The sequence below is a fragment of the Rhabdobacter roseus genome (assembly GCF_014202275.1).
GTDB lineage: Bacteria > Bacteroidota > Bacteroidia > Cytophagales > Spirosomataceae > Rhabdobacter > Rhabdobacter roseus.
Map to the genome: position 1 here is coordinate 575,380 of NZ_JACHGF010000002.1, position 113,344 is coordinate 688,723.

General features: G+C 51.9%; 111 protein-coding genes and 2 tRNA genes (2 of these 113 running past the window's edge). 81 read left to right on the forward strand and 32 right to left on the reverse strand.

Going from position 1 to position 113,344, the window contains the following annotated elements; genetic code table 11:
• From HNQ92_RS07435 to HNQ92_RS07480, 10 genes are all read left to right on the forward strand, one after another.
• Positions 1–366 carry the 3' portion of a polysaccharide deacetylase family protein gene (locus tag HNQ92_RS07435; protein ID WP_184172725.1) on the forward strand. 258 nt of this gene lie to the left of the window's left edge, so 366 of the gene's 624 nt are visible here — the last part of the coding sequence; its start codon lies off the left edge, out of view; it ends in the stop codon at positions 364–366.
• Between the two features lie 49 nt (positions 367–415).
• On the forward strand, positions 416–1,414 hold the full coding sequence (locus tag HNQ92_RS07440) for a glycosyltransferase (protein ID WP_184172727.1): 999 nt from the start codon (positions 416–418) through the stop codon (positions 1,412–1,414).
• A 17-nt stretch (positions 1,415–1,431) separates the two neighbouring features.
• A complete protein-coding gene (locus HNQ92_RS07445; RefSeq protein WP_184172729.1) occupies positions 1,432–2,211 on the forward strand; it encodes a TatD family hydrolase in 780 nt (259 codons plus the stop codon).
• A 48-nt stretch (positions 2,212–2,259) separates the two neighbouring features.
• Positions 2,260–3,333: an asparaginase gene (locus HNQ92_RS07450; protein ID WP_184172731.1), complete on the forward strand. Its 1,074-nt coding sequence runs from the start codon at positions 2,260–2,262 to the stop codon at positions 3,331–3,333.
• 48 nt (positions 3,334–3,381) lie between these two features.
• Positions 3,382–3,468: transfer RNA gene (locus HNQ92_RS07455), tRNA-Ser, on the forward strand.
• A gap of 118 nt (positions 3,469–3,586) precedes the next feature.
• Entirely contained in the window at positions 3,587–3,727 is a 141-nt protein-coding gene (locus HNQ92_RS07460; RefSeq protein ID WP_184172733.1) for a hypothetical protein, read from the forward strand.
• A 197-nt stretch (positions 3,728–3,924) separates the two neighbouring features.
• Positions 3,925–4,347 carry a hypothetical protein gene (locus HNQ92_RS07465; RefSeq protein WP_184172735.1) on the forward strand — a complete coding sequence of 141 codons (423 nt, stop codon included), beginning with the start codon at positions 3,925–3,927 and terminating at the stop codon, positions 4,345–4,347.
• A 183-nt stretch (positions 4,348–4,530) separates the two neighbouring features.
• The gene (locus HNQ92_RS07470) at positions 4,531–4,842 is read left to right on the forward strand and encodes a hypothetical protein (RefSeq protein WP_184172737.1); all 312 of its coding nucleotides are present in this window, start codon (positions 4,531–4,533) and stop codon (positions 4,840–4,842) included.
• 126 nt (positions 4,843–4,968) lie between these two features.
• Complete coding sequence (locus HNQ92_RS07475) at positions 4,969–5,205, forward strand: hypothetical protein (RefSeq protein WP_184172739.1); 237 nt, start codon at positions 4,969–4,971, stop codon at positions 5,203–5,205.
• 391 nt (positions 5,206–5,596) lie between these two features.
• The gene (locus HNQ92_RS07480) at positions 5,597–6,382 is read left to right on the forward strand and encodes an Ntn hydrolase family protein (RefSeq protein WP_184172741.1); all 786 of its coding nucleotides are present in this window, start codon (positions 5,597–5,599) and stop codon (positions 6,380–6,382) included.
• 626 nt (positions 6,383–7,008) lie between these two features.
• Here HNQ92_RS07480 and HNQ92_RS07485 read toward each other — a convergent pair.
• The 4 genes from HNQ92_RS07485 to HNQ92_RS07500 all read right to left on the reverse strand — a co-directional run bounded on the left by HNQ92_RS07485 (position 7,009) and on the right by HNQ92_RS07500 (position 9,600).
• Positions 7,009–7,413, reverse strand: a complete 405-nt coding sequence (locus tag HNQ92_RS07485) for a type II toxin-antitoxin system HicB family antitoxin (RefSeq protein WP_184172743.1) — start codon at positions 7,411–7,413, stop codon at positions 7,009–7,011.
• Positions 7,414–7,436: 23 nt separating this feature from the next.
• Complete coding sequence (locus HNQ92_RS07490) at positions 7,437–7,631, reverse strand: type II toxin-antitoxin system HicA family toxin (RefSeq protein ID WP_184172745.1); 195 nt, start codon at positions 7,629–7,631, stop codon at positions 7,437–7,439.
• A gap of 150 nt (positions 7,632–7,781) precedes the next feature.
• Positions 7,782–8,126 (reverse strand): winged helix-turn-helix transcriptional regulator, encoded by a 345-nt coding sequence (locus HNQ92_RS07495; RefSeq protein WP_184172747.1) that lies wholly within the window; start codon positions 8,124–8,126, stop codon positions 7,782–7,784.
• 70 nt (positions 8,127–8,196) lie between these two features.
• The gene (locus tag HNQ92_RS07500) at positions 8,197–9,600 is read right to left on the reverse strand and encodes a hypothetical protein (protein WP_184172749.1); all 1,404 of its coding nucleotides are present in this window, start codon (positions 9,598–9,600) and stop codon (positions 8,197–8,199) included.
• 125 nt (positions 9,601–9,725) lie between these two features.
• Here HNQ92_RS07500 and HNQ92_RS07505 point away from each other — a divergent pair, with 125 nt between their 5' ends.
• The 6 genes from HNQ92_RS07505 (at position 9,726) to HNQ92_RS07530 (ending at position 16,315) form a co-directional block, all read left to right on the forward strand.
• Positions 9,726–10,448, forward strand: a complete 723-nt coding sequence (locus HNQ92_RS07505; RefSeq protein ID WP_221307401.1) for a VOC family protein — start codon at positions 9,726–9,728, stop codon at positions 10,446–10,448.
• A gap of 71 nt (positions 10,449–10,519) precedes the next feature.
• A complete protein-coding gene (locus tag HNQ92_RS07510) occupies positions 10,520–10,783 on the forward strand; it encodes a hypothetical protein (RefSeq protein ID WP_184172751.1) in 264 nt (87 codons plus the stop codon).
• 221 nt (positions 10,784–11,004) lie between these two features.
• Entirely contained in the window at positions 11,005–14,403 is a 3,399-nt protein-coding gene (locus tag HNQ92_RS07515; RefSeq protein ID WP_184172753.1) for a M43 family zinc metalloprotease, read from the forward strand.
• A gap of 205 nt (positions 14,404–14,608) precedes the next feature.
• Positions 14,609–14,896, forward strand: a complete 288-nt coding sequence (locus HNQ92_RS07520) for a hypothetical protein (protein ID WP_184172756.1) — start codon at positions 14,609–14,611, stop codon at positions 14,894–14,896.
• 117 nt (positions 14,897–15,013) lie between these two features.
• A complete protein-coding gene (locus tag HNQ92_RS07525; protein ID WP_184172758.1) occupies positions 15,014–15,796 on the forward strand; it encodes a TlpA family protein disulfide reductase in 783 nt (260 codons plus the stop codon).
• A gap of 42 nt (positions 15,797–15,838) precedes the next feature.
• Positions 15,839–16,315, forward strand: a complete 477-nt coding sequence (locus tag HNQ92_RS07530; protein ID WP_184172760.1) for a hypothetical protein — start codon at positions 15,839–15,841, stop codon at positions 16,313–16,315.
• 370 nt (positions 16,316–16,685) lie between these two features.
• Here the strand turns inward: HNQ92_RS07530 and HNQ92_RS07535 are convergent, their stop codons facing one another.
• Positions 16,686–17,669 (reverse strand): GlxA family transcriptional regulator, encoded by a 984-nt coding sequence (locus HNQ92_RS07535; RefSeq protein WP_184172762.1) that lies wholly within the window; start codon positions 17,667–17,669, stop codon positions 16,686–16,688.
• A 121-nt stretch (positions 17,670–17,790) separates the two neighbouring features.
• On the opposite strand from HNQ92_RS07535, the gene HNQ92_RS07540 reads away from it, so the two are divergent.
• From HNQ92_RS07540 to HNQ92_RS07560, 5 genes are all read left to right on the forward strand, one after another.
• Entirely contained in the window at positions 17,791–18,351 is a 561-nt protein-coding gene (locus tag HNQ92_RS07540; RefSeq protein WP_184172764.1) for a dihydrofolate reductase family protein, read from the forward strand.
• A 12-nt stretch (positions 18,352–18,363) separates the two neighbouring features.
• Entirely contained in the window at positions 18,364–18,867 is a 504-nt protein-coding gene (locus tag HNQ92_RS07545; RefSeq protein ID WP_184172766.1) for a DinB family protein, read from the forward strand.
• A gap of 66 nt (positions 18,868–18,933) precedes the next feature.
• Positions 18,934–19,431, forward strand: coding sequence for a GyrI-like domain-containing protein (locus HNQ92_RS07550; protein WP_184172768.1), 498 nt, complete (start codon positions 18,934–18,936; stop codon positions 19,429–19,431).
• A 19-nt stretch (positions 19,432–19,450) separates the two neighbouring features.
• A complete protein-coding gene (locus HNQ92_RS07555) occupies positions 19,451–19,813 on the forward strand; it encodes a nuclear transport factor 2 family protein (RefSeq protein WP_184172770.1) in 363 nt (120 codons plus the stop codon).
• Positions 19,814–19,923: 110 nt separating this feature from the next.
• A complete protein-coding gene (locus tag HNQ92_RS07560; RefSeq protein WP_184172772.1) occupies positions 19,924–20,298 on the forward strand; it encodes a hypothetical protein in 375 nt (124 codons plus the stop codon).
• A gap of 32 nt (positions 20,299–20,330) precedes the next feature.
• Here HNQ92_RS07560 and HNQ92_RS07565 read toward each other — a convergent pair whose 3' ends face one another.
• Both HNQ92_RS07565 and HNQ92_RS07570 read right to left on the reverse strand, forming a co-directional pair.
• Entirely contained in the window at positions 20,331–20,687 is a 357-nt protein-coding gene (locus HNQ92_RS07565) for a VOC family protein (protein ID WP_184172774.1), read from the reverse strand.
• 64 nt (positions 20,688–20,751) lie between these two features.
• Positions 20,752–21,261: a cupin domain-containing protein gene (locus tag HNQ92_RS07570; protein ID WP_184172776.1), complete on the reverse strand. Its 510-nt coding sequence runs from the start codon at positions 21,259–21,261 to the stop codon at positions 20,752–20,754.
• 324 nt (positions 21,262–21,585) lie between these two features.
• On the opposite strand from HNQ92_RS07570, the gene HNQ92_RS07575 reads away from it, so the two are divergent.
• The gene (locus HNQ92_RS07575; RefSeq protein ID WP_184172778.1) at positions 21,586–22,404 is read left to right on the forward strand and encodes a ThuA domain-containing protein; all 819 of its coding nucleotides are present in this window, start codon (positions 21,586–21,588) and stop codon (positions 22,402–22,404) included.
• Positions 22,405–22,430: 26 nt separating this feature from the next.
• Here the strand turns inward: HNQ92_RS07575 and HNQ92_RS07580 are convergent, their stop codons facing one another.
• On the reverse strand, positions 22,431–22,955 hold the full coding sequence (locus HNQ92_RS07580) for a DUF6992 family protein (protein ID WP_184172780.1): 525 nt from the start codon (positions 22,953–22,955) through the stop codon (positions 22,431–22,433).
• Between the two features lie 210 nt (positions 22,956–23,165).
• On the opposite strand from HNQ92_RS07580, the gene HNQ92_RS07585 reads away from it, so the two are divergent.
• Positions 23,166–24,017 carry a universal stress protein gene (locus HNQ92_RS07585; RefSeq protein WP_184172782.1) on the forward strand — a complete coding sequence of 284 codons (852 nt, stop codon included), beginning with the start codon at positions 23,166–23,168 and terminating at the stop codon, positions 24,015–24,017.
• Here HNQ92_RS07585 and HNQ92_RS07590 read toward each other — a convergent pair.
• The gene (locus tag HNQ92_RS07590) at positions 24,014–25,456 is read right to left on the reverse strand and encodes an L-lactate permease (RefSeq protein WP_184172784.1); all 1,443 of its coding nucleotides are present in this window, start codon (positions 25,454–25,456) and stop codon (positions 24,014–24,016) included. The genes HNQ92_RS07585 and HNQ92_RS07590 overlap by 4 nt on opposite strands.
• 433 nt (positions 25,457–25,889) lie before the next feature.
• Here HNQ92_RS07590 and HNQ92_RS07595 point away from each other — a divergent pair, with 433 nt between their 5' ends.
• The 3 genes from HNQ92_RS07595 (at position 25,890) to HNQ92_RS07605 (ending at position 31,627) form a co-directional block, all read left to right on the forward strand.
• Entirely contained in the window at positions 25,890–26,225 is a 336-nt protein-coding gene (locus tag HNQ92_RS07595; protein WP_184172785.1) for a PadR family transcriptional regulator, read from the forward strand.
• A gap of 72 nt (positions 26,226–26,297) precedes the next feature.
• Complete coding sequence (locus HNQ92_RS07600; RefSeq protein WP_184172787.1) at positions 26,298–28,997, forward strand: permease prefix domain 2-containing transporter; 2,700 nt, start codon at positions 26,298–26,300, stop codon at positions 28,995–28,997.
• Positions 28,994–31,627, forward strand: a complete 2,634-nt coding sequence (locus HNQ92_RS07605) for an ABC transporter permease (RefSeq protein WP_184172789.1) — start codon at positions 28,994–28,996, stop codon at positions 31,625–31,627. The genes HNQ92_RS07600 and HNQ92_RS07605 overlap by 4 nt, the downstream gene beginning before the upstream one ends.
• Positions 31,628–31,656: 29 nt before the next feature.
• Here the strand turns inward: HNQ92_RS07605 and HNQ92_RS07610 are convergent, their stop codons facing one another.
• Genes HNQ92_RS07610 through HNQ92_RS07620 form a run of 3 tightly spaced genes read right to left on the reverse strand, consistent with a single transcriptional unit; the run spans position 31,657 to position 34,688 of the window.
• The gene (locus HNQ92_RS07610) at positions 31,657–32,370 is read right to left on the reverse strand and encodes an MBL fold metallo-hydrolase (RefSeq protein WP_184172791.1); all 714 of its coding nucleotides are present in this window, start codon (positions 32,368–32,370) and stop codon (positions 31,657–31,659) included.
• A 29-nt stretch (positions 32,371–32,399) separates the two neighbouring features.
• On the reverse strand, positions 32,400–33,356 hold the full coding sequence (locus HNQ92_RS07615; protein WP_184172793.1) for a glycosylase: 957 nt from the start codon (positions 33,354–33,356) through the stop codon (positions 32,400–32,402).
• 6 nt (positions 33,357–33,362) lie between these two features.
• Positions 33,363–34,688, reverse strand: coding sequence for a purple acid phosphatase family protein (locus HNQ92_RS07620; RefSeq protein WP_184172795.1), 1,326 nt, complete (start codon positions 34,686–34,688; stop codon positions 33,363–33,365).
• Between the two features lie 184 nt (positions 34,689–34,872).
• On the opposite strand from HNQ92_RS07620, the gene HNQ92_RS07625 reads away from it, so the two are divergent.
• The 4 genes from HNQ92_RS07625 to HNQ92_RS07640 all read left to right on the forward strand — a co-directional run bounded on the left by HNQ92_RS07625 (position 34,873) and on the right by HNQ92_RS07640 (position 39,157).
• Positions 34,873–35,772, forward strand: a complete 900-nt coding sequence (locus HNQ92_RS07625) for an alpha/beta hydrolase (protein ID WP_184172797.1) — start codon at positions 34,873–34,875, stop codon at positions 35,770–35,772.
• Positions 35,773–35,927: 155 nt separating this feature from the next.
• Complete coding sequence (locus tag HNQ92_RS07630; protein ID WP_184172799.1) at positions 35,928–36,458, forward strand: collagen-like protein; 531 nt, start codon at positions 35,928–35,930, stop codon at positions 36,456–36,458.
• A 134-nt stretch (positions 36,459–36,592) separates the two neighbouring features.
• Positions 36,593–38,080 (forward strand): helix-turn-helix domain-containing protein, encoded by a 1,488-nt coding sequence (locus HNQ92_RS07635; RefSeq protein ID WP_184172801.1) that lies wholly within the window; start codon positions 36,593–36,595, stop codon positions 38,078–38,080.
• A gap of 138 nt (positions 38,081–38,218) precedes the next feature.
• Positions 38,219–39,157 carry a sterol desaturase family protein gene (locus HNQ92_RS07640; protein WP_184172803.1) on the forward strand — a complete coding sequence of 313 codons (939 nt, stop codon included), beginning with the start codon at positions 38,219–38,221 and terminating at the stop codon, positions 39,155–39,157.
• A gap of 29 nt (positions 39,158–39,186) precedes the next feature.
• On the opposite strand, the gene HNQ92_RS07645 is transcribed toward HNQ92_RS07640, so the two are convergent.
• A complete protein-coding gene (locus HNQ92_RS07645; RefSeq protein ID WP_184172805.1) occupies positions 39,187–40,350 on the reverse strand; it encodes an acyl-CoA dehydrogenase family protein in 1,164 nt (387 codons plus the stop codon).
• 224 nt (positions 40,351–40,574) lie between these two features.
• On the opposite strand from HNQ92_RS07645, the gene ppsA reads away from it, so the two are divergent.
• Positions 40,575–42,971 (forward strand): phosphoenolpyruvate synthase, encoded by a 2,397-nt coding sequence (ppsA, locus tag HNQ92_RS07650; protein ID WP_184172806.1) that lies wholly within the window; start codon positions 40,575–40,577, stop codon positions 42,969–42,971.
• Between the two features lie 206 nt (positions 42,972–43,177).
• Here the strand turns inward: ppsA and HNQ92_RS07655 are convergent, their stop codons facing one another.
• From HNQ92_RS07655 to HNQ92_RS07665, 3 genes are read right to left on the reverse strand one after another with little or no spacing between them, the layout of a single operon-like run.
• The gene (locus HNQ92_RS07655; RefSeq protein ID WP_184172808.1) at positions 43,178–44,056 is read right to left on the reverse strand and encodes a universal stress protein; all 879 of its coding nucleotides are present in this window, start codon (positions 44,054–44,056) and stop codon (positions 43,178–43,180) included.
• A 37-nt stretch (positions 44,057–44,093) separates the two neighbouring features.
• Positions 44,094–44,462, reverse strand: a complete 369-nt coding sequence (locus tag HNQ92_RS07660) for a hypothetical protein (RefSeq protein WP_184172810.1) — start codon at positions 44,460–44,462, stop codon at positions 44,094–44,096.
• 34 nt (positions 44,463–44,496) lie between these two features.
• Complete coding sequence (locus tag HNQ92_RS07665) at positions 44,497–44,742, reverse strand: hypothetical protein (protein ID WP_184172812.1); 246 nt, start codon at positions 44,740–44,742, stop codon at positions 44,497–44,499.
• Positions 44,743–45,068: 326 nt separating this feature from the next.
• On the opposite strand from HNQ92_RS07665, the gene HNQ92_RS07670 reads away from it, so the two are divergent.
• A complete protein-coding gene (locus HNQ92_RS07670; protein WP_184172814.1) occupies positions 45,069–45,413 on the forward strand; it encodes a DoxX family protein in 345 nt (114 codons plus the stop codon).
• Positions 45,414–45,455: 42 nt separating this feature from the next.
• Here the strand turns inward: HNQ92_RS07670 and HNQ92_RS07675 are convergent, their stop codons facing one another.
• Positions 45,456–45,944 (reverse strand): hypothetical protein, encoded by a 489-nt coding sequence (locus HNQ92_RS07675; protein WP_184172816.1) that lies wholly within the window; start codon positions 45,942–45,944, stop codon positions 45,456–45,458.
• Between the two features lie 191 nt (positions 45,945–46,135).
• On the opposite strand from HNQ92_RS07675, the gene HNQ92_RS07680 reads away from it, so the two are divergent.
• From HNQ92_RS07680 to HNQ92_RS07695, 4 genes are all read left to right on the forward strand, one after another.
• Positions 46,136–47,713 (forward strand): NAD(P)/FAD-dependent oxidoreductase, encoded by a 1,578-nt coding sequence (locus HNQ92_RS07680; protein ID WP_184172818.1) that lies wholly within the window; start codon positions 46,136–46,138, stop codon positions 47,711–47,713.
• Between the two features lie 63 nt (positions 47,714–47,776).
• Positions 47,777–48,415 carry an NUDIX hydrolase gene (locus tag HNQ92_RS07685; RefSeq protein WP_184172820.1) on the forward strand — a complete coding sequence of 213 codons (639 nt, stop codon included), beginning with the start codon at positions 47,777–47,779 and terminating at the stop codon, positions 48,413–48,415.
• A gap of 126 nt (positions 48,416–48,541) precedes the next feature.
• Positions 48,542–51,196 carry a DNA gyrase/topoisomerase IV subunit A gene (locus tag HNQ92_RS07690; RefSeq protein WP_184172822.1) on the forward strand — a complete coding sequence of 885 codons (2,655 nt, stop codon included), beginning with the start codon at positions 48,542–48,544 and terminating at the stop codon, positions 51,194–51,196.
• A 94-nt stretch (positions 51,197–51,290) separates the two neighbouring features.
• Complete coding sequence (locus tag HNQ92_RS07695) at positions 51,291–51,929, forward strand: SanA/YdcF family protein (RefSeq protein WP_246439787.1); 639 nt, start codon at positions 51,291–51,293, stop codon at positions 51,927–51,929.
• 9 nt (positions 51,930–51,938) lie between these two features.
• On the opposite strand, the gene HNQ92_RS07700 is transcribed toward HNQ92_RS07695, so the two are convergent.
• From HNQ92_RS07700 to HNQ92_RS07710, 3 genes are read right to left on the reverse strand one after another with little or no spacing between them, the layout of a single operon-like run.
• Entirely contained in the window at positions 51,939–52,913 is a 975-nt protein-coding gene (locus HNQ92_RS07700; protein WP_184172824.1) for an ABC transporter ATP-binding protein, read from the reverse strand.
• 43 nt (positions 52,914–52,956) lie between these two features.
• On the reverse strand, positions 52,957–53,451 hold the full coding sequence (locus tag HNQ92_RS07705; RefSeq protein ID WP_184172826.1) for a molybdopterin-dependent oxidoreductase: 495 nt from the start codon (positions 53,449–53,451) through the stop codon (positions 52,957–52,959).
• Between the two features lie 41 nt (positions 53,452–53,492).
• Positions 53,493–53,852 carry a winged helix-turn-helix domain-containing protein gene (locus HNQ92_RS07710; protein WP_184172828.1) on the reverse strand — a complete coding sequence of 120 codons (360 nt, stop codon included), beginning with the start codon at positions 53,850–53,852 and terminating at the stop codon, positions 53,493–53,495.
• A gap of 194 nt (positions 53,853–54,046) precedes the next feature.
• Between HNQ92_RS07710 and HNQ92_RS07715 the strand changes: the two genes are divergently transcribed.
• The 9 genes from HNQ92_RS07715 to HNQ92_RS07755 all read left to right on the forward strand — a co-directional run bounded on the left by HNQ92_RS07715 (position 54,047) and on the right by HNQ92_RS07755 (position 62,711).
• The gene (locus HNQ92_RS07715; protein WP_184172830.1) at positions 54,047–55,258 is read left to right on the forward strand and encodes a D-arabinono-1,4-lactone oxidase; all 1,212 of its coding nucleotides are present in this window, start codon (positions 54,047–54,049) and stop codon (positions 55,256–55,258) included.
• Positions 55,259–55,301: 43 nt separating this feature from the next.
• Positions 55,302–55,679 carry a sensory rhodopsin transducer gene (locus HNQ92_RS07720; protein WP_184172832.1) on the forward strand — a complete coding sequence of 126 codons (378 nt, stop codon included), beginning with the start codon at positions 55,302–55,304 and terminating at the stop codon, positions 55,677–55,679.
• 48 nt (positions 55,680–55,727) lie between these two features.
• Complete coding sequence (locus HNQ92_RS07725) at positions 55,728–56,300, forward strand: DUF2721 domain-containing protein (protein ID WP_184172834.1); 573 nt, start codon at positions 55,728–55,730, stop codon at positions 56,298–56,300.
• Between the two features lie 654 nt (positions 56,301–56,954).
• Positions 56,955–57,938, forward strand: coding sequence for a glycosyltransferase family 2 protein (locus tag HNQ92_RS07730; protein ID WP_184172836.1), 984 nt, complete (start codon positions 56,955–56,957; stop codon positions 57,936–57,938).
• Between the two features lie 115 nt (positions 57,939–58,053).
• The gene (locus HNQ92_RS07735) at positions 58,054–59,880 is read left to right on the forward strand and encodes an ABC transporter ATP-binding protein (protein ID WP_184172838.1); all 1,827 of its coding nucleotides are present in this window, start codon (positions 58,054–58,056) and stop codon (positions 59,878–59,880) included.
• 110 nt (positions 59,881–59,990) lie between these two features.
• Positions 59,991–60,518 carry a hypothetical protein gene (locus tag HNQ92_RS07740; protein WP_184172840.1) on the forward strand — a complete coding sequence of 176 codons (528 nt, stop codon included), beginning with the start codon at positions 59,991–59,993 and terminating at the stop codon, positions 60,516–60,518.
• Between the two features lie 4 nt (positions 60,519–60,522).
• Entirely contained in the window at positions 60,523–60,681 is a 159-nt protein-coding gene (locus tag HNQ92_RS07745; protein WP_184172842.1) for a hypothetical protein, read from the forward strand.
• Positions 60,682–60,735: 54 nt separating this feature from the next.
• Positions 60,736–61,680, forward strand: a complete 945-nt coding sequence (locus HNQ92_RS07750; protein WP_184172844.1) for a glycosyltransferase family 2 protein — start codon at positions 60,736–60,738, stop codon at positions 61,678–61,680.
• Between the two features lie 20 nt (positions 61,681–61,700).
• Positions 61,701–62,711 carry a glycosyltransferase family 2 protein gene (locus HNQ92_RS07755; RefSeq protein ID WP_184172846.1) on the forward strand — a complete coding sequence of 337 codons (1,011 nt, stop codon included), beginning with the start codon at positions 61,701–61,703 and terminating at the stop codon, positions 62,709–62,711.
• On the opposite strand, the gene HNQ92_RS07760 is transcribed toward HNQ92_RS07755, so the two are convergent.
• Complete coding sequence (locus HNQ92_RS07760) at positions 62,664–63,578, reverse strand: glycosyltransferase (protein ID WP_184172848.1); 915 nt, start codon at positions 63,576–63,578, stop codon at positions 62,664–62,666. The two genes, HNQ92_RS07755 and HNQ92_RS07760, sit on opposite strands and share 48 nt — an antisense overlap.
• 665 nt (positions 63,579–64,243) lie before the next feature.
• Here HNQ92_RS07760 and HNQ92_RS07765 point away from each other — a divergent pair.
• Together HNQ92_RS07765 and HNQ92_RS07770 are read left to right on the forward strand one after the other, a co-directional pair.
• Positions 64,244–64,681, forward strand: a complete 438-nt coding sequence (locus tag HNQ92_RS07765) for a hypothetical protein (RefSeq protein ID WP_184172850.1) — start codon at positions 64,244–64,246, stop codon at positions 64,679–64,681.
• Positions 64,682–65,002: 321 nt separating this feature from the next.
• Positions 65,003–66,976, forward strand: coding sequence for a M1 family metallopeptidase (locus HNQ92_RS07770; protein ID WP_184172852.1), 1,974 nt, complete (start codon positions 65,003–65,005; stop codon positions 66,974–66,976).
• Between the two features lie 62 nt (positions 66,977–67,038).
• Here the strand turns inward: HNQ92_RS07770 and HNQ92_RS07775 are convergent.
• Positions 67,039–67,122: transfer RNA gene (locus tag HNQ92_RS07775), tRNA-Leu, on the reverse strand.
• 75 nt (positions 67,123–67,197) lie between these two features.
• Positions 67,198–68,442 carry an ABC transporter permease gene (locus HNQ92_RS07780; protein ID WP_184172854.1) on the reverse strand — a complete coding sequence of 415 codons (1,245 nt, stop codon included), beginning with the start codon at positions 68,440–68,442 and terminating at the stop codon, positions 67,198–67,200.
• Positions 68,443–68,552: 110 nt separating this feature from the next.
• On the opposite strand from HNQ92_RS07780, the gene HNQ92_RS07785 reads away from it, so the two are divergent.
• Positions 68,553–69,821: an asparagine synthetase B gene (locus tag HNQ92_RS07785; protein WP_184173757.1), complete on the forward strand. Its 1,269-nt coding sequence runs from the start codon at positions 68,553–68,555 to the stop codon at positions 69,819–69,821.
• 36 nt (positions 69,822–69,857) lie between these two features.
• Here HNQ92_RS07785 and HNQ92_RS07790 read toward each other — a convergent pair whose 3' ends face one another.
• Positions 69,858–70,889 carry a DNA/RNA non-specific endonuclease gene (locus HNQ92_RS07790; protein WP_184172856.1) on the reverse strand — a complete coding sequence of 344 codons (1,032 nt, stop codon included), beginning with the start codon at positions 70,887–70,889 and terminating at the stop codon, positions 69,858–69,860.
• Positions 70,890–71,018: 129 nt separating this feature from the next.
• Positions 71,019–71,510, reverse strand: coding sequence for a YciE/YciF ferroxidase family protein (locus HNQ92_RS07795; RefSeq protein ID WP_184172858.1), 492 nt, complete (start codon positions 71,508–71,510; stop codon positions 71,019–71,021).
• A 397-nt stretch (positions 71,511–71,907) separates the two neighbouring features.
• Here HNQ92_RS07795 and HNQ92_RS07800 point away from each other — a divergent pair, with 397 nt between their 5' ends.
• The 4 genes from HNQ92_RS07800 to HNQ92_RS07815 all read left to right on the forward strand — a co-directional run bounded on the left by HNQ92_RS07800 (position 71,908) and on the right by HNQ92_RS07815 (position 76,762).
• Positions 71,908–73,140 (forward strand): BaiN/RdsA family NAD(P)/FAD-dependent oxidoreductase, encoded by a 1,233-nt coding sequence (locus tag HNQ92_RS07800; protein WP_184173759.1) that lies wholly within the window; start codon positions 71,908–71,910, stop codon positions 73,138–73,140.
• A gap of 64 nt (positions 73,141–73,204) precedes the next feature.
• Positions 73,205–74,509 carry an acetylxylan esterase gene (locus HNQ92_RS07805; protein ID WP_184172860.1) on the forward strand — a complete coding sequence of 435 codons (1,305 nt, stop codon included), beginning with the start codon at positions 73,205–73,207 and terminating at the stop codon, positions 74,507–74,509.
• Positions 74,510–74,553: 44 nt separating this feature from the next.
• Positions 74,554–75,387: a purine-nucleoside phosphorylase gene (locus HNQ92_RS07810; protein WP_184172863.1), complete on the forward strand. Its 834-nt coding sequence runs from the start codon at positions 74,554–74,556 to the stop codon at positions 75,385–75,387.
• Positions 75,388–75,457: 70 nt separating this feature from the next.
• Positions 75,458–76,762: a Gfo/Idh/MocA family protein gene (locus tag HNQ92_RS07815; protein WP_184172865.1), complete on the forward strand. Its 1,305-nt coding sequence runs from the start codon at positions 75,458–75,460 to the stop codon at positions 76,760–76,762.
• An 84-nt stretch (positions 76,763–76,846) separates the two neighbouring features.
• Here the strand turns inward: HNQ92_RS07815 and HNQ92_RS07820 are convergent, their stop codons facing one another.
• From HNQ92_RS07820 to HNQ92_RS07835, 4 genes are all read right to left on the reverse strand, one after another.
• A complete protein-coding gene (locus HNQ92_RS07820; RefSeq protein WP_184172867.1) occupies positions 76,847–77,203 on the reverse strand; it encodes a hypothetical protein in 357 nt (118 codons plus the stop codon).
• Between the two features lie 210 nt (positions 77,204–77,413).
• A complete protein-coding gene (locus HNQ92_RS07825; RefSeq protein WP_184172869.1) occupies positions 77,414–78,337 on the reverse strand; it encodes a YihY/virulence factor BrkB family protein in 924 nt (307 codons plus the stop codon).
• A 70-nt stretch (positions 78,338–78,407) separates the two neighbouring features.
• A complete protein-coding gene (locus tag HNQ92_RS07830) occupies positions 78,408–79,133 on the reverse strand; it encodes a DUF3891 family protein (protein ID WP_184172871.1) in 726 nt (241 codons plus the stop codon).
• A gap of 68 nt (positions 79,134–79,201) precedes the next feature.
• The gene (locus tag HNQ92_RS07835) at positions 79,202–79,531 is read right to left on the reverse strand and encodes a tetratricopeptide repeat protein (protein WP_184172873.1); all 330 of its coding nucleotides are present in this window, start codon (positions 79,529–79,531) and stop codon (positions 79,202–79,204) included.
• A gap of 103 nt (positions 79,532–79,634) precedes the next feature.
• On the opposite strand from HNQ92_RS07835, the gene HNQ92_RS07840 reads away from it, so the two are divergent.
• From HNQ92_RS07840 to HNQ92_RS07875, 8 genes are all read left to right on the forward strand, one after another.
• Positions 79,635–80,372, forward strand: a complete 738-nt coding sequence (locus HNQ92_RS07840; RefSeq protein ID WP_184172875.1) for an electron transfer flavoprotein subunit beta/FixA family protein — start codon at positions 79,635–79,637, stop codon at positions 80,370–80,372.
• A gap of 56 nt (positions 80,373–80,428) precedes the next feature.
• On the forward strand, positions 80,429–81,397 hold the full coding sequence (locus HNQ92_RS07845) for an electron transfer flavoprotein subunit alpha/FixB family protein (protein ID WP_184172877.1): 969 nt from the start codon (positions 80,429–80,431) through the stop codon (positions 81,395–81,397).
• A gap of 301 nt (positions 81,398–81,698) precedes the next feature.
• Complete coding sequence (locus tag HNQ92_RS07850; protein WP_184172880.1) at positions 81,699–82,295, forward strand: bifunctional nuclease domain-containing protein; 597 nt, start codon at positions 81,699–81,701, stop codon at positions 82,293–82,295.
• 134 nt (positions 82,296–82,429) lie between these two features.
• Positions 82,430–83,308: a cell division protein FtsX gene (locus HNQ92_RS07855; RefSeq protein ID WP_184172882.1), complete on the forward strand. Its 879-nt coding sequence runs from the start codon at positions 82,430–82,432 to the stop codon at positions 83,306–83,308.
• Positions 83,309–83,365: 57 nt separating this feature from the next.
• On the forward strand, positions 83,366–83,578 hold the full coding sequence (locus tag HNQ92_RS07860; protein ID WP_184172884.1) for a DUF3098 domain-containing protein: 213 nt from the start codon (positions 83,366–83,368) through the stop codon (positions 83,576–83,578).
• Positions 83,575–84,354, forward strand: a complete 780-nt coding sequence (locus HNQ92_RS07865) for an undecaprenyl-diphosphate phosphatase (RefSeq protein ID WP_184172886.1) — start codon at positions 83,575–83,577, stop codon at positions 84,352–84,354. The genes HNQ92_RS07860 and HNQ92_RS07865 overlap by 4 nt, the downstream gene beginning before the upstream one ends.
• A 1-nt stretch (position 84,355) precedes the next feature.
• Entirely contained in the window at positions 84,356–85,072 is a 717-nt protein-coding gene (gene truB / locus HNQ92_RS07870) for a tRNA pseudouridine(55) synthase TruB (protein WP_184172888.1), read from the forward strand.
• Entirely contained in the window at positions 85,069–85,998 is a 930-nt protein-coding gene (locus tag HNQ92_RS07875; protein ID WP_184172890.1) for a bifunctional riboflavin kinase/FAD synthetase, read from the forward strand. Before truB ends, HNQ92_RS07875 begins: the two co-directional genes overlap by 4 nt.
• Here the strand turns inward: HNQ92_RS07875 and pheA are convergent.
• Together pheA and HNQ92_RS07885 are read right to left on the reverse strand one after the other, a co-directional pair.
• Positions 85,995–87,068 (reverse strand): prephenate dehydratase, encoded by a 1,074-nt coding sequence (gene pheA / locus HNQ92_RS07880; protein WP_184172892.1) that lies wholly within the window; start codon positions 87,066–87,068, stop codon positions 85,995–85,997. The genes HNQ92_RS07875 and pheA overlap by 4 nt on opposite strands.
• 93 nt (positions 87,069–87,161) lie before the next feature.
• Positions 87,162–89,033: a DNA topoisomerase IV subunit B gene (locus HNQ92_RS07885; RefSeq protein WP_184172894.1), complete on the reverse strand. Its 1,872-nt coding sequence runs from the start codon at positions 89,031–89,033 to the stop codon at positions 87,162–87,164.
• A gap of 262 nt (positions 89,034–89,295) precedes the next feature.
• Here HNQ92_RS07885 and HNQ92_RS07890 point away from each other — a divergent pair, with 262 nt between their 5' ends.
• The 14 genes from HNQ92_RS07890 to HNQ92_RS07955 are packed head-to-tail and all read left to right on the forward strand — an operon-like array spanning position 89,296 to position 105,653.
• Positions 89,296–91,752, forward strand: a complete 2,457-nt coding sequence (locus HNQ92_RS07890) for an SLBB domain-containing protein (RefSeq protein WP_184172896.1) — start codon at positions 89,296–89,298, stop codon at positions 91,750–91,752.
• A gap of 5 nt (positions 91,753–91,757) precedes the next feature.
• A complete protein-coding gene (locus HNQ92_RS07895; RefSeq protein ID WP_184172898.1) occupies positions 91,758–92,831 on the forward strand; it encodes a hypothetical protein in 1,074 nt (357 codons plus the stop codon).
• A 12-nt stretch (positions 92,832–92,843) separates the two neighbouring features.
• Positions 92,844–93,671 carry an ABC transporter permease gene (locus HNQ92_RS07900; RefSeq protein WP_184172899.1) on the forward strand — a complete coding sequence of 276 codons (828 nt, stop codon included), beginning with the start codon at positions 92,844–92,846 and terminating at the stop codon, positions 93,669–93,671.
• Between the two features lie 17 nt (positions 93,672–93,688).
• Complete coding sequence (locus HNQ92_RS07905; RefSeq protein WP_184172901.1) at positions 93,689–94,945, forward strand: ABC transporter ATP-binding protein; 1,257 nt, start codon at positions 93,689–93,691, stop codon at positions 94,943–94,945.
• Positions 94,938–96,014: a DegT/DnrJ/EryC1/StrS family aminotransferase gene (locus HNQ92_RS07910; RefSeq protein WP_184172903.1), complete on the forward strand. Its 1,077-nt coding sequence runs from the start codon at positions 94,938–94,940 to the stop codon at positions 96,012–96,014. Before HNQ92_RS07905 ends, HNQ92_RS07910 begins: the two co-directional genes overlap by 8 nt.
• A gap of 10 nt (positions 96,015–96,024) precedes the next feature.
• A complete protein-coding gene (locus tag HNQ92_RS07915) occupies positions 96,025–98,055 on the forward strand; it encodes an ArnT family glycosyltransferase (protein WP_184172905.1) in 2,031 nt (676 codons plus the stop codon).
• A 26-nt stretch (positions 98,056–98,081) separates the two neighbouring features.
• A complete protein-coding gene (locus HNQ92_RS07920; protein ID WP_184172907.1) occupies positions 98,082–98,780 on the forward strand; it encodes a WbqC family protein in 699 nt (232 codons plus the stop codon).
• Positions 98,781–98,782: 2 nt separating this feature from the next.
• A complete protein-coding gene (locus HNQ92_RS07925; RefSeq protein WP_184172909.1) occupies positions 98,783–99,442 on the forward strand; it encodes an acetyltransferase in 660 nt (219 codons plus the stop codon).
• 40 nt (positions 99,443–99,482) lie between these two features.
• Positions 99,483–100,700, forward strand: coding sequence for a glycosyltransferase family 4 protein (locus HNQ92_RS07930; RefSeq protein WP_184172911.1), 1,218 nt, complete (start codon positions 99,483–99,485; stop codon positions 100,698–100,700).
• A complete protein-coding gene (locus HNQ92_RS07935; RefSeq protein WP_184172913.1) occupies positions 100,697–101,680 on the forward strand; it encodes a glycosyl transferase in 984 nt (327 codons plus the stop codon). Before HNQ92_RS07930 ends, HNQ92_RS07935 begins: the two co-directional genes overlap by 4 nt.
• Positions 101,681–102,448 carry a DUF5672 family protein gene (locus HNQ92_RS07940; RefSeq protein WP_184172915.1) on the forward strand — a complete coding sequence of 256 codons (768 nt, stop codon included), beginning with the start codon at positions 101,681–101,683 and terminating at the stop codon, positions 102,446–102,448.
• A gap of 7 nt (positions 102,449–102,455) precedes the next feature.
• Positions 102,456–103,412, forward strand: a complete 957-nt coding sequence (locus HNQ92_RS07945) for a hypothetical protein (RefSeq protein WP_184172917.1) — start codon at positions 102,456–102,458, stop codon at positions 103,410–103,412.
• 21 nt (positions 103,413–103,433) lie between these two features.
• Complete coding sequence (locus HNQ92_RS07950) at positions 103,434–104,318, forward strand: glycosyltransferase family 2 protein (protein ID WP_184172919.1); 885 nt, start codon at positions 103,434–103,436, stop codon at positions 104,316–104,318.
• A gap of 3 nt (positions 104,319–104,321) precedes the next feature.
• Positions 104,322–105,653, forward strand: a complete 1,332-nt coding sequence (locus tag HNQ92_RS07955; protein ID WP_184172921.1) for a hypothetical protein — start codon at positions 104,322–104,324, stop codon at positions 105,651–105,653.
• A 16-nt stretch (positions 105,654–105,669) separates the two neighbouring features.
• On the opposite strand, the gene HNQ92_RS07960 is transcribed toward HNQ92_RS07955, so the two are convergent.
• A complete protein-coding gene (locus tag HNQ92_RS07960) occupies positions 105,670–107,373 on the reverse strand; it encodes a hypothetical protein (RefSeq protein ID WP_184172923.1) in 1,704 nt (567 codons plus the stop codon).
• A gap of 80 nt (positions 107,374–107,453) precedes the next feature.
• On the opposite strand from HNQ92_RS07960, the gene HNQ92_RS07965 reads away from it, so the two are divergent.
• The 7 genes from HNQ92_RS07965 to HNQ92_RS07995 all read left to right on the forward strand — a co-directional run.
• Positions 107,454–108,407, forward strand: a complete 954-nt coding sequence (locus tag HNQ92_RS07965; RefSeq protein ID WP_184172925.1) for a hypothetical protein — start codon at positions 107,454–107,456, stop codon at positions 108,405–108,407.
• Positions 108,407–109,561 (forward strand): glycosyltransferase family 4 protein, encoded by a 1,155-nt coding sequence (locus tag HNQ92_RS07970; protein ID WP_184172927.1) that lies wholly within the window; start codon positions 108,407–108,409, stop codon positions 109,559–109,561. The genes HNQ92_RS07965 and HNQ92_RS07970 overlap by 1 nt, the downstream gene beginning before the upstream one ends.
• 12 nt (positions 109,562–109,573) lie before the next feature.
• Complete coding sequence (locus tag HNQ92_RS07975; RefSeq protein WP_184172929.1) at positions 109,574–110,719, forward strand: glycosyltransferase; 1,146 nt, start codon at positions 109,574–109,576, stop codon at positions 110,717–110,719.
• Between the two features lie 65 nt (positions 110,720–110,784).
• Positions 110,785–111,711, forward strand: coding sequence for a glycosyltransferase family 2 protein (locus HNQ92_RS07980; protein WP_184172931.1), 927 nt, complete (start codon positions 110,785–110,787; stop codon positions 111,709–111,711).
• Positions 111,668–112,234 carry a WcaF family extracellular polysaccharide biosynthesis acetyltransferase gene (locus tag HNQ92_RS07985; RefSeq protein ID WP_184172933.1) on the forward strand — a complete coding sequence of 189 codons (567 nt, stop codon included), beginning with the start codon at positions 111,668–111,670 and terminating at the stop codon, positions 112,232–112,234. The genes HNQ92_RS07980 and HNQ92_RS07985 overlap by 44 nt, the downstream gene beginning before the upstream one ends.
• Entirely contained in the window at positions 112,231–113,022 is a 792-nt protein-coding gene (locus HNQ92_RS07990) for a glycosyltransferase (protein WP_184172935.1), read from the forward strand. Before HNQ92_RS07985 ends, HNQ92_RS07990 begins: the two co-directional genes overlap by 4 nt.
• Before the next feature lie 130 nt (positions 113,023–113,152).
• Positions 113,153–113,344: the start of an MraY family glycosyltransferase gene (locus HNQ92_RS07995; RefSeq protein ID WP_184172937.1), read on the forward strand. 1,017 nt of this gene lie beyond the right edge of the window; only the first 192 of its 1,209 coding nucleotides appear in the window; it begins with the start codon at positions 113,153–113,155; its stop codon lies off the right edge, out of view.

Below are 113,344 nucleotides of genomic sequence, written 5' to 3' on the forward strand. Positions count from 1 at the left end.
AACCACCTCAACGGCTGGAAAACCAACGACGAAACCTACCTGGCCAACATCGACCAGTGTACCCGGCAGCTCAACACCCACACCACCCTGTTCCGGCCGCCCTACGGCCGTATCAAACCCAGCCAGGCCAAAGCCGTGAGCATCGACAAAAAAATTGTGATGTGGGACGTCCTCAGCGGCGACTACTCGCCGGACGTGTCGCCGGAGAAGTGCCTGCGGAAAACCATCCGCTACGCCAAAAAGGGCTCCATCATTTTGTTTCACGACAGCCTGAAGGCCCAGCACAACCTCCGCTACGCGCTGCCCAGGGTACTTGGGCATTTCGGTGCCGCCGGGTACCAGTTTGAGGTACTTCCCATGTGGTAGTTTTGGGCCAAAAGTACTTTATCTGCATCTTTGGGCAAATTAACGCGCTTTGGAAGAAACCATTCAGGTAAGTATACTGGTAGCAGCCCGCAACGAGGAGGCCAACATTGAGCGCTGTCTGCGCGCGCTGGCCGCGCTTAAGTACCCCACTTACCAGCTCGAAATCCTGCTCGGCGACGACCACTCCACCGACCGCACGGGTACCTTGGCGCAAGCTTTCATCGCCGACAAACCCCAGTTTCGCTACGTGCGTATCAGCCACCAGCTACCCGGCCTGCACGGCAAGGCCAACGTGCTGGCGCAGCTGGGCCAGCGGGCCCGCGGCAAGTACCTGCTCTTCTGCGACGCCGACATCGCCGTGCCACCCGGCTGGGTGGAAGCGCTGCTGGGGTACTTTACGCCCGATACCGTCGGGGTGGTGGTGGGGCTTACGCGCATAAGGCCCACCAGCTTGTTGGCTGATTTCCAGTCTATCGAGTGGCTCCTGGCGCTGGGTGGGATGCGGTTGCTCTCCCTCCTGACTATCCCCACCACCGGCATGGGCAACAACATGGCCGTGACCAGCGAGGCCTACCGGGCCGTGGGCGGCTACGAAACGCTGGGGTTTTCCATCGTGGAAGACTACGCGCTTTACCGGGCCATCATCGAGCGTGGGTATGCGTTCCGGCAGGCGTACGCGCCGGAGGTAATTGCCGAGTCGGAGCCGGTACCTACCCTACCCGAACTCCTGCGGCAGCGCAAACGTTGGGTAAAAGGAGCCATGCAAAGCCAGTGGTTTTTGCGGCTGAACTTTCTAGGCGCGGCTTTATTTTTGCCCATACTTATGCTGCTGCTGGTTTGGAATCCCTGGTTAGGTACCTGTCTGGCGGCGGCGCACTACCTGTTGCTCACGGCCACAAGTACCTTGGGCTTAATCCTGCTACGGCAGCGGGATCTTGGGAAAACGCTCCCCTTTTTTTGGTTTTATTTTGTCATAAATAGCACCCTGATGTTGCTCAACTACCTCCGACCCTCCCCCACCGTTTGGAAGGGTCGGGAGTACGTTTAAAGTACCTTTGAAAAATAATGATCGAAACGCACGCGCACATTTACGACGAACAGTTTGAGCCCGAACGCGACGCCATGCTCAGCCGCGCCTGGCAGCGGGGCATCGAGCAGATCTGGATGCCCAACTGCGACCACACCACCGTGAATGGCATGATGCAGCTCGCCGACAAGTACCCCGGCCGCTGCCTGCCCATGATGGGTCTGCACCCCTGCTACGTGCAGGCAGATTTTGAAAAAGAACTCCAGCTGGTGGAAGACTGGCTCGGGAAGTACCCCTTCCTGGCCGTGGGCGAAATTGGCCTGGATCTTTTTTGGGATAAAACCTTCCGGGCGCAGCAAGAGGAAGCTTTTCTGATCCAATGCGGCCTGGCGCGCCAGCACAACCTCTGGATCGACATCCACAGCCGCAACGCCTTCTGGGAAACGATAGCGCTCATTGAGCAGTTTGCCGACCCGGCCCTGACGGGTATTTTCCACTGCTTCACGGGTACTTTAGAAGAAGCCCAAAAGGCCATCGAGCTGGGTTTCAAGCTGGGCATTGGCGGGGTAGCTACCTTCAAAAACGGCGGGCTCGACCAGGTACTTCCGCACGTGGCGCTGGAACAGCTCGTGCTCGAAACCGACAGTCCCTACCTGGCTCCGGTACCCTACCGCGGCAAACGCAACGAGCCCGCCTACCTGGATCTGGTGGCGCAGCGCGTGGGCGACCTGATGCAGGTACCCAAGGAACAGGTCATGGCCACAACTACCCAAACGGCCCGGTCGCTCGTGGGGCCGAAGGTACTTTCAGCCAGCTAGGTACTTGGCAAGAGGTACTTTGGCTTTAACACTATTGCATTTTTGGTTATGAACTACAAAACGGTACGCATCAACCCCGTGTCGCCCGCCCCCGGCCGGGCTTCGGTGCTGGTGATTTATACGGGAGGTACCTTAGGGATGCGGTACGAAACCCAGGGCAAGCAGCTGGTCCCTTTTGAGTTTGAGCACATCATCGAGCGGGTACCCGAGGTGCAGCGGCTCGACTTCGAGATTACGTTCCTGACCCTGCCCGAGCCCATCGACTCTTCCAACATGAAGCCCGCGATCTGGCTGGAGCTGGCCCGCATCATCCACGTCCACTACGCGCAGTACGACAGCTTCGTGATCCTGCACGGCACCGACACCATGGCCTACACGGCCTCCGCCCTAAGCTACCTGCTCGAAGGCCTCAGCAAGCCCGTGATCCTCACCGGGGCCCAACTACCCATCGGCGTGGCCCGCTCCGACGCCCGCGAGAACTTCATCACGGCCCTGGAGATTGCCGCCGACACGCACCCCAATGGCACGCCCATCGTGAGCGAAGTGTGTATTTATTTCAACTCCAGGCTCCTGCGCGGCAACCGCGCCAAAAAACAGGAGAGCTCCGACTTCGACGCTTTTCAGTCCGAAAACTACCCCGCCCTGGCCAACGCGGGCGTCCGGATCGATTACAACTGGCCTTACCTCCAGCCCTACCCGGCGGGTACTTTGCTCCGGCTCCATGCCCAGCTCGACCCCAACGTTACGTTCCTGAAGCTCTTTCCGGGCATTTGTCGGCAGGTGGTGCGCTCCATCCTGCGCATCGAGGGCCTGCGGGGCGTGGTGCTCGAAACCTTCGGAGCCGGCAACGCCCCCACCGACGCCTGGTTTCTGGAAGAAATCCGGCTGGCCCTGGAGCGCGGCCTGCTGCTCTTCAACGTGTCGCAGTGCAACGGGGGCCGCGTGACGCAGGGCCAGTACCAAACCAGCAAGTACCTCCAGGAAATTGGCGTGGTGAGCGGCACCGATATTACGGCCGAAGCGGCCATTACCAAAATGATGTATGTCTTTGGTAACGAGCCCGATCACCACCAGCACGCCCAGTTGCTGGGTACTTCGCTACGCGGAGAAATGAGTCATTGATTTGCAGAAGCACTAAATTACGTTATCTTTGCACCCGCTTCCCCAAACAGAGAGGTGCCCGAGTGGTTGAAGGGGCACGCCTGGAAAGCGTGTATACGGGTAACCGTATCGAGGGTTCGAATCCCTTCCTCTCTGCAAAATGCCTTTAAAAGCCCGCTATACGCACAGTATAGCGGGTTTTTAGCATTTAATGTATCCTATTTTGTACCTTAGGGTTAATAATTGGTGTATCCTAATTCAGAAAATAATAAATATGAGAATTTTAAGTGAGTACGAAAAAAAACTTTGCAATAAAATTTTAGGAGGAAGTACTGATAATAATTTTCTTGCAAACGTTATTGATAGCGATTTAGATGGCAGTAAAATTGAAATAAATAAACAAATAAAACAGTAACAATATACTTTGATCATGGGACAGAAGAAAACATTCCTATATTTGATCTAGTCAGGGTACATGATGTTTTAAAGGTCATTGTTACTGCAATAAAACTTATTAAAGATCTAGAAAAAGAGTCTCTTTTAATTTTATACTCTAACTCCCAATTTGATAATACCTTCACTTTTGGTCCAGGATCAGACATTATAAACTTTTTGGGGTATGATATACCTGATATTGATATTTCCAATAACCTAATTGATCTTTGCACCAAAAACATAATTGTAACTGATGAATTTAGAAGATTTGTAAAAAGTGGATACATAGCGCGTGATGAACAAAGGTTCACGAAACAAATAAAAACATCTATTAAATCACTCACAATATCAACTTTCGCTTTATTATTGTCAGTTGGGTTTAATGTATATAATACGTACCAAAATTTAAAGGAGAAACCTAATATTACTACTTTAGAAAAAAAACAAATAGACACATTAGTACACCATCTTCAACTACTTCAACAAAGTTTAGATAGTCTTAAAGAAGCATCTACGAAAAAGGAGCATATTCAAAGTCAAGTATATAAAGAGCAAAAAAACCAAGACCAAGTAAATCCAAATAGATTTATTAAAAAATAAGTACGCCTGTAAATATTTTTTAAAGGACATAACATTTTTTGCCCTTTATGCCTCCCTAAACCCCTTCTATAAGGAGGTGGTTTCATGGATTGATCGCACGTCAATATATATTTATGGCAATACCTTTTGAAGAATCTTTTTATGCCTATATTAAGTATCTATTAAAATAAAAGCACTTATAAAATGAAAATTGAAGAAAAAAAGAAGGGTATAATTGGCCTCCTCCTTTGGCTAATTATTTTCGGGGTTGGACTCGCCATTTACGCCCTTTTTTTCAAAAAATATGATATTCTTGTTAGCTCATTGGCTTTAATTATCTCTACAATATCTGCATCATTTGCCTACGAAGTAATTTTTCGAGATGCAATTAATAAATTACCTCATGTAATAGTTGAATTTGATGGAGAAAGCAGGTATCAAATTTGGCAATTAGTTTTTAAAAACATAGGTGGAAGTACGGCTTATAATATAAGATTATCTTGGCACAAATCATAATACATTACTACCATTATTCAACCTTTAAATAATGAAAATGAAGTAATTTCAATTCATAAAGAAGAATTATTCAATAGAATAATTTGCTTAGAAAAAGGAGCTAATCATTATATTTGGATCGATACAATGAAACAATTCTATGAACGGAATAGTCCTGCAAATTTTATCGCAAGGATTTCTTTCGATGATCATCCATTTAATGGAACTACTAGATATATAGATATACCATTATCAGTAGAAGAACATCGTAGAACCTTGTATCATACAAACGAAAAGACATATACTGATTTTAAATTCCAGAAAATACCAAAAATCCTTGAGGATATAGTTAAAGAGCTAAAAAGAATTAACAAAGATTCATAACGGTATTATTGATCCGTGAGTTAGTTTATAAAGCCTCCCCGTGCGGCGTCCGCTCCTGGAAGGAGGGACTGAGTGAGCGGACGCCGCGCGGGTGTAAAGAGCACAAAACTCACATCCCTAAGAAAAATATTTACAGACTTACTCACTCATCAATAAAGGGAAAGCCATCAAGATTTTTACAAGCTGATTTAAGAATTAATAACTAATTATCACTTTTTATTGATGTGTGAGTAAACCTGTAATTGTTTTCCCACTTTAGAGGCCATAAGCCCTTTACACTCGGTAAGGAAAGCCACCCCCTTAGTCCCTACGTAGGCAATAGGCTTTCCCTCTAAAAAGAAAGTTTCACAAATTAATTAATGCAGAAACAACTTAACATTCGCATATTATAATGAACATTCAAGCTCATGGAACTTTCATTATTGCTATTATTTGTCGAGATGGCATTTTAATGGCCTCAGATTCAAGGTCCGCTTTCACCTTGGATCATGATGAATTAAACGAATTTGGAAGAAAAAAACATACAGTTTATGCCTATTATGATAATTCCAAAAAAATATTTCCTATTGGTAATTTTCAAATCGGCTTCATCGGGGTCTCTATGATGGGGAATAAATATTTCAGTGAAATAACTAGCGACTTTTCTAAAAAACAAAAAGACTTGTTTTATGCAGAAGAAACCTTTGAACACTTTATAAACTATTTGAAAAACGATTTAAATATTGCTGAAAATACAATTTACGATGAGAACCAATACATTATTGCTGGTTACGAAAATGAATGTCCTGTAATTTTTGGACATGCTTATACAGGAGCAGTAAAAAATATACAAATTGGTGGTGCCATATACTCCGATTTAGATTTTAAGCCTTTTTTAACGAAACCAAATGATGTTGGACTTTATTGCAAGGATTTAGCGCCCTATTTGGAAGCTAATATTCGCAAATATGCAATCTATAAAAATGACAACATGATTGGCGGTCCTTTTTATATAATTCAAATCAATCCAGATAACTCGACAACTACAATTAAACAATTTAAACCTTACTACCATAAAACCTACAAAGAAATGGCAGAATTAATATTTAGAAATGAAATTAAAATGACTTACTTATTTCAAAACTCTAAAGAATTACTTTTTAATACTTTAATAGAAGGAATAAAACTCGGATATTAATCAGGCGAGTATAATACATAGTGATCACTGAGGTAGACTATAACACTATTGGCTTATAAATTATTCTTTTTAATTTCTGGATGTAAAAACACCTTATAGTTCTTATCAAACTTATTCATATTAACAATATACTATTACTATTTAGAAACACCCCTGTTTTAAGATGGTTCTAAATCATCTCAATGAAGCTAACTTTTGTAGTTTTATGATTGGGATACTGAATAACAAATAGCCGCAATTCCCCTTTTTCATCCGGCACCAAATACCAGGGTACCATCAAATTCCGACGTATATAGATAGGGATTCGGCGGTTCTTCCACCGGGTTTGATGGGTCATAATACGGGTAAAGGCCGCTTCTCCGGCCTGCTTTCCTGCTTCCATTGCTGGGCCATGGATTAAAAAAGTGTCACTCTGATTCCCTCTCTCCTACTTGAAATTAACCTTATTCCCAGTAGGTACTTTTGAAGTAACAAAAGCTTGCTCTTTGGTTCGGAGTGACACGTCCATTTGCAGTTGATGCCCCTTCTCCTTCTCTACCAGTCGATGGCCGGAATGATGCTGCCTGAATGCAACTCCAGGCGCACCAAGATACTTTCGTTAGGCTTTCAACGGTTATTCAATCTACTCAGAGCTCCACGCCGAGTAATTTTTGGCCTAGTTCATGCAAGGCGGTTTCTATTTTCTTCACCTGGGCCGGGCGAGGCTGTTTTAGCCCTGAGGCGTAATGTTGTAGCTGTTTACGGTTGATACCCGTTAGGCGCGCTACGCCGGAATAGGGAATTATGTCTTTCAGCTCGTGCAGCAGAGCAGAAACATCCAGTTTAAACTCCAATTCATAGTCTCTTTTGAAGGTATCAGGGATTGGATCGCCGTCCGCTAAGCTACCTTCTACGTGCAGAGCCACCGCTTCGGCTATATTATCCTTAATGGCTTCAAAAGTAGCACCCGTCGATATACATCCGGGCAATTCAGGGAGGTAGGCGTTGTAATTCTTGCCTGTATGTGAAATAATTACCAAGCTCTTTTCCATAATGTTTTAAAGGAATACGAAGTCTATTTCAAATCTGCCTGTTTCAAGATAGAAGCTACCACAAAGTGATCCAGTTCGTGATTTTTTCCATGATCCGGTACTGTCACTTTCCCTGGCTTCGTCTGGTGGCTGTACTGCCTGTGGCTACCGCGCTGGTTTTTAAGGTACCAACCGTCCGCCTCCAGCATTTTGATAATATCTTTTACTTTTTTTCTCATCGAAGCGTCTTCATGCTCGCTGTACAAAGATAGCCAATTGGCTATCTTTTAAGATAAACAATGTTATTTTTTATTCCACTTTTCTTAAATAGGCGCCTGATGGGTAAGGGGAAATTGGTCAGGTACGCCAGCTGCCCTTGTCCTATTCAACTACCCTCCCACGCCCGCCGCCGCCATCAGGTACTCGCCGTAGGCCGTTAACTGGTCGAGGATGGGCAGGGCGCGCTGGGCTTTTGCGGTGAGCGCGTACTCTACGCGAGGAGGCTTTTCGCGGTAGAGGGTGCGGGTAATCATGCCCTTTTTCTCCAGCTCACGCAGCTGGGTATTAAGCATTTTGTGGGAGATGTGAGGAATGCGCTCCTTCAAGTCGCCGTAGCGAACGGGGCCGTGGCGGAGGCTCAGCAGGATGGGGATTTTCCAGGTACCTCCCAGGTGGGCCATGGCAAATTCCACGGGGCTGTAGTAAAGCCGGTGTTCGTGTCGGAAATCTTTCATGCGCTAAAATTACCCGTTGATTAATCACCAAAGTACCCCCGGCGGAAGAAAATACAACGACTTGCGTCCGCTACCTTTTATCCTTTTTGGGCAGCACCTTTCTCAATCCGGGATCATCCAACATGTGTTGCAGTCGTTTGTGATCCGGGTAGGGTATTTGAAAGCCCGGTTTATCGAGGACCGAGGGATCTCCAGCCTTGAGGTACGCCTCCACATTTTCCGTCTGGATCAACCTGATTTCGTGTTCTTTCCGCATGATCTTATGGTCATTCTTCGTATGCTTCTTATAACTGTTCAATAGTGCGCATATGAAAAAGAGCGCAGCGAATCGGAGCCCCCACCGGGTACCTGTCCTGTCCCCAAGTACCTCCGGCGCGCGAAGCACAAACCAGGTATTGGCCGCCAGACCCAACAAAAGAAAGTCGGTATAACGGGGAGGTAAGTGGAGAAGATTATGGCCCCGGCCGTAAGCCAGAGCCATCCCTTGCATGGCTGTCCATACCAAACACCCCAGCATCAACAGATCCGTTTTTCCCATGAGTCGACGCCCCAAAAGCATAGGAAGTGCTACCAAAGCGGGTAGCCACATAACACCATAGCGCAGGTTGTCTTCGCTAAAAGGCCAGGCCATCACCCGGATGACCGCTTCCATGAATTCCGTGGCGTTTTCAGCGCGCAAGGCTTGGTGGCCCATGTTATAGGGCATGGTCCAGTACGCCAAGGCTGCCATCAAAACGAGCAGCAAGATGAACCCCATCGATTTGAAAGTCATTTGGCGCTGCACCAAGGCCCTTGACCCATACACCGCCGCCACGGCGAGCGGGGTCAGCAGGCCGGAAGCGAGGGTCAGCATGCTCAGCAAAGAGAGACCCAGGATAAGAAAAATCGACCAGCCTTGGTCAGGCCGGTGGACCGCCAGCGCCAGGGAAGAAAGGGTAAAGACCTGAATGAAATAAAACTGGCTCTGAAAACCAATGAGGATATTCTCCCACGAAAAGGGCAGCGAGGCTCCGGCCAGGATAACCGCCACCAGCAGCCATCGCACACCCTGAATCTCGCCCTCCTTGTAGAGTAGCCAAAGCAAAAGTAGGGGTGTGACGGCACTCAGCGGAATATTGAGGCGGGCTTCGTACAAATTATTCCATGAACCGCTCAGCTCGAAGCAGAGAAGGGTCAGCAAACGGGTGGGTAGTATACGGTGCTCATTATGGGCGGCCCACAGATCAGACAAACGCAAAGTACCCTCGGTCCAGGGCTTTAGTAATTTTGCCCATTCGGCATCCCACTGATCCCAAAAGGGAAGCGCCACGGCATACTGCTCGACATAATACCAGCGCGAAACGACAATGATCGACGCTCCGAAAATAAACAGAAAAATCCACTTCGGTTTCGTCCCTGCGGGCTGTCCCTGGGTCGTAGTAGCAGGCGTAATGGGTTTGGGGCGGCGCTGACTTTCGGGTCGCAAATCTTTCATTTTCTAAAATATACCGCTGATAACCAGTAAAGTACCTCCTTTTCGCTTTATCGGCAAAAAAGTATATAAAGAGAAAGGAAGGCGCGAATCTACTAGCTTTGTGCCAAACTTCCCCTTCACTACCTATGCACCCCAAAGAATGGATGACCATCCCGGTACTACCCTGCCTTTCGCTCGACGAAACGCTGGCCTTCTGGCAAACATTAGGCTACCAAGTGACTTACCACCAAAAGAGCCCGTATCCGTACGGCGTCGTAGAGCAAGGTGGCTATGCGCTGCACTTTAGGCGGGTGAAAGGTCTGAATCCGGCCCAATCAAACAGCGGCTGCCTGGTGATGGTTACGGATGTGGAGCGGGTGCACCAGGACTTCTCGCAGCGTCTGCGCGCGCAACTGGGCAAGGTATCTAGCACGGGCCTGCCGAGGCTATCGCGCATGAGGCCGGGACAGAGCCGCTTTACCGTTACCGACCCGGCTGGCAACTACGTGATCTTCATTAACCTCGGCGAGCAGGATACAAAGACCTACCAGGAAGCCGACCATCCGAACCTCAGCCCGCTGCAAAAGGCCATCGCCGTGGCGGTACGCCTGCGGGATTTCAAAAATGATGATCCCGCTGCCGCCAAGACACTCGATGTCGCGCTTCGGCGCGCCCACGACGAAAGCCGGGTAGATACCGCCCAGGCGCTGCTCATGAGGGCCGAATTAGCCCTCCAGCTGGGCGATCTGGAGCGTGAACACACCTGCCAGGCCGAGCTCCGCACCCTCCGTCTAAACCCGGACGAAAAGTACCTTTTACAGCATAAACCGGACCTGGCTCCGCTTCTAGCCAAGTACCTACCGGAGTAAGACGTTTAATCAGGCCCGGGCCATTTACAACCTTTGGCTCTTTAAATGACTCCTTGAAAAAAAATGAAGCCATGAAACGATTGGTCCTGGCCCTACTCCTACTGGGCAGCCTAGCTGCCTGCCGCCTTTTTGAGGCTGAGCCCAAAGAACAGGCTGCTATCATTGAGTACTACGACTACTCCAAGTGCGGCTTCTGCGGAGGGTGGTTTGTCAAAGTGGGTGAAGCGCGTTACCGCGCCGAAGTACCTCCTCCCTACGACCAAAATAATACGCTGGTCTGGATTCGGTACCGGCCCGATGAGCGGCCAAGAGCATGGATTTGCGGGGAAATTTAGTGCAGAAAATAGTATGCTTTGTAGACAAAGAAGGAGTAATTTGTATTCATAAACATCTTTCATAACTAATGTTATGGTCTATTTAATTAGGTATATGGACTTTATTTTTTGCTATCAAAAAGCGATAATGCTTTACAAATATTGGTAGCTAGGGCAGTTTTCGATAGAGCTAAATAATCGATATTTTATAGTACCGTAAAACTAACTTATTCATCCTCATCATGAAACATATCGCTCTACTTTTACTTACTTCCCTAACTATTCGAGTTGCGGCGCAAGCCCCCGTCATTTCTGATAGCCTGCTTCCTTGCGGCGTAACTGACTCTTTCCTTACAAAACAGATCGACCCACAGGTATTAAAACAAATGAACTCCCAGTGGGAAGAATATTCCAAACGCTCTACTGCCAAAGGGCGGCTGTCGGCCGAGGATCCTGTACTAGTAGTACCTGTCATATTCCATATCGCCCACCGGGGTGAAGCTTTGGGCAGCGGCTCCAACCTATCGGAAGGACGTATTCAAGCGGCCTTGGCAATCCTGAATAACATATTTAGAGCCCGCGGTAAATATGCCTCTGCCAATGACACACGCATTGAATTTGTGCTGGCCAATTGCTCCGGCATTGACCGAGCCGATGCCTCCGGGGTACCTAATTTTTTGAATTTAGGAGTCAATTATTACGACTACAATCAAATCCAACAGGTAACAGCCCTCTTTGGCACCTACCAGGACAAGGTTGTTAATATCTATGTGAGCCACTCGATTTCCGGAGCCTCTGGCTTTGCTTATTATGGCGGAGATATTTTTATTACAACTGGCGAATTTCCAAATGCAACAGGCTACAATGCCTCGGCTCGGGTTTTTGCTCATGAAATGGGCCATAGCCTATTTTTGCATCATACTTTTCAAGGAGATAATTCCTGTTCGGGCTGCCCAAGCGAAAATGTGATCTGCCCGGTAAATACTAATCCTCTCACGGATGGAGATCAGGTAGCTGATACCTCTCCCCACCGTGTTCAAGATTTGGGTTTCGACACGCCCGAGACTGCTTTGAACCCTTGTACGGATGCACCTTTCGGTATTGGCACGATCAGGAACCACATGGCTTATGGTAACAATGCTGATCGTTTCACGCCCGGGCAAATCGCTCGGATGAGATTCTTTTTAGAAACCTATCTGACTAAGTGGATCTATTCCGATGCCATCCCTACCCCAAACAATCAGCTTTCGTTGTGGTCAGTGCCAGCTTCCGTCTGTGCTAATTCGTCGGTTACCGTTGGGTTTAATAATAATTCTGGAAGCTCTAATCCGGTATTCCTTATTCAAAAGGGTGATGACGTGGTTCAGTACGTTGATATTTCTACAAATCCAGCCAGTTTTATCTTTCCCGAGAGTGCATTCGGCTCGATTTATTTTAATCTAAGCAGCGGCAACGATTATCGAATACGGGTCGTAGCGGGCTGTAACAGCCAGCTTTCACAAGCCATTCAAGTAAATAATGGTGCAATATATGCCGCTCTTATAGTCGATGCTAACAACCAGCTCCTGCCTAACACGGATGATGATCAAAATATTTCTCTTAGTCGTTGCCCTGGTTCATCACTTACGCTGAAAGCTCGGCTAACCAATCTGCAAAATAACATTGAGGTTCCCTTACCCGAGTCCGATTTGACCAATTTTACCTATCAATGGACTTTGGATGGAGCCCCTTTGGCAGGAGCTACGGGCATAAGTTACGCTGCTAGTGGCAATGGCGTTTACCGTTATGCCGTCACGAGCTCTCTTTGTACGAGTCAGAGTAAAACCTCAAAATCCGCTACCCTCAGTTCCAATGCAATGGCTAGTTCTACTACTAGTGGTGCTTATGGTGGCCGTTTGCCCCTCGAGCGCCAGTGCACAGGGAGTACTGTAAATCTTTATTCGACCTACGCTAGCAACTCGGCAAGCTATACCTGGTACAAAGATGGCATTGCAATTCCCGGTGAAACCAGGCGCACCTTCATAGCAGGAAACAAGGGCACCTACCGAGTCATAGCTAGCGATGGATCATGTATCATTTCCGTACCGGGGGATGATGGTGTAGCTCTTAATTTTTCCAGTGTGCTGGAAAATCATATTTTCACTAGAAAGCTTACAACAAGTGGCTTTATTGAAGTAAAAGACAGCTTGGTTTGTAGAGATTACATGTTTATGTTTGGAGCTGATTTTTGGCCCGAGGGAGCAAACGGACAAAGAACAAGATGGGCTGAGGGACTTTCCTACCAATGGCTTCGCAATGGGGTTGAGATTCAATCAGCCACTTATCTGAATTATAGTACAAATCTCGAGGGTATTTATAGTTTAAGGATTCGTCAGGGGACCTGTGAGTCGATCAGTAATAGTAAGAGTCTTTACAAATCAGACAAAGCCCAGAAGCCTGAAATACTGACTCCAACTTCCTTTGGAAACGGTGTCTCTTACTACCTACATCTGAAATATGCGACAAATCAAGAGTGGTTCAAAGACGATCAGCCCCTCAATAACAGGGATGATAGTTTGTTGGTTTCCACGCCTGGCGTATACAAGGTCCGCAAAAGTTTTAGTCAATGCGCCATTGACTCCGACCCAGTGCTAGTGAGTTTTGGCAATACACTATCGCCCATGATTTCAGCCCGGGATTCTGTGCGCTTGGTTTGTAATAGTGCTTCTTCCCCGGCTTTGCTTTATTTGGAGCAAAAATTCTTTCAAAGTACTTCTGGCTTAAGCTATCGTTGGATGAAGGATGGCATTGATCTGCCCCTTTCTGACCCCTACGCCGATAAGGACACAATCCTTATATTTCAAAATGGAGTATACCAGCTACGGGTTAGCAATGGGCTCGCAAGTGGAGTTTCCAATCCCATTAGGGTCAGTTCCGTTAGTAACCAGACAGTTCAACTTTCTTCGCTAAACGGGCAGCTTACATCCTGCAACGGTACTTCAATCCGTCTTACTTTTCCTTCAACATCCTTAGTCAACCCCGTTCTTACTTGGATGAAAGACGATGTATTAATTCCCGGCCAATCTAATTCATGGCTCAATGCCCAGCAGTCAGGAATTTACACGGCTTCTTATCAGGGCAATGGCTGTACTATTACATCGGAACCCATCCAGGTGACGGTGGGTGGCCCGCTTTCTTTGGCCACCCTGACGGGTAGTCAAGCCATCCGGGTCGGCGAGAATGCCAATTTACTCCTTTCATCTACGGTACAGCCTCCATTCTACTATAAATTATCCGATGGCAGTGAGTATTATCCTCAAACCAATTCTCATACAAGCGTCAAAGCACCTTCTGTTTCCACCACTTACACATTAATCAATTTTGGCACACCCTGTGGTCTTGGCAATACGGCGGGCGTAGCACAAATTGATGTAACAAACTGTCTTGCAGGTACCACAAATTACACCCTTAACTCAGGCTTATGGAGCAATCCATATATTTGGAGCTGTGGCAGCGTGCCAACTGTACTGGATCCAGTGCGCGTAAATTCTGCTCATACCATTTATTTACAAGAGGGTAACGAGGCTAGATCTAAAAGTATTGAGTTACAGGGGCAACTGGAGCATGGCAGCAATTCCAATTTACATATAGGCCAAAACTAACGAAGCATTTTCATGGGTTATCATGAAGTAACCACAGTACTAAACGCACCCTTCGCCTAAACCCGGACGAAAAGTACCTTTTACAGCATAAACCGGACCTGGTTCCGCTTCTAGCCAAGTACCTACCGGAGTAAGACGTTTGATCAAGCCGGGCCCTTTCCAACCTTTGGCTCTTTAAATGACTCCTTTGGAAAAAAACGAAGCAATGAAACGATTGGTCCTGGCCCTACTCCTGCTCGGCAGCCTGACGGCCTGCCGCCTTTTCGAGGCTGAGCCTAAAGAACAGGCCGCTACCATTGAGTACTACGACTACTCCAAATGCGGCTTCTGCGGAGGGTGGTTTGTCAAAGTGGGGGAAGAACGCTACCGCGCCGAAGTACCTCCTCCTTATGACCAGGAGAATACGCCAGTCTGGATTCGGTACCGGCCCGATGAACGGCCCGGCTATCAGGATATGAACTGGATTACGATCACGTCCATCCGTAAACGGTAGGTGATGAGGTACTTGTCCAAAGGTACCTCTGAAAATTGGGCTGCTAAAAATTGCAATTATTGATTTTTTATCCTTAATTAGCTTCATTCAATCCCCCACAACCATGCTGCCTTTCCCATGAAAAAGTACCTGGCACTTTCGCTTTTAGCTTTGACCGCACTGGCTTCCGCCTGCTCAGGTACCCGCGAGGGAAAGCCCCTGGTAGAGCCCAGCACCATCATCAGTAGTCCCGAAAACTGGCACCAGTACGAAAGGCAGCACGTCAGGTTCTACGAGCAATTTACGGCGTTTGATGCAAAAGGTGAGGAAATACCCAGGGGCGCGTTCCTGGAGCGTTTGGCGCAGGGCAACTACTACCCCGTGCGGCTCAGGGCGGGCAACGGTTCGTTTCATTACCAGCTGTATAAGCTAAGTCCCTACGATGACGACTACGTGCGGGCGGCGGTTCGGCAGACGGGTCAAAATGCCTATGGGTACTTCCAGATGGAAGGAAAAACCTTACCTGACTTTAGCTTTGTAGACCTGAAAGGGAACGTGTATACCCAGGAGACGCTGCGGGGAAAAACGGTAGTACTGAAGGGGTGGTTTATCAAATGTACCGCCTGCGTGAGAGAAATGCCCGAGCTGAACCAACTGGTGAAGCAGTACGAAAACCGGGACGATATCCTGTTCCTAAGTCTGGCCTTTGACTCCGAGGAAGACCTGAAAGCCTTTGCCCAAAAAAGAGCGTTTGATTACGCCATCGTACCGAGTCAGGAAAAGTACCTTAGGGAAGACCTGAATCTGAGTATGTACCCTACTCACATTGTGATCAATAAGCAAGGACTGATCACCTACGTCGTCAACGACGTCCGCGAGCTTATACCTCTGCTGGAACGGCAGGTACGGGAAACCAGTTGACTTTTTGGACCACAACCTTTTCGTTATTAACCCAAGTACCTTATGAAAAAGCTCCTGCTACTTTCCATCATTTCGCTGTGCCTGGGCTGCAAACGGGAAGAAGGGCCGGTCGATACCGCGGCTCGGGCGGCTGGCAAGTACCTGGTAGAGTACTACGTAGTAGATCAAGACACGCTGTGGTCGGCTCGTGGCATCAACAAGCTCGGCCTAAGCGACTTCCATATAGAGGTAAGCCGCGTCAGTGCCGATAGCGTCCTGATCACCCATCGCTCCGTCCGGAATGGATCCTCTTCGGGCTTTGGGGTGTATTCCCGCATTCAGGAAGTGGACGGTATTTTTCAGCTGGCCAATAAAATAAATTCTCACTACCTGCACGAAAGTACCATCGCCGGAGGTGTTTTTTACGAGCGTTCGGTGAATATGAACGCAGATTCGCTGCTGAAAAGATGGGAATATGATTCGCTCAAAAGTCCGTATGAAATACCGCTTCGGGAAGTGATTCTATCGGCCCGAAAGTAGGTCTTCACTACCTTTTGAGGCACTTTCTTTTCTGAGTTTCATTCCTCTTCGCCAATCCCTAAAGGTACTCTTATTCCAAAAAAATCTTTAACAAAGTACCCCCGGACCGTCCAACCGGGTACCTAGCCCATTACTTGAACATCACTGGCAATTCACCAGCAAGGTACTTTCCAAAGGTACCGGGCGGAGGTAGTTTGAGCTGGTTTGAATTGGAGCTGGTTCGTGTTTGACTTTGTGCTGGTTCGCGTTTGACTTTCGAGCTGGTTCGCGTTTGACTTTCGAGCTGGTTCGCGTTTGACTTTCGAGCTGGTTCGCGTTTGCAACGCGAACCCACCGCGCCTTGCGTTTGTAACGCAACTTGAAAGTACCCCTAAGCCGCCATGGCTTCCTTGTTGTACTTGGTCCGGTAGTCGACGGGCGTCATGCCGGTGCATTTGCGGAAAATATCCCGGAAGGCCTTCGTGTCGTTATAGCCCACGTCGTACATCACTTCGTTGACCGTTTTGCGGCCCGCTTCCAGCTGTTTTTTGGCCGCTTCGATCTTCACACGCTGCATGTATTCGATCACCGTGTTGCTGGTGGCTTTCTTGAACCTACGCTCAAAGCTCCGCCGCCCTACCCCAAAGCGATCGGCCAGGTCGTCTACCGTGATTTTATCCTGAAAATGCTGCTCAATAAACTCCTGGGCCTGTTTCACGGCGTCGTCGGGGTGGTCTTTTTGTCCCTGAAAAATAATAAAGGGCGACTGGCTGCTGCGGTCAATGTCGATCTCGAAGATCTTGGACGAAAGTACCGCCATTTCGCGCCCGGCAAATTTCTCGATCAGGTACAGGTTGAGGTTGAGTGACGAATAAGCCCCGCCGCTGGTATAAATGCCCTTTTCGTCGGTAATGACTTTCTCATCCACCAGATTCACGTCCGGAAACATGCGCCGAAACTCCGCCGCCGCCATCCAGTGCGTCGCGCAGCTTTTTCCTTTGAGTAACCCGGTACTGGCCAGCAGAAAAGCGCCGATGCACAGGCTGGCTACTTCGGCCCCCTGCTTGTACTGCTGGTAGATCCACGGAAAAAACGCGCGGTTGGCCTCTACCACCGCCTGGTAGTCGCCGTGAACGGCCGGGATGATCACCAGGTCGGTTTTTTTAACCTGCGCGATCGTCACATCCGGCCGGATGCTGAACAAGCCGTTGCTGAGCTGGGCTTCCGGACTGGCCCCCACCAAGTGCACGTCAAAGAGGGGCTTTTTGCCAAAGCGCTCCAGGTACCCGTTGGCCATCGTGAACATCTTGAAGGTGGCTTCCAGGTTGCTGAGGCTGGAGTCTCCTTCCGGCAGAAGTATTGATATATGTTTCATGCTCCAAAAGTAGGGATTTGAATTGTCGCGATCAACCCCTTAAAGAGTCGTAATCACACCGCCACCAAGTGGTTATAGTAGGGTACCTTTGTCTTCATCTTTTTTATCGTAAAAGAAAAAAATGAGAAAGCTAAAACTGCAGATGCAAATCAGCCTGGACGGCTTCGTGGCCGGGCCTAACGGCGAAATGGACTGGCTGGTGTGGAACTGGGACGACGCCCTGAACCAGTATGTAACCGACCTGACCGAGCCCGTCGAGACCATCGTGCTGGGCCGCAAACTGGCCGAAGGCTTTATTCCGGCCTGGAAAGCGCAAATTGACGAGCCCGGCGGACGAAAAATGGTGGAGACACCCAAAATTGTTTTTTCAAAATCGCTGTCGCCCACCGATCCGGCTGTGGCCGATTGGGAATATGCGACACTCAACAGCGGCGACCTGGCCCAGGAAATAACCCGGCTCAAGCAGCAGCCGGGCGGGGACATCATTGCCTACGGCGGCGCGGAGTTTGTGTCGGAGCTCATCCGGCTGAATCTCATCGACGAATACCACCTCTTGGTCAATCCTACGGGTCTGGGCCAGGGAATGGCCATTTTTCGGCATCGCGCCGACCTGCGGCTACAGCACGCGCAGGCTTTTTCGTGCGGAATCACCGCGCTATGCTACGTACCGTCAAAAACCTAAACGCCCCCCACCATGCGCCACGAGCTCCTAAACCAGTTTGACGCGGTCACGTCCGAGCTGATCCAGCTCCTGGAATCGCTGGGCCCGGAAGCCCTCAACCAGGTACCTTTTGAAGGGAGCTGGACGCCCGGCCAAATCGGAGAGCATTTACTAAAATCTTACGGCGTGGCCGATACGCTGCGAGGTACCGTGCAGCCTACTCAGCGCCCGTACGATCAGAAAGCCGCGGAAATACGGGGCGTTTTTCTGGATTTTAGTACCAAAATGCAGTCGCCGCCCTTTTTGATTCCTTCTGAGGTACCACACGACCCGGAAAAACTCCTGGTCGACTTACGCCAAAAGCTGGCGGCGATTCGGGCCGTGGCCGAAACGGAAGACCTCACCCTGACTTGCCTGGACTTCGAACTACCCGGTACGGGTACCCTTACCCGCTGGGAATGGATCGACTTTGTAACCGTGCATACCCAACGTCACGTTCATCAGCTCAAAGAGGCCCTGAAGCAGCTTTTTTCCTGACTCAGCGCCCTGGCCACTGGTCTTACACAGGTTTTCTTTAAAAGCTTTTCTTAAACAAAAAAAGACATGAAAAGTACCCCAACGATCCTGAATCCCACGCGCTTTGTGCCAAGCCAGAAGCCCCTCCTGGTAGCGGGGCTCAGCCAAGATTACCCATATACCGACATTGATAAAATTCCCCTCCTCTGGCAGGAGTTTGTGCCCTACCTGGGTCACATTCCGGGGCAACAGGGAGGCGTCACCTACGGCCTGTGCTTCGACCAGCAGGGCGGCGTAAAGTACCTCTGCGGCGTGGAGGTAGCCAGTACCGAGGGTCTGCCAGTAGCCTTCACCTACGAAAAACTACCGGCCTACACCTACGCCGTTTTTACGCACGACGGCCCGTTAAGTACCCTCTGCCACACCATCGAGGCCATCGGGAGCGTGTGGCTACCGCAGGCCGACTACGAAAAAGCCGCCGGAGCCAATTGTTTTTTTGAACGCTACGGCGAGGCCTTTGACCCCGAAACCGGCACCGGCGACCTGGAAGTATGGGTACCTGTGCAGCCCAAAACAAGTTTATAACCCTTTAACCGTAAAGCTCATGACCGAAAAAGCGCAACTTATCCAACGATTCAACGAAGCCTACGCCCAGGGCGACGCCGACTACATCATCGACCAGGTAACCGACGACATCGTCTGGACGGTCATTGGCGAGAAACCCCTACGGGGCAAGGAGGCCTTTGCCAAAGCGACCCGCGAAATGGAAGGGGGTACCTTGAGCAGCTTCACCATTGACCACGTCATTACGCACGGCCGTACGGCCGCCGCTAACGGCTCCATGACCATGAAAGACCCCTCGGGCGAGGAAAAAGCCTACGCTTTTTGCGACATCTACGTATTCAGTGGTTTTAAGAATGCCAAGATCAAAGAAATGACGTCTTACGTGATCGAGGTGAAGCCTTAACGCCCCGAAAGTACCCGACCGTTTACGAAATAGCGCCGTTAATTAGTTTAACAATCAATGCATTATAGTATGTTTAGGGAGTTTTTTGAAACACCTTATCAACAACTATCATGAGCAAACTACTTCTTAGTGCTTTGATTGCGGCCTTCTGTTGGGGCCAAGTACCCCCCACCAACGACCTGGCGAATTCGAAATGGTCGGGTACGGTACATGCTCCCGATCCGGTAGCCTGCGTGTTTGCCTTCAGCGACAACCAGTTTGTGTGTTCCGTAGAAAATGCGGTTCTGGAAAGCATGACGTACGAAACCAAAGGGGACACGCTGAAGATCAAAAAAATAAGCGGGGGTAGTCCGTGCGGGGAAGAAGTAGGTCTTTATAAATTCAGTATCAACGACAACGTCCTGAAGCTGGACCCGATTCAAGATGCCTGCGAAGCCCGTCCGTATAGCTTCAGCCCCGACGGCTACGAAAGACTAAAAGAGTAGGCACCTGGCGTCAGCGGCCCTCTTGCCCTTTTTTACTTCAGGTACTCGATGAGCTCAAAGCGGTTGCCAAAAGGGTCGCGAAAAAAGCAGCGCTCGCGGCCTGCAATGGGCGATGACGTGCTGATGCCCACGCCCTGGCTCTCTAAAAACGCCCGCGCCGCCGCCAGATCGGCCACCTCAAAAGCCGGATGGCGGTCAGAATGATAAGTACCTTCCTCTTCGGTGAGGTGTAGCTCAATGTCGCCGATGCGGTACCAGGTAGCGCCGCGCGGGTGCTGGCCGGCGATCTCTTCCAGGCCCAAAGTACCTCCGTAAAAAGCCCTGGCCGCGGCTTTGGTGCCCGGCGGAATGGTGATCAGGACGTGATCGAGCCGCTTGAAGTGTATCATGATGCTGCTAAAGTACCCCTCAACGCAAGGCCCGTGGCTTTGCGTTTTTTTGCAATAATACGCGCTATTTCCAGATTTTCCGCAGCCCCGCTTCGGCTCCGTACAGCGGATCGGTGGTGGGCATAGGTACCTGGGCTAAGTTCTGATCCGCCTCGGGCCGGTCACCTGGTTGGCCCTTTTTCAGGTCAGGACTGAGGCCGTCGGGGTAGGCCCCTACTACCGTAAACTCGTCGGAATGCCGCAGGCACTTGTGCCCTACACCCGCCGGAATCACGATGACATCCCCCGCCTGTACCTGTACCGACGGCCCCTGCTCGCCGCCCAGCTGCAGCAACGCCGAGCCGCTGAAGACGCCCAGCACCTCGTGGGTGTTGCTGTGGTAATGGTGAAAAGGGTACACGCCCCAGCGCCAGGAGTTGGTCCAGTGGTGCGCGGCAAAGGTATCTTCCAGCCATTCGGCGCTGCGGGTGCCCTGCGCGGCAAACGCCTGGCGGTACAGCAGCAAGGGGTACTTGCTGTTGGGAATGGTGCCGTCGTCGGGAAAGAGCAGTAGTTCGGGTTCGGTAGGTTGCATGGTTTTAGGGTTTAATCAGGCAAGTCAACGCCAGCGGGGTACTTGGATCACTTTTTTCCTGATAACTCCCCAAAGTACCCGGCTGTTTAGTCCCATAGGGTACTTTTTATCCTTGCTTATTATTAACGAAAACCTTTAAAATCCTCCACCAAGTACCTGTTCTGTTGATTGTAAAAGTATTCTAACGCGTTATTTTTGAGCCTAGAAGGTACTTTACAAAAGTAGACAATGGCTGACCGCAGCGCGGCCGGCGAAGCGAAAAGGTACTTATGGAAGAGCAGGTACTTTTTACCAACTTTACAACCCAATGCATTTTTCATACAAATGAATCTAAAATTCATAGCCCTGCTCCTCAGTACCTCTCTGCCGCTGCGGGCCCAGCCCGACGCGGCGGCGTTTCGGGTCATTGCGTTTTTTACCGCCCGCCACGATGCGGCGCACGTGAGTTTTGTGTGGGAAGCCAACCGCTGGTTTGCCGAGAGGGCCCGTCAGCACGCTTTCACTTACGACACCACCAGCAACTGGAACCACCTCAACGCCGACTTCCTGGCGCGCTACCAGGTCGTTTTGTTTCTGGATACCCGGCCCGAGGTACCCGCCCAGCGCGAGGCCTTCCGGCAGTACATGGAGCGCGGCGGGGCCTGGATGGGCTTCCACTTTGCGGCCTTCGCGCTCACGCCGTCCACCTATCCGCAAAATTGGGACTGGTACCACCAGGACTTTCTGGGTTCGGGCGAGTACCGTAGCAATACCTGGCGACCTACCTCGGCGGTACTTCGGGTCGAAAACCGGCCCCACGCCGCCACGGCGCAGCTGCCGGATACCTTTCGCGCCGCGCCCAACGAGTGGTACAGCTGGCAAAACGACCTCCGCGCCCAGCCCGACATCCAGGTCCTGCTCTCCGTCGACCCGGCCAGTTTTCCGCTGGGGACCGGGCCCAAGTCCCACGAGATTTGGCACAGCGGCTACTACCCCGTGGCCTGGACCCACAAAAAATACCGGATGATCTACCTGAACATGGGCCATAACGACCTCGACTACGAAAACAAAACCAACCGCGCGCTGTCATCGACCTTTCAGAGCAAAAGCCAGAATCTATTCATTTTGAATAGTTTGCAATGGCTGGGGAGCGGGAAGCGGTAGGTACTTGCGGGCAGGTACCTTTGCTTCTAGAGGTGCTTACCCATAAAGCGGCCCCGCCGGGAAAACAGGATGCTCAGCGAGACGAGATCACAAGCAAGCAGCACCGTGCCTTGCAGGAAGATGGAATGGCCAAACCCGCGAAAATAGTCGCCGAAGGCTTCGCTGAGGGCGGCCTTTTGTAAAAACCAATACGCAACCACCAGGTACCCCAGATCCAAACCGACATTCACCAAAAGCAGTCTTTTAAAGTGCGCGTAGCGCTCCGTAGCGGCAGCCATTGGGCGGTGATGCGCGTTTTTATACCATAAAATAATCGCCACCACCAGGTTGATACTCCCCCAGGCGGCGTTCATGTGCAGGAAATGATGGAATTGGCCTGCACTTAAAAACATGCCGCCTCCCCCAAGTAGCAGGTTGGCTACAGCCCACCCCAGCAGTACTTTAGCGTGGGTAACGATGTGCTCTTGGAGGCAGTTCGGCCCGGGGACGGTGGGTTTTTCTTGCTCTATGTTTGGCTCGGCAGGGTGCGTTGAAGATAGTTCAGGTCGCATGGTACTTGTGAACGGATGAATGGCTGGTGATGTGGCATAAAGGTAGCGATGCAAGTACCCTGAAAAACTGAGGCGCATCAGCTCCCTGGTTGATTTTGGTCTTGGGAAGGCCATACTGGGGTCGTTGGGCTCCTCTTTTACCCACTCAGCTTTTAAAAGTGGGCAAAGCGAAGTACCTTAGAATATCAATAAACTCAAAACCCACAACGCATGAAGCGAATCTTGGTCCCCACCGACTTCTCCCCCACGGCCGAAAAGGCGTTTCGGTACGCCCTGGAGCTGGCCGCCCAACGTGAGGGAAAGGTATATCTTTTTCACGTTTATACGCCCGTGGAAAGTCCGTTTATCGAGACCGTCGAAGTACGGCGCGAGTACAACCTGGAGCGCGAGCAAGCCCTCATGCACGACCTGCACCGGCTCCGCGACCAGCTTCAGCCCCAGTACCCGCAGGTGTCGGTAACGGTGGTGCTGGCCCGCTCGCCTTTGGTGCAAAGTACCTTGCGGTTTTGCCACGAAAACAACATCGACCTGCTCGTGATGGGTACCCAGGGAGCCAGCGGACTGAAAAAAGTACTGCTGGGCACCATCGCGGCCCGTCTGCTGGAAAAAACCGAAGTACCCCTGCTGCTGGTACCCGAAGAATTTGCGTGGAAAAAACCGCGCGAGCTGGTGATCGCCACCACGACTCCTCAGGTAGACCTAACGGCGCTCAGCACCGCCAGCCAATTGGCCGACTGCTTCGACGCCCGCCTCACGGCGGTGCACCTGGTGGCCGGAGAAGTAGAGGAACTGGAGAAAGTACAGGAGGAATTTAGCCGCCATACCCAGCAGCTTAGCTTGGAGCTGGAGGTACCTTCGCTCAGCGGCAAGGTACTTCGCAACTGGTCGATCAGCGAGGGACTGGAAACGCTACACGAGGAAGTACCGTACGATTTGCTAGTGATGGTCAAACGGAAAAAGACTTTTTTGCAGTACTTCTATCAGGAAAGCCTCACCCAACACATGGCCTACCTCACGCGCTTGCCGCTGCTGGTGATTCCACCCACACCGCTAAGTAACTAAGCGGTCAAAGTGTACAGCCCAAACGCCACTAACACGATAACCAGGTAGTACACCACCACCACGGGAATGGTACGGCGGTAAATGGCTTTGTCGGCCACCGGCTCCGGCAGGGTACTTTTTACCATCAGGATGTTTTGCAGCGACAGGGCATTCCCGATGGCACTTCCCGTATTGAGTAGCGCCGCCAAAAGGGTACTGGCCCCCCCCGCCGAGAGCAGCGATGTGCCAAACATCATGTTGCTGACGGTGGCACTGCCGGTAATGAAAGTACCCACGATCCCCAGCAGCGGGGCCAGCGCCAGCCAGGCCGTGGGCCCCAGCGTGTGGGTGAGGTAGCGCACAAAGTCGTTGACGTCGACGCCGATGAGGCGGGTAAAAAACACCAGTAAAAAAATCACGACCAGCACGTTTTTGAGCTTCGTCCAGGTACTTTGAATGCCTTTTTGGAGGGGAATGGAGCGGTTGAATAAAAACAAAAGCAGGGTCGTGAGCAGGAAAACTACCCCCGGCTGGAAGTAGGCCATGGTACGCAGGGGTACTTCCTGGTAGTACTTTTGAACCGAGGCTCCGCCCAGCAGGTACTTGGTTGGCAGCAAAAGTCCCACAAAAACCAGGTAGGGCCAAAAGGTATTGAAAAACAAGCGTAACGCCCCCCCTCCCGGCAAGCGCAGCACGCTAAACGCCAGCAACCCCACGCCCCCCGCCAGCACCGAGCCCAGCTCCACGCCCAGCCACAGCGCCGAGCTGAACGGTACCGCGAAGCAGACGCCCGCCAGCAGCAGGCTTTTCCACTCCCGCCGGGGCGCAGGGGTACTTTTGTCGAGCCGGGCCAGAATCAGCGCCAGCAGCCAGGGAAGTACCAGGGCCGGTAGCCAATTTAACCACACAATTTGATTCACGACCTCCTGCGTGGCCGCGGGCGTCAGGTGTGCACTACCCAGCCCTACCTTCACAGGCGTACCCAGCGCCCCAAAGTTGACGGCCAGCGTATTGGCGGCCAGCGGCAATACTACCGCGCTCAGCGCCGAGAAGCCCAGGCTGAATAGCAGCGGAGCAATGAGCATGGCGGGTGTGCCAAATCCCGCCACGCCCTCCAGAAAACTACCCAAAAACCACGCGAGCAACAACGCCACCGTGAGGCGGGAATCCTGCGCGGCCACGTACTCTTTGAGCGGCTCAAACCGCCCCGAGAGCTCCTGCACCAGAAAAAAAAGGTACGCGCCCGCAATCAGGAGCGCCAGCTCGGCGGTGATGATGGTGGCGTTCAGAAACTCGACCACAAGCTGCTGCGTAGCCAGCGTGCTGGTCATGATTTTCAGCAGCAGGTAGGTACCCAGGGCCGCCCCGATGCCGCCGATCAACGTCCGGCCCGTGATGATAAAAAGCAGCAACAAGCCCAGCGAAATGGCCCAGGCGTAGGTCGTGAGTAGGTCAAACATAGCGTATTTGGTTCAAAGCGACTTCCCAAAAACCGACTTTAACCCCTCCGCTCACACGGAACTGAGGGACGTCTGCCGGTTACCATCAAAGGTCGGGGGCCGTTGTCTCCGCTTTTAGGTACTTTCACTTGGCAAGATACAAACATAGCCGCAGGAAAACCGCTTAAAGGTATTTTGGAAGTCGGGCTTTCGGGCCGATGCCTGGCAGGATGCGACCCCTTTGTCCTGCCTGCGCAAGCCAAGTACCGGTCCCTCCTACCCCTGCCCGTCCCATACGTCCGTTAGCGCACGTTGGTGTTCGATTCTGAACAATTTCAGGTAGCTTACTTTGGTAAAAAAGTACCTTAAAGCCTCAGAAATGGCCTTTATCATTTTTGGCCTGATTTTTTATACCGAAATAGATAAAATACTCCCGGCACTCAACTTTCAACCCATGCGACGTAGTGATTTAGGCGAATTTGAGGAAATCGTGTTGCTGTCCGTAGCAGCCCTGGCCCCCACGGCCTATTCGGTGCTTATTGCCGAAGAACTTGAAATGGAAACGGGCAAGTCGGTCAGTACCGGGGCGGTACACGCCGCCCTGCAACGGCTGGAACAAAAGGGGTACCTGACTTCCTACCTGGGCGAGGCCACGGCCGAGCGGGGTGGCCGCCGCAAACGGCTGTTCTCGGTTACGGCGCTCGGCGGACGGGTACTCAGTGACGTGCGCTCGGTACGCAACCGGCTCTGGGAGCGCATCGCCCCTCCCCTGCGGCTGGAATGGAGCTAAAAGAGGTAGTTTCGATCGGAGGCCAATATTGTAAACCATTCCTATCCATTGGGTAAAGCCAGCCTTAAAACCATGAACCCAAAATCCTTTGAACCACCCCGTTGGCTGGATCGCCTGCTGAACTGGCTCGTAGCGCCGCACCTGCGCGAGGAGGTACTCGGCGACCTGCACGAGCGCTACGCCCGGCGCGTCCGGCGGCTGGGCGAGCGCCGGGCCCGCAGCGGCTACTGGCGTGAGGTACTGGCCTACCTACGTCCCCGCTTTATCAAACGACAACCTAACCCATACCCTCAACCCAATCAAACAGCCATGATTCGTAACTACCTTAAAATTGCCTGGCGGACGCTGAGCCGGAACAAGCTCTATACCGCTCTGAATGTGGCGGGACTTACCTTCGGGATCAGCTGCTTTCTGCTGATTGGACTCTACCTTTTTGACGAACTCACCTTCGATCAACAGCACAGCCAGGCGAAACGTATATACAGGGCCATCCAGCACAAGAAAACGCCCACCGACGAACTGACCATTGCGGCATCGAGCTACAAGGTATCCGAAGAATCGAGAAAAAGCATTGGCGAAATTGAAAACTCCGCCCGAATCCTCCGGACCGGCAGGGCCAACCTCACCAACCCGGAAAATAAAAATACCTTTCAGGAAACGGTGATGTTTGCCAACGCTGGCTTGATGAAAGTGTTCGACTTCGAAGCCGTAGACGGCGATACCAAAACCGGTTTGGATGAACCCAACTCCATCGTGCTCGTCGAAGAACTGGCGCAACGCTTGTTCAACAGCACGCAGGTGGTTGGCAAGACCGTCGAATTTGAGTTTTTTTCAAACAAACCGCTGACCATTACCGCGGTCCTGAAAAACCATCCCCGCAATTCTAGCTTCGATTTCAAACTAGCGGTTTCGGAAGCGACCATCAGCAACACCGATGACTTTGCTCAATGGACCGCAGACTGGGCCGCTCAGGATTTTATGACTTTCTTTTTGCTAAAAGAGCAGGCCAGGCCATCGGTAGTGGCCGATAAGATCACCCAGCTACTCACTACCAATGCGAAATTGGAGCCAGGTACCTCCCTAAACTATTCGTTGCAGCCGCTGGCCGATATCCATTTATATTCGGAAGGCATTGTTGATAGCGCCCGAAACTCCAACGTGGAAGCCATGAGCCAGGGCGTGTTGCTGTACGTCAAAATCTTTGCGATCGTTGCCCTTTTCGTACTGCTCATCGCCTGCATCAACTACATGAACCTGGCGACGGCGCGGGCTTCTAACCGCTCGAAGGAGATTGGCGTTCGGAAAGCCAGCGGAGCGTTTCAGAGCCACATCATCCATCAGTTTCTGACCGAGTCGCTGGTCGTCACTATCATTTCTTTTGTTTTGGCTTTAATGTTCGTTAATGTACTGCTTCCTTCTTTCAATGCTTTTACCAACAAGGAACTCTCGCTGGGAATCCACACCGACTACCGAATCTGGCTTTATGCGTTTCTGGCCCTGGTGGTCACAGGCCTGCTGTCGGGTAGTTATCCTTCCCTACTTTTATCCCGGTTCAAGCCGCTTTCGTTACTAAAAAATCTGAAAACCCAGCCCAAAGGTAGTTGGTCCATACGGCAAGGGTTGGTGGTGTTCCAGTTTACCATTTCGGTAGTGATGATGGTGGCCACGATTGTGCTTTTCCAGCAGGTGCGGTTTGCCACTACCAAAAACCTGGGTTTTAATCAGGAGTTGCTGCTGGTGGTGGACATCAACAGTCGTAAAATTCGGAGTGCAGCCGAAACAATTAAAACCGAATTTAGCCGAATCCCGTCGGTCCAAAACGTAGCGGCGACTTCCCGCGTACCGGGCGAATGGAAGATGATCCCGACGGTAAAAATCAGGGAAGTCGGCAAAACCGAGGAACATCAGATCGCCTACCTGATCGGAGCCGACGAAAATTTTGCCCGGACTTTTGAAGTACAGCTGCTGAACGGTCGAAATTTTGCGGGAAAGGGCGATTCGGCCTCGGTACTGCTCAACGAAACCGCCGCCCGGCTACTGGGTATCACCCAAGCTACCGAGCAACTGGTGGAGATACCTTCCCGCGCCATGGCAGGAAATTACCAACCTCTCAATGACGACAGAAAACCCTTTTCGGCCCGGGTTGTCGGTATTGTCAAGGATTTCCATTTTCAGTCGTTACGCGAGAAAATAGCCCCCATGGTGTTAGCGTACGAAAACAATCCGGTGCATCCAATTGACTACTATACGGCCCGCATCGAGGGAGAGGACATACCGGCCACGCTGGAAAAAATGAATGCGGTGCTGACCCACATTGACCCAACTCATCTGCTCGAATACCATTTTCTGGATGAACAATTGGCTAGGTTTTACGCCGAAGACCAGCGCCGGGGTACCTTGTTGATTTGGGTGGCCTTGGCGACCATTTTCATTGCCTGTCTCGGTCTTTTTGGGCTAGCCACCTATGCCGCCGAACAGCGCATCAAGGAGATCGGCGTACGTAAGGTACTGGGAGCCAGTATTTTTAATCTCACGGCTCTGCTCTCAAAAGATTTTCTAAAATTGGTGTTCATTGCGAATGGCATTGCCTTTCCGCTGGCTTGGTGGGCCACGTCAAAATGGCTCGAAGAATTTGCGTACCATATTCAGCCCGCGTGGTGGGTGTTTGCGGTTTCGGGCATATTGTCCGTGGCCATTGCCCTAGCCACCGTCAGCTTCCAGGCCATCAGAGCGGCCCTGATGAACCCAGCCAAAAGCTTGCAGAGTGAATGAAAACACCACCCCCGCCCCGCTGGCTTGACCGCCTACTCAATTGGCTCGTGGCACCGCACCTGCGCGAGGAGGTACTCGGCGACCTCCACGAGCGCTATGCCCGGCGCGTCCGGCGGCTTGGCGAACGCCAAGCCCGCAGCGGCTACTGGCGCGAGGTACTGGCCTACCTACGGCCCCGCTTTATCAAACGACAACCTAACGAATACCCTCAACCAAACCCCATAGCCATGTTAACTACCTACCTTAAAATTGCCTGGCGGAATATAAGGTTCTCCAAAACCTTCTCTCTGATCAATGGATTCGGCCTGACGCTAGGTATTTCCTGCTCCTTACTGGTTTTTCTGGTGATCATGCACGAAACCAGCTATGACAGGCAGCACAAAAACGCCGACCGCATCTTCCGGGTCGAAACCATGAACAAGAATTATGCTACTCCTCATGCCGGGACATATACCGAACTGAGTAGTGTGTTGAAAGAAGCGCCTGAATTTGAGGCCGTGGTACCTATCTGGAACGAGTGGGGGCGCGGTTTGTCGATTCCTGCCTCAGGAGATTCTTTTAAAGAGCGTATCGCCTTTGTTGATCCGGCAATCTTTCAACTGCTCGATTATCGATGGGTAGCGGGAGATGCCCCTTCCGCGCTTTCGCAGCCTAATAGGGTGGTTTTGACGGAGTCCTATGCGAAGAAGTTTTTTGGCACCACCGATGCCATCGGGAAAACGATTCGCTACGATAACAGCCAGGATTTGCAGGTAGCGGGCGTACTGGAAGATTACCCGGTGACCACGAATTTCCCCTTCGACGTACTGGTTTCTTTCCCCACCTTGAAGCGTGTGAACCCCGGCTATGATTCGCATGGTTGGACGGGCTTTGGTGACAACCATCAAATCTATGTGCTATTAAAATCTGCTTTCCAACCGCAGCAATTAGCAAAACGATTTCATGACATTCAGGTCAAATACCAGAAAGACCCCAAGACGGTTGAGAATCAACAATTCGTTCTGAACCCGCTTTCCGAAGTCCACTATGCGTACAACCTGAGCGGTCGGCAGGCCAATCCCAAACTTCTGCGAATGCTGGGTCTGATCGGGGTGTTCGTGCTCCTGATCGCCTGCATCAATTTTATTAACCTCACGACCGCCCAAACTCTCAAGCGAGCCAAAGAAATCGGGGTCAGGAAGGCGGTTGGTAGTAGCCGGGGCTCGCTTATGATCCAATTCATGGCTGAGGCCGGGCTGGTTACTTTCCTGGCTTCGCTGACGTCGGTAGTTATAGCCTGGCTGCTGCTGCCTTTCATCGCTTCCCTAATGGGACTACCCCTGCATACCACCGATCTGTTTACGTGGAAAACCGGCGCGTTTTTGGTCGCCATACTGGGGCTTACTACCTTATTAACTGGGGCATATCCAGCATTCCGTCTGTCGGGCATGCCGCCCATTTGGGCGCTAAAAAGCAATAAGCTGCCGCAGGGCGAGCGCCGCATTTCGTTGCGCCAGGGGCTGGTGGTGGTGCAATTCACCATTTCTATGATCTTGATGAGCTGTGCTTTGTTTACCAACCGTCAAGTGTCTTTTTTCCAACAAGCCGACCTTGGATTTAATAAAAACGCCATCATCACCGTGAGCCTCCCCGAAAACCAGCCCGAGAAACTACGGTCGCTCCGCGTACAGTTGATGGAATCGCCCCAGATCAAAGAGGTCAGCTATTCGTTCAACAGCGCCTCGGCGGAAAGCAACTGGATGCAAGGGATACAATACCGCGAAAACGCTGAAATAAAGGAAGTTAGAACACAGATAAAAATGGGAGACGCCCATTTTCTCGACACGTACTGTATTCAGCTCCTGGCCGGCGAAAAACTTCAGGATGCGGATACGTTGTCTGCTTTGCCAAAAGTACTGGTCAACGAAATTTTTCTCCAGCGGGTGGGGATTTCTAATCCCGAGGCGGCTCTAGGCCAGAAAGTATACTTCGGAGATGGGTCCCAACTGGCAATCATCAAGGGCGTAGTCAAAAACTTCCACGTCAATTCCTTGCACCAGAAAATAGACCCGACCCTGATTCAGGTTGTTCCCAACCATTTCTATCAGGCCGGCATTAAGCTGCAAAGCGAAAAACCAACCCCACAGGCCATTCAAACCGCGCTAACTACCCTTGTAAAGGCTTGGAAGACTACCTTCCCCCATGAGGTTTTTGAATACAAATTTCTAGACGACACGCTGGCTCAGGCGTATCATAATGAGGCCAGAACGGTACAACTCATTGAAGCCTCGACGCTGGTTGCCATTCTGATCGCCTGCCTGGGTTTATTCGGGCTGGCCACGTTTACGGCTGAGCAACGCACCAAAGAAATCGGGGTTCGGAAAGTCCTGGGGGCCTCGGTGGCTAGCCTTGTTTCCCTGATCACTAAAGATTTTCTGAAACTAGTTCTGCTGGCTGGATTCATTGCTGCGCCCATTGCCTGGTACGCCATGAGGCAGTGGTTACAGAATTTCGAGTTTAAAACCGAAATCAATGGGTGGGTATTTGCTCTAACCGTTTTGCTAATGGGGAGTATTGCCCTGGCCACCGTCAGCTTCCAGGCCATCAGAGCGGCCCTGATGAACCCGGTGAAAAGCTTGCGCTCGGAATAAACTACGGAGGTACCTTCCCGAAAGTACCTTCAGCGCCACTGCATCAGGGCGGCGTTCAGGGCCTCTTCGACGCGCCAGCGGGGCTTATGGAAGTAGATCATGCCGTGGCCAGGCAGCATCAGGTCGGTGTCGACCCTGGCAAATTTGCGGAGTGATTCGGTGTAGATTTTTTTATCAAAATCAATGGAGCCGCTCCAGCCAAAATCGCCGCTGAGCAAGGTACCGATCACGTCGCCGCTGATGACAATGCGCCGCTGGTCCAGCGTGAAGAAAAAGGCCGTGCAGCCCATGCTGTGGCCCGGCAGGTGCATTACCTCAATATCCACGCCCAGCAGCGAGAGGGTTTGTCCGTCGGTCACGAGCTGGTCCACGGTCACGGGCGTGAATTCTTTGTGGTAGAGGTACCCACAGCAGCGCTCGTCGCCCGCCGCTACGGCCTCGGCAGTTTGCCGGATGGCCACGAGCTTTACGCCGCGCTGCTTGAGCAGGTGCGCGCCCCCGGCGTGGTCGTAGTGCGGGTGGGTCAGGAGGCAGTACCGGATCTCTTCTGGTGGCAGGTCCCAGTAGCGCATGTTGGCGAAGATCTGCTCCAGGGTATCGCCGCAGCCACAATCGAAGAGCAGCAGGCCTTCGGGCGTTTTCAGGATGTAGGAATTGCCGTCGTTCCAGAGCGCCCCCGGCTGATCAAACGTGATGCCGTTGAGATCTCCCCCAACCTGGTAAAGGTTTTTAAGTACCTGCATACGAGGGTCTTTTTATAAAAAAAGAAAATTTAGTTAGTCTTGCCCGCAGGCCAGTATACGTTCACCTCCGGGTGCATGGTGTAGAGCCGGTACCGGGTACCATCGGGCACCAGTATTCCGCTCGACGTATTGTTACCCATTATGGGGTTACGGGGGTACTTTTCCCAGTGAATCAGGTCCTTGGATACGGCCACGTTGGTGGACCACTCCCGCCAGTCGGCGTAGGCGGTGGCGTGGTAGTAGGCGTAGTAAAGGCCCTGGTACTGCACGATCTGGTTCATGGCCACGCCGTGCTTATCCACGGCCTCGGGACCCGCGGCCAGCACGGGCTCGTCCTGCACGTTGGTCCACACCTTCAGGTCTTTGGAGGTAGCCAGCCAGATGGCCGCGTCGTTGCGCTCGTAGTAGAGGTACCAGGTTTTGCCCTGCTTCCAGACGGTGGGCGTACCGTAGGGCCCGGCTTCCAGCGGCTTGCCGTTCTTAAGTCGTATGTCGAGTGCGCCGCGGTCGGTCCAGTGGAGGCGGTCGGTGGAGGTGAAGAGGTGCGCTATGTCGTCTTGGCTTTCGGCAAACATATAGTAGGTACCCTGCTCTTTCAACACGAATACATCCTCGACCCACTGGCCGGTGTGAATGGGGTTGGCGGGATGGCGCGTCCAGGCCAGGCCGTCGGCCGAGGTAGCGTAGCCCAGGTACTTGGTTTGGTCCGTTCCGGTTTTGGTGTAGCCAGTGTACCAGAGGTGGTAGCCGTCTTCTTCTTTAAGGATAAAGCCCCGCTCCCGGATGCGCTGGTCCCAGGTGTCGGTGCCCGTACCGGCAAACACCGGATTGCCCTCGTAGGGCGTAAACTGGACCAGTTCGGGCGGAAATTTCAGAGAGGTACTTTCCTCGACGGAAACGAAGCGGGGCGAGGTACTTGGCGACTTGGCACAACCCAGCAAAAGTACCCCCAGCGCGCTCAGGGCGTAGTATTTTAGCGTGTTCATGGTGTATTAATTGCGTTCGGCTACGTCTTCGGGTATGCGGTTGACGAGCTTGTTGTTCGCGCCTTTTTGTTTGATCAGTTCGAAGGCGTCGTAAAGCTCACCGGTGGCCGTATAGGTATAAAAGGAAAGTGTGTCGCCGTCTACTTCCACGACGTGAAAAAGCTGGGTATAAATAGCCGCCCGATCCATCCAGGGAGCCTTATCGACGTTGGAATTGGTCATTTTTGGTCCACTCACCGACACCACGTACATGGTACCCGAGCGCGCGCCTTTTTCCTGCATCGGGATGTTGAACATACCGCGGGCGTAGGTGTGGTCGTGCCCCTGAAGCACCAGATCTACCTTGTATTTATCAAAAAGCGGCTTGAAGGTTTCACGCATACGCTTGTTGTCGCGGGTCGTTTTGGGCGAAACAATGGGGTGATGAAAGGTAATGCAGGTCCAGGTATTGGGATTATTTTTCAAAATACCCTCCAGCCAGTCGCGCTGGCTTTTCAGGTGTGCGTCCGACACTTCTACCTGGTCCGAATTAAGCGAAATGAAGCGCATGCCCTGAATATCGGCGTAGTAGCAGGTTTCTTCCAGCCCCTTGGGACCATTCTCGGGCAGCGTAAATTGCGGCCGCCAGAACACCGAGGTAGTGTTGAGGCCGTTAGCATCCTCGAAATGGTCGTGGTTGCCGGGCGTGGGAAAGGCCGGGATCATGCTGTGAATGAAGCCGCCGCCCTGAAACCAGTCGCCCCACTCTACGTCGCGGTTGGCGCGGTTGATCAGGTCTCCGGCGTACATCATCAGCCGGGCTTCGGGCGCTTTGGTAAAAGCCTCCCGCGCCACCCGCGACCACAATGAGCGGATGTTGGTCTGGACGTCGCCGTAGTAAATAAAAGAAAATTTTTCGCCCGGTTTTCCCGCCGTCGTGAAGTGTATCCACTCGCTCCAGTGCTCGCCCTGCCCCACGCGGTAGGCGTACTTGGTATTGGGTTGTAGTTTTTCAAAAACGACGGAATGGTAGTGGGCCGTAGGGGTATCCTGCCACGTCAGCTTTTCGGTGCGGGCCTGCAGGCGCTGGGCCTTTTCCACAAAACGCGGGTCAGCCTCGGCCAGGGCTATCTCGGCGAAGCTCTCCGTAACTACCTCACTGGTACGCCAGTTTACCGCCACGGAGGTGGAAGGGTCTTGCGTGACGTTGAGTACCAGTCGGTCTGGCATCTGGGTAGGTAGGTACGGGTTTCCGGCGACCTGCGCGCGCAGGCTCAGGCTACTCAGCAGCAAGCCCGCCCACAGGCCGTGCCGGAGCTTTACGCGAAAAGAAAAGGAAGAAAAAGGCAACATAGACGAATGAATTCGGGTACTGGGAAGAGGTACCTTTAGCCGCGTCAGCGGTACTAGCGGGTACTTTTTTATACTGGTAATACGGACATTTTAAGTAAATAGACTACCCAAGGTACTTCTAGAATACAAACCAAGGTACTTTTAAAGCCCGGTACCCGCAAGGTACTTCGTCATTTTTCTAGCTATGCACCCACGATTTTTTCTCGGCAGTTTGCTTCTGCTCCTGGCCCTAAATACCCAGGCGCAGCGCGAATTCCCGCTCTACAACGGCCCCGTTCCCAACAGCCTATCGGTACCGAACGAAGAAGTCGACAACGGCAAAGGAGTGGTTTCGAAAGTCTCCATCCCGACGCTCACGGCCTTCTTGCCCCCGAAAGAAAAAGCCAACGGCGCGGCAGTGATCGTTTGTCCCGGCGGCGGTTATGGGGTGCTGGTTATCGAGCGGGAGGGCTACGCCATTGCCCGAGCGTTCGCGGAAATGGGCGTGGCGGCTTTTGTGCTCAAGTACCGCTTGCCCAGCCCAGGTACCATGGCCAACACGGCCATTGGCCCGCTGCAAGACGCCCAGCAGGCCATCCGGACGGTACGGCAGCGCGCCGCCGAGTGGAACGTAGACCCGCAGAAGATCGGGATCATGGGCTTTTCGGCGGGTGGCCACCTGGCCGCTACGGCGGGTACCCACTTCAAAGTACCCCTGATTGATAATCCGGAAAAGACCAGCCTGCGTCCCGATTTCCTGATCCTGGTGTACCCCGTCATTAGCTTTCAGGAAAGCCTCAGCCACGGCGGCTCCCGCTCCAACCTGCTGGGTACTTCGGCCAGCCGCGAGGCCATTGATTTGTATTCCAACGAACTCCAGGTAGACGCCCAAACGCCCCCGGCATTTCTGACCCACGCCTCCGACGACTCCAAAGTACCCGTAGCCAACAGCCTGGTATTTTACCAGGCGCTGCTGCGCCACCAGGTACCCGCCGAGATGCACATTTACGCTAAGGGCGAGCACGGCTACGGCAAAACACCCGCTTTCGAGGAGTGGTTTGGCCGCTGCCGTAGATGGCTCGCCACCAGCGGACTGATTCCGTAAGGTACCTTCAAACGGTACTTTAATTGCAAAAGTACCCCTTAGAAAATGGGGCAAAATGGCGTTTCAGTATAAATAATCGTGTACATCGCTTTTAATAAAGGTAGAAGATACTATCTTGACTTTTCAAAAAATTCAACCCAAAACCCAATAGCTATATGTTACGAAGATTACTGACCGTGGCACTTGTTGCTGCCATGCCGCTAATGTACGGATGCGAAGGCCCGCAGGGCGAAGTAGGTCCCGAAGGACCACAAGGCCCGCAAGGAACACAGGGCCCCGAAGGTGAAGAAGGTGTCGCCGGTGCCATTCAGTTCACAACGGGAGCAAGACAAACCGATGAGGATGGGGATTTGGGCTTTTCCCTCGATATACCCGCCGAAGCAGCTTCCTTTGTAGAGAAAGGGGTCGTGTTGGTGTACGCAAAAACGCAGGGTTTCTGGTTTCAGGTACCCGGTGAAATTTTCTTTGCCAACGGAGGCTTTGGCCGCTACACCTTTGCCTACCGCGTCAGCGGGGGCAAGTTTGATGTACAACTCATCCAGACCGCAACCGCTGATACCAATCCTCAGCGGCAGTTTGAAGACGTTCGGGTCGTGCTGGTACTGGCACTCAACTCGCGCCTGAGTGCCGACGTGGATTTCAAAGACTACAAGCAGGTACAGAAAGCCTTCAACCTACCGGAGTAAAAATCTTTATTTCAAAACCCAGGGAAAGGAGCTAAACGGGTACCTGCGGGTACGGTTTGGCTCCTTTCTAGCGTATTGCTGGTACGCCTTTCAAAAAAGCGCTAATTTTACCGTTTACTTAACCTATCTCTTGCGTGGCGCTCAACACCGAAAATGTACGTCTGGTCTTTGGACTCAAACTGAAACAACTCCGCCTGGACAAAAAAATGTCGCTCAGCGAGCTGTCGCAGAAGTCGGGGCTGTCGATTTCCTACATCAACGAAATTGAAAAAGGGAAAAAGTACCCCAAAGCCGACAAGATCATTGCGCTGGCCTCGGCCATGGACGTGGACTACGACACGCTGGTGTCCTTGAAACTGAGCAAGCGCCTCGAGCCCATTTCGGAGCTACTGAGCTCCAACATCCTCACCGAACTGCCGCTGGAGCTCTTTGGCATCGACCCGGCCAGCCTGCTGGAGCTCCTCTCCGACGCCCCCACCAAGATCAGCGCTTTCATCGGGACGCTCATCGAAATTGCCCGCAACTACAACATGTCAGTGGAGCAGTTTTACTTCTCGGCCCTGCGTACCTACCAGGAAATGCACGACAACCACTTTGAAGAAATCGAGGAGGAAGCCGAGCGTTTTTTGCTGGAAAGCGGTATTGGAGAAGAAATGATCCTGAATGAAAAGTACCTGGCCGACGTACTGCGGAAAGAGTACGGCTACATCATTGAAGAAATAGACGGCAAAAACTACCCCGAACTCTTGGGGGTACGCTCGCTATACCTGCCGCGCCAACCGGCCAACCGGCTGCTGGTTAACGGGGAGCTGTCGTCGGTGCAACGTGCTTTTGTGTACGGCCGCGAGATTGGGTACCAGTACCTCAAACTCAAAAACCGCCTGCTTACCACTTCGCAGGTGGAGGCCGAGTCCTTTGAGCAGTTGCTCAATAATTTCAAAGCCTCCTACTTTGGCAGCGCCATCATCATCAAACGCTCGCTGCTTTCGCGGAAATTAACGGATTTCTTTGCGCTCGAAACCTGGCAACCCGACAAGCTCGTGGCCATGATCGACGAGTTCAATACTACGCCCGAGACCTTCTGCTACCGGCTGAGCAACGTCCTGCCGCACTACTTCGGCATTCGGCAGCTCTTTTTTCTGCGCTTCAACAACTACCCCGGCCAGAATATCTTCCACATGACCAAGGAGATGCACATCACACGCAAGCATAACCCGCATACCGTAAAAGACGAGCACTACTGCCGCCGCTGGGTGGCGCTTACCATTCTTCAGGATTTGGCAGAATTGGTCAAGGAAAAAAAATACGCCCACACTCTATGCCGGGGGCAGCTCTCGTGCTACGTAGGTACCTCGGACGAGTACTTTGTGGTGAGCTTTGCCAAGCCCATGACGCCCAACCCGTCGCTGAACGTGAGCGTGTCCATGGGCATTTACCTGGACGAGCCCGCCCGCACGACCCTGCGCTTCCTGGGTGATCCGGCCATTCCCTTTCGGGAGGTCAACGAAACCTGCGAACGTTGCGCCCTTTTTGACTGCAAAGAGCGCATTGCCGCCCCCACCGTGCTCCAAAAACGCCAGAAAACGGAGAAGCTGCGCCGGGCGCTCCAAAAGATGAACTGAGCGGAAGATGTCACCAATTTCCAATATTAGCCATTAAAAATAGCTTAAAAATAGGCTCTAACGGCCACGTAATCCTTCATCTGCCGTATATTTGCAAACATTTTTGGCAATACCCTCCGCCAACTCTGCTGTAAAGTTATGACAGGCACCTTCGCGACCGAGGAGTTAATTATTCGTTTGTCCACTCCTTTTTATATTGTCCTGATTGGTTTAGAAATCATTCTGACCCATTGGAAGCATCGCCCGGCCTACCAGTGGCGCGATACGTTGAATAATGCGGCCCTCATGATTCTGAACGGGGGGATCGACCTGCTCTTTCGGGCGGGCTACGTGGGCATACTGCTGTGGTTTTTCACGCACCGGCTCGTGGAGCCCAGCGCCAATCCTTACGTATATTGGGGACTGCTGTTTCTGGCCGAGGACTTCGCTTTTTACCTTTTGCACTACGTCGACCACCATTGCCGGCTGTTCTGGGCGGTCCATGTCACCCACCATTCTTCCGAACATTTTAACCTCAGTACCGGTTTTCGGTCATCGGTTTTTCAGCCGCTATATCGTTTTGTGTACTTCATTCCGTTGGCGCTGGTAGGTTTTCATCCCGCCGACATCGTCATCATGTACTCGGCCACGCAGATCTACGGCATTCTGGTTCATACCAAGCACGTAGGCAAACTCGGCTGGCTGGAGCACATCCTCGTGACGCCCGCGCACCACCGCGTACACCACGCCTCCAACGTAGAGTACCTGGACAAAAACATGGGTATGTGCCTCATTATCTGGGACAAACTTTTCGGCACTTTTCAAGAAGAGCTACCTACCATCCCGCCCAAATACGGACTAACTACCTCGCTGGCCTCAGAAGACATTACGCATACCATTTTTCACGAATGGAAAGCCATTGCCCAGGATTTCCGGAGCTCGGGGCAGTGGAGTACCCGGCTGAAGTACCTCCTGTATCCGCCCGGCTGGTCGCCTGACGGCTCCCGCAAAACGAGCAAAGAACTCCAGGCCGAGCAAGCCATAATCCCGGCTCCCGAAAGTACCCGGCTGATTGAGTCCGAGAAGGTACTTTCGTAAAGGTGCGTCCAGGGTACTTGCCACTACCCTTACTTGAACGCCGGAATGCCCGTGATTTCAGCCCCCAGAATTAGTAGGTGAATGTCGTGGGTACCCTCGTAGGTCACCACCGACTCCAGGTTCATGAGGTGGCGCATGATGGGGTACTCGCCCGTAATGCCCATGCCGCCCAGGATTTGCCGGGCCTCGCGCGCTACGCGCAGGGCCATGTCCACGTTGTTTCGTTTCGCCATGGAGATCTGCGCCGTCGTGGCCTTGCCTTGGTCCTTCAAAGTACCCAGTCGCCAACTCAGCAGCTGCGCCTGGGTAAGGGCCGTGAGCATCTCGGCTAGTTTTTTTTGGGTAAGCTGAAACGCCCCGATGGGCTTATCGAACTGCACGCGGTCGGCGGCGTATTGCACGGCGGTTTCGTAGCAGTCCAGCGCGGCTCCTACGGCTCCCCACGCAATGCCGTAGCGGGCCTGGTCCAGGCAATGCAAGGGAGCCGCCAGCCCCAGCGCGTTTTCCAGCAGGTTTTCCTTAGGTACTTTCACGTTCTCGAACACCAGCTCGCCCGTTGCGCTGGCACGTAACGACCATTTATTATGAATTTCGGGCGTCGAAAAACCCTCCATGCCGCGCTCCACCAGCAAGCCCTGCACCCGCCCCTGCTCGTTGCGGGCCCATACCACGGCCACATCGGCCAGGGGCGCGTTGGTGATCCAGAGCTTGGCGCCGTTGAGTAAGTAGTGGGCACCTTCGTCCGTAAAGTGGGTTTTCATGCCACCGGGGTTGGAGCCGTGGTCGGGCTCGGTGAGGCCAAAGCAGCCCAGCAACTCGCCGGTGGCGAGGCCCGGCAGGTACTTTCGGCGCTGGGCTTCGGAGCCAAAGTGGTAGATGGGCCCCATCACAAGCGAGCTCTGCACCGACACCACCGACCGGATTCCGGAGTCGCCCCGCTCCATTTCCTGGCACAATAGCCCGTAGCTGGTGTAGTCCAGGCCGCCCCCGCCGTACTCGGCCGGGAGGGTAATGCCGAACGCGCCCAGCTCGCCCAGCTTCCTGACGAGCTCCCGCGGAAAGGCCGCCCGCTGGGCGTAGTCGTTGATGATGGGTTTAATTTCCCGGTCGGTAAAGGTTCGGATGGACTGCCGGATCAGCCGCTGCTCGGGGGTCAGGAGCTCGTCCAGTTTATAAAAATCAGTATCGATCATGGAGGTACTTGAGGTTAATGAGGTACTTCAGAAGTACTTTACAAGAGTAAAGGTACTTCAAGCGGCTTTTGTTCGGTATTCTAAAAAAAGTACCCCTACGCGAGATTATTGATGATTAATCTTTACACTGAATATGATCGTAATCAGGCACTTACCTTGGCAATATCATGAATCAATCATTGGATAGTGGGTAGCTTGCCCTCTCATCCTAAACAACAACCGACATGAGCACCTGGATACTCCCATTCAGTCAGATCAATAACGCAATGATCGCCCAAGTAGGCGGCAAAAATGCCTCCCTAGGTGAAATGTTTAACGGGCTACGACCCTTTGGCGTTCGCATTCCGGACGGTTTTGCCCTCACTACGGAAGCCTACAAGCACTTTATTTATGAGAATGAACTTCACGAACCGATTTTGGCTTTGCTCGACCAACTGGATACCCAAACCTTCTCGAACCTGGCTTTGATCGGAGAGCAGATCCGTCAGTTGATTCACCAAGGTACTTTTCCGCCCTCTATTTCCGAAGCGATCGGCCGGGCGTTTGAAGATCTTAAGCAGCGCTATCCGGCAGCCATCCAGGTAGCCGTACGCAGTAGCGCCACCGCCGAAGACCTGGTCACGGCTAGTTTTGCGGGACAGCACGAATCCTTTCTCAATGTGCAGACCACCGAGCAGCTACTAGAAGCCTGCCAGGGCTGCTACGCTTCGCTCTACACCGACCGGGCCATCAAGTACCGGCACGACAACGGGTTTGAGCACTTGAAAGTGGCCCTTTCGGTAGGGGTTCAAAAAATGGTACGCTCCGACGGTGCCTCGTCCGGGGTTTGCTTTACGGTCGATCCCGACACCAGTCACCAAAATCTGATGCTGGTGACGGGCAGCTGGGGATTGGGCGAAAACGTTGTATTGGGTAACGTCAATCCCGATGAATTTTACGTTTTTAAACCTTCTCTGGACAAACGCTCCAATGCGGTAATTAACCAAAAACGGGGCGAAAAATCGATTACTATGGTGTATGCTGACGTTCCGGAAGACGGCAAACTCACGGTGAACATCAGCACCACGCCCGAAAAAAGAAATGCCTGGGTACTTTCGAATGCAGAAGTAAACCTTCTGGCCCGGTGGTCGCTGCGCATTGAGCAGCATTACGGCAAACCCATGGATATTGAATGGGCTAAGGACAGCCTCGACGGGCAACTTTACATTGTTCAGGCAAGGCCCGTAACCACCCTGGGGCAAGAGGCGCTACATATTACTGAGTACCACCTGCAAGCCACGGGCAAGGTACTGGCCCAGGGCAAGGGCATTGGTCAGCGCATCGTCACGGGGACGGCCCGGGTCGTGGCTTCGCCCAAAGATGTTCCAGACGACATTGGGCTGACGGATATACTGGTAACAGACATCACCACGCCCGACTGGGACCCGATCCTTAAAAAAGTAGCCGCTATCATCACCAACCGAGGTGGCCGCACCAGCCACGCGGCCATTGTAGCCCGGGAGGTAGGTGCGCTGGCCGTAGTAGGTACCAACAACGGTACCAGCCAAATCCCCAACGGGGCTACCATTACCGTTTCTTGTATCGATGCGCAGTCCGGAATGGTGTACGAGGGGCTCCTGCCCTTTACGAAGGAGGAAATTAGCCTGACTGACCTTCCCAAACCGCTGACCGAATGCCATCTTATTCTGGGCGATCCATCGCAGGCGCTCAGGATGTCGCAACTGCCCAGCACTGGGGTTGGACTCATGCGGCTGGAATTTATTATTACCAACGCCATTGGCATACATCCGATGGCTCTGGTGCAGTACGACCAGCTTACGGATGAAGCCGTGAAGGAAGAGATCAGTCACCTAACGCAGCAGTACCCCGATAAAAAGGAGTTTTTTGTGGATCAGCTAGCCCAGGCGGTAGCCTTGGTGGCAGCCAGTTTTTACCCTCGTCCGGTCATTGTCAGGATGAGCGATTTCAAAACCAACGAGTACGCAAACTTACTGGGGGGACGACCTTTCGAACCCGCCGAAGAAAACCCCATGCTGGGCTGGCGCGGTGCCAGCCGCTACTATGATCCCAGGTACCGTGAAGGCTTTCGTTTGGAATGCGAAGCCATGCGGCGCGTCCGCGACCAGATGGGCTTCACCAATGTAAAACTGATGATTCCCTTTTGCCGCACAATAGATGAAGGACATAAGGTACTTGAGGTGATGAAAGATTTTGGGCTTACACAACACCAAAACGGGCTAGAAGTGTACGTCATGGCCGAAATCCCCAGCAACATCATTCAGGCCGAGGCTTTCGCCGACCTTTTCGATGGTTTCTCCATTGGATCAAATGACCTCACTCAACTGGCACTGGGCGTCGACCGTGATTCCTCCACGGTGCAGGGCCTCTTTGACGAAAATGACCCAACCGTCCGGGAGTTGATTGCCCTGCTCCTCCGAAAGGCGCGCCTGGCCAACCGCCCCGTGGGTATCTGCGGCCAGGGGCCCAGCGACAACCCGGCCTTTGCGCGTTTTCTCGCAGAAGAGGGCATTCACAGCATTTCCCTCACGCCCGACGCCTTCCTGCGTGGGCTAACGACCATCGCTGAGGCCGAAGCCGCGGTCACGCTGCACGGCGTGTAGTGCTTCAAAAAAAGTCAGTAATGCCTCAAAGGGGTAGTCTTAATGGGCTATCCCTTTTTTTTAGGATCTTTTAGGTACTCTTTTAGAACTATAATTTCAAAAATCACCCCAAGTATCCCTACAAAAAAGCTCCCCTCTACCCCGGGGGCCAGGATAAAGAGGAGCGACAATTTATTTTGATAAATCGCCTGGGTACTTCCAAGTACCTACTGAATCAGGTACTCATTTCCCTGGTTGATCAACGCTTCGTGGACCTGGGGGTCGGGCGCGTAGAGTGCCAGCAACGGCACGCGGGGCTTGTAGGCGAGCTGGCGCGTCAGGCTTCGGTTCCAGAGGGCATCCAGCAGGGACTTCCGTCTCGGAACCGTCACTAGCAAATCCACGGCGTGGGTAGACAGGTAGCTTTCAATGCCGTGCTCCACCTTTTCGTCCAAGATAAAATGAGGCTCTACCTCCACCGTGGCCAGGGCCCGCCGGAGTTGTTGGCTGTACCACTCAAAGTCTTGCCCCAGGAGCACGGGCGTATGGTTATCCACGATGGTCAGAGCCGTGAGCCGGGCCTTTTTTCGGTCAATGAGCTCCTGAAGCGGCTGTAGTTTTTCCAGCTGCGTAAAGCTGCCGTAATCCAGCGCCAGCGTAACATCCCGCACCGGACGGCCCGTGGCACTTGAAGGCACTACCAGCACGTGCGCTTTGGCGTGGCGAATAAGCCCGGTGGCTACACTACCCAGCACTGGCAAAAAACCGGCGCCCGTGGCCCCCACCACCACGTAGTCGTAGGCCCGGTGGGTCAGGGCCCGCGTAACGGCCTCCACCGGATCACCCGGAGCCGTGAGGGTACGGTACGTGTGGTAGGCCGGCGTAGGCTGGTCGGTGAGCTCACTAAGTACCTTTTGCAGGTTTTCTTGCGCGGCCAGCACGCTTTCCTCCTGGAGCGGGGCCGTTTCGTACATGACATCCGGCAGCAGCGGATAGGCATGTAACAGGTCAAATTCGGCCGCCGTGTCGTAAAACAACACCTGGGCAAAACGAATGGCTCTTTTAGAGGCTTCCGAAAAGTCGGTCAGCAACAGTATCTTTTTCATAGCAAAGTAGGCTGTTTGGTAAGTAAAGTAACAGGTACTATTTCCCGGCTTGGAAAGCCATGGCGAGCTCCTTGCCCTTGCTGTTTTGCTCATGCAGCGTCCAGTGGCGGGTGTATTCGGTATCGTCCCAGGTGTAGCCCATTTTCCGAAGTACCTCTACCCGCAGTCCGAAGGTCTCCTGAAAGAGCCGTTCAAAATCACGGACCGACATGGCCGGGTCCACCGTCAAACGAGCCGAACGGTCGGTTGGGTCTTGCCACGCGCCCAGGGGTACCTGGCTTTGGGTATCGTCAACGAGCCCTGCCAACGGCGTAAAAAACTGTAACTTAAGGAAGGGGAAATGCCGTTCCCACCGTTGGCTCGCTTGTTGGGTGCTGTGTGCTGAGGTAAGTTCGAAGGGTTTCATAGGCAGCGAAATAAAGAAGTTGGTGCACTGACCATCAATCGACCCGAATTTCTTTCTCGGCCCAATAGTGACACTTGCCGTCCCACCAATTTAAGATGACGCTCCAAAGGCCCCGGCTCAGCGGCTGGGTCGACACGACCTGCCGGGGTTTTTGATCGGGCTTTACGGTGAGGCGCAGCTGCTCTCCGGGCCCCGATTGTTTTTGAAAAATCAGCTCGGCTTTCCTGAACGAATCGGGCAGGACAAAGGCCAATTGCTTACGTGTTGGTTCAAAGGTCATGGGTACTTCGGTTTAGGAGTGGCACTGAATGTACCACAAAGAAAGGCTCCTTATTCCCGCTTTTTCATGAGGCAAATTTCCTAAGTACCTGATTCTTGTCAGTTTGTACCAATACTACTAGTGGAGAATAAAATCAAAAACGCCCATAATTGAAAAACGGTCAACCGCCGCCAACACCCAACCGGCCGCTTCAGCCCAGTTGTCGTCCTGACGCCTTCAATAAGGGTACTTACTGGGGTGGTTTCGAAAAATAAAAAAACCGTTTTGTCTAATTTGAGGGTACTTTGCGGGTGTATCAAGGTACTTTGTCTAAAAAACACCACTACATGGGAGCTGTCATCATGGGCTTGCTGTACATCGGCGCGGGAATCAATCACTTCGTCAATCCCCGGTTTTACCTCAAAATCATGCCGCCCTACCTGCCTGCTCACGCGCTGCTGGTGAGCCTAAGCGGGGTGGCGGAGGTACTTTTGGGCGCGGCGCTGCTGGTACCTGCTACCCGTAGCTGGGCCGCTTGGGGTATTATTGTGCTCCTGATTGCGGTCTTCCCGGCCAACCTTTACATGGCTTACGGCGCGCCTTTTCAATCCATTTCGCCCTGGATACGCTGGGGCCGCCTACCGCTCCAGCTCGTGCTGATCGGCTGGGCCTACTACTACACCCGGCCGTAGGTACCTGGTCACCGAGGGCGCCGGGCTTAGGGCAAAGGGGACTTAGGCGTTCATGACATTATGGATCCAAAAAGCCCCGTAGACGAAGACAAAATGCCCCAGAAAAATGGTAAGCAGGTAGGGCCGTAACGCGAGCTGAGGAGGCCGGGGATGCAGCCGAAAGAGGCCGTACCACACACCGATGGCCAGTACCCCGCTCGCCAGCCCAAACCAAAAAGCAGTGCCGTAGCCCGAGTCTCCCACGCCCCACGCCCAAAGTACCCGGTACGCCAGCACGAAAAGTACCCCCACGGCGTAGTGCGCCACCGTGCCCACGCCAATCGCCAGCGGACGGTCCGAGAGCCCTCCGTCGGGGGTAGTTTGAAAGGTCAACATGGTACCTAGTACCTTCACCACTTTCAGTACGTAGGGTGTCAGAAACCCCAGTAGGTACATAAACAGCGTCATCAGAAAAGTACCGGCCAGGCCAGCGGTGACGATCACCAGCCAGTCGGAGGGAGTGAGGTGAACGGCCAGGGAGTAAGAGAGCATGGAGTGTGGGTTAAATGGGTTTAAGGGGTACTTTGGCCAAGTACCTTTTTGCCAAGTGGAAAAAACGCGTACCAAGGGCCGGTGGCAGGCAGGTACTTGGCGCAACGGCAGCCTGGCAAATGGTCCCTGTGCCAAGGTACTTTCGTCTCTTTTTGGTACCTTTGTGGCCTTAAAGGCTAACTCCCTTTCCCATGAAACAAACGCTTCAGCTCACGCTGCCGCCCGAAATAGCGCTGGACGAACCCGCTTTTCGGCAACACATCTTGGCGGACCTCCGCCTGCCCCCGGAAGCCACGGTCCGGAAATTGCGCCAGTCCATCGACGCCCGCAGCCGCCAGATCAAAGTAAACGTCCAGGCCGAGGTATTTGTCGGCGAAGTACCCCCACCCGTGATCCAGTACCAGCGTCAGTACCCCGACGTCTCGCACCGCCCGCAGGCCATCATTGTGGGCTGCGGCCCGGCAGGTATGTTTGCGGCGGTGCGGCTCATTGAGCTGGGCGTGAAGCCCATCCTGATCGAGCGGGGCAAGGACGTGCGCAGCCGCAGGCGCGACCTGGCGGCCATTAATAAAGATCACGTCGTACATCCCGACTCCAACTACTGCTTCGGCGAAGGCGGCGCGGGTACCTACTCCGACGGCAAGCTCTATACGCGCTCCAGCAAGCGGGGGGATATTCGACGGATTTTGGAAATCTTTGTGGCCCACGGAGCCAGCGAGCAGATCCTGGTCGACGCCCACCCGCACATCGGCACCAACAAACTACCCCAGATCGTGGCCGCCATGCGGCAGAGTATCCTGGACGCGGGCGGGGAAATTCACTTCGAAACCCGCGTGTCGGATTTTATTATTCAGGATAATGAAATAAAGGGCGTCGTAACGGCCGACGGCCGGGAATTCACCGGCGAGGGCGTTATTCTGGCTACTGGCCATTCGGCCCGCGATATTTTTGAGCTACTCCAACAAAAAGGGGTACTTATCGAGCCCAAAGCCTTCGCCATGGGCGTAAGGATCGAACACCCGCAGGCCGTCATCGACCGGGCCCAGTACCACTGCCGCACCGACCGCGGCCCCTACCTACCCGCGGCTTCGTACAGCCTCGTTACCCAGACCCACCACCAAGGTACCCAGCGGGGCGTGTTTTCGTTTTGTATGTGTCCGGGGGGCTTCATTGTACCGGCGGCCACGGCCCCCGGCGAGCTGGTGGTCAACGGCATGTCGCCTTCGCGCCGCGACTCGCGCTTTGCTAACTCGGGTCTGGTGGTGGCCATCACCGACGAAGACCTGAAGCCGTACCGGGCGTTTGGGGTACTGGCGGGGTTGCAGCTCCAGAAAGAGGTGGAGCAGCGCGCTTGCCAACTGGCCGGAGGCGGACAAACGGCACCCGCTCAGCGCGTGGCCGATTTTGTGCATAAAAAAATCTCCCCCCAGCTCCCCGAAACGTCTTACCAGCCCGGCCTGCTGTCGGCGGATATGTACGAGGTACTTCCCGGCCACCTGGCCTACCCGCTCCGCGACGGGCTGCGCGACTTTGGCCGAAAAATCAACGGGTACCTTTCCAACGACGCCCAGCTGATCGGGATCGAAAGCCGCACATCGTCGCCGGTGCGCATCCCGCGCGACCGCGAAAGCTGCGAGCACCCAGTGCTGAAGCGGCTCTTTCCCTGCGGCGAAGGTGCGGGCTACGCCGGAGGGATTATGTCGGCAGCTATGGACGGGGAGCGCTGCGCCGAGCAGCTTGTGAAGCACTGTGTCCAAAAAGCATTTTGATTGTCGGCAAAAAACTAGTAAAATTGGTGATTCAGCCAGTTTGCTTTTTTCAACCTATTTAAAATGTCCAGCCCATCTGACTATACCTTTGATGAATTTACCAAAAACCTGGCGCTTAAACTAAAAAATCCTTTGCCGGGCAATGCCGCACACGCCCGCATGATCTCGCAATCGAGGTTGCGGCTAGCCATGAAGCCCAACGAACGTACCCGCAAAAGCGCCGTACTCATTCTTTTTTATCCCTACCAGGGAGAAGTATACCTGCCACTGATCCTGCGCCCGGCCTACGACGGCGTACATTCCGGGCAAATGGCTTTTCCGGGTGGCCGCTACGAGCGCACAGACGAGAGCCTGATCCGGACAGCCCTGCGGGAAGCGCAGGAAGAAATTGGCATCCGGCTCACGGACGTGAAGGTACTGGGGCAGTTGACCGAGCTCTTTATTCCACCCAGCAATTTTTACGTGTTGCCCGTGGTCGCCACCATGCCTTACCGACCCGATTTTTATCCCGATCCGCGCGAGGTAGAGCAGGTACTGGAAGTAAAGTTTCGGGAAATGAGCGACAAATCCATCATCGGCGAAAGTGAAATTCAGGTGAGAGGGGTGCCCATCCAGGCCCCGCACTACCTGGTTCAGAGCTATAAAGTGTGGGGGGCTACCGCCATGATGATCAGTGAGCTTATCGACGTCATCGAATCCTGATCCGGGGGTAGGAATTTTCTAAAAATAGGCCAATAAAAAGCAAATTTGCCCGGCCTGGGACGTAACTTTTCTTGAAATTTTAGTATTTTTACTGAATGCTTAACCCTCAGTCTTTGTATAGTTAGTATGGATGAAAACGGCACTACGCCAAATATAGAAGATAGTGAATTGCACGATAAAGTACCCGTCTCGGGGCTTTACGAAAGTTGGTTTCTGGATTACGCTTCTTACGTTATTTTAGAGCGGGCCGTTCCGGCCATTGAGGATGGGCTCAAGCCCGTGCAGCGGCGCATCATGCACGCCCTCAACGAAATGGACGACGGTCGTTTCAACAAAGTGGCCAACGTGATCGGGTCCACGATGCAGTATCACCCCCACGGCGACGCCTCCATCAACGATGCCATCGTGAACCTGGGGCAAAAGGAACTGCTGATGGACACCCAGGGCAACTGGGGCGACATCCGCACCGGCGACAGCGCCGCCGCTCCCCGCTACATCGAAGTCCGGCTGTCCCGGTTTTCGCGGGAAGTCGTTTTTAACCCCGACACCACTACCTGGCAGCTGTCCTACGACGGACGTAAGCGGGAGCCCGTTACGCTGCCGGTGAAGTTTCCGCTGCTGTTGGCGCTGGGTGTGGAAGGGATTGCCGTGGGGCTTTCGACCAAAATTTTGCCCCACAATTTCTGCGAGCTGATGGAAGCGTCCATCGACATCCTGAAAGGCAAACCCGTCACCATCTACCCCGATTTCCAGACGGGCGGGTACATCGACGTGTCCAACTACAACGACGGGCACCGCGGCGGCAAGGTACGGATCCGGGCGCGCATCGAGGAGGAGGACAAAAAGATGCTGGTGATCCGGGATATCCCCTACGGCACCACCACCACCTCGCTGATCGACTCCATCATTAAGGCCAACGACAGCGGTAAAATCAAGATCAAACGCGTAGTAGACAACACCGCCGCCGAGGTCGAGATCCAGATCCACCTGGCGCCGGGCGTTTCACCGGATATTACGATGGATGCCCTCTACGCTTTCACCGAATGCGAGGCCTCCATTTCGCCCAATGCCTGTATCATCATTGAGGATAAACCCCACTTCGTGGGCGTGACGGAGATCCTGCGGTACAATACGCAGCAAACCGTGCAGCTGCTCCAGCGCGAGCTGGAAATCAAGCGGCTGGCGCTCCTGGAAAAAATCCTGCACGGCTCGCTGGAAAAAATATTCATCGAAAACCGGATCTACCGCGACATTGAAGAATGTGAAACCTTCGAGGCCGTCATCAAGACGATTGACAAAGGCCTGGAACCCTTCAAGCCGCAGTTTTACCGGGAAATTACGGAGGAAGATATCCTCACCCTGACCGAAATCCGGATCAAACGTATTTCGAAGTACGATGGCTTCAAAGCCGAAGAATTAATGCGGAAGTGGGAAGCCGAGCTGGCCGAAACCGAGGAAAACCTGGCCCATATTACCCGCTTTGCGATCGACTACTTTAAAGATCTGCTCAAAAAGTATGGCAAAGGGCGCGAGCGCCGCACCGTCATCCGGGCCTTCAACCAGATCTCGGCCAACGTGGTGGCAGCCAACAACCAGAAACTCTACGTAAACCGGGCCGATGGGTTCATCGGCTACGGGCTCAAAAAGGACGAGTACGTGATGGACTGCTCCGACATCGACGACATCATCGTCTTCCGGCGGGACGGCAAGTGCCTGGTTACGAAGGTGCAGGAGAAGATCTTTGTGGGAAAAGACATCATTCACTGCGCGGTATTCCTTAAAAATGACGAGCGCCAGGTGTACAACCTGGTGTACCTTGACGGCAAGTCGGGCGTTTCGTACGTGAAGCGCTTTCAGGTGACGGCCGTCACGCGCGACCGTGAGTATGACCTTACGCAAGGTACCCCGCGCTCCAAAATTACCTACTTTACGGCCAACGACAACGGCGAGGCCGAGGTAATAACAGTAAACCTGACGGCCCAAAGCAGTGCGAAGGTGAAACAGTTTGACTTCAACTTCGCCGATCTGCTGATCAAGAACCGCAGCGCGATGGGAAATATCCTGACCAAGTACCCCGTCCGGAAAATTACCCTCAAACAAGCCGGTGTATCTACCCTGGGAGGCGTGGACATGTGGTACAACCCGACCATCGGTCGCCTCAACCGCGACGAGCGGGGTACCTACCTGGGCAACTTCGAGGCCAAGGATCTCATTCTGGTGATTTACAAGGATGGTAGCTACGAGCTGACAAATTTCGACCTCACCAATCATTACGAGCCCAACGAAATAGTGCTGCTGCGGAAATTTGTTCCCGAGCGGGTCATTACGGCGGTGTATTATGACGGTGGTCAGAAGCTCCATTACATCAAGCGCTTCACCATTGAGACGTCTACCGTTGACAAGAAATTCGTATTTATCAGCGACGCCAAAGGCAGCAAACTACTCCTGGCCAGTACCGACCGACACCCCCGCCTGGAAGTGAAAGTACAAAAAAGTGCCAAAGATCCGGTGGCCAGCGAGCAGTACCTGGTGGAGGAAATCGTGGAGGTACGGGGCTGGCGGGCCATGGGCAACAAGTTGGCCGGAGAAAAGATTAAGGAAGTGCAGTGGCTGGAGCCTTTGCCGGAAGAAAAAGCCCCGGAAGTAGTAGCCCCGCCAGAAGAACCTGAACACGAAGCTGAGCCGCTCGAAGACGACGCCCCGGCTTCGTCTCCCCGGGCCATGAGCCTGGACGTAGAAGGCGCTGAAACAAAAAAAAGCCAGTTAGGATTGTTTGAATGAGATGCGTTTGTCGTTGTTTACATCAAGAAACCGTCATGGGGAGGCCATCTGGTTGGATCGGGCTTCCCCCATTTCCTTTTTGCGTGTGAAACTAATGATAAAACTCCTTTTTATTCTTTCCTTTTCCAGCGTCGTTTTTGTGCTGCTGTGCAACTATTGGATCGTGTACAGTACCCGCTCTCGCAGCTATTTTTCCGTTGATAAACTCCCTTCTAACGACGTGGCTCTGGTACTTGGCACCAGCCGTGGCAGCGAAGGCGGCAAGGTAAACCTGTACTTTAAGTACCGCATGGAAGCCACCGCTCTGCTTTTTAAAGAAGGTAAAATCAAGTACATTATTCTGAGCGGCAACAACGATTCGGAGTATTATAACGAGCCGCTGGACATGCAAAAGGCCCTGCTCGACCTGGGTATTCCCGAAGAAGTCATGACCCTGGACTACGCCGGTTTCCGTACCTTCGACTCCGTGATCCGTTGCAAGCAGGTTTTTAACCAGGAGAGCTTCACCATCATTTCCCAGAATTTTCACAACGCCCGGGCGCTCTACATTGCGCACCACGAAGGCATCAACGCCATCGCCTTTGCGGCGCAGGACGTCCCGAAGGGGTACTCGTTCCGTACGCTCATTCGGGAGTACCTGGCCCGGCCCAAGGCGGTGCTGGACGTCCACTTCATGCGCCCGGAGGCCGATCTGGAAACCAATCGGGAAATAAAAAGAAAAAAGAAGCCTTAACGGCAGCGGCTACTCCACGTACCGAACGGCGCTGCGGGGGTACGTCAGCAGGAGCTCCTCCCCTACGTTGAGCTTGGATTTAGCCGCATAAAAAGTCATCGCTTCCTGCCTGCCATTGTAGCACAGGTACTCCCAAAAACTACCCCGAAACCGCACCGCCGCCAAGGTACCCCGCCACGTTGCACGCGCGCTGTTTTTGGTTACCTTCACCCACTCGGGCCGCACAAAGTACTTCCCCGATTCTGGCCTTTCGGCGGGCAGCCAGTTGACTACGCCCGTTAGCTCGGCTACGTAGGCATTGGCGGGGTGGTCGTAGATTTCCTCCGGGGTACCTACCTGTACCAGCTGCCCGGCCCGGAGCACCGCCACGCGGTCGCACCAGGCCAGGGCGTCAGCGGCCTCGTGCGTCACAAAAACACAAGACAAGTGGTGGCGGCGACGAATACTCTGGATCGCCTCCAGAATAGCCTGCCGATTGCGGCTATCGAGGTGCGCAAAGGGTTCATCCAGCAGCAGTACCTCGGGGAGCTCGGCCAGGGAGCGCGCAATGGCCGTCCGTTGCTTCTCTCCGCCGGAAAGCAGTTTGGCTTTTTGATCCCGAACGGGACCAAGCTGGGTGAGTTCAAGCAGGTCCTCCACGCGCTCGTCGCGGAAGTCAGGCTCGTAAAAACGCAGCGCGTAGGCGATGTTCTCCCGGACGGTCTGGTTGGGAAAAAGTTCAAACTCCTGGTGAATGTGTTTGATGCCCGCGTGGCCCGCAATGAGTTGGGTACTGACGTCCGGCAGGCGGTCCCGCCCCAGGTACACCTCGCCCTCGTCGGCGTCGAGGAGCCGCGCCATGATTCGGAGCAGGGTACTTTTACCCGAGCCGCTTTCGCCCAAAATCCCCAGCCATTCGTTTTTTTTCAGGTCCAGCGAAATGCCGGACAACACCGTTTTGTCGTCGAAGCGCTTGGTGATCGCTCGTGCGCGTAGTACTGCCATGCCCCAAAGGTAAAGCCACGCGCGCTGCCGACCAAGTACCTACCTACTCTACCTTTCCTACCACCACGCTCGCCAGCCACTTGACGTGCCGCGCACCCGAGACCTTGTCGTTGGCGACCAGCAGCAGAAACGGCCCCGTACCGGCCAGGGGTTTCCCGTTTTCCTCTACCACTACCCACACGTGGTCGCCGGTGGGGTTGTTGTAGAGGTCCAGGTAGGAAAAAAGCGCCGTGTAGTCGTCGGTAGCCTTGGCGGCCACGTAGAGTTTCCCACGCTCTTTGGGGCTGGCAAAGGGTACTTCGGCCTGGTCGAGCAGGGTCCGCAACAAAACGCCCCGGGGCTTCACGAGCGTATGCCTCACCTCGCCCGACATCGTCACCACCTGGAAGTCTGGCAGGGTTTGCAGAGTACCCATTTTCAGGATGTCGCTCACAGTAAAGGTTTGGGAAGTTTTTACTAGTCCCGTTATTTGAAGGGATTGGGCATTTACTTTGATGAGGATGAGCCAAAGTACCCCTAGCGTAAAGCATGTTTTCATCGATAAGCGTTATTTTTTTCAAAATATAACGCTTATTTACTTTAAGTACCCTGCTCTACTATTATTTTTGAAATCTTGGCCGACTCGTGCGCCAGAAACTCCTGAAAGCGGTGCCTCAGCTCGGTGTAATAGGCTATGTACCCTTGAGCGGCGGGTGTAATCTTCGCGCCACCGCCCTTTTCGCCCCCCGTTTGGGTCAGAACGAAGGGGGTACCGGCCTGGGCGTTCATGGACTGGACCATCTCCCAGGCTTTTTTGTACGACATCCCCATTTGGTTGGCGGCTTTATTAATCGACCCCGACTGCTCGATCCGTTGCAGGAGCTCGACCCGCCCCGGCCCAAGAAACCGCCCTGCCTCTGTTTCGAGCCACAGGCTCCCTTTTACTTCCAAAGCTTCCATTCTTTTAAATAAAATGCGTTCATATAGTGGGCTAAGTTACCCAGAAGTTTCGTCAGTTCATTTTCGTCAAAGTACCTTGCAAACAAACGAGGCGGCTTCGCAGTTTGGGTAGTGAGCCATCCGGGCCTGGTTGGTACATCCGGCAGCCGTGGCACGTGCTCGTATCTATTCATTCCGATTTTTTAAAGTCTTTTATGGTTCTGGACGAAACCCGTCAGCAAACCTGGACCAACTGGTCGGGTAGTATACGCTTTACGCCTCAACGCATTGAGGTACCTCACGACGAAGAAGCCCTGAGTAGACTCATGAAGCTGGCGGCGGCCGAAAACCGCGTGATCCGGGCGGTGGGCTCCAGCCATTCGTGCTCGCCCATTTTCCAAACCAGCGACGTGCTGCTCTCGATGGAAAACTTTAAGGGCCTGCACGCCTACGACCCGCAAAAAGGCACCGCCACCGTAGGCGCGGGCATGACCGTGGAGGAGGTAGGCAAGGCGCTGCAAAAAGTGGGACTGGGCATGGAAAACACGGGGCACATCGACCAGCAAGCCTTAGCGGGGGCCATCAGCACGGGTACCCACGGGGCCGGCAAAAAACTACCGAACCTATCGGGGCAGGTAGTGGGCGTGCGCCTGCTCAACGCCCAGGGCGAGGCCGAGGAGTACACATTGGAAAAAGACCCCGCCATGATGCGGGCGCTGCGGGTGAGCCTGGGTAGTTTGGGTATCTTTACCCAAATCACGCTCAAGGTACTTCCGGCGTACCAGCTACACCGCCAGCAGTACTGCGCCAGCGTAGACGACTGCCTTGAGCACCTCGAGTGGCTCATGGAGTACAACCGCAACTTTTGTTTTTACTGGTACCCCCGCCGCGACGACGTCAGCCTGCGGCTCTGGAATTTGCCGGGGGAAGGTACCCAAAAACTACCCTTCCCGGCCACGCTTTATAAAGAAGAAACCGGCTGGGGCAAGGACGTACTACCCAGCGTGCAGGAGTTGCGCTTCAACGAGCTCGAGTACTCCGTCGACGCCAGCGTGGCCGTGGCCTGCTTCCAGGAGATCAGGCGGCGGATTCTGGAAAAACACCGATCTAAGGTAGCCTGGCGGGTACTTTTCCGGCCCGTGGCCGCCGACGACGTGTACCTCAGCAACGCCTACGGGCGCAGTACGGTGGCCATCACGATTCACCAAAACGCCACGCTGCCCTACGAGGAGTACTTCTACGACATCGAGCCCCTGTTTCAGGCTTACGACGGCCGCCCGCACTGGGCCAAAAAGCACAGCATGACCGCCAGCGGGCTCAAGCACCGCTATCCTGAGTGGGCGCGTTTTCAGGAAACGCGCAATCGCCTGGACCCGCAAGGGCTTTTCCTGAATAAGTACCTTCAAAACGTACTCATCGAGCCCTGAGGCACGTGGCAATTTTTAAAGTACCCTACGACCAACCTTTTTTATGACAACCGGAAGTACTCACTGGGCCCTGGCGGGCGGCCACATTCCCGCCGAAAGCAACGGCCCCGAGCCTGCCCGCACCAGCCGCGACGTACTGCACCTACTCAATACCGGCGATACCGAGGCCTCGGTGGAGCTGCTGATTTACTACGCCGACCGCGAGCCCATGGGGCCGTATCGCTTCAAAGTACCGGCCAGGCGCGTCAAGGTAGTTCGCTTCAACGACCTCATCGACCCCGAGGCCATTCCGCTCGCCACCGACTACGCCTGTACCCTCACCGCCAACCTGCCACTGGTAGTGCAATACACCCGGCTCGACACCAGCCACAACCCCCAGGCCACTGAAAGTACCCTGGCGGCCTACCCTATTGGCGGCTGAGGTATCTTTTTTTTGTGTGAATATTTTGCAAAAAAGGTACTTTCGCGCATGAACTTGTCCCAAACGCTGACCGTCCTGTCGTCCATGATTACGCCCGTGGTGCTAATCATGGCCAGTGGCTCGCTGATCATGACTACCTCGCAGCGCCTGGGGCGGGTCATCGAGCGCAGCCGTAAGCTCACCGACAAGCTCAAGGAACTCGTGAAAGATAACGTAGCGCCGGAGGTACTTGAAAAGGAAGGTACCATTCTGTTTGAGCAGCTCACCAAGTCGACGCAGCGGGCGCGGCTGCTGCAACAGGCCATGGCCACGCTCTACCTTACCTTGAGCATGTTCGTGGCCACCAGCATCACCATTGGCATTGTTGATATTGTCAACTCCAACTACACCTGGCTCCCCATTCTGCTCAGCACCATCGGAGCCGGGATGCTTTTTCACGCCAGTTTGCTACTCATCCGGGAGTCGCGCGTGGCGGTGTCGGCCGTCAACGAAGAGATGGACTACGCCCTGCTTTACTTTCAGCGCAACCTGCCCACGCTACCCAAGGGCCATAAAATGAAATGGTGGCGCAAAATCCTGACCCTCCAGCGTGCCCGTACCAACAAGGTACCTACTTCCTAAGGGTACTTTGTCGGTAGATTTCAGGTACCCCAGAAAAAAAATCATTTACCCGCCAAGGAAGCTAAACGGCTTTAACCCACAACGCTAAGTACCCTTTAGGTACCTTAAAAAGCTCCGTTGCAGTCATGAATTTTCGGGCCCTTCCAACGCTTTGCCCGGAAAGAGGGTCATTGTATCAGCGAGCGCGCCTGGAGGTACCTACTCTTGTGGCAAATCCTCAATGTGGGGAAAACACGGACAACCTGCATGCAGGCCAGCTAGGGAGGTCAAGTACCCGTCATTTTCATTTTTATTCATAGACTTACCAATGGACAATACGCATTTTAATCAGGATAAAACTATTTTTTTTCAAAAAAAACACCGTTCCTGCTTTTTGAGATTTGAAAAAAGTACCCCTTAGGCATAACTTTTATACTCAGTGAGTGCTATGCACTCCGGCCCTTTACTAAAAATAGTCTTTTTGCGGCTATTCCCCCATCCCTCCTATGACCGAAGCCTCTACACGTAGTAAAGAAGCTTAACCTACATCAGAAACGAACCTTACACTACTGGGTAGCGAGCTACCTGGCTGGCTGGCTGTTTTCTTATCAGTAACGCCCTGAGGGCATTAGGATACACTAAAAAAGAGCAATTAACATTTACGATCTATTATCTATGAAAAGTATCTCAGTCGTAATTCCCAACTACAACGGAAGGCATTTATTTGAAAAGTATTTTGAGCATAACTACCAAATATTCAAGTCATTACCTACCAACGTCCAGATCATCGTGGTTGATGACGCCTCCAAGGACGAGTCGGTAGCCTATCTAAAGGAAACCTACGGCGATAAAATTACCCTGATCGAAAAACCGATGAATTCGGGGTTTTCGGAAACCTGTAACATCGGCATTGAGCGGGCCACCAACGACCTCATTTTTTTACTCAATACGGACGTCAGTCTGGAGCCGGACTACTTCGAAAAACTCTACCGGTACTTTGAGTACGACGATACCTTTGGCGTGATGGGCCGCATCATTGGCATGGACGACGATAACATCCAGGAAGCCGCGCGCTCGCCCAAAATCCTGGGCCGTAAAATCAAATCCTGCGACTTTTTTCGCCTCAACGACAAAGAAACTTTCACGCCTACGTTCTATTTGTCGGGCGCGATTGCCCTCATGGACACCCGCAAGCTGAAAGCCATCAACGGCTTCAACGAAATGTTCAATCCGTACTACGGCGAAGACCAGGAGCTGTCGATCCGGGCATGGCGGCTGGGCTGGAAATGCTACTACGAGCATTCGGCCATTTGCCGGCACGAGGTATCAGCCAGCACCAAAGGCCACAACACCAAGCGCGCCATCAAGCAGATCCACTTCCGAAACCGCTACTACGTACACTACCTGCACCTCTACGGCATGGACCTCCAGCTGTGGCATCTACAGGTCCTTTTTTGTGATGTGCTGCTGGGCTTGTTGATGCTGCAAACCTACAAGGCCGAAGCCTACCTGGACGTGCTACGAAACCGGCGCGAGCTTAGCCAGAAGAAAAGCGCTTTTCATTTCCAGATGAAAAAGTACCGTTCCAACCTGGGCATTATTGAAGTGATCAATACCATTCGTCTCATGCTTAAGTACAAGGAGGTCGTAAAACTGTAAGGCTGGCCGGGTGGCTTCTTCTGCGCCTACCGTTTATCATTATTTTGGTCCGGAAGAAGCCACTATTCAACAGGCATTAGCCAAAATCCGTATCTTTGCGGCTTTACTTAGCTCGATGAAAACATACTTCCGCTTACTCTCTTTTGCCAAGCCCATTGAGAAGTTTGCCATACCGTATCTTATTTTTACCCTATTTGGTGTAATTTTTAGTACCCTCAACCTGGCCCTGGTTGCGCCCTTGCTGATGACGCTCTTTAACAGCAGCGCCGCCGAGGCCGAAATCCTGGCGGAGCCGGATAGCTGGCGCGACGTGCTCGGGTACCTCAACTACTACGCCCAGCAAGCCAGTATTATCTATGGCCCCTATGGTGCCCTGAAAATCGTGTGCGCGGTGGTGGTTATTTCGGTGTTGTTGGGCAATCTATTCAAGTACCTCTCCCAGCGGGTCATGGAAAACCTCCGGATCCACACGCTGCTCAATCTGCGCCGTCAGGTATTCAACAACGTCATGAACCTGCACGTGGGGTACTTCAGCAACCAGCGCAAGGGCGATATTATTTCCAAGATAGCCTCGGATGTGCAGGTGGTGCAGTTTTCGGTGACGGGTACTTTGCAGGTGGTTTTTAAGGAGCCGCTGCAGCTAATGGCGTACGTATTTATGCTGTTTGCTACCTCGTACAAGCTCACCCTTTTTGCCATTCTGGTCCTCCCGATTTCGGCCTTTGTCATTTCTAAAATCGTTAGCCGCCTGAAAGAACAGGCCACCCAGGCGCAGGAATCTTTCGGCGTGATGATCAGCTACCTGGATGAGGCGCTCTCGGGCATCCGGATCATCAAAGCCTTCAACGCTACCGAGTCCATCAAAGATAAATTTGACGCCGAAAACCTTAAGTACTCGGAGCTGGGGCGGAAGATGGCCCGGCGGCAACAGCTTACTTCGCCGGTTTCGGAGTTTCTGGGCGTAACGATGGTGACGATCATTGTCCTGTACGGCGGCTCGCTGATCATCGACAACCAGTCAGACCTCAGCGCGGCCGATTTCATTGCCTACATTGCCATTTTTTCCCAGGTGATTCGGCCCGCCAAAGCCCTCACCGACTCCTTCAGTACCGTCCACGCGGGCATTGCCGCCGGGGAGCGGGTACTTGACCTTATCGACGAGCAACCCCGCATTACCGACGCGCCCAACGCCAAGGTACTTAGCGACTTCCGCGAGGCCATCCGGCTAGAGCATGTTTCGTTTTCCTATCCGGGCCGGGCCGTTCTTAAAGATATTAATCTAGAAATACCCAAGGGCAAAACGGTGGCGCTGGTAGGGCCTTCGGGCGGCGGCAAATCCACGCTAATGGACCTTATCCCGCGCTTCATCGAGGCGGAAGAAGGCCAGGTACTGATTGATGAAACGGATATTCGCCAGCTCAGGATGGAGTCCCTCTGGGACCTGGTCGGGGTGGTGAATCAGGAGTCGATGCTTTTCAACGATACCATTTTTAACAACATCGCCTTTGGTGCTCCGGAGGCTACCCAGAAAGAGGTAGAAACCGCCGCCCGCATTGCCAACGCGCACGAGTTTATTTTGCAAACCGAGCGTGGCTACCAGACCAACGTCGGCGACCGGGGCGTGAAGCTCTCCGGCGGGCAGAAACAGCGGATCAGTATTGCCCGGGCCGTACTGAAAAACCCACCCATCATGCTGCTGGACGAAGCAACCTCGGCTCTGGATACTGAATCCGAAAAGCTGGTGCAGGAAGCCCTGAACAACCTGATGAAAAACCGTACTTCGCTGGTGATTGCGCATCGGCTGAGCACCATTCAAAACGCCGACCTCATCGTGGTGCTGGATGATGGCCGGATCGTGGAGCAAGGTACCCATACCGAGCTCTTGGCCCGGCAGGGACTCTACAAAAGGCTCGTGGATATGCAACAGTTTGCGGAAGTATAGCACGAGTCTTAAGATTTGTAGTGATTTAAGCAATGCCTAAACAAAGATTTCTGAGGTAATATTCTTGGCAAATTTTGGCCATAGGTAACGTAAATTCAATATATTTGACAATGGGTAAAGAGAGAGTTTGGGAGCAGGATTTTATAATTGATAGATTGACAAACTCAATCATCAATACTATATCTGGAGATACTTTCCCTACCGAAGTGAGTCACCTATCCAAAAATGATTTAAAGAGTATAAGCAAAAAAAAAGGTTGGAATTTTAATTGGAGATCAGAGTTCGATGATCTAACAAAAGAAGTCTATAAACTGACTATCGTTAATAATCCGAACATCATTCAAGGGCTGCTAAGCATTACCGTTGAGGCGGATCACCTATTTATGAATTTGCTAGAAAGTGCTCCCTTCAACATTGGGAAAGACAAACTTTATGAAGGCGTTGCAGGGAACCTAGTTGCGTATGCTTGTAAAGTATCTTTTCAAAAAGGTTTTGAGGGTTACCTAGCGTTTACGGCTAAAGTACAGCTGATCGAACATTACGAAACGACCCTTGGCGCGTATCATTTCCGAAATCAAAGAATGATTATTGAAACCGAACCTGCTAAATTTTTAGTAGAAAAATATTTTAAAACCTAAGGCTATGGGATTAATAAGAGAACCCAAAGGTGTCGATTTCATTATACAAAGTCCACCTTTGACCGATGATGAAAAAAAAGAAATAAGTGCGTTTATAAAAAAACGCAAAGAAGAAAAAGAGGCTTCGGTTCTTAAAAAAAGGAACACGAAGTTAAAAGCTTAACGGGATGCTCTACAAACGCTCGTCAGTACCTTCCATTTGCACAACGGAATAATCATGAATGTGTCCCCCTTGATTTCCGTGGCGCTATGTACCTACAACGGAGCAAAATTCCTTAACGAGCAGCTGGATTCCCTGGTCGGCCAGACGTACCCCAACCTGGAAATTGTGGCGGTAGACGACGGCTCATCGGATGGTACTTTGGCCATTCTGAACCAATACGCCGCCAGGTACCCATTCCTGCGGGTACATCAAAACGAAACGAACCTGGGTTTTAACCTGAATTTTGAGAAAGCGCTCAGACTCTGTACCGGTGACTACCTGGCCATCAGCGACCAGGACGATGTCTGGGACCCTGAGAAGCTGCGGCTGCAGTTTGAGGCTCTGGGTACCCACCAGCTCATCTACCACGACTCGGCGTTTGTGGACGAAAGCGGCGCGAGCATTAGCTACCGCGTGTCGGACAAAATGGCTTTTTACCGAGGCGACCGGCCAGAAGTATTTCTGTACCTCAACTGCGTTTCGGGCCACAGCGTATTGCTGCGAAAATCGGTGCTGGACCACGCCCTACCGCTACCGGCGGCTTTTCCGAAAGGCTACTACTACGACCAGTGGATCACGTACATCGCTACCGGCTTGGGTACTATCACCTACCTACCCCAATGCCTGGTCAAGTACCGGCTTCACCACCAAAACACCACCGACATGCTGGCCCAAAAACAGCAAAAGCGCCCATTGGAACAGAAAATCAACGCGCTGAAGGAGGAAAGCGAGTGGCTCCGCCTGTGCGCGGGCAAAGCCCCGGCCAGCGCCGCGCCTCTAGTGGAGAAGCTCTACCGGCAAAGTCTGAAACGAAACGCGAGCTGGGGGTACTTTCCCTACGGCCTGACAATCTGGAAACACCGGCGAACGTTACTTTTTTTGCTAAAAAAGAAAGCTATAAGCAAGTTTTTCTTCACGCTACGCAAGGTGTGGGGTATCCCGGCCAAGCGCCTTTTGTAATGTACCTTTCTGCGTGATGTATGCAAAATTTACCCTTGATGTCTACTGAAACTACCCCTGCCCTGCCCCTGGTGTCCATTGCGCTCTGCGTGTACAACGGCGAAAAGTACCTGCGGGCGCAACTCGATACGCTGGTACACCAAACCTACCCCCACCTGGAGATTGTGGCCGTGGATGATTGCAGCCGTGACGCGTCGGTAGCGATCCTGAAAGAGTACCAGGAAAAGTACCCCTTTCTGCGCATTAGTGCGAACGAAAAAAACCTGGGCTACACCAAAAACTTTGAAAAAGCACTGACGCTCTGCCGGGGCGAACTGCTGGCCCTGGCCGACCAGGACGACGTCTGGGAGCTGGACAAAATCCGGCTTCAGGTACAAGCGCTGGACTCTAACCTACTGATCTACCACGACTCGGCTTTCCTGAACGAAGCGGGCAAGCCCGTGCATAAGAAAATGTCGGACATCATTCGGTTGTACCGCGGCAACGAACCCGAGACCTTTCTGCTCTTCAACTGCGTCTCGGGCCACAGCTGCCTGTTCCGGCGCGCGCTCCTGCCGTACATCCTGCCGTTTCCGGTTGAGTTTCCCCACGATCAGTGGATTGCCTACGTCGCTACCAACCTCGGTACCATCGACTTTCTGCCCCAGTGCCTGGTGGGCTACCGCCAGCACAACGCCAACTCCACGGACATCCTGAACCGACGCAGAAAAATTGACAAAAAATACCACGAAAACCGCGACCTGGCCAAGCTCAGGCGCGACCTCAAATGGATCAAACAATGCGCCACGTTCCGGGCCAATAAGAACCAGGCCTTTCTGGACGAATTTGTCTGGCTCTTTGAAGAGCGCCTTGCTTCGTTTTTCTCCTTCCGCTACGCGCGTTTGATTCAAGCGCATTACGAAAAGCTGTATTTCATTCCGTATAAACGCAATACAACCAAGGGGGGCTTTGTGCGTCGGCAGGCGTGGGGGCTGCGGGCCAAGCTACTTTGGGAGCGCTACGTGGCGTCTTTGCCAAGCCTGTTTGACTAAGTACCAATACATTTTCAGGAAAAAACGCGGGCTCATCCGCTCAGAAGGCAGGCTGTTGATGAGCATCCGCTGCACCTCTCCGAACAAGTACCCCCCGTCGAGCATTTCTTCGATCTTGTTTTTAAAGGCCCTTTTTTCGATGAAGTACCTTTCCCGCTCCGGAATCTCGGAGGTCGTGGCGGGCAGGTACTTGCTCCATTTCTTATGTAGTTTCAAGATCTCGTCCTGCCATTTTTTGTCAAAAGTACCCTCCGAAGCGTGCCGGATCAGGATGTCGTAGGTGACAACGATTCTGTATTTTGCCAGGATAAAAACCGACAGGCAGTAGTCGAGATCGTAGCCGTGAAAGTACCTCAGGAGCTGGGCGTCGAAGGGGTACTTGAGGGCCAGCTCCCGGCGGGTACAAAACCACAGCCCATCCACGCAGGGTACTTCACTCAGTACCTCCCGGTGCGGGTTGTGGTAGGCGTGCACATCCGGCAAGCGCTGGTGCTTGTAGCCCTGGATCACGTTTTGATAGGACCTATCGTCTGAGTGGAACTCCAGACAGTACCAGCCCATCGGGGCCAGGGCCTTGTACCCGCCACCGGCTACGCCCACCACACCTACCTGGCTATTTTGCGCAAAAATCTCAAGTACCTTCCTACCCCAGTTGGGCGTCCTGAACTCCAGGTCTTCGTGCATGAAGCAAAGTACCTCGTAGCGGGCTTGCCGGGCTCCCGCGTTGTAGATTTCACAAATTCCCTTTTCTCCGTTTGGGTTCGCGAACGCAATGACCTCGTAAGGTACCCCGATGGTTCTTTCTATATTCTCCTGGACCTGAGCCAGGTCGTCGGCGTTGGCCGAAGCGATAATGATGGATAGCATGGATGGGTTGGATCGTAATAGGTACAGAGGCTAATCTACCTGTGCATGTGCAGGTACTCTTTTAAAAACACTGTTCCAAAGTTACTGAATATATTCCCCCGAACATCAAAGCCATAGCTCGAAAAGAGGCCTGGGGGTACTTGTGGCGTGCATGAGGTACTTTCCGCACGGAGAACTCGGTTGGCCTGGCGTTTCCACCTGCGGGTCAACTTTCTAAGAAAATTATTAGAAAGAAGCAGGTAACTGTTGTAAAGTACCTCGTCAACTATCAATTTTGCATTCAGAATTAACCACCGGATTTTCACATGACAATCTGGTACTTTTAACGCTGTGCTATTTATCCCACCATTTTTCAAATAAGCATGTTTAAAAACTACCTCGGGCCTACTTTGTTGTTTGTGCTGCTATCGGGTACCTGCTACGGCCTTCTTCTCTTTTTGTTCCATTCGTACCCACCGGGTACTCTCCCTCGGAGCTTCCGGGTCTGGAGGGATTCAGGCCAGTCACTAGAAAAGCAGCTCTTCCCGCGCTTTGTCCCCGCTACTCATTTCTGGAAGTGTACCAGCTAGAGTTTTTCTACGGCTAGGCCTCGGAAACCCACTCGGACCAATAAACGAAATCCCTTTAAACGAATCATTTTTCAACTACAATAGTAACCCTCTATCATGAAAACAACTTTCCTCTTCTGTGCATTTTTTTTAATTGTGTTTGGTAGTTTTTGCCAGGCTCAAATCCCAAATTCGAACCCAGACAGCGCGCCGGGCCCTTTGTACGAACTCAAGAGGCCGGAAAATCTCTACGTGAAAGGACAGATTGAAGCCGAGCGAAACTACACCAAGTACAAAGGAGCAGGTACGGGTACCCTCCTTACCAGCCTGGTCTCGCCGCTGGTAGGGCTCATTCCCGCGATTGCCTGCTCGGCCACGCCTCCTAAACTCAGCAACCTGGGTTATCCGGATGAGGAGCTATTTAAGCAGCAAGAGTACTACCTGGGCTACACTGAGAAAGCCAAGCGCATCAAAAAACGGAAAGTATGGACCAATTGGGGCATTGGCTTAGGGGTGAATATTGTGGCCGTAGTACTATTGAATAGCGGTAGATAGTACATAAGGGTAAAGTACCCCTTTGCTCAGGCACCAGCCACCGCAAGGGTAGTTTTTGGCTGCCAGCGAATTGTTTAGAGTACATGGAGGAGAATACTTGGCTGATTTGGATCAGCCAAGTATTCTCCTTAACATTAGAATTCGGCCTATTTCAATGCTGGAAAGGTACTTGTCTACTTGCGAACCGGTAAAAGCGGCTGCTTCTGTGGCTTAGGAAATAGCGCCCTACTTACTTCTTTTTGGACTTCTTCTCTTTTCATTCCCCGAATTTCGGAGAATTTATTAAGTTAGGGACCTCATCCAAACGAGTATTCCTATCCTATGCGCCTCCTGTTCGTTTTTCTGTTCCTGGCTGCTTCATCGGGCTTCGCCCAGCCAACCCAACGATCGTCCGTCGAAACTACCCGGCGGGCCATTCGGCAGGATGTACCCATGACGAACTCCATCCGGAAAGCCCTGGCGGCCGGCACGCGTAATTTTTCGGGCAAGCCCGGGCCCAACTATTGGCAGCTCGAAACGGATTTCACGATCCAGGCCAGCCTGGACCCAAGTACCCAGACGATCACCGGCACCGAGAAAATCCGGGTGCATAACCATAGTCCGGACGACCTCAAAAGCCTGGTATTGCGCCTGGATCACAATGTGTTTCGGGCCGAGGTACCTCGTGGTGCCTCCACCCCGGCCGAAACGACCGAGGGTATGGTCGTAACTAGCATCAAGGTCGCCGGGCGCGCCATCAATCTAAAGTCGGCTCCGTCGGGCCGAAATGCCGCGCCTCCGCCCGGCGTTTATAACCTGGAGCAAACCGTGGCAACGATTCTGCTGCCCGACCCGATCAAGGCGGGCGGCCAGGCCGAAGTGGAAATTGCCTGGCGTACCAAACTACCCGGCGGGCCCAACGGCAGGGGCCACCGCATGACGCAACGCTTCGACAGCACCCTTTTTCAGCCCACGCAGTGGTTTCCCCGGCTGGCTAAGTACGACGACCTGCGCGGCTGGGAAACGAGCCCCTACTTGGGCCCGTCCGAGTTTTACAACAATTTTGGCCGCTACGACGTACGCCTCACGGTACCCGCCGGATGGATTGTAAGTGGGACGGGCGTGCTGCAAAACCCCGACGAGGTACTGACCGAAACTACCCGTAAACGTTTGGCCAGGGTACTTGATTCTAACGAAGAGATTACGATCGTGGCAGAAAAAGAACGAGGGCCCGGCCAAGGTACCGCCGCGGGTACCCAGCTCACCTGGCATTTCGTGGCCGACCGGGTCAATGATTTCGCCTGGGCTACTTCCAAAGACTTTGTTTGGAAAGCTACGCGCGCTACCATTCCCGGCCGGGGGCCTATCCCCATTCATATGGTTTATGTACCCGAAAGGGCAAAACTCTTTGAGCGAGCCGGACAAATTACCCGCCACGCGCTGGAATTTTATTCGGCCCTCTGGGCTCCCTATCCGTTCCCGCAGCTCACGCTACAGGACGGCCCCAGTGCGGGCATGGAGTATCCGATGGTGATCAACTCCAACCAGGGCGCGGCTGATCACGAGACGGCGCACCAGTGGTGGCCCATGATGGTTGGTACCAACGAAACGCGCTACGCCTGGATGGACGAAGGCTTGAACCAATACATGAATATCCTCTCGGAGGCGGATACAAAAGGGGTACCTTACAACCTGGACGGGCTGGGCCAAAGCTACGGCCGCATGAGTGGCGACGAAAACGAAGCCCCGCTCATGTGGAGCGCCAACGACGCGGGCAGCGGCTATCGGTACCAGACGTATGTCAAAACACCGCTGATGCTATCCATGCTGGGAGGCATCGTGGGCGATGAGGCCGTCATCAAAGCCATGAAGGACTATACGCAGGCCTGGAGCTTCAAGCATCCGTCGCCCTGGGACTATATTTTCTTCATGAACCATGCGTTGGGCCAGAACCTGGAGTGGTTTTGGTACTACTGGCTCTGGACCACGGAGTCGGTGAATGGCTCGATTCAAGCGGTAAAAACGGACCGGGGTACTACCACCGTCACGGTACATCAAGCGGGCGAAATGCCCTCGCCGGTGGTACTACAAGTGGAGTTTGAGCCGGAGGGACCGGCGATCAAAGCGCTACCCAACGCCCAAATGATCAATGCCACCACGGCCCTCGTGACCTGGCCGGTTTCCGTGTGGTTTGATGGCAGCCGCACCTTTGAAGCCTCCCTGAATTTTGGCAATCGCAAAATCAAAAAGATCACCTTCGACCCGCACCGTCGTTTTCCTGATTCTGATCCCAGCGACAACACCTGGCCGAGGTAAGGGGGGGTAGAACACAAAAAAAGGGTTAACTAATCGATAGTTAACCCTTTTTCATTTTAAAGTACCCGGAGCCGGAGTCGAACCGGCACGAGTGTAACCTCATTGGTGTTTGAGACCAACGCGTCTACCAATTCCGCCATCCGGGCTTCTTTGCAAGCATTGGGAGTGCAAAAGTAGATAGAAAAAGAGATTTGTCAAGTTCTGCCTCCAAATAATTTACCCTATTCGTAACGTAGCGCCTCGATGGGGTCCAGGCGGGAGGCTTTGATGGCCGGATAGATGCCCGAAATTACCCCTACCAGCACGCACACCGTGATACCCATCGCCATCCAGAGCCAAGGTACCACGAAGCCACTGCTGTCGCTAATGGTGGTTGAAATCAGGTTGCCAATAAGGATTCCCAGCAAGAGTCCGCCCAGACCGCCAATGATGCAGATCACGATGGCCTCGATCAGAAACTGGAAGCGAATTACTTTGGGCGTGGCCCCCAGCGACTTCCGAATGCCGATTTCGCGGGTACGCTCGGTCACTGACACCATCATGATGTTCATAAGGGCAATGGAAGCCCCCAGCAAGGTGATGATTCCGATCCCGAAGCCACCGATGCGCAGGTAGCCGCTAATATCCTCGAAGTCTTTCGCCAGGGCATCGGCCCGCTCTATCTCAAACGAATCCGGCTGGCCCAGCCCGTCTTCCCGGATGCGGCGCATGAGGCCGCGCGCTTCTTCAATGATATACTCGCTATCCTGAATATCCGGGGCGGAGGCGGTGATGTTGAAGGTGAGGGCGCGGTTGGCCGCCAGTCCCCGTCCCGTTTCGAGGGGCAGGATCACGATCCGATCCGAGCCGGTACCCCCGCCCAGTGATCCTTTCTTTTCCAGCACCCCGATGATCTTAAATTTGGCTCCCATCAAGGTTATTTCCTTGCCCATCGGGTCAGTATTCTGGAACAGGTTGGTCACCAGTTCGCGGCCCAGAATGGCTACGTTGAGCGAATTGTCCAGGTCATTTTTATTGAAATTCCGGCCCAAATCAATTTTATAGGCATTGATACCGAGGTACGATTCGTCGGCCGCAACGACGGAAACGTTGGGGTTGGTTTTACGGGAAAGGTACTTGACCTGTACGGCCCCGCCCACTGGGGCCGACAAGGACACCGTAGCGTTGTACTCTTCGCTGAAGCGATCCGCAAAAGAGACCGCCTGGCGGTAGTTAATTACTGGATAACGTTTGGTAGACCGGCCCGCCGAACGCCGCCCCTGGTACTGAAAGTTGCGCACCGTGAAGGTGTTGGCTCCCAGGTCGGCAAAACTACTATTCACGGAATTCTGAATGCCGTCGATGGCCGTGAGGATACCCACGAGCGAAGTAATACCGATGGCAATAATCATGGCGGTCAGGACCGTACGCAGCGTATTAGCCTTGATGGAGCGGAGCCCTTCGGCAACATTTTCTTTCACATTCATAGGCTAGTAGTGCTTTCTTTGCACAATATTTGTTTATATTACGTTATAACAAGAATCATTAATCAAATAGTACGGTAAAGCTGCAAACGATGCGTGAAAGAATCAAACCAATGGTACGGCTGTTTATTCCGTTTATCATTTTTTTAGGGCTTTCGGGCCAGGCCTGGGCCAATCGGCTCCTGATTCCCATGGATATGTCCCAAAAAAATCACCTCAAGGCGTACGGAATTGCCTACTGGATCCTGAAATCCTACGAAACCGAAATGGATTGGCTCCTTAACTACCGCGGTGGCAGCTTCATGGTTCCTTTCAATCAGCGCTTCGCGACCGAAATGACCATCCGGGGTGTTAGCTACGAAGTCATTTCTGAAGGGCAGGCCAGTCAGATCCTGGCCGAAGTGGCGGCACCGGATGTCAACATGGACGCCGTGAAGCTACAGAAAGCCCCCAAAGTGGCGGTGTACTCGCCCAAGTCCAAACTACCCTGGGACGACGCCGTGACGCTGGTGATGAGCTACGCCGAAATACCGTACGATGTGGTCTATGACGACGAGGTACTGAACGGCAAGCTGCCCGAATACGATTGGCTGCACCTGCACCACGAAGACTTCACGGGCCAATTTGGGAAATTTTACCAATTCAAAGACTACCCCTGGTACCGCGAACAAAAACGCGAAGCCGAAAGTACCGCCGAAAAACACGGATTTAGCAAAGTACCTTTGATGAAACTGGCCGTGGCCAAAAAAATAGCCGAGTTCGTGTCGGGCGGGGGGTACATGTTTGCCATGTGCAACGCCACCGATACCTACGATCTGGCCCTGGCGGCCGAGGGGGTGGACATCGTAGAGGCCATGTACGACGGCGATGCCGCCGACCCGAACGTCAACAACAAGCTGGATTACAGCAAGACGATGGCATTTCATAACTTCAAAGCCATCACGAATCCCTACCAGATTGAGTTTTCGACCATCGACAACCAGCCGGAAGAGCGCCAATTGAGCGAATCGAGTGATTTTTTTACGCTCTTTCAGTTCTCGGCCAAGTGGGACCCCATTCCCACCATGCTTACCCAAAACCACCAAACGTTGATCAAAGGGTTTCTGGGCCAAACGACGGCTTTCAAGAACCAGTACATCAAGCCGGAAGTAGTGGTGATGGCCGAAACCAAAAATGCGGGCACCGGGGAAGCCAGGTACATTCATAGTACCTTCGGGAAGGGCTTCTTTACCTTCTACGGCGGGCACGACCCCGAAGACTACCAGCACCGCATCGGTGAGGAACCCACGGACCTGAACCTGCACCCGACCTCGGCGGGGTACCGGCTGATCCTGAACAACATATTGTTCCCGGCGGCAAAGAAGAAAAAACTCAAGACCTAGACTATCTCTAGGTACCTGGAGGTGGCATGAAAGTACCTACTGCAGGCGGTACCACTCGCGTGGATTACTGCGGGCTTCTACCCGACGCTCAATGTCGTCGGGTAGGCGGGGGAAAAAGTCAATGCCCGTGAGCCGCTCCACCTCGTCGATGGAAACTACGAATTTGTGCAGGGGTAGGTCCGAGCCCTCGTTCTTCATCAGGAACGCAATGCCTTTGACGTAGGGCGGATTCACGTACAAAACTACCTTGTAAAATTGCTCCGGCACGGCCACGCGGTTTAGCCGCCCAATTTCCTGGAGGCCAGGCTTCAACACGGGCCCCGTTACGACGTATATTTTATCGTACTTGTAGGCCCAGGCCCGCACGAGCTTTTCCAGCTCACTCCACACGCCCCGGTTGAAGGCGGGATCCTGCGGGCTGACGTTACTCATGTAAAACGATTCTTTCATGGCCTGCGACGAATTCTTAAAATCGGCCGCCGGAGCCAGGTGTCCGCGGTCGTAGCCGCTGCGGGTGTAGTCGGCCGTGACGGCCGAGCCGCTCTTTACTTCGGGGTCGTTCAGGAAAACGTTTTCCCGGGCTTCTTTTCCCTGTATTTGCTGCGCCGTAAGTACCTGGGCTACCCAGGCCGCCTGTTCGTATTTTTCAAAGTACTTCAACGTATAGCCAGTCCGGCGCACCAGCTGGTCACTAGGGGTGGTGGCGGGCAGAAAAAAATCCCGCTGGTTGGCAATTCGGGCCAGTTCCAGTGCTTCGGCGTCGGTTGCTTTGGCACTAGGTACCTCCGCCGGGCTGGTAGGTACTTTGCGCTCCGGGCGCGTATCGGTGGCTACGTTGTCGGGCTCGCTGGCATCAGGGGCGTCAGGTACCTGGGCGGGCTCCGGAGCTTTGTAGGGGTTGTCTTTGGGCCGTTCGGTCGTGAATATAGATTTAACATCCGTCCAGAACTTCACGACGGGTTGGGTTTTGCCGCCGTAGTGCAAGAAAAGCCCGACGACAAAAAAGATTAGGAGCAGGATGAAAGAATTGGTGTTCCACCGGAATCCCCGGCGCTGGAAGTGGGCCATAGCTGTGCGTGACTATTTTTTCACAAAGGTAGGTGTTTCCGTAAAACCTCTTACTACCTGGCCCATTCCCATAAAAAGAGCCGCCACCCGTGGGTAGCGGCTCCTTGGCCACAACGAAAAACCAGCTTATTATTCAGCCTTCTCGTTGATGCTCTCGATGGCCAGGTCATTCAGCAGCTCATCGGTATCTTTTTCTTCTTCCAACGTTTGGGCTAGCAGATCAGCTACTTCGCTGTGCCCGAGTTGCTCGGCGTAGCGGCGGGCGGTTCCGTAGCCCGAAATTTCGTAGTGCTCTACCCGCTGGGCCTCGGCGATCAGCCCGGCGTCCATCACGGCGTCTTCGGCGTCTTCTTTCAAAAACTCCGACGCCTCCTTGATGAGGCCTTCCATGGCTTTGCAGGTTTCTCCTTTAGGATTCACTCCCAGTATCTCGCAAGCTTTTTCCAGGCGTTCTTTCTGCTCTTGGGTTTGCTGATAATGCGTCTCAAAAGCCTTTTTCAGTTTTTTGTCCGTCGCTTTATCCATCATTTTGGGCAATGCAGCCAAGATTTGGACTTCAGCGCTGTACAGATCTTTGAGCTGGTGTTCCAGCAAATCGTCCAATGTTTTTAACTTGCTCATGATTTCTTTAATTTTTTAGTTTGCGAAATGGTTTAGGGCAATTAGCGCCGCTGCATTTAGTTTGTAAACAACCATTCCCGTGCATTCCCGGATTCCGGCAAAAAAAATGACAGGCACTTTAAAACCTTCACCATGAGCGCTCTATGCCCCTCAGGGGTACTTACTCACTTTGAAATATTCAAATCAACAAGCAGTGACATGATTTTTATAGCTTGCTCCAGTGCCAATACTTTGCCCCAGCCCACCACGTACTGGGCAAGTAGTTTGAGGAAAAAAAACACATACAAAAAATATTGACTACTCTACCTTTGAAAATAGCACTGCTACTACCCCCGGGAATTAATAAAGCAGGTACTTTAGACCAAACCCCGTGCAGAAGCACGGCTTACTCGACCTCATGCAGCTAGTCATTATAGGAGGAGGTGCGGCGGGTTTCATGGCCGCCATCACCGCCGCCGAAAAGTACCCCGCCGCGGAGGTACTTCTACTGGAAAAAAACCGAACGGTACTCAACAAAGTACGGGTGTCGGGCGGCGGGCGCTGCAACGTCACCCACGCCTGCTTTGACAACCGCCGCTTCGTGAAGCAGTACCCGCGGGGCGAAGCGTTGCTTAAAAAGCTCTTTGCGCAGTTTGACGCCGCCGCCACGGTGGAGTGGTTTCGGCAGCGCGGGGTACTTTTAAGTACCGAGCCCGACGGCCGCATGTTCCCTACCACCAATTCCTCCGAAACCATCATCGACTGCCTCCAGCGCGCCGCCCGGCAGGCGGGCGTGCGCATTCGCACCAGTGCGGGGGTACGCTCGTTCAGCTGGTCGGATTCGCCCCAAGGTACCCGCTTCGCGCTGAATATGCTTGACGAAAGTACCCTCCCGGCCGACCGGCTCATCATTGCCAGCGGCGGCCATCCGCAGCGCAGTGGCTTTGAGTGGCTGGGCCATGCCATCGAGGAGCCCGTGCCCTCGCTCTTTACCTTCAACGCCCCGGACAGCTACCTGCTGCCGCTCTCGGGCGTGGCCGTGCCCGACGCCCACGTGAGGCTCATCGGTACCCGGCACGACTGGCGCGGGCCGGTGCTGCTCACGCACTGGGGCTTCAGCGGTCCGGCTATTCTGAAGCTTTCGGCCTGGGGCGCGCGTGAGCTGGCGGCGGCAAAGTATCAATTTGGCATAAAAATAAACTGGCTACCGGAGCAGAACGAGGAGCAGGTACGTACCTTTTTGATCCAGGAAAAACAAAGTACCCCCCGGCAGCAAATCAGCTCCCACGCCCGCTTCGGGCTGCCGCTGCGGCTGTGGAAGGCTTTCGTGCAACGTGCCGAGATAACGGATAGCCTGCGCTGGATGGACGCTCCGCACAAGGTACTTAACCGCCTGGCCGACCTCCTGACCAACAGCCAGTTTGAGATCCGGGGCAAAAGTACCTACAAGGAAGAGTTCGTAACCGCCGGGGGCGTGAGGCTGTCGGAAGTACATACGGATACGCTGGAGAGTAAGCGGGTGCCGGGGCTTTTCTTTGCCGGGGAGGTACTTGACGTAGATGGCATAACGGGTGGCTTTAATTTTCAGAACGCCTGGACCACCGGCTACGTGGCCGGTATGAACGCCGGAAAAGCCGCAGGGGTACTTTAAGATTGAAAAGCCGTACGTATATTGAAACGATTTTAATGATTGATCCCCTAACCTACCCTTTTTTATGAACCGAAAGTACACCTTGGGCCTGTTGCTGCTTGGCTGGCTCGCCGCTTTTCCGCTCCTGGCCCAACCCGTCGAACGCTACGTCAAAGTGATCGTAGCCCCCGATCGCCCCGACTGGACCTACCGCGCGGGCGATAACGTCAAATTTACGATCACGGTGCTGCAAAACGGGAATCCGGTGAAGAACGCCGCCCTACGCTACGAGATTGGCCCCGAAAAACTGGAGCCCACTAAAAAAGAAAGCAAGTCATTGGCGAACGGGACCCTGACCGTGGAGGCAGGTACCTTAAAAACCGCCGGATTTTTGCGCTGCGTGGCGGTAGCTACCGTAGAGGGCACCGAGTACCGTGGGCTGGCCACGGCGGGCTTCGACCCATCCAAACTTGAACCCACCATAGCCAACCCGGCCGACTTCGACACCTTCTGGAACGACGCCAAAGCCGAGCTTGCCAAAGTACCCCTGGACGCCCGGATGACGCTCCTGCCCGAGCGCTGCACCGAGAAGGTAAACGTATACCACGTCAATCTCCAAAGCTTCCGGCCCGGTGCGCGGCTGTACGGCATTCTGAGTGTACCCAAGCAGGAAGGCAAGTACCCCGCCCTGCTCAAAGTACCCGGCGCGGGCGTGCGAGGGTATTACGGCGACGTAGCCACGGCCGAGAAGGGTATCATTACGTTTGAAATCGGTATTCACGGGGTACCCGTTACGATGGAGCCCGGCGTGTACCTCGACCTCGCCAGCGGTGGCCTCAGTGGGTACTTTACCTACAACCTCGAAGACCGCGACCGCTTCTACTACAAGCGCGTGTACCTGGGCTGCGTGCGCGCCAACGATTTTCTGGTGAACCTGCCACAGTACGACGGCTCCAACCTGGCCGTAACGGGCGGCAGCCAGGGCGGGGCGCTCTCCATCGTGACCGCCGCCCTGGACCCGCGCGTGAAATGGCTGGGCGCTTTCTACCCGGCCCTGAGCGACGTAACGGGCTACCTCAAAAACCGCGCGGGTGGCTGGCCCCACTACCTGGCGGGCAGCGGCGCGGCGCTGCACAACACGCCCGAGAAGATCCGGACGCTGGGCTACTACGACGTGGTAAACTTTGCGCGGCGGGTCAAGGTACCTGGCTACTACTCCTGGGGCTTCAACGACGAAACCTGCCCGCCTACCTCCATGTATGCTTCCTACAACGTGATCGCGGCCCCCAAAGAGCTCAGCCTGGCGCTCGAAACCGGCCACTGGACCTACCCCGAGCAGCGCGAAGCCATGAGTCAATGGCTGGTTGGTAAACTAAAAAGTACCCGTTGAGGTACTTTCTCTCAATTTTAGTTTTGTATTGAAAAAAATACCTTATGAGCCCGCAGCAAATTCAAGAAGCTACCCACTACCTGCTTCAAAGTACCCAGGATTTTCGGCCCCGGTGCGGGATTATCCTGGGTACCGGCCTGGCCGGTCTGGCGCAGGAGATCGACGTACACTATAGTATTTCCTACGAAGACATACCCCACTTTCCGGTATCGACGGTGGAGTTTCACAGCGGGAAGCTCCTCTTCGGGGTACTTGCGGGCCAGCGTGTCGTTTGTATGCAGGGGCGCTTTCATTACTACGAAGGGTACTCCATGCCGCAGATCACTTTCCCGGTGCGGGTCATGAAACAGCTCGGCGTAGGTACTTTGTTTGTCTCCAACGCCGCCGGGGGCATGAACCCCAACTACCGCGTGAGCGACCTGATGGTAATCCGCGACCACATTAGTTTTTTGCTGCCGCAGAGTCCGCTCACGGGTACCCACTACCCGGAGTTCGGCGATCGATTCCCGGATATGTGCGATCCGTACGATCTGGATTTGGTCCAAAAAGCACTGGACATCGCCCAGCAGCACCAGATCCGCGCCCACGCGGGTGTGTACGTGGGGGTACCGGGTCCGCAGCTGGAGACCCGCGCCGAGTACCGGCTCCTCCGCCTGCTGGGGGCTGATGCCGTGGGCATGAGTACCGTGCCCGAGATCATCGTGGCGCACCAGATGGGCATCCGCTGCTTTGGCCTTTCGGTGGTTACGGACATGGGCCTGCCCGATACCCTCGAAAAAGCCGATATTCAGAAAATCATCGCTGCGGCCATGGCCGCCGAGCCCGGCATGACGACCATTATCAAAAACCTGATTGCCTCCCTGGATCAGCATGGTTAGAAAGTACCTGTTCTACGCTTTTGGGAACAAGAGTCTTTTTTAAAAACGATTTTCCAAGCAACCATCCCGCATGAACCGTCGCACTTTTCTGGAACAATCGGCCCTGGCCGGGGCCGCGTTTTCTTCTTTACCACTGCTGGGTGCTTTGCGCCGGGCCGCTCCCTACCGGCTGGCGCTCATCGGCTCAGGCTGGTGGGGCATGAACATCCTGCGCGAAGCCGTAGCTGGCGGCGAGTCCAAGGTAGTGGCGATCTGTGACGTGGACGAAAGCCAGAGTAAAAAAGCCAATGAGGAGCTTAGCAAGCTTACCTCTGACCGCCCCAAGATCTACCGCGACTACCGGGAAATGCTCTCTAAAGAAAAACCAGAGATCGTGATCGTAGCCACGCCCGACCACTGGCACGCGCTGTGCTGCATTGCGGCCATCGAAGCCGGCGCGCACGTGTACGTGGAGAAGCCCATTAGCCACACCATTATGGAAGGCCGCGCGATGGTGAACGCCGCTCGCAAGTACGGCAAAACGGTGCAGGTAGGTACCCACCGGCGCATCTCCCCCCACAACGTGTCGGGCATGGAGTTTCTGAAATCCGGCAAGGCGGGGAAAATAGGAATGGCGCGGGCCTTTGTGCACTACGGCGGCGGCGCGGGCACGGTAGTACCCGACGAAGAGCCACCCAAAGGGCTCGACTGGGACATGTGGTGCGGCCCGGCCCCGCTGGTACCTTATAACAAGACCATCCACCCGCGCGGCTTCCGCCAACGGCTCGACTTCGCCAATGGTACCCTGGGCGACTGGGGCATTCACTGGCTCGACCAGGTACTTTGGTGGACTGAAGAAAAGTACCCCAAGAAAGTGTACTCAACGGGCGGCCGGGCCATCAAGAAAGACAACTCCGACACGCCCGACCACCAGATTGCGGTCTATGATTTTGAGGATTTTACGCTGCAATGGGAGCACCGGACTTTTGCGGGTAACAACGCCGAAAAAACCCACCCGCAGCAGGCCGTGGGCGTATACTTCTACGGCACGGAAGGTACTTTTCACATGGGCTGGCTCGACGGCTGGACCTTCTACCCTACCGATGCTAAGAAGCCCATCATTCACCAGGACGCCCAGCTTCACAAGCCCGACGACCAGAACATCAAAGAGCTGTGGGCCGACTTCATGAATGCCATTAGCACCAAGCGCCTGCCCGTCAGTGACATTGAGCTCGGTCAGCGCTCTACCAACTTGGCGCTACTCGGGATGCTCTCCTACAAGCTGGGAAGAAGTATCGAGTGGGATGGGGCTAAAGAAATTATTACCAATGACCCCGAAGCCAACAAGCTATTGAGCCGTGACTACCGGGGCGAATGGAAGTACCCTAAAGTTTAATAAATATTTTTTCTTAAAATAAAAAGGAGGAGGTATTCAGGCCCCAGTGGCCTAATCCCTCCTCCCCTAGTGCAGTACCAACAGTTAGTCGATCTTGACTACTTCGGCCGGGATGTTGTGCTGAGCTACGATGTCCCTCGTGAAGCGTACGTGCCCGCGAGGAGCCATCAAATATAACTTGCCTCCCTTGAGGCTGGCCAGTTCACTGAGAAGCTTCCACTTGGATACGCTACTACGGAGCGTATCGGTTTTCATAGAAACTTCCAGGTAATGCTTGTTAAACATGTTAGTAGCCGTCACATCAGGGGTAAACAGCTGGCTGTCAGCGGCTCTTTCGTAGGACTTGGGCGTGTCATAGCCTTCGATATTGGCTTGGATGTCCTTAAATCCGTGTGACTTGGCCCATTTAACTACCGTTGAAATTAATTCGTTCCTGTCCATGATGCGCAATAATGGTTTTTCGTCCCTCCACAAGGTACAGGAGGAACCTGATGTTAGATTTTTTAAAAACAAACGAGTGAGGGCTAAATATAAGATCGAAGTGAGGCCTACTGCAGGGGTACGCCCGCGGTAACTTTGAATCCGTATTCTTTATCAGCCTGCCAAGTTAGTAAAAATCAATACCACTTCCAACTTTACGCCCCGCGCGGGCTACGCTTGCAGAGGCTTCCCCTTACTCACCACGACCTCCCGGTCTTCGATCAGAACCGCATTTTCGGTGGGTGTAATGGAGGCTCCGTCGTACTTGGCGTAAACCTTGGTAAACTCCGCGCCGAAGTACAATATAATGGCCGTATAGTAGACCCACGAAAGTAAAATAATGATCGAAGCCGAGGTACCGTAGGTAGCGCCCAGATCCGAACTACCCAGGTAGTACCCAATGGCAAATTTACCAATTAAAAAAAGTACGCCCGTAAAGCCGGCTCCGATGATGCATTCTTTCCAACGCAGGTGCGCGTCGGGAAGTACCTTGAAGATGACCGCAAACAGGGTGGTAATGATCGTCCAGACAATGGCCAGGTTCAGGATGTAAAATACCACGACGGATACCTCCGAAAAGTAGACCTCCAGGCGACTGCTTAATAGCTCTACCATGGCGTTGACGGCCAGCGATACAATGAGGAGAAACCCTAAGGTAAGGATCAGGGAAAAAGAAATCAGGCGGGTTTTGAGGTACTTTAACCATCCCTTTTTGGGTTTCACCCGAATGGACCAGATGAGGTTAATGGAATCCTGCATTTCGGCAAAAACCCCCGTAGCACCGATGATTAGGGTACCTACCCCAATGGCCGCCGCCAGGCCCGACCGGTCGGATCGCTGGGCATTCTTGAGGATTTCCTGTAGCTGCTCGGCCGCCTGTACCCCTACCAAGCCTTGAATTTGCTCGAAGAGCTCGCCCTGAATGGTTTCGGGTGATACAAATATACTGAGGGCCGAAATCATGACCAGGAGCATTGGTGCCAGCGCAAAAATAGTATAATAGGATAAGGCCGCACTAAGTTTCAGACCTTTATCTTCCATAAACTCGTTGGCCGTATCTTTAAGAATCGAAAAATATTCCTTTACTTTTTTCATAAGCGTTGGCAAGTAGATGGATTTCAAGATAAGGTTTTAATTTGTTGAATGTTTTCTACAAACTGTGTGATCAGGACTTGGCGAATTTCCATTTCCTAACCTGAACCGGCGCTTTCTGGAGCCCTTCGGACAAGGCTTTGATTGACTCAAACTGTAGCTGATCCAGGTTCCGGTATTCTACGTCCACCACAAACTTATTTTCTTTAAAAGGCCAGGGCTCTACCCGAAGCTCGCCGGTAGGGCCTTGCCAGAGCTGGTGAAAAGTACCATCCGGTCCTTGGCTGATTTCCATCTTGCGCTGATCGGGCTGTACGCGATCCATGCACAGCAATAGCGACAAGGCATCGCACCATTCCACAAAGTAGTACATACGTTCGGCCTGGTGTTTCTGGATGTTTAGTCCTTTCAAGAGCACCCGTTGGTACTCAAGCTGCTCTTCCAAAAACTTAAGCAACTCTTTATCCTCCTTCGTATTACTATACAAAAAAGTCAGGTGCATGGACGTCATCAGGGCATTCCAGCGGCTTTTGGATGAGGCAATCTCCATGACGTTACGGTACTGCTCGGGGGTATATCCCAGCTGCATAAAGTGCTTGGGAGCCCCGGCTTCCGTCAGGTTATGCGGACTTTGGGCTTCCGCCAACCCATCATCGTGTTCGGCAATGGCCAACAACGTGTGCGTCCAGTACAAGGGTGCTTCATCCCATTTCCAGTGGTGAGCGAGTTGCGCAGCCAGTAAGCCGTGGGCACGCTGATAAATTACCTCCCAACCCGTAGGTATTGCCTTTACGATCATATATTCGGGTAAAACAGTGGTTTGGCCAATGGAAGGGGAATCAGAAATTTCCGTGCCACCGGCAGCCATCACCAGTCTTCCAACTCGTCCAGAAAGGCACGATAGGCCCGGCTAAGCTCCGTATGCGCCTTGGTATTCCCCTGCTGCAAGGCTAGTTCAATGCCTTTGGCGTAGGTTTCTTTGGCGGGTTCAGTGGCCTCCTGCTGGGCAAAGTACTGCGCCGCGTGGTAGTAGGTAGGCAGGTAGGTGGGGTGTTGGCGGAGTAATTCCCGAAATAGCTGACCGGCCCGCGCGGGGTCATGCTTAAGGTACTCTAAGGCTAAAGCATATATAGTAAACGGGTCAGTGGGATCTTCCTCGTAAAAAGCCAACAATTTTTCGAGTAGTGCGTTATTCATTATGAAAATTATTATGCTTGCATACTATATACTAATTTACGTATATTCGCCACAACAAACTATTTCCTTAAAAAGTTAAACTGAAACACGTTCTGATATTCCTATGAAAATCCTTGTTTGCATTACCAATGTACCCGACACGACGGCCAAAATAACTTTCACGGACAATAACACCAAGTTTAACAAGGCCGGGATATCCTATATTATTGGCCCTTACGACGACTATGCGCTGGCACGGGCCGTGGAGCTAAAGGAGTCCAACGGCGCTACCGTGACGGTACTCAACGTGGGCGAAGCCGACGGCGATCCGCAGATCCGGAAGGCCCTGGCCATTGGTGCCGACGACGCCATCCGGGTAAACGCAGAACCTACCGACTCCTACTTTGTGGCCGTCCAGATAGCCCACATCGCCAAAGAAAACGGCTATGACCTCATCCTGATGGGACGCGAATCGCTGGATTTTAACAGCGGCGTGGTACACGGGCTGGTGGGCGAAATGCTGGGCATTCCCTCCTACTCGCCGGTGATGAAGCTGGACATCGACGGCACAACGGCCAAGCTAGCCCGGGAAATCGACGGCGGCAAAGAGTACCTCGAAGCACCACTGCCCCTGGTGCTGGGTTGCCAGGAGCCCATTGCCGAATGGAAAATTCCTAACATGCGGGGTATCATGACCGCCCGCACCAAGCCGCTGAACGTAGTGGAGCCCGTAGAAGTAGCCTCCATGACCAATCTGGAGTCTTATTCGCTACCAGCTCCTAAAGGCGAATGCAAGATGATTCCGGCCGAGGAAGCCGAAAGCCTGATCACGCTCCTCCGGAAGGAAGCCAGGGTACTTTAAAGTACCCCTTTTCCTCTCCTTTAAGTACCCCTTATTCCATTTAAAAAATTTCAGCTATGTCAGTTCTTATTTTTGTAGAAATAGATAACGGTACCATCAAGAAGACCTCCCAGGAGGCCATCGCGTACGGGGCTCAGGTAGCCCAAATGCTCAATGCCAGCACCACGGTACTGGCGCTGGGCCAAGCCGACGAAGCCGCTCTGGCCACTGCCGGTAATTTTGGTGCCACCAAGGTACTTCACGATGCTAACGATAAATTGACCCAGGAAAACAGCCTGGCTTACGCCCACGTGCTGGTACAAGCCGCCCAACAGGAAGGCAGTAAAGTGATTGTGCTGGCGAAGTCGGGCCTGGGTGATGCCGTGGCCGCCCGGGCCGCCGCCAAGCTTCAGGCCAGCGTAGTTTCTAATATTACCGATTTACCCGAAATCAGTGAAGGTACCTTCAAAGTAAAAAGAAGTATTTACACCGGCAAGGCATTTGCCACGGTGGAGGTCCAATCGGAGATCAAGGTACTGGCCATTCGGAAAAACGCCATTGAGCCCGAGCCTACCGACGAGTTGGCGACGGTGGAGCCTTTTTCCCCCAGCCTGCGGGACTCGGATTTCGTGGCTACCATCACGCAGGTAGAAAAAGCCAGCTCCAATTTATCCCTGACCGACGCCGACATCATCGTGTCGGGAGGGCGGGGCATGAAAGGACCCGAAAACTGGGGACCGCTGGAGGAGCTGGCCAAGGCGCTCGGAGCGGCTACGGGCTGTTCCAAGCCCGTGTCAGACCTCGACTGGCGCCCTCACCACGAGCACATTGGCCAAACGGGCATCAAGGTAGCACCCAACCTGTACATTGCCTGCGGTATTTCGGGGGCCATTCAGCACCTGGCGGGGGTTAACGGCTCCAAGTACATCGTCGTCATCAACAAGGACCCCGAAGCACCCTTCTTCAAAGCAGCGGACTACGGAATCGTGGGGGACATCTTTGAGATCCTGCCCCGCCTCACCAAAGCCGTAGAGGCTTCCAGGTAACAGGAAAGTACCTTACTTAGAAGCTGTTTGAGTTATTAATTTGATGGCGAAACAAAGGATTTTCGAGCGAAACGAGGCATTTTTTCAGCCCGTAGCCGGAAGCTACGAGCTGAAAAAATAACGACGTTGCAGCAGAAAAGACAATGTTGCAGCTTAAAGAAACTAACTCAAACAGCTTCTTAACCCGTCCTGCATTTTTTTATGCAAGGCGGGTTTTTTACTTTTGCCTTTTCGTAACTAAGAGTTCATTTTTTTGTTCTCAAGGGCAGCGAGATAAACGTGTCACCTAGTTGTAACAAACGTGAAAAAGATAAAACTAGAAATATTAGGGCTTTCTCCCAGCCAGTCCCAGGCGGGTTCGTTTGCGTTGGTACTTGGAGAAGAAATGGGGAATCGTAGGCTGCCGATTATTATTGGGGTTTTTGAGGCGCAAGCCATTGCTGTTCAAATCGAGAAAATCGTTCCGAATCGCCCTATGACGCACGACTTGTTCAAATCGTTTGCCGAAGCCATGAATTTCACGCTTAAGGAAATTGTGATCTCTGAGCTAAAAGAGGGCATTTTTTACGCCAAAATAGTGTGTGGAGATGACTTGCGCGAAGTAGAATTGGATTCTCGCCCGTCGGACGCCATCGCCATTGGCTTGCGATTCAACGTACCTATTTACACTTACGAAGCCATTCTGTCCGAAGCCGGCATTGTATCCAGCGCCCTCGACGAAGAGGATGAGGAAGACGAGGAAGTCATCCGGGAGACGATTCGCTCGCGGGGTTCATTCCTGGAGCAGCTCCGCGACATGCCCAACGACGAGCTACAGCGCATGTTGGACGAAGCCCTCCGGAAGGAAGAATACGAAAAGGCCGCCAAGATTCGGGACGAGCTGGGCCGTCGAAACTAACCAAGTACCCCGCCAGACCGAAGATTTCTGGGTGAGGCCTTGTTAAAAATCGTTAAGGTTTGGTGCCAAAACCTCGATGTTTGGCATTAATCAGTACTTTTGCAATATCAACTAAGTGGTTTACGCTCGTTCCTATGCCTAAAAAGAAAAAGATTGGTAGCTATCCCAACGTCATGATTGTGGTAAGTCTGACGGCCGCCTTGTTTCTGATTGGTTTCTGTGGGATGCTCGTAATCCAGTCCAAAAAGCTCGTTTCCATCATTCGTCAAAATATCGAAGTACGTATCTTTCTGGAAAAAACCTTATCCGATCCGGGTAGGGATTCCGTGCTTCAAATCGTCCAGCAGAAGGCGTTTGTACAAACTAACGGCGGCACTCCCGCGGTGACATTTGTTTCCAAGGAGGAAGCCGCCAAAGAATTTATGGAAGGTACCAAAGAAGATTTTACGGCTTTTTTGGGCGAAAACCCTCTGCGCGACAGCTACCAGGTCAAGATCCAGGAGGACTATTTCGAAGAAGCAAAACTCAAACTCATTAAAGCCGATCTTGAAACTATTAACGGCGTATACGAGGTAGTGTACCAGGAAGATCTGGCCGATAGCATCAACCGGAACATTACCAAGCTGTACATCGTACTGTCCAGCTTCGCCCTGGTCATGCTCATCATCATTGTTCTCCTGATCAACAATACCATCAAACTCGCCATTTATTCCCAGCGCTTTCTGATAAGGAGCATGCAGCTGGTAGGAGCTACCAACGGCTTTATTCAGCAGCCTTTTCTGCTCCGGGGAGCCACCCAAGGCCTGGTAGGCGGTATTATGGCGATCATTCTGCTGGTTGTACTCCAACAGGTCGCCATCCGAAACATCGAAGGGCTCTCGATGCTTCAAGAGTACGACAAGCTGGCTTTTTTACTCGCCAGCTTGCTTTTGCTAGGCGTTGCCATCGGGATCGTAAGTACCTATCAGTCGCTGGCGCGCTACCTTAAAATGGCCCTGGATGACCTTTATTAATTACAAGAAGCTTCATCACGAGACTTTCAGCCCCACCTACTAACCTGTACTTCTACCATGCAACCCAACAATCCCCTACCCTTTGGCTCCGCCAACTACCGTCTGATGCTGGTAGGCATCGGCATTATTCTGCTGGGCTTTTTTATCATGAGTCTCGACTCCGAAGAATTCGGCTTTGGTGTACTCGGCCTCACCGTGGGCCCTATCATCACCATCATCGGCTTCATCGTTGAGTTTTGGGCTATTTTATACAAACCATCCAATCAATGACTTATTGGCAAGCAATCATTCTGGCTATTGTTGAAGGAATTACCGAATTCTTACCCGTTTCTTCCACGGGGCACATGATCATCGCTTCGTCCTTTATGGGCATCAGCCACCTGGAATTCACCAAAATGTTTACGGTCAATATTCAGTTTGGAGCCATTTTATCCGTACTGGTACTTTACCGACGGCGTTTTTTGCAAACCCGTGATTTTTACTACAAGCTGTTTGTGGCTTTTTTACCCGCCGCCGTTATCGGCTTTTTGCTCAACGACCTGATTGACGCCCTGCTGGAAAATGTCGTTGTGGTAGCCATCTCGCTGCTGGTAGGGGGCATTATTTTGGTGTTTATTGACAAGATTGCCCAAGAGTACCCCAAAGACCGGGACGTCAGCTACCCCGAGGCCCTGAAAATTGGCTTTTATCAATGCATCGCCATGATTCCCGGGGTGTCACGCTCGGCGGCTACGATCATTGGCGGTATGTTCCAGGGTTTGAGCCGCAAGCAAGCCGCTGAATTTTCTTTTTTCCTGGCGGTACCTACCATGGCCGCCGCCGCCGGGTATAAATTCCTCAAGACTTACCAGACTATCCAGGCGGGAGATATCCAGGTACTTCTCATCGGAAACTTGGTGGCTTTTATCGTAGCCATGCTGGCCATTCGTTTTTTTATCAATTTCCTGACTCGCTACGGGTTCAAGCTATTTGGCTACTACCGGATTATCCTTGGGCTTATCCTGTTGGGGCTGTTGGCTTCCGGCTACGAGCTAGACATCGTGTAGTATGCAGCAGGTACCTGATAAAGAAAATCAACCCCAGCCCGACGAAGGCGAAGTGATTCTGATTGATAAACCCCGGGAATGGACGTCATTTGACGTAGCCAATAAACTCAAGCGGGCTTGTAAGTTCAAAAAAATAGGCCACGCCGGTACCTTGGACCCCCTGGCTACCGGGTTGCTCATTTTATGCACGGGCCGTAAAACCAAGCAAATAGACCAGTATCAGGCGCAGGAAAAAGAGTATACAGGTACCTTGGTGCTTGGTAAAACAACCCCTTCCATTGATCTCGAAACGGATTTTGACGCCGAGTACCCTACCGGGCACATTACAGGGGAGCTGATGGAAGAAGCCCGGCGGCAACTCGTGGGTACCATCGACCAGGTACCTCCCATCTACTCGGCAGTGCAGGTGGACGGCGAGCGGCTCTACAAGAAAGCCCGGCGTGGCGAAACAGCCGAAATCAAAAAACGACAGGTTACCGTTTCGCTTTTTGAGCTGGATTCTTCCGCCTTTCCGGAAATAAATTTTCGGATTATTTGTTCAAAGGGTACTTACATTCGGAGCCTAGTCCGGGACTTTGGCGAGCTTGTGGGAAGTGGTGCTTACATGAGTTCACTTTGCCGCACGCGCATAGGTACTTTTCACCTGGCCGATGCCTGGGCGCTGCCGGACTATATCCTCCGAAAGCGAACGGAATTGAACTTATCGACCCAGGAATGAACGTTTACCATTCATTAGATTCTTTCTCCAAACTACCTCGGGCAGTTGTGACCATAGGTACCTTCGATGGGGTACATCTGGGGCACCAAAAGATCCTGTCGCGGCTTCACGAAATAAACAGCAGCACCGGTGGCGAAACGGTTGTGATTACGTTCTGGCCGCATCCGCGGATGATCGTCTCGGAAGATAGTCACGGCTTGCAGCTGCTCTCAACCATTGACGAAAAGATCGACATCCTGGCCGAACTAGGCATCCAGCATTTGCTCATTATTCCCTTTACAAGATCCTTTTCTGAACTTTCATCGGATGAATTCGTACAGCAGGTACTTGTAGACCGCATCGGGACCAAAAAACTGGTGATTGGGTATGATCATCGCTTTGGCCGAAACCGGGAGGGTAGTTTTGAATTTATACAGCAGAACGCCCCTCGCTACGGCTTTGAGGTAGAAGAAATCCCCCGGCAAGATATTGATGCCCTGGCTATCAGCTCTACGCGTATCCGCAAGGTACTTTTGGATGGCAACGTGCGGGAAGCTCACGAGCTGCTGGGGCGCCCTTACCAGCTAGCAGGTACCGTTGTGAAAGGACGGCAACTGGGCCGGGCCATAGGCTTCCCCACCGCTAATATTGAGTTGCACGAGTCATACAAGCTCATTCCGGCCAATGGCGTATACGTGGTTCGGGCCGAATACGACGGTAAAAGCTACGGGGGTATGCTCAACATTGGCACCAGGCCAACCGTCGATGGCACGAGCCGCACCATTGAAGCCAACCTTTTCGATTTTACCAAGGAAATCTACGGTGAAAAGCTGCGCATCCAGTTCCTGGCCTACCTAAGGCCGGAGCAGAAATTTGACAGCCTTAACGCGCTGATTCAGCAAATCCAAACCGATAAAAAACGAGCCCTGGATGTATTGGAGGCCTAGGCTATTCGGACGTAACTACCCAGCCATTTGAGGTTGGAACCGTACTTCTCCATGATTTCCTGAACCGCGGGCTCTTCGTAATGCCCTTCGAATTCTACCAAAAACCACGACCGGAACGTCGAGCCCTGCCGCAGCGGACGGCTTTCGATTTTGATGAGGTTGATGCCCCGATCATTAAAATCTTTAAGGAAATCATAAAGTACCCCCGGCCGATTCGTATTAGGCAAATTGGCAATCAAGGTTGTTTTGTCCGACTGACTGCGCTGGTTGACGAAATTTTTGGAAAGAATAATAAAACGCGTACGGTTCTGGTCGCTGTCTTCAATGTTGTCGAACAGGACAGGTACCCCAAACAGCTTGGCCGCGATGTGCGAACAGATTGCCGCCGCGTCCGGCTCCTGCGAGGCTAGCTTGGCCGCCTTGGAGGTAGACTCCACCGGAATAAGCTCGACATTCGCCTCCTCAAAGTACTCCCTGAGGAATTTACTGCACTGCCGAAAAGCGATGTCTTTGGAATAGATCCGGCGGATCACCTGCAACGAATCTGATTGAGAAACAAAGGTAAAATGAATGGGCAGCAGAATTTCGGCGGAAATCAACAACTCTTTTTCACGCAGCAAGTCTACGGTTTCAATCACCACTCCTTCCTGGTTGTTTTCGATGGGTACCACACCGTAGCTAGCGCGGCCGGTTTCTACACTGTCAAAAATGGAGTGAATGGTAGGAAGCACCAGGTACTCTCCCATGCCGCCAAAGCGGCTTTCTGCCGCTTGATGCGTAAAACTACCTTCCGGCCCCAGGTAAGCGATGCGCTCCGGTAGCTCCAGATTGCGGGAAACGGCAAATATTTCCAGAAAAATAGCCTCAATGGCCGACCGGCTCAGTAGCCCGGTACTTTGCTTCTCCAGGCGGTCAATAATCTGCTTTTCCCGTTCCGGGCGGTAAATAATGGTATTGGTGGCGCGTTTTAATTCCCCGACTTGCTTTACCAGTTTCATGCGTTCATTGAGCAATTCAAGGAGTTGATCGTCGAGGGAATCGATGCGTAGGCGTAAAGATGATAGTTCCACGTGGGTAAGGAGGTAGTTATAAATACTAGGTGGTAAAGCTAGGGCTAATCGGTGATAGATGCACCAATTAGCCCCAAAATGACGCGCTGAACGTCATGCTAAAACCATTTCTTCAATATTCTTTTCAATTTTAAGATTTTCAATAATGAAGCGTTGCCGGTCGGGCGTATTTTTACCCATGTAGTAGGTCAGTAGCTTCTGAATTGAGGTTTCCTTCTGAAGAATGATGGGCTCGAGCCGCATGTCTTCGCCGATGAATTTACCAAACTCCTCGGGAGATATTTCGCCCAATCCTTTAAAACGGGTGATTTCGGGCTTATTTCCCAGCTTCGTGACCGCCTGCTGTTTTTCCTCTTCTGAGTAGCAATAGATCGTTTCTTTTTTGTTGCGTACCCGGAAAAGCGGGGTTTCCAGGATGTACAAGTGTCCATTCCGCACCAGATCCGGGAAGAATTGCAGGAAGAACGTCATGAGCAGTAGCCGGATGTGCATACCGTCCACGTCGGCATCCGTGGCAATGACAATGCGGCTATAGCGCAGGTTTTCTACCCCATTTTCAATATCCAGGGCGTGTTGCAATAGGTTAAATTCTTCGTTTTCGTAAACCACCTTCTTGGTAAGCCCGAAACAATTGAGCGGTTTCCCCCGTAAGCTGAACACGGCCTGGGTCTGGACGTTGCGGGACTTCGTAATGGAGCCACTGGCGGAATCTCCTTCGGTGATGAAAAGGGTACTTTCCAGCCTGCCTTCGTTTTTCAGGTCGGTGAGGTGCAGGCGGCAGTCGCGTAGTTTTTTATTATGCAAGTTTGCTTTTTTGGCCCGCTCGTTGGCCAGCTTTTTGATCCCAGCCAGCTCTTTCCGCTCCCGCTCTGACTGTTCGATGCGTTTTTTCAGGGCATCCCGGGCTTCGTGATTCATGTGGAGGTAGTTATCCAGCCTTTCCTTCACAAAATCATTGACAAAAGTACGAATGGTAGTACTGTTAGGGTCGGGTGAAATGGTGTTGGAGCCTAGCTTCGTTTTGGTTTGGGATTCAAAAACCGGCTCCTGGACGCGTATGGCTACGGCGGCCACAATCGAAGACCGTATGTCCTCCGGTGCGTAATCCTTCCCAAAGTGTTCCCGGACGGCCCTTACGATCGCTTCGCGAAAAGCGGCCAAGTGGGTACCTCCCTGGGTAGTGTACTGACCGTTCACGAACGAATAATACTCCTCCCCATACTGATTGCCGTGGGTAAGGGCCAGCTCAATGTCCTCCCCTTTCAAATGCACGATTGGGTACCGGATGGCGTCTTCGTCAGTTTTGCTCCGGAGCAAATCCAATAAGCCGTGCTGCGAAAAATATTTTTGCCCGTTGAAGCTGACGGTCAGTCCTGCATTGAGGTAGCAGTAGTTCCAGATCATGTTATCCAGGTACTGAGGGATGTACCTGAAATTCTTAAAAATGGCGTTATCGGGCTCAAAGGCGATGAAAGTACCGTTTCGCTGGCTAGTCGTCTCCTCACCCGACTCCCGTATCAGTTCTCCTTGTGCAAACTCGGCCCATTTGGATTTCCCGTCCCGAAACGACTGAACCTTAAAGTAGTTCGATAAGGCGTTGACCGCTTTGGTACCTACGCCATTCAGGCCGACTGATTTCTGGAAAGCGCCGGAGTCATATTTCCCGCCGGTATTGATCTTGGAAACGCAATCCACAACTTTCCCCAGCGGGATACCACGCCCGTAGTCACGTACCTCTACCCGATGTTCGGAGATCTTGATTTCGATGGTCTTCCCGTTGCCCATCATGTGCTCGTCGATGGAGTTATCAACTATTTCCTTGACCAGAACGTATATACCATCGTCAAGCGAAGCGCCATCGCCCAGTTTTCCGATGTACATCCCTGGTCTGAGCCGAATATGTTCCTTCCAGTCGAGGGAGCGGATACTTTCTTCATTATACTGGACATTTGTATTATCTGCCATAAAGACTTACTCCTTGTTTTTTTAGAATAGTAAATATAATTGATTGCTGCTACCCTTCGTTACGAAGAGATATAAAGGTTTAACGTTTCCGAAAAATAGAAATTCTTTAAAAAAACGAAAAATCTAGCTTACTTTGCCGCAGGAAAAAAAGTAATTGTAATTTTGTACTTTTAAAAGACACGCTACGCAAGTTAGCTCTAAAAGCTCGTTCTTACCTACAAACCGATATTCAACCAGGATCATTTTGCAAAATACCACTTTTATGAACGTAACACGGACGGACAAGTTAAAGAAATTCCTTCTTTTATTTGTGTCAGTATCTGTTTTATCCACAGGTCTAACCTTTTCACAGGTGGCTCCCGCCCCTGCGGGTACTGGTACTACCGGTGCCCCAGCTGGTACATCGGCTCCCAATGCCTCAGGCCAACAGCTTCCAGCCAACGTGCCCCCCAACTTGATCCCGCAAAATTTAAAAAATAACCAGGCAAAGCCCGGTGTAAATCAAAATACGAATCAACAGCCGCAAAACCAAGCTAACACTGATTCAGCCGGTACTAATTCGGCCATGCTGTCCGATGCCGAAAAGGAAAAACTCGAAATGCGGAATAAGATCTTCGGGTACTCGCTGTTTGCCAATAAGAAATTCGACCCGATCCCGGATCTTCAGATGGCCACGCCTGCGAACTACAACATCGGGCCCGGTGATCAATTGAACGTTTATATCTATGGCTACGCAGAGGGTACTTATCCGCTTACGGTGAACCGAGACGGCTTTGTATCCATTCCTCGGGTAGGAAATGTCAACCTAAGTGGAAAGACCATTGAAGAGGCTACCAAAATACTTATTGACAAGTTTTCGAAATTTACCCCTGGGCTTCTGGGAACTGGTGGTAAACCAGCTCTGAGTAAACTGACTATTACGCTAGGTCAGGTTAGAACAGTAAAGGTATTTGTAACCGGCGAAGTGATTAACCCCGCCTCGTATAGTCTTCCTTCGCTGAGCTCGGCGTTCAATGCGCTCTACCAGGCGGGTGGCCCCAACGAAATAGGTACTTTCCGGGACATCAAAGTGATTCGAAATAACAAGGTCGTTTCTCGATTTGATATATACGAATACCTTACCAAAGGCAGCTTGTCTGGAGCCATTACTGTGCAGGATAATGATAATATCAGCGTAGGATACTACCAAACCCGGGTTACTGTAATGGGTAACGTAAAACGCCCCGGGATTTACGAAATGAAACCCGAGGAGAACCTTTCCGATTTGCTTATGTTTGCCGGAGGGTTCACCGATAATGCCTACCGCGCTCGGGTGAGGATCGATCGCTTTACGGGTCGGGAGCGACGCATCGAAGACGTATCGGCCAGCCAGTTTGATTCCTTTAAGCTGGTCACGGGGGATGAAATCACGGTAGAAACCGTACTGAATCGCTTTGAAAACATCGTTACCATCGGCGGTGCGGTCATGCGCCCGGGAGACTATTCCCTTGAAAGTAGTCCTACCCTACTCACCTTACTAGAAAAAGCCCAAGGCCTACGCGAAGACGCCTTCACGGGTAGAGTGAACGTGTTACGTACTCGGAAAGATATGACGGTTGCGAACATCAGCATCAATTTGGCGGATATGATCAACAACCAAACGCCTGACCTGGAATTGACCCGGCTGGATGAAGTCATCGTTCACTCTCGCTTTGAACTAGCGGAGCCCTCACACGTACGCATTTCGGGTGAGGTAAACAATCCTAATTTTGGCGAAGAAGGCCATTTCGAGTACATGGCTAACATGACCCTCGAGGATTTATTACTTAAAGCGGGCGGCTTTAAAGAATCCGCCAAAGCCTCGCAAGTAGTGGTAGTTCGGAGAAAGCGCGATGCCAACGTACTGGCTTCTGACGCTCAAATAGCTGAGGAATATACCTTTGATGTAAGTCGTGATCTGTCGTTAAATTCCAGAGCTAGCAATTTTGTCCTCTACCCTTACGATGAAGTCATCGTTCGAAAAGCACCTAATTACCAGGAGCAAAAGTTCGTTACAATCGAAGGAGAGATAGTAGATCCAGGGGAGCACGTTATTACTAATCGGAATGAGAAAATTTCCGATATTATACGCCGCGCAGGTGGGCTGACGGCGCTGGCTTACATTCCGGGCGCAACGCTACTTCGCACGACCATTCTTACCGAAGCTGAAGTAAGGCAAACCAAAAGCGCGGTTGAAGAAATTTCGAGTGACCTAAAGAAAGGCTCTATAGAGATTGCCGTTGGGGAAGAAAGGCAAGACTTCATAGGAATCAGGTTGGACCGAATTCTTAAAAACCCCGGATCAGTAGAAGATCTAATAGTACAGGAAGGCGATATTATTCGTATTCCAAAGAGATTGGAAACCGTGCAAGTGCAGGGTGAGCTTTTGTATCCTACTACTGTAAAGTACGAGCGGGGAATGAGCTTTATGGATTATATTTCCCAAGCTGGAGGCTTTAAGCGGTCATCGCTCCGCCGTAGTGCCTATGTAAAGTACCCAAATGGTTCAGTTGATAGGACACGCAAATTCCTAGTATTTAATGTGTATCCTAAAGTAGAGCCCGGTTCGGAAATCTATGTGCCAACACGCGCTGGTAATGAGCTTACGCCCCAGCAGATTCTTCAACAAGGGATCAGCATAACTTCCACTTTATTTACATTGATCATCTCCGTGCTAGCTTTCCGTCAATTCGCCAATTAATTACCATGTCACAGCAAGTTACGCATACTATTCCCGAGGATCAGATCTCGCCCAAGACTGTCATCATTAAAATTATTGCGATTAAAGATGTACTGATCAAGAATTGGCTGGTCATAGTCCTCTTTACTCTGGCGGGCTTTGGTATTGGCCTGGCTCTGGATATATTTCTTAGAAAACCCGACAAATACCAAGCAACGGTTCTATTTAATCTGGGAGCTTCCCAAGGTCCGGGTGGGTTTGGCGAAATGGCTGGTCTGTTGGGCTTAGGAGCATCTCCAGACGCCAATATTTTTACCGGAGAAAACTTTTTGTACTTTGTTAAGTCCAGGCCCGTCATTGAGCGTGCATTGATGAAGGAGGTAGACGTTGAGGGAAAAAAAATGTTGATGGCCAATTTCTACATTGACTCGAGTTCAATTCGTGAAATCGAATGGCTTGACAATCCTAAGCGTGAAAATTTTCATTTTACAAAATCTGACCCCAAGGAGTTTACTCTGGACGAACAGATGGCACTGAATGATATTGTACTAAAAGCACAGGTAGCTACCGAAATTTACCAGCCCGACCGTAAATCGTCGTTTACTATGCTGGCAACCTCTTTTGAGAGTGCTCCACTCGCTAAAATCTGGGCCACTACCCTGCTTGATACCGTTGAAGAAGTGTATACAGAAAATCAGACCTTCAAAACCAGAAAAACCCTGCGGTTATTGGAAAACAGAGCTGATTCACTGGCCAGAATTTTGGGTTCCCAGGAGAGTAGGTTGGCCCGTGAGCTTGACTATAGTCAGCAACTCATCATTCCCGAGGCCCGAATCAGTGCTACCAGGTTAGAACGCAATGCCTCATTTATTCAGAGACTGTACGTGGAGGCCATGACCAGCGCCGAAAACATGCGGGTCTCTCTAGTTAGGGAAGCTCCACTATTTACGATCATTGAGCCCGTTAAGAATCCACTTGACCGCGAAACGGATAAAGGGAAAAGAGCTCAAATTGGCTTCCTGATTGGCTTAGTACTTTCATTGGTATTTGTTTATGCCAAAAGTACCTATCAAACCATCATGGCTGATCCGCGCTATTAATAAACAGAATCTATGGCACACACAACTACCATTAAAGCCAAAGCGTCTGAAAAGGACTACTGGAAGGATTTGTGGCGCAATAAGCAGCTACTATGGATTCTTTCTAAGCGTGATATTTCGGTTCGGTACAAGCAGACCCTTCTAGGAATAGCCTGGAGTGTCATTCGCCCCTTAATGACCATGCTCGTGATGGCCGTTGTGTTTAGCTTTATAGCTAAACTACCGAGCGATCCCGGCATTCCTTACCCACTTATGATTCTGGGTGGCCTTACCATCTGGACCTTTTTTGCCAATACGTTCACCCAGATCAGCAACAGTATTGTCCTCAATTCCAACCTGGTATCTAAGGTTTACTTTCCCCGGCTCATCATGCCGTTAAGTGCCGTTTCGGTTGGGTTTATTGACTTTCTGATCTCTCTGGCTCTCTTCATACTTCTGAGTGTGTACTACCAGTATCCGCCCAGTATCAATATTATTTTTCTCCCTGTTTTCATTGTTTTTACTTTTCTTACTTCACTCGGGATCGGCCTCTTTTTTGCGGTCATTAATGTTAGGTTCAGAGACATAGCCCAGCTCATACCATTTATGGTTCAAGTAGGAATGTACATTTGTCCCGTAGCGTATAGCAGTCGCCAGGTAAAAGATGAGTGGTTCTATAAGTATTATATTCTGAATCCCCTGGTAGGAATCATCGACGGCTTTAAGTGGTGCTTGCTGGGTGACAAGGCTTATTTTAATCCCACGAGCCTTTATTCTACCATTCTGGTCTCCTCATTAGCATTGTTACTTTCTCTTATGTACTTTCGTCGGAAAGAAAATACCTTTGTTGACCATATCTGAAACAGTATCCTACTGGTATGCCTGTAATTACCGCTGAAAATATTAGCAAAAAATACATTATTGATCATAAACGCTCGAAAGGGGCTTCGAGTCTGCGTGATTTTGTCGCGGATACTTTTGAGAAGTGGTCTCCTGCAAAAAAGAAAGCCACTTTTCAGGAAAAAGAAGAATTCTGGGCCCTTCGGGACGTTAATTTCAGCATTAATCAGGGGGATCGGATTGGCATAGTAGGACATAACGGGGCAGGAAAATCAACCCTTTTAAAGATTCTCAGTCGCATTACTGAGCCTACTACTGGGGAGGTACGCATCCAGGGCCGGGTAGCCAGTCTGCTAGAAGTAGGTACCGGCTTCCATCCGGAATTGACGGGCCGGGAAAACATCTACCTGAACGGAGCGATTCTGGGCATGAGAAAAGACGAAATTAAGCGTTCTTTCGATGCCATTGTTGATTTTGCGGGTGTAGAAAAATTTCTGGACACGCCGGTCAAACGCTACTCGTCCGGTATGTACGTGCGGCTAGGCTTTGCGATTGCGGCCCACCTGGATCCCGAAATTCTGATCATTGATGAAGTACTGGCCGTCGGCGATTCTGAATTTCAGAAAAAATGCCTCGGTAAAATGCGTGATGTTTCGGAAAGCGGCCGTACCATTCTCTTTGTGAGCCATAACCTGACCGCCATCCAAGCGCTATGCAATAAAGCTTTCTTTTTTGAAAAAGGACAGCTCGTCGACCAGGGGGACACCACGCACATTGTAACTACCTACCTTAGTAGGGTCTCGCACAAAAACCTGGAAAGAAGCTGGGAAAGCTTTGAGTCGGCTCCCGGCAACGATCAGGTCCGGATCAAAGGCTTTAAACTCCTGCCCGAGTACCAGGATGATTTGAAGCATATCGATGTACGTACCCCCATGCAGTTTGAGTTTGAGTTCTGGAACCTTGAGGAAGGTGCACTGCTCAACCTTAGCATGCATTTATATTCCTTTACGGGCGAATGTATATTTAATGTAGGCACTACCGCCCAGCCCTTTTCGAAAGGGTTGGTTCGCGGAAGCTGCGAAATACCCGGCCACTTCCTGAATGATGGCTCCTACATGGTTTCAATGATGATCGTAAAGGATACCAGTACCGTGCTTTATAACATGGAAGAGGCGCTTTCCTTCGACATTGAAGACTACCGTGAAAATGTTACCTGGTACGGGAAATGGCCTGGCTATATCCGCCCCCAACTTAATTTTTCAATTAGCCAAACCGAATCCGTAGTGAATGATTAACGTCACCAAAACGTACCTGCCGAACAAAGAGCAGTATATAAAGTACATTGACGAAATATGGGAGCGTGTTCAACTCACCAACAATGGTCCTCTACTCCGCGAGCTCGAAAGCGAGCTTAAAAAGTACCTGGAGGTAGAGAACCTGTACTACTGCGGAAACGGAACGATTGTGCTACAGATTGCCCTTAAGGCGCTGGAAGTACAAGGGGATATTATCACTACCCCTTTCTCCTACTGTGCTACCACTAATTCTATTCTGTGGGAAAACTGCACGCCGGTATTTGTCGACATTGAGCCTACTACCTTTAACATTGATCCGGCCTTGATTGAGCAGGCCATAACGCCCGACACCCGGGCCATCATGGCAACGCACGTCTACGGAAACCCCTGCCAGATTGAAGCCATTGAGACCATTGCCCAAAAGCATAACCTGAAGGTAATTTACGATGCCGCCCACGCGTTCGGAGTAAAGTACCGGAACCGATCGTTGCTGTCATACGGGGATATAAGTACCTGTAGCTTTCACGCTACTAAGGTATTTCATACCATTGAGGGGGGAGCCATCATTTCCAATCATCCGGAGCTCAATGAAAAACTACACCTGCTGAGGGCCTTTGGACATCGCGGTGATGAAGAGTACCTTTTTGCGGGTATCAACGGCAAAAACTCCGAATTCCACGCTGCCATGGGCCTTTGTAATTTACCTCACGTAGGCGCAATCATAGAAGCCCGAAAAGAAGTCTTTGGCTGGTACAACGACTTGCTTAATTGGGAAAAACTCCAAAAGCCCCTCATTAGCGATGACATTGAGTACAACTATGCTTACTACCCGGTAGTATTCGAATCAGAAAGCGTGATGCGGCGCGTCCAGGCGGCGCTGGCTGAGCAGGATATTGTTCCCCGAAGGTACTTCTACCCTTCCCTGAATACCCTGCCCTTCATGCCTCGGCGCTATGCCTGTCCGGTCTCCGAAGACATCGCTTTGCGGGTACTTAGTTTGCCTTTGTACGTTGGGCTTGCTCAGGAAGAGGTACAGCTGATAGGTACCATCATCAACCAACACCTATGACCCCACCGTCATGGCCGTTCTGTATTGGATTTGTTTCTTTTTATTCGTTGGTAGTGTTGGCTATGTCGCTAAAAAAATAGCTCAGCCCTCGCTGTCCGAATGGGTTATTGGTACGTTTATCCTGTTTGTAGGGAGCGTTATTCCAACGGGATTTGTACTCTCGGCCCTGGATCTTACCGCGAGTACCTGGGCCTGGATAGTTGGCAACTTCATTACGCTGGCTTTGCATTACCTGCTCTGGACGCGGCTGATACCCCCTCAGGAACAATTCTCGGTCCGCCATTTGTGCCAGAACAGACTAAGTACCCTGGGTACCTGGGCGCGAGAACTTTCTCCCTACCTGAAGTTTCTGTTCACGATGATGGTAGGCTCAGTGCTACTCATCGGGCTCACAAACCTGCTACTGGTACTTTTTACGGTACCCAACGAGTGGGATAGCATGACTGGCCACCTCAACCGCGTCGTGAGGTACATCCAGCGGGGTACGATGGCGCATTTTGGGGGTACCAATTGGAACATGGATACCTACCCCAAAAGTGTCTGTACCATTCAGATTTATTCCTACCTCATCAGCGGAAAAATCGAGAACGCTTTCAAGCTCATCCATTTTTCGTCCTACTGGATTACCCTCCTTGCGGTTTTTGGCATTGCCCAACGCATAGGTCGTAGCCTCTCGGCCAGCCTTTTCTGTGCGTTAGCGTACGGAATGTTCCTGGATTTTCAAATGCAGGCCATTACTACCGAGACGGATATCGTATTGACGGCCTACCTTAGCTGCCTGCTTTATTTCTTGTTTACCTACCATACCACGCGGCAAGCCAAGTACCTTTACCTGGCCGGGCTCACGTTCGGGATCGTGTATGGTCACAAAATCACCTTTACGCTGCTGTTGCCATCCGTATTTATGGTGATGCTCTATACCGTATTCTTGGCGCACAATTTCCGTTTGTTTGCCGAGCGCTTTATAAAACTGGGTGTCGCCATTGGGCTTTCCATTCTAATTTATACTTTGCCGACGGGTTATATCAAAAACATTCAGGTTTTTGGCCACCCCATTGGTCCGCCTACTTCTCTGAAGCACCAGTCGGTGGAGCGGGCAGGTACCTTGCCCAACCTTCTCGAGCAGGGGAGCCGGAACGTCGTTCGGTACAGCTACGATTTTTTCAACCTGGACGGCATCCGTAACGCCCAGTGGGGCTATGACCTCAACGTGGCCGTGCGAAAACCCATTGTGTACCTGGAAGATAAACTACAGATGCGACTCGACGAAGAAACGGACTTTTCCATAGTACCCTTTGCTTTTCAGCGACGCTTTGAGTTTTACAATGCCAATCCGTACTGGGGTATCTTTGGCTTTGCGCTGATCCTTCCCCTGGTACTTCTTGTTTTTGTGCGAATTATCTGGTCCCGTCCCCACTGGTTTTTGGCCGCGGCGGTGGTACTTCATTTTGCGGCCATAGCTTACTCTGCTCCTTACGATCCGTTCAAAGGCAGGTACTTTATCGAAACGGGATTATTCGGGGTACTTTTTCTGTTGCTACTTTTTTCGCATCACAAGCTTTCGATCCTGAAGCCCCGGCGGTGGGCTTGGAAAGGCTACGTGGGGCTTATCGTAGTGCTGGCTTGTGTGTCGGCTCTCATGGCTACCTTTTTGAATATAAGAGCGTTGCCCTTTTCGGCCTATGGGTACGAGTCCGCTTTTACGGCCGACCGACTCAAGTACCAGCTTTTTGCCCGTCCGGATATTTATCCGGCTTACGCCCGATTCGACTCCCTGGTACCGCCCGATGCCACCGTAGCTCTAGCTACCATCAACGACGACTTTGAGTACCCGCTCTATGGTACCCAGCTAAGCCGAAAACTCATTTCGATCAATCCATTCGAGCAAGGCGTACAACCCATCCCGCCCGAGGCCGACTACCTCTTCTTTGCCAAAAGCGTGATTACGCCCCAACCGGGCGACATTCGGCTCGGCTCCGATACAACCATGACCAATCTGATCGTGAAAGGAGAAGATTATTACCTGCGCAAACTAAAGTAAAGTACCCCCTTACTCCCCCACCCACCATGACCATCGCCATCATGCAGCCCTACTTTTTGCCTTACCTGGGGTACTTTCAGCTGATCAAAGCGGTGGACAAGTTTGTGATTTACGATGATGTAAATTTTATCAACCGGGGTTGGATCAACCGAAACAATCTACTGGTGGGCGGGCAGGCGCACCTCTTTACGGTACCTCTGAAAGAAGCCAGCCAGAATAAGTTGATCCGGGAAATTGAACTGGCCGAAGGGGATGCCTGGCGCAAAAAGCTCCTGAAAACGATCCAGCAGGCTTACCAGAAAGCCCCAAATTACTCAACGGTTTTCCCGATCCTGGAAGAAATCGTACATTTCAACGCCCAAAGCATTGCCGAGCTAGCCGTCTACGCCTTGCAAAAAATCAATTTTCACTTGGGTATTAGTACGGAAATTATTTCAAGTTCAACCTATTACCAAAATTCTTCCCTGAAAGCCCAGGAGCGAATTCTGGACATCTGTCGGCAGGAAGGAGCTCAGACGTACATCAACCCCATTGGTGGCATGGAACTGTACAATAAAAGTACCTTTGACGAACAGAAAATTCAGCTTTACTTTATCAAAAGTACCCTCACGCCCTATCCACAATTCAAAAATGCTTTTGTACCTTGGCTGTCCATCGTGGACGTTTTGATGTTTAACGAACGGGCCGCTATCCACCAACTACTCACTGCATACGAACTAATATAGCTATGGCTAAAGTAATTATATTCGGAATACTGGACACCGCCGAACTGGCCCACTACTACCTGGATCATGACTCCGAACACGAAGTAGTAGCCTTTGCCGTTAATCGGGAGTACCTCCAGGCAGAAAGTTTCCGCGGGCTTCCGTTGGTAGCGTACGAAGACGTTGAAGAACTTTTTCCGCCGCAAGAGTACGCCTTCTTTGCCCCCATGACGGGTCGAAATATGAACCGAAACCGCGAGAAAGTATACCTGGACATCAAAGCCAAAGGCTATACCCTCATCTCCTACATCAGCTCTCACGCTACCATCCTGGACCGCAGCGTCGTGGGCGACAATTGCTTTATTCTCGAAGATAACACCATTCAGCCTTTCACCACCATTGGCAACAACGTGGTACTTTGGAGCGGCAACCACATTGGTCACCACGGCCAGATCAAGGACCACGTCTTTTTTACCTCGCACGTGGTGATGTCGGGCCATTGCACCATCGACTCCTACTCCTTCTTTGGAGTGAATAGTACCATTCGTGACTACACACACATTGCCCAGGGTACTTTGGTAGGAATGGCCGCGGCCATTACCAAAGACACCGAAGAATGGGGTATTTACATCGGCAATCCGGCCAAAAAGGTACCTGGTAAACTGAGCCACGAAGCCTACTAAAACCTGTTTGTCGTATCGTTATTACCAAAGATAAAGTGGAATGATTTCCCAAAAAGTACTTTTTATATCTCACGATGCCAACCGCGCCGGCAGCCAGCTTCTTCTTCTCCAACTCATGCGGCTACTCAAAAAAGAAGGGGTACCCATGCACCTGTTGCTTGGTGAAGGAGGAGAGTTGGAGACTGAGTTCAGGAAAATAGTGGAGGTAACACGCATCCCCCGCATCCAACCAACTTACCAAATGCCTGGTAAGCTCTTGAAAGCTACTGGCCTTTTAAATAAAGTAAAGAATTTTCAAAACGAAAAAGAATCTAGCCTTTTACGTTCCAAATTGGAGAGGCTTGATATAGGCTTGGTTTTTGTCAACTCCATTGCCAACGCCAAACTGTACGCACAGCAGCTCACGTATCTTCATCACCTCCCAACGGTACTTTTCGTTCATGAACTGGGTATGTCAGTGAAAATGTATACGGAGAAGAACGATCTGGACATTCTCTTAAAAAAAAGCAACCATCTCATTGCCGTGGCCCAGGCCGTGGCCAATCACTACATCCAGCACTACGCCTATCCGGCTGATTCGGTAAGTATTTTTACCCTGATCGACCACCAGCGCATCGACCGGCAATTGCAGGAAGCCCAACCCAATCTGCTGGAAAGAACTTTTAATATCCCGGTCGACGCCCTGGTGATTGGAGGCTGTGGCAACGCCGAGTGGCGGAAAGGAAACGACATTTTTAACTGGGTGGCGCGCATCGTTTTACAGAAGACCAATCCACTACCTGTATACTTTGTGTGGGTTGGGGCCGGTCCGCAACACGAGATATACCAACTCATAAGTAGCGACATCGAACGCATGGGTTTGGCGGACAAAATCATCCTGATTCCGCCTACGGCCCAGGCCCTGGATTACATCAGCCGCTTCGATGTACTTTTACTTTCGTCCCGTGAGGACCCTTATCCGCTGGTGGTCATGGAGGCGGCCTTGAATGAAATCCCGGTGGTGTGTTTCGAAGGGGCCGGAGGAGCACCTGAGCTCATTGAGCAGGATGCGGGCTTCGTAGTACCCTACATGGATATTTCGGCGGCCTCAAACGCTCTGGTCCAGCTTATCCAGAACGCAGACCAACGCCTAAAAATGGGACAAAAAGCCCGGCAAAAGGTACTTGAACGCCACAATACCACCGAGAGCGTTCGGAAGGTGAAGGCTATTATTGAAAAGTACCTAATTTTGCCCGTGTCAGAAACACACAACCCATGACCATTGCCTTTACCCTTTGCTCCATCAACTACCTGGCCCAGGCACGTACTTTAGGCGACTCCCTGGCCTCTACCAATCCGGACATCTCCTACTTTATTGGTTTGGTGGACCGCCTGGAGGGTGTAGCGTTTGATCCTGCGTACCAACCTGCCTACCCACTGGTAGAAGTGCATACCATCGGGATCGACGGCTTCGACGACATGTGCGAACGCTACAACATTACGGAGCTCAATACCGCCGTCAAGCCCTTTTATTTTACGTACTTCTTTCAGCGCTTTGCCGAGGCGACGAACGTCATTTACTTCGATCCCGACATTATTGTGTACCAGCCATTAGGCGGTTTGTTGCGGTCGCTGGGTACTTCGGAAGCCGTATTGACACCCCATATCAACTGTCCCGTCAACGACCGTAAAACGCCCAACGAGCTGCACCACCTCAATACGGGCGTCTATAACCTGGGCTTTGTAGCCTTCCGAAGAAGTACCCAGACCCTGGCCTATATTCGCTGGTGGGAAGAAAAGCTGCGCTACGAGTGTTTGATTGCGCTTTGTGAGGGCTTATTTGTGGATCAAAACTGGATGAATTTTCTGCCCTTGTTTGTACCCAACACGCACATTGAGCGCGAGCCCGGCTACAACGCCGCCTACTGGAACCTCCACGAGCGGTACTTTTCTGAGCGGGAAGGTACTTTTTGGGTAAACGAAAAGTACCCCCTCATTTTCTTTCATTACAGTGGCTACGACCCCGCCCGGCCGGAGGTACTTTCCAAGTATCAGGACCGTTTCGAACTGAAAGAGCGGCCTGACACACAGGCATTATTTGAAATATACCGGGAGCGCTTGATCCGAAACGGCAACGAGTACTACCGCCGATTTGCGTGCTGCTACATTAAACCACCCAAGGTTTACCGGTACGTCCGGGTGCGGGCATGGTTAAAAAAACCATTAAATTTTTTAATTGCTCAACTCGACACCCACTAGATGAAGGAGCTAGCCACGGTAGTAGTACCGCTTTCGGGCGCGCCCCTCACCGAAAGAGAAATGGCCTCGCTGCGGCGATGCCGCGAGGTACTTCATGCTTACCCCATCGTACTGGTCACTCCCCACGGAGCCAACTACCAGGCCGAAGTACCCTGGCTGTCCGATCTGGATCAGTATACTTTTGAAGTACCTCCTGGCTCCACGAATAGCCCATGGGAGTCGCATTTCCTGAGCGACGACCTGTACGAGCGTTTCGCCTGGAGTGAGTTTATTTTGGTTCATCAGCTCAATAGCTACGTAGTCAGCGACGAGCTTCATTACTGGTGCAAGCAAGGCTACGATTATATTCAGGCGCTGCCTGGCTTAGTTCCGCAAAGCCGTTCGGCCCAGGTGCTTGAACAAGAACTTGGCCTAAAAACAAAAGTACCTTTGCCTCAGCTGGCGCAGGCCGTAGCCGGTACGGGGCTCTCGCTGCGCCGCGTGGAACGGATGCGACGAGCCATCCGCAATAACAAACGCAAAATATACGAGCTACTTTCGGACCGAACGCTTTCGGGTTTGGATAAAGATGTACTGTTTTGGGAAGGGCTAAGCCGTCGACTTTGGCCCCCTTTGCGGGTACCTACGCCCGTGGTGCGGCAGCGATTTTCGGTCAATGTTGCTTCCCTGGGTACTTCCTTCGGGCAGCAGGTACTTTCTCCAAACCCTTTTGCTCTCACCGGCCTGGATGGGTGGAGCCCCGAGCAATTTGCATCCTATTTAAACTAGCTGTGCCATGAATATTATTTTCACCGTCTGTGATCGAACGCAACTAGCCCAAGCCCTGGCCCTGGCCGATGCCGTGCGTCGTCACCACCCGGATCGGCCTTTTTACATTGGGTTGGTGGATGAGCTACCGTTTGTGAAGGTACCTGGCTCGGCTTCCCTTATTCCGGTCGAAACCTTGAATATACCGGCCTGGAGTGCCATGACTAGCCTATATTACAGCTACGAACTGGTAGCAGCCTGTCGGCCTTGGTTTGGGAAGTACCTGTTGGAACAAAATCCATCCTGCCAGAGGCTTACCTTCCTGGCCCCCAGTACCTACCTGTACGCTTCTTTGGAACCCGTGGAGCAACCAGGCGCAGAACTTCTCCTGACGCCACACCTCACCCGACCCACTCAAGGTACCCTGGACGACAAACGAATATTAAATATTGGTATGTACCACGCGGGCGGTTGGGTCGCTAGCAATACCCACGCTATAGGTACCTGGCTGGACTGGTGGGCTGTACGTACTCAAGATCGGGCCAAGTTTGACCTTTGCCAGGGCATGTGCCTGGATCAGCTCTGGCTCAACTACGCCCCCATTTGGGTACCTACGGCGGCCCCCATAGCCGCGCCCGGCTGGCAGTACGGCCTTCATTCGGTTCAGAATATTCCCCTTGAGAAAGTCAACGATAAGTACTTTGTCGCTGGTTACGAGCTGATTTCCGCTGATTTTGCGGGCCTGGTGGGGTACCACCCCGTTTGGTCCGATCACCAGGACCTGGTAGCGCTGAGCTCAGGTTTTCAACAGCTGCTAAGGGAGTACCTTCGTGTCCTGAAAACTTACGCTCCACACCAAGCACCCGGACTGGCGGCTTACGGCCTATCCGCGCCCATAAAAAAAAGTCGGGGGCTTCGAAAGAAATGGGTTAAGTACCTTTCCGGCATTGCGCACCGAATCGACACCTACGACCTAACGTATTAATTCTCTTTTTTGTACAAAAGAATGAAACCGCTCCACCAAAGTACCCGCGCGCTGCGCGCGTTCCTGGCTCAGTCCCCGCCTCCCCCCGAAGAGTCTGCTTTGGCGCTGGCCTCGGCACCTAAACTTACGGTCATTACGCCCTCGTACAACCAAGCCGACTACCTGGAGCGAACCATCCTGAGCGTACTTAATCAAAACTACCCCAATCTGGAGTACATCATCATGGACGGTGGCTCTCAGGATGGTAGCGTGGACATCATAAAAAAATACGAAAAGTACCTTGCATACTGGGAAAGTGAGAAAGACCGCGGCCAGGTACACGCGCTGAACAAAGCGCTAGCGCGCGCTACGGGCGAATGGATTAGTTTTCAAAATTCGGACGACGTATATTTTCCGGGTACCTTCGAGCGTTTTGGGAAAGTAGAAAAAGAGAAGTACGATATCCTATACGGGCATCTGTACCTGATTACCACCGACGACGAAGTGACTGAACTATTGAAAACGCTGCCTTTTAGCCTCACTGCGCAGCTGGCCGAGGGCATGCAAATCCATAACCAATCGCTCTTTTTTAGGCGTTCGCTAGTAGAGCAGTACGGGTACTTCGACGAATCCTACCGCTTCGCCTTCGACTACGAATTCATCACCCGCTACGCCAGTCAGCCCAGCACGCGCATTCGCCGGATAGAGGGTTTGGCCGGGGCTTTGAGAGTACACGAAGCCGCCAAGTCGTCGACCATAGCCAGCGTTGGTCTCTCTGAACACGAGCGGGTGAAGGAATTGTATAATTTCACGAAAAGCTCGGTCCGGTCCGAGAAAATGCGGTATCTTTGGTGTCGATTTCGTAAACTGTTTTATCTATTGGTCGATATGGACTTTTCCTACCTGGCCCACCGACTCTCGCAGTAAAGCATGACTCTATCCAGATTAATTACGCTGTTTCATTACTTGAGGTACTCAGGCGGTATCGCCATGATGTTCAATGGCTTTCCCTTGGTATTTTTCATTCGGGACACGCTGCATATTGGTCCGGCTACCAATGTATTTACGGCTTTCTTTTTTGCCTTGGCATTATTGCTCATGTTTCCCACTCATTTATTTATCCGTCTGTACAAGCCGAATTTCACGTTATTAAAATACGCAATGGGTTTTCTGGTCATTGCTTTTTACCATTTTATCTTCATGAATTATTCTGAGTTTGATTGGTTTATCGAGCTTGGAAACTTTTTATTTACGATTGCTTTTATTTTTCTTCTGATCCATGTTCCAAATGATGTAAAAGAAGTGTTGATGGTGATAATCTTCCTGGCGGCTCTTTTCTCTAACTTAACCCTCGTTTACTCCCTCCTGACCGATCCCAGCTGGAGGATAGGGATGCGGGCAGCCGTTACTTTCGAAAACGCCGGTGCCCAGGAAGGAGGGAACCCACACATAGCAGCCCGAAACGGAGTTATATGCTTACTGGCTGCTCTTACGCTTATTTCGCAGTATAAAGGGGCTTTGATTCGTCTTTTCTTATTTTTTTCTATTATTTTCAGCTTGGCAGTAGTAGTATTGGCACAGGCAAAATCAAGCTTGTTGGCTCTGGGCATCATGGCTGCTTTCTATATGACCTTTCAGGCCAACTTCTCTCAGATGCTCCGTTCTGCCAAGAGTTTATTTTCGGTGCGAAATGCAGTCATTTTTCTTATTTGTTGGTTCTTGTTTGGTTTACTTTTAAGTCGCTACGGAGATCTGGTTGGGGTACTTTATGGCTATTGGGGCAACTTTCAAGATAAGATCATGGATATCATCTTTACTGCGTTTGGCTTACAGATTTCAGGTACGGCCAACATCGATGCTTCGGCCATGGGTAGGGTAAGTAGTTTGAGCTTTTTTCAGAATGCGTTAGAAGGCGCACCTCACGTACTGTTAATCGGGCTTGGTTATAAAGCAGCCTTTTTGGATGTACCCTTAGTAGAATCTATTGTAAACCACGGTATTTTTGGTTTTATATTTTTTGCCGGCTTTAATTATTACCTGCTGGTATATTCGATTAAAGAGTTGCGAAAAAACTCCAATCCTCTTTCTCTTTTTCTAGCCTACTTTTTTATTTACTTTATCATCATGCTTATTTCCAATGGTCGTCCATACGACGTTTCATTTTGGTTTCCTTACGCCTTAATGATTCGGTTTCTGGGCATCAAGTACTTGGATTCCCCCCAGTATAAGGAGAATAAAAATAGCGCTCTAACTACTGTTTAGCTAAATGAATTAGAGTTTACAAAGGCACCTCATAGACCCACAGAGGGGCATCGATACCGCCGGTAAATTCTTTAATGGGCTCGCTGTCATCAAGGCGATTTTCGCTTACCATATATCGGTAACGCTTTCCAGAACGGAAATTCTCCATAGCTTCCTCTCTCTGCACACTATGACTCGCCAGTTCTGTATTATCCAGATACACCTCATAATTATACACCTTTCGCTTCGACTGCTCCGTGTACTTAAGTAAAAGGCGGTACTGCGTATCGTATAAACGCTCATCTTCAAAAGCAAAGGAAAGCGCCACCACGGGAAATTTTTGAGCCTCAAGGGAACTCCCCGGACGACGAAGAATGTAATTGATCTTCCGGGCCATTTTAAGCGTATCCCGGTTTTGCTCCGACTCCCACAGAAGGGTACTTTGGGCTTTGGGTACATAAAATTCCAGATCGGGCGGCAGCAGAAGACTTGTCTCGGAAGGCAGCGAAATAATCCATCGATAAGCATCAAATTTATTCTGATTGGCGTGGCTACGGGCTTGAAAATCCCAATACTCTCTCAAGTTGGAAAATGCAACGATCATCACGAACGCAATCGCGGTCCAGGTACCTACTTTTTTGCCTGCTTCGGCCAGGTACCCTGCCCCAAGGGCGGCTACCAGCACCGTGATAATCCCGGCAGGGAGTACGTGGGTGTCATAGATTTTAGCGGAGCGCAAAACCAGAAAAAGAAAAAAAATCCAGTTGAGCACGAGTACCCCGTAAAACCACTTTCGGGTACCTACTAACTTAACCATTCCCAATAAACACAAAAGAATTAACAGGTAGCTTACGGGATTTTTGAAGTACTCACCAATATAGGTGTAGTTGAACCAAGTACCCATCGGCTCGTCGTTCATTTTGGCAATGATCCCCCCCACAAAAGACTTGGCTACCACCAGCGGATCCGTGAGCAAGAAGGGACATGCTGCCACAAAGAGCAAAATGGTGAGGCCTATAAATCGTAAAGTACCTTTCCATTGATTAGCAGGCAGCAACAAAAATACTCCTACTAGTATGGCGGGGGCCAAAAACAAGAAAATAAGTCGCTGGGCCAGAATGAGTCCGAAGAGGATAGCCCACAGGCGGATTTGGCCCGTCGTAGCTTGTTCGGTAAAGAGCATCTGCACTACCAGGTACAGAAATAAAGTACCTGCCAGCGCCTCCGGCCGCAGGACGGGGGCATTGAACCACACAACGTAGGAGGTCACGATCAGGAAAGCCAGGGCGGGCCGGGAGGCCGGTGTGAGAAGCGGATGCTTATGCCGAAACAGAAAACGAACGGTGAGCACCAGCAAAGTACCTACCATCAGAAGCTGGATGGTTCGGCCCGTCAGGATCAGGTCTTGCCGGTCGGTCAGGTACTGGTAAGCATTGCGGTCGAACTGCTCAAAAATATCCAGCAGTCCTTCGTAAGTACCTCTATGGCTGATGATCGATGCCAAGGTACTGATGCCGAAGAGCAAGCAAAAAATCAGCAAGCTAGGGGTGGCGGGCCAGTCGAGGCAGCGTGGGGTGTTGCCGTACCAGAGAAATACGCCGGAGTCGGCAATAAAGTTTTCATCGACCGTGAAGTAGGCCATGAAGGGAGGGTTAAGAACGCTTACGTACATTGTATAACACCAGAGCATCCCCAGCAAAAAATAGGCGGATAGTTGGAGGTAGTTGGTCTTGATGCGCATGAATGTTGTGTACAAAGCAGTCTTAAATGAAAAGTAATTTTAATTTTGTGCCCTAGGACGCACAAAATTAGGAAAGCTTGATGCTGAAAATTCTTTTAAAGACCATTATTTTTCTGGTTGTGGTATTTATTGTAGGTGAAGTAGTACTTCGCTACCAGTTTGGTTTCTGCCAGGCTCCTCTTTACATTGCCGATCCTGACTACGAGTACATCTACGCCCCAAATCAGGAAGTAGTGCGGTTTGGGAATACCATTCGTACCAACGAACTGTCGATGCGAAGCGAGCCCGTTCTGCCTACGGATACCACCGTTATTCTACTCACGGGTGATTCCGTGGTACTGGGTGGCAGCCTTACCGACCAGGACAGTCTGGCCTCCACCATGTTGGAAAAACGGTTGACCCGTACCCTAAGACGACGCGTACGGGTACTTAATATAGCGGCGGGCTCCTGGGGCCCCGACAACGTGGCTGCGTACCTGAAAAAGCACGGCCTGTTCAACGCCGATTTGATTTGCCTGGTAGCCAGTAGCCACGATGCCCACGACAACATGACGCACGAGAACATGGTAGGGGTGGATACCAATCTACCCGATAAGCAGTATACCCTGGCTTGGGAAGAGCTCTGGAAAAGGTACCTTTTTCCTCGGTACGTTCAAGAACACGTGGTTGGCACCAACTACTTTGCCCCTCGCGTAGACACGACCCTGCTCAGCGGCATTCGTAAAGAGGGTGATGGTTTTAATCCGGGTTTTGCCCAACTCGCTGCCATGGCTCGTCAGCAGGGCATTCCCTTTTTCATCTATTTGCATCCCGAAATCTCCGAGATTGAATTTGGCAACTACAACGGTCAGGGTCGGGAGATCATCCGGTACGCCGAGCAGGATAGTGTTCGGCTTATTAAAGAGCTGGACCTGGGCATTACGGTGAATTACTTCCGTAAAAATGATGTAGTACACTACAATAGCGGCGGGCAAATATTCATGGCCAATAAGCTTTATCCTCTGTTTTTAGAATACTTACAACCGGCCAATTAATGCGCGTACTCCTTATTCATAATCAATTATGGGCACACTATAAGTCTAAGCTTTTCAGTGAAATACACCGCGCCCTGCGGGAAAAGTACCCTGACAGTCAGTTTCAGGTAGCCCATATTGCGCTGTACGAAGCCAGTCGGAAGGCGATGATGAAAAGCCAGGAAGAACCCATCTATAAGTACCCCTATACCGTACTTTTTGAAACGAGCCTGGATGAAGTACCTTTCGCGAAGCGGCTCAAGGCGTTGTTTCGCACCTATCGCTCCTTCCGGCCCACGGTGTTGAACATCACGGGGTATTACGACTGGGCGCAGGTACTTTTAATGCTTTATGCCCGCAGCCAAGGGGTTAGGGTTATTTTAACCGTGGAATCTTCCAGTCTGGACCATAAACGCTCCTGGCTTAAAGAAAAATTGAAAAGCTGGATCGTTAATAACGCCAACGCCTACTTTTGCTTTGGCCAAACTTCGGTCGCTTATTTAAAGTCTCTAGGAGTCCCTGAAGCCAAGATTGCTGTCAGCCATGCGGCGGTTATTGATGAGACCATCATACGCGAAAACTACCAGCGAGCGCTGGCCGAAAAGGCCTCAACGCCCTTAGCCCGGCGCCACTTTATTTACGTAGGCCGCCTGGCACCCGAAAAAAATCTGGTGGCCTTGCTGGATGCTTTTCGGAAAACGCAGCAGCAGAACCCTCCCAGCGCGGAATGGGGACTACTGCTGGTGGGGGATGGCGCTTCCCGCGCTGAGCTTGAAAAATACGTTCAGGAAAAGAAAATACCGCGGGTGCGCTTTACGGGGGGCTGTGCCTGGTACGAAGTACCTGGCTGGCTGGCCCAGGCTAGTGTTTTAGTTCTTCCTAGCTTGTCGGAGCCCTGGGGGCTGGTGGTCAACGAAGCAATGGTGTGTGGCTTGCCGGTGATTGTGTCAGACCGCTGTGGCTGCGCCCCTGACCTCGTAGAGGAAGGTCTCAATGGGTTTTTATTCAGTCCGGACCACCCCGCTGACTTAGCTACTTCCATGCAGTATTTTATCCAAAATCCTGAAAAAATATCCGCTATGGGCGTTGAATCACGACGCCTGGTAGCTTCTTTTTCGTCCGAACGCGTAGCACAGCAAATGGTAGCATGCTACCATTCTTTAGCGAACCACTAACAGCGACTTTTCATGCGAATACTCAATATCTGCGCCTATACCTGGGCCATCGGCGGACCGGCCCGCATCATTTATGATCATACCTCAGAGGTACTTAGGCAAGGCCATCAGGTAGATATTCTGAGCCCCATGACTCCAGGCGAAAAATTATACCCAACGCCCGAAGGAGCCCGCCTCATTCCCTGCCGCCGCACGACCCCGCTGAGTACGATCTACCGGGAGTTTTCCGTGGATTTGTATCGTTATCTCAAAAAACACATCCACGAGTACGACCTCATCCACGTGCACGGGATCTGGCACTTTGGTAGCCTGGCCCCTTTTCTAATTCCCAACCAGGTACCTAAGGTGATCACCATCCACGGTTTGCTAGACCGCTGGGCCGTTGAACACAGCAAGTGGAAGAAGCAGCTCGTAACCCTACTCTATCAAAAAAAACTGCTCGGTAAGGCGGATTTGATTCAGATAAACAATACCGACGAAGAGCAGGACGTGATCAGGTACTTGGGGTATCGCCCTCCCAATATGGCCATTATCCCCAACGGCATGAAGATTGCCGACTATAGCTCGCTGCCCGAAAAAGGTATTTTTAGGAAGCATTTTGCTATTCCCAGCGACCGAAAAATGGTACTTTTCATGGGAAGACTCAACACCAAGAAAGGTCTTGACCTGCTGCTGCCTGCCTTTATGAAGTACCTCCATCAACACAACGACGCCCTGCTGGTACTGGCCGGGCCTGATGACGGGTACCTGGCCCAGGCTGAGGAGTTTATTCAGCTCAACGCCCTGCAGGATTCCATCAGGCTCGTAGGGATGCTTACCGATTCGGTGAAGAAAGCCGCCCTGGCCGACGCCGATCTTTTTGTGCTCCCCTCCTACTCAGAGGGGTTTTCAATCGCCGTACTCGAAGCCATGACGGCCCAGGTACCGGCTCTGGTCTCGGACCGCGTCGGGTTTGGCGACTACATCCAGGCGCACCAAGCAGCCTACCTTACTCCTCTTACCGTAGAAGGAGTGGCCGAAGGGCTCGAAAAAACGCTGCAAGACGCCACCTACCGGGAAAATATCCGCCAGAACGCCTACCAAATGGTACTTCAAGAGTTCGATATTCAGGTAGTTGCAAATCGGTTGCTGGAAGAATATAAGAAAATACAACGATAGTAATTATCTTTGTCGAAATCGTAATCCACATTTGTATTTTTCTTAGCGGGCTACTACCACTTTCTATGGTTGACGTATCGGTCATACTCCTTACTCATAACGAGTCGAAGCATATCGAACGCTGCCTTCGTAGCATCCAGCTTCTGACGGATAAAATTTTTATCGTCGACTCCTTTTCCACGGATGATACCGTTGAGCTAGCCACCGCCCTGGGAGCCGTGGTGGTACAAAATCCCTGGGTATCCTACGCTTTTCAATTCAACTACGGTATTGAAAATACTCCTTTCCGAACGACCTGGCTGATGCGTATGGACGCCGACGAGTACCTAACTCCCGAACTGGCCGCGGAACTCCGGGAGCAACTTCCCGCACAACCGGTCGATGTCAGTGGGCTCTACGTGAAGCGGAGAGTATTTTTCATGAATCAATGGATTCGCCACGGAGGATACTATCCGATCTGGTTGCTACGGATATGGCGGCGCGAGCAAGGTACCTGTGAGGAGCTTTGGATGGATGAGCATATTAAGCTTGAAGGTGGCCGGACGCTCCAACTCAGGCACGACATCGTGGACCACAACCTAAATAACCTGAGCTGGTGGACCCAAAAACATAACAATTACGCCATTCGGGAAGTGATTGATTTGCTGAATATTATTCATAATTTTGAAAATAAGGATACCGTCCAGCCCGCTTTTTGGGGCACCCAGGAACAGAAAAAACGTTTTTTGAAAATACGATACGCCAACTTGCCCCTTTTTACTCGTCCGTTCTTGTACTTTGTGTACAGGTACCTATTCAAACTTGGTTTTCTGGACGGAACCAAAGGGCTAATCTGGCATTTTTTGCAGGGCTTTTGGTACCGCTTCCTGGTCGATGCCAAGGTATATGAAGTATACCAGCAAGCCGGTAAAGAAAAAGATAAAATTATTAATCATTTTCTGACAGAATATGGAAAAGACCTTCGGAATCCAAACCGATCTGTCAAAGTATGATAATCGCTGGTACCAACCGGGCAGTGCTCCTAAGCGATTTTTGTGGTTCATTATTGGGAGGCTTTTTGTCAATACCTATCTGCCCATTCCAGTTTCCTGGAAAGTAACCATTCTGCGCCTTTTCGGGGCTAAAATCGGGCCAAACGTGATGCTAAAACCACGCGTCAACATCAAGTACCCCTGGTTTCTGCGTGTAGAAGAAAATACCTGGATCGGCGAAAATGTGTGGATTGATAACCTCACATTCGTCACTTTGGGTAAAAATGTGTGTTTGTCGCAGGGAGCCATGCTGCTCACGGGCAACCATGATTATACCCGTTCTACTTTCGATCTCGTTGTGAAACCCATTGTGTTACATGATGGCGTTTGGATCGGCGCTCAGGCTACGATATGTCCGGGAATAACGGCCTATTCACACGCCGTACTCACCGTAAAATCGGTAGCAACCAGTGACTTAGAAGAATATAGTATCTATCGTGGGAACCCGGCTCGGCTTATCAAAAAAAGAGAACTTACGCAGTGAAAGTATCCATTATTACCGTCGTATACAACGGAGCGTCTTCCATCCGCCAATGTATAGAATCCGTGGTGCGGCAAGATTATAATAATATTGAGTACATCATTATTGATGGGCAGTCGACGGACGAAACGCTTGCCACTGTTTATGAGTACCAGGAATCTATACACACAATTATTTCGGAGCCCGACCGGGGAATTTACGACGCTATGAATAAAGGTATCCAGCGAGCTACGGGAGATGTGATAGGTATGCTCAATGCCGACGATCGTTACACGGACACTTCCGTAATATCAGACATAGTAGCCGCCCTGCGTTCAAGTCAGGCAGAGGCTGTGTATGGAGACTTGGTCTATGTACACCCGAGCGATCCTTCCCAGGCTACACGAACCTGGATCTCGGGCGCTTATCGCTCCGCAAGCTTTCTTTGGGGTTGGATGCCTCCCCATCCCGCTTTTTTCCTCAAAAAAAAATGGTATGACCAGTACGGTACTTTTCGGCTTGACCTGGGTAGTTCCGCCGACTACGAGCTCATGCTCAGAATGCTCTATAAACACAAGCTTAGTCCCGTTTATCTACCCCGCGTGTTGGTCCAGATGAGCACCGGCGGAGTAAGCAATAGTACTCTAAGCAATCGAATCCAGGCGAACAAAAATGATCGAAAAGCCTGGCGAGTTAATAGCTTAAAACCCTATTTTTTCACGCTCTGGCTCAAGCCTATTCGAAAGATAGTTCAATTCTTTCCCCTAGCTAAAAAACTTACTAACGACTCATTCCAACCTTTTACTAATTAGTAGACTCCTTTTGCGAAGTAATTGCCAGAGAACGCCTAAAAATGTACGATCTTTACTTCACTATAATACTTGAATACACAGAATGAACATTTCTTGTATCCTTTATTATCTAGATATTACAAACATAGCTATGAAAAATACATTACTATCTGATATACTGTTTGGGGGATTTTTCGGAAGCATCCTCGACCATGAAGTTTACCAATGCATTCTATCCTTTTTGGTTGCTTGCTTCCTGTCCATTATTTCCATCCCCATTATCATCAACCTTTCTAATTTGCTCAATCTCACGGCGAAGCCTGGTTTCAGAAGCTCCCATAGC

What these genes read in the sequence shown, in the direction of transcription:
- HNQ92_RS07445 (WP_184172729.1), top strand. Translation starts at nt 1,432, where the DNA reads ATGATCGAAACGCACGCGCACATTTACGACGAACAGTTTGAGCCCGAA.
- HNQ92_RS07450 (WP_184172731.1), top strand. Translation starts at nt 2,260, where the DNA reads ATGAACTACAAAACGGTACGCATCAACCCCGTGTCGCCCGCCCCCGGC.
- HNQ92_RS07460 (WP_184172733.1), top strand. Translation starts at nt 3,587, where the DNA reads ATGAGAATTTTAAGTGAGTACGAAAAAAAACTTTGCAATAAAATTTTA.
- HNQ92_RS07470 (WP_184172737.1), top strand. Translation starts at nt 4,531, where the DNA reads ATGAAAATTGAAGAAAAAAAGAAGGGTATAATTGGCCTCCTCCTTTGG.
- HNQ92_RS07475 (WP_184172739.1), top strand. Translation starts at nt 4,969, where the DNA reads ATGAAACAATTCTATGAACGGAATAGTCCTGCAAATTTTATCGCAAGG.
- HNQ92_RS07480 (WP_184172741.1), top strand. Translation starts at nt 5,597, where the DNA reads ATGAACATTCAAGCTCATGGAACTTTCATTATTGCTATTATTTGTCGA.
- HNQ92_RS07485 (WP_184172743.1), bottom strand. Translation starts at nt 7,413, where the DNA reads ATGGAAAAGAGCTTGGTAATTATTTCACATACAGGCAAGAATTACAAC.
- HNQ92_RS07490 (WP_184172745.1), bottom strand. Translation starts at nt 7,631, where the DNA reads ATGAGAAAAAAAGTAAAAGATATTATCAAAATGCTGGAGGCGGACGGT.
- HNQ92_RS07495 (WP_184172747.1), bottom strand. Translation starts at nt 8,126, where the DNA reads ATGAAAGATTTCCGACACGAACACCGGCTTTACTACAGCCCCGTGGAA.
- HNQ92_RS07500 (WP_184172749.1), bottom strand. Translation starts at nt 9,600, where the DNA reads ATGAAAGATTTGCGACCCGAAAGTCAGCGCCGCCCCAAACCCATTACG.
- HNQ92_RS07505 (WP_221307401.1), top strand. Translation starts at nt 9,726, where the DNA reads ATGCACCCCAAAGAATGGATGACCATCCCGGTACTACCCTGCCTTTCG.
- HNQ92_RS07510 (WP_184172751.1), top strand. Translation starts at nt 10,520, where the DNA reads ATGAAACGATTGGTCCTGGCCCTACTCCTACTGGGCAGCCTAGCTGCC.
- HNQ92_RS07515 (WP_184172753.1), top strand. Translation starts at nt 11,005, where the DNA reads ATGAAACATATCGCTCTACTTTTACTTACTTCCCTAACTATTCGAGTT.
- HNQ92_RS07520 (WP_184172756.1), top strand. Translation starts at nt 14,609, where the DNA reads ATGAAACGATTGGTCCTGGCCCTACTCCTGCTCGGCAGCCTGACGGCC.
- HNQ92_RS07525 (WP_184172758.1), top strand. Translation starts at nt 15,014, where the DNA reads ATGAAAAAGTACCTGGCACTTTCGCTTTTAGCTTTGACCGCACTGGCT.
- HNQ92_RS07530 (WP_184172760.1), top strand. Translation starts at nt 15,839, where the DNA reads ATGAAAAAGCTCCTGCTACTTTCCATCATTTCGCTGTGCCTGGGCTGC.
- HNQ92_RS07535 (WP_184172762.1), bottom strand. Translation starts at nt 17,669, where the DNA reads ATGAAACATATATCAATACTTCTGCCGGAAGGAGACTCCAGCCTCAGC.
- HNQ92_RS07540 (WP_184172764.1), top strand. Translation starts at nt 17,791, where the DNA reads ATGAGAAAGCTAAAACTGCAGATGCAAATCAGCCTGGACGGCTTCGTG.
- HNQ92_RS07545 (WP_184172766.1), top strand. Translation starts at nt 18,364, where the DNA reads ATGCGCCACGAGCTCCTAAACCAGTTTGACGCGGTCACGTCCGAGCTG.
- HNQ92_RS07550 (WP_184172768.1), top strand. Translation starts at nt 18,934, where the DNA reads ATGAAAAGTACCCCAACGATCCTGAATCCCACGCGCTTTGTGCCAAGC.
- HNQ92_RS07555 (WP_184172770.1), top strand. Translation starts at nt 19,451, where the DNA reads ATGACCGAAAAAGCGCAACTTATCCAACGATTCAACGAAGCCTACGCC.
- HNQ92_RS07560 (WP_184172772.1), top strand. Translation starts at nt 19,924, where the DNA reads ATGAGCAAACTACTTCTTAGTGCTTTGATTGCGGCCTTCTGTTGGGGC.
- HNQ92_RS07565 (WP_184172774.1), bottom strand. Translation starts at nt 20,687, where the DNA reads ATGATACACTTCAAGCGGCTCGATCACGTCCTGATCACCATTCCGCCG.
- HNQ92_RS07570 (WP_184172776.1), bottom strand. Translation starts at nt 21,261, where the DNA reads ATGCAACCTACCGAACCCGAACTACTGCTCTTTCCCGACGACGGCACC.
- HNQ92_RS07575 (WP_184172778.1), top strand. Translation starts at nt 21,586, where the DNA reads ATGAATCTAAAATTCATAGCCCTGCTCCTCAGTACCTCTCTGCCGCTG.
- HNQ92_RS07580 (WP_184172780.1), bottom strand. Translation starts at nt 22,955, where the DNA reads ATGCGACCTGAACTATCTTCAACGCACCCTGCCGAGCCAAACATAGAG.
- HNQ92_RS07585 (WP_184172782.1), top strand. Translation starts at nt 23,166, where the DNA reads ATGAAGCGAATCTTGGTCCCCACCGACTTCTCCCCCACGGCCGAAAAG.
- HNQ92_RS07590 (WP_184172784.1), bottom strand. Translation starts at nt 25,456, where the DNA reads ATGTTTGACCTACTCACGACCTACGCCTGGGCCATTTCGCTGGGCTTG.
- HNQ92_RS07595 (WP_184172785.1), top strand. Translation starts at nt 25,890, where the DNA reads ATGCGACGTAGTGATTTAGGCGAATTTGAGGAAATCGTGTTGCTGTCC.
- HNQ92_RS07600 (WP_184172787.1), top strand. Translation starts at nt 26,298, where the DNA reads ATGAACCCAAAATCCTTTGAACCACCCCGTTGGCTGGATCGCCTGCTG.
- HNQ92_RS07605 (WP_184172789.1), top strand. Translation starts at nt 28,994, where the DNA reads ATGAAAACACCACCCCCGCCCCGCTGGCTTGACCGCCTACTCAATTGG.
- HNQ92_RS07610 (WP_184172791.1), bottom strand. Translation starts at nt 32,370, where the DNA reads ATGCAGGTACTTAAAAACCTTTACCAGGTTGGGGGAGATCTCAACGGC.
- HNQ92_RS07615 (WP_184172793.1), bottom strand. Translation starts at nt 33,356, where the DNA reads ATGAACACGCTAAAATACTACGCCCTGAGCGCGCTGGGGGTACTTTTG.
- HNQ92_RS07620 (WP_184172795.1), bottom strand. Translation starts at nt 34,688, where the DNA reads ATGTTGCCTTTTTCTTCCTTTTCTTTTCGCGTAAAGCTCCGGCACGGC.
- HNQ92_RS07625 (WP_184172797.1), top strand. Translation starts at nt 34,873, where the DNA reads ATGCACCCACGATTTTTTCTCGGCAGTTTGCTTCTGCTCCTGGCCCTA.
- HNQ92_RS07630 (WP_184172799.1), top strand. Translation starts at nt 35,928, where the DNA reads ATGTTACGAAGATTACTGACCGTGGCACTTGTTGCTGCCATGCCGCTA.
- HNQ92_RS07640 (WP_184172803.1), top strand. Translation starts at nt 38,219, where the DNA reads ATGACAGGCACCTTCGCGACCGAGGAGTTAATTATTCGTTTGTCCACT.
- HNQ92_RS07645 (WP_184172805.1), bottom strand. Translation starts at nt 40,350, where the DNA reads ATGATCGATACTGATTTTTATAAACTGGACGAGCTCCTGACCCCCGAG.
- ppsA (WP_184172806.1), top strand. Translation starts at nt 40,575, where the DNA reads ATGAGCACCTGGATACTCCCATTCAGTCAGATCAATAACGCAATGATC.
- HNQ92_RS07655 (WP_184172808.1), bottom strand. Translation starts at nt 44,056, where the DNA reads ATGAAAAAGATACTGTTGCTGACCGACTTTTCGGAAGCCTCTAAAAGA.
- HNQ92_RS07660 (WP_184172810.1), bottom strand. Translation starts at nt 44,462, where the DNA reads ATGAAACCCTTCGAACTTACCTCAGCACACAGCACCCAACAAGCGAGC.
- HNQ92_RS07665 (WP_184172812.1), bottom strand. Translation starts at nt 44,742, where the DNA reads ATGACCTTTGAACCAACACGTAAGCAATTGGCCTTTGTCCTGCCCGAT.
- HNQ92_RS07670 (WP_184172814.1), top strand. Translation starts at nt 45,069, where the DNA reads ATGGGAGCTGTCATCATGGGCTTGCTGTACATCGGCGCGGGAATCAAT.
- HNQ92_RS07675 (WP_184172816.1), bottom strand. Translation starts at nt 45,944, where the DNA reads ATGCTCTCTTACTCCCTGGCCGTTCACCTCACTCCCTCCGACTGGCTG.
- HNQ92_RS07680 (WP_184172818.1), top strand. Translation starts at nt 46,136, where the DNA reads ATGAAACAAACGCTTCAGCTCACGCTGCCGCCCGAAATAGCGCTGGAC.
- HNQ92_RS07685 (WP_184172820.1), top strand. Translation starts at nt 47,777, where the DNA reads ATGTCCAGCCCATCTGACTATACCTTTGATGAATTTACCAAAAACCTG.
- HNQ92_RS07690 (WP_184172822.1), top strand. Translation starts at nt 48,542, where the DNA reads ATGGATGAAAACGGCACTACGCCAAATATAGAAGATAGTGAATTGCAC.
- HNQ92_RS07695 (WP_246439787.1), top strand. Translation starts at nt 51,291, where the DNA reads ATGATAAAACTCCTTTTTATTCTTTCCTTTTCCAGCGTCGTTTTTGTG.
- HNQ92_RS07700 (WP_184172824.1), bottom strand. Translation starts at nt 52,913, where the DNA reads ATGGCAGTACTACGCGCACGAGCGATCACCAAGCGCTTCGACGACAAA.
- HNQ92_RS07705 (WP_184172826.1), bottom strand. Translation starts at nt 53,451, where the DNA reads ATGAAAACATGCTTTACGCTAGGGGTACTTTGGCTCATCCTCATCAAA.
- HNQ92_RS07710 (WP_184172828.1), bottom strand. Translation starts at nt 53,852, where the DNA reads ATGGAAGCTTTGGAAGTAAAAGGGAGCCTGTGGCTCGAAACAGAGGCA.
- HNQ92_RS07715 (WP_184172830.1), top strand. Translation starts at nt 54,047, where the DNA reads ATGGTTCTGGACGAAACCCGTCAGCAAACCTGGACCAACTGGTCGGGT.
- HNQ92_RS07720 (WP_184172832.1), top strand. Translation starts at nt 55,302, where the DNA reads ATGACAACCGGAAGTACTCACTGGGCCCTGGCGGGCGGCCACATTCCC.
- HNQ92_RS07725 (WP_184172834.1), top strand. Translation starts at nt 55,728, where the DNA reads ATGAACTTGTCCCAAACGCTGACCGTCCTGTCGTCCATGATTACGCCC.
- HNQ92_RS07730 (WP_184172836.1), top strand. Translation starts at nt 56,955, where the DNA reads ATGAAAAGTATCTCAGTCGTAATTCCCAACTACAACGGAAGGCATTTA.
- HNQ92_RS07735 (WP_184172838.1), top strand. Translation starts at nt 58,054, where the DNA reads ATGAAAACATACTTCCGCTTACTCTCTTTTGCCAAGCCCATTGAGAAG.
- HNQ92_RS07740 (WP_184172840.1), top strand. Translation starts at nt 59,991, where the DNA reads ATGGGTAAAGAGAGAGTTTGGGAGCAGGATTTTATAATTGATAGATTG.
- HNQ92_RS07745 (WP_184172842.1), top strand. Translation starts at nt 60,523, where the DNA reads ATGGGATTAATAAGAGAACCCAAAGGTGTCGATTTCATTATACAAAGT.
- HNQ92_RS07750 (WP_184172844.1), top strand. Translation starts at nt 60,736, where the DNA reads ATGAATGTGTCCCCCTTGATTTCCGTGGCGCTATGTACCTACAACGGA.
- HNQ92_RS07755 (WP_184172846.1), top strand. Translation starts at nt 61,701, where the DNA reads ATGCAAAATTTACCCTTGATGTCTACTGAAACTACCCCTGCCCTGCCC.
- HNQ92_RS07760 (WP_184172848.1), bottom strand. Translation starts at nt 63,578, where the DNA reads ATGCTATCCATCATTATCGCTTCGGCCAACGCCGACGACCTGGCTCAG.
- HNQ92_RS07765 (WP_184172850.1), top strand. Translation starts at nt 64,244, where the DNA reads ATGAAAACAACTTTCCTCTTCTGTGCATTTTTTTTAATTGTGTTTGGT.
- HNQ92_RS07770 (WP_184172852.1), top strand. Translation starts at nt 65,003, where the DNA reads ATGCGCCTCCTGTTCGTTTTTCTGTTCCTGGCTGCTTCATCGGGCTTC.
- HNQ92_RS07780 (WP_184172854.1), bottom strand. Translation starts at nt 68,442, where the DNA reads ATGAATGTGAAAGAAAATGTTGCCGAAGGGCTCCGCTCCATCAAGGCT.
- HNQ92_RS07785 (WP_184173757.1), top strand. Translation starts at nt 68,553, where the DNA reads ATGGTACGGCTGTTTATTCCGTTTATCATTTTTTTAGGGCTTTCGGGC.
- HNQ92_RS07790 (WP_184172856.1), bottom strand. Translation starts at nt 70,889, where the DNA reads ATGGCCCACTTCCAGCGCCGGGGATTCCGGTGGAACACCAATTCTTTC.
- HNQ92_RS07795 (WP_184172858.1), bottom strand. Translation starts at nt 71,510, where the DNA reads ATGAGCAAGTTAAAAACATTGGACGATTTGCTGGAACACCAGCTCAAA.
- HNQ92_RS07800 (WP_184173759.1), top strand. Translation starts at nt 71,908, where the DNA reads ATGCAGCTAGTCATTATAGGAGGAGGTGCGGCGGGTTTCATGGCCGCC.
- HNQ92_RS07805 (WP_184172860.1), top strand. Translation starts at nt 73,205, where the DNA reads ATGAACCGAAAGTACACCTTGGGCCTGTTGCTGCTTGGCTGGCTCGCC.
- HNQ92_RS07810 (WP_184172863.1), top strand. Translation starts at nt 74,554, where the DNA reads ATGAGCCCGCAGCAAATTCAAGAAGCTACCCACTACCTGCTTCAAAGT.
- HNQ92_RS07815 (WP_184172865.1), top strand. Translation starts at nt 75,458, where the DNA reads ATGAACCGTCGCACTTTTCTGGAACAATCGGCCCTGGCCGGGGCCGCG.
- HNQ92_RS07820 (WP_184172867.1), bottom strand. Translation starts at nt 77,203, where the DNA reads ATGGACAGGAACGAATTAATTTCAACGGTAGTTAAATGGGCCAAGTCA.
- HNQ92_RS07825 (WP_184172869.1), bottom strand. Translation starts at nt 78,337, where the DNA reads ATGAAAAAAGTAAAGGAATATTTTTCGATTCTTAAAGATACGGCCAAC.
- HNQ92_RS07830 (WP_184172871.1), bottom strand. Translation starts at nt 79,133, where the DNA reads ATGATCGTAAAGGCAATACCTACGGGTTGGGAGGTAATTTATCAGCGT.
- HNQ92_RS07835 (WP_184172873.1), bottom strand. Translation starts at nt 79,531, where the DNA reads ATGAATAACGCACTACTCGAAAAATTGTTGGCTTTTTACGAGGAAGAT.
- HNQ92_RS07840 (WP_184172875.1), top strand. Translation starts at nt 79,635, where the DNA reads ATGAAAATCCTTGTTTGCATTACCAATGTACCCGACACGACGGCCAAA.
- HNQ92_RS07845 (WP_184172877.1), top strand. Translation starts at nt 80,429, where the DNA reads ATGTCAGTTCTTATTTTTGTAGAAATAGATAACGGTACCATCAAGAAG.
- HNQ92_RS07855 (WP_184172882.1), top strand. Translation starts at nt 82,430, where the DNA reads ATGCCTAAAAAGAAAAAGATTGGTAGCTATCCCAACGTCATGATTGTG.
- HNQ92_RS07860 (WP_184172884.1), top strand. Translation starts at nt 83,366, where the DNA reads ATGCAACCCAACAATCCCCTACCCTTTGGCTCCGCCAACTACCGTCTG.
- HNQ92_RS07865 (WP_184172886.1), top strand. Translation starts at nt 83,575, where the DNA reads ATGACTTATTGGCAAGCAATCATTCTGGCTATTGTTGAAGGAATTACC.
- truB (WP_184172888.1), top strand. Translation starts at nt 84,356, where the DNA reads ATGCAGCAGGTACCTGATAAAGAAAATCAACCCCAGCCCGACGAAGGC.
- HNQ92_RS07875 (WP_184172890.1), top strand. Translation starts at nt 85,069, where the DNA reads ATGAACGTTTACCATTCATTAGATTCTTTCTCCAAACTACCTCGGGCA.
- HNQ92_RS07885 (WP_184172894.1), bottom strand. Translation starts at nt 89,033, where the DNA reads ATGGCAGATAATACAAATGTCCAGTATAATGAAGAAAGTATCCGCTCC.
- HNQ92_RS07890 (WP_184172896.1), top strand. Translation starts at nt 89,296, where the DNA reads ATGAACGTAACACGGACGGACAAGTTAAAGAAATTCCTTCTTTTATTT.
- HNQ92_RS07895 (WP_184172898.1), top strand. Translation starts at nt 91,758, where the DNA reads ATGTCACAGCAAGTTACGCATACTATTCCCGAGGATCAGATCTCGCCC.
- HNQ92_RS07900 (WP_184172899.1), top strand. Translation starts at nt 92,844, where the DNA reads ATGGCACACACAACTACCATTAAAGCCAAAGCGTCTGAAAAGGACTAC.
- HNQ92_RS07905 (WP_184172901.1), top strand. Translation starts at nt 93,689, where the DNA reads ATGCCTGTAATTACCGCTGAAAATATTAGCAAAAAATACATTATTGAT.
- HNQ92_RS07910 (WP_184172903.1), top strand. Translation starts at nt 94,938, where the DNA reads ATGATTAACGTCACCAAAACGTACCTGCCGAACAAAGAGCAGTATATA.
- HNQ92_RS07915 (WP_184172905.1), top strand. Translation starts at nt 96,025, where the DNA reads ATGGCCGTTCTGTATTGGATTTGTTTCTTTTTATTCGTTGGTAGTGTT.
- HNQ92_RS07920 (WP_184172907.1), top strand. Translation starts at nt 98,082, where the DNA reads ATGACCATCGCCATCATGCAGCCCTACTTTTTGCCTTACCTGGGGTAC.
- HNQ92_RS07925 (WP_184172909.1), top strand. Translation starts at nt 98,783, where the DNA reads ATGGCTAAAGTAATTATATTCGGAATACTGGACACCGCCGAACTGGCC.
- HNQ92_RS07930 (WP_184172911.1), top strand. Translation starts at nt 99,483, where the DNA reads ATGATTTCCCAAAAAGTACTTTTTATATCTCACGATGCCAACCGCGCC.
- HNQ92_RS07935 (WP_184172913.1), top strand. Translation starts at nt 100,697, where the DNA reads ATGACCATTGCCTTTACCCTTTGCTCCATCAACTACCTGGCCCAGGCA.
- HNQ92_RS07940 (WP_184172915.1), top strand. Translation starts at nt 101,681, where the DNA reads ATGAAGGAGCTAGCCACGGTAGTAGTACCGCTTTCGGGCGCGCCCCTC.
- HNQ92_RS07945 (WP_184172917.1), top strand. Translation starts at nt 102,456, where the DNA reads ATGAATATTATTTTCACCGTCTGTGATCGAACGCAACTAGCCCAAGCC.
- HNQ92_RS07950 (WP_184172919.1), top strand. Translation starts at nt 103,434, where the DNA reads ATGAAACCGCTCCACCAAAGTACCCGCGCGCTGCGCGCGTTCCTGGCT.
- HNQ92_RS07955 (WP_184172921.1), top strand. Translation starts at nt 104,322, where the DNA reads ATGACTCTATCCAGATTAATTACGCTGTTTCATTACTTGAGGTACTCA.
- HNQ92_RS07960 (WP_184172923.1), bottom strand. Translation starts at nt 107,373, where the DNA reads ATGCGCATCAAGACCAACTACCTCCAACTATCCGCCTATTTTTTGCTG.
- HNQ92_RS07965 (WP_184172925.1), top strand. Translation starts at nt 107,454, where the DNA reads ATGCTGAAAATTCTTTTAAAGACCATTATTTTTCTGGTTGTGGTATTT.
- HNQ92_RS07970 (WP_184172927.1), top strand. Translation starts at nt 108,407, where the DNA reads ATGCGCGTACTCCTTATTCATAATCAATTATGGGCACACTATAAGTCT.
- HNQ92_RS07975 (WP_184172929.1), top strand. Translation starts at nt 109,574, where the DNA reads ATGCGAATACTCAATATCTGCGCCTATACCTGGGCCATCGGCGGACCG.
- HNQ92_RS07980 (WP_184172931.1), top strand. Translation starts at nt 110,785, where the DNA reads ATGGTTGACGTATCGGTCATACTCCTTACTCATAACGAGTCGAAGCAT.
- HNQ92_RS07985 (WP_184172933.1), top strand. Translation starts at nt 111,668, where the DNA reads ATGGAAAAGACCTTCGGAATCCAAACCGATCTGTCAAAGTATGATAAT.